Here is a 115,343-nt window from a genome sequence, read left to right on the forward strand (position 1 = left end):
CCGTAGCGATCACATGATCGTCATTTAAAAAATCATCTGACGAGGGCTCTCCCTGCAAGCCCCGGATCATTCGTCCGGCGTACTGACCTACCAGCTCAGGATCTTCTGACCAAGCCTCATAAGTACGGCCCCAACGCTCATCGCGTGCTACCGCGACTGTGGGCGAAAAATTCCAATCAATACCGGTGATTTTTAACTCGCGTCCGGTAACCCAACCAATTTGCTCTAGCAAGTCTGGATTGTGGGTAGCGCCTAACGCGATATTGTGGGGGAACAAAGTGGCCCCAATCACGTTGCCAACACCGTGAACGGCATCGGTACCCCAAATAATAGGCACACCGGTGCGACCGCCAGTTTTATCAATCGAGGCGTAATAATAGCTATCGGCCAGATCAACCCAGTCTTGGACACTGGCGTATTTGTTGTTATCAGGCGTTGTACCGCCACCATTGAGTACCGAGCCCAAGTGGTACTGGCGAACATCATCTGGGGTAACCTGTTTAATTTCAGGCTGGATCATCTGTCCCACTTTCTCTTCGAGCGTCATCTGGGACAACAGCTCATCAATCCGAGACTCAAGTGCAGGATCTTGTTTGACTTCGCTTTGCAGCGCAGGCCAGGCCACCGGCTGGGCTTGAGATGAAGCTGAGTTATTGTGTGTTTCGCAGCCAACTACAGCCGCCATTACAGCAACTGCCACAGTTAAGCGTTGAACAGAATGAATAGCCATACAGGCTCCTTATAGTTTATCAGTATAATTTTTGTTTTAAGCTGGGGGGTTATTTTCTGCAACCAACCCCAATGTGCCGTAAGGGTACTGCATTGTACCTAAGATAATCGCCCCACATCGCAGCTTGGTGCAAAGTGGCAAAGGCCGACAACAGGAAAGCCTATAAATGGATGTTTGACTTTACGTTTAAACGTTTACTCAGACGACTTTTTAATTATTATTTATAGTAGCGCTTGCGAGCCGGTCAAACAATGGCGAGCGTAAAGCTTGGCATTATAACCACAAATCCGGCTCAAGACGGCCAAATTAACGACACTTTACACCGCACTTCAGCAATCAAAACATGCAAGCTATTTGGCCACGACATCCAAAAATGAATTAATCGATAACCGCCCCGTAAGTGGATTGGAATCAGGAACAAAATGAGAATCGATACAACCCGAGTGTAAAGAGCTACGCCGGTACACCAGCATTCGATTAAACACAGCATCTTGTTTAGCAATCTGCTCAAACAACGGCGTATCACCGTTAATATAACCAGCTTGCGGCAAGTTAGGGCCATCATTTTCCGCCTCAAGAGAGCGAAAGTACTCCAGTTTACGTGCCTCGTTAATAACTTCAAAGCCGGTTTTACGGTGACGGTAAAAAGCCGTTCCCCCTAGCGGCTTACGAAACAAATAATGAACCGTAGCTAATCCATAGGCATCGAAAGAGTCTACGTGCGGAATCCGCTGGATCAGCGCCAATTTTTCGGGAGGCGTAGTCACGAGTGAATAATGGCACATAGAAAATCGCAGCTTATCGCCCACTAAATCAAAGTATTGCCGCAACAGTGGCAAGAGCGTTACCGCTAAATAATACTGGTACGCTGGTGGCGCTACAGCTCGTAAACCAGGAAACACCACCTTAGGCTGTACAAACTCACTAGCGGCTGCCCACTTAAGCAGCAATTCCGGCTGATCAATACAATGGTCAATCACCAGCAACGGTGCTCCCTCTTGACCAAGAGAGAAGGATTGTACAGATAAGTTAGGAGGAAGTTGAAAATTCATAAGGTAAACTCAGCCAACGAGGGCATAGATGGTCTTGCCGACTGACAATAATTGGCAATAAAGTCGTGATGCAAAGGCAGCCCTTGCACCGTTTTTTGTAACGATTCGCGTCCATGTAGTCGTGCCCAAGTTCAAAACGTTTACTCTTACTCCGAAAGACTTCTCTACACTTCGGGGTTCAGTCTAGCCATCGGCTTTAGTACTTTTTACCACTAATGATCATAGTCTTTAGTAGCATGAGCAAACCTTCCGCGTCCTGTTCGCGAACTTTATCTAGATGCTGATCATCTACTAAGTGCGACATTTTTATTAAAAAGAAGATGAACTGTAAAATTCCTGTTTTTCTCTCCCGTCAAGAAGTGAAAAGTCATGACATATAAACGGCTCACCTATGAAGAAAGGATAATACTTATCACCCTTAAACAGCAAGGCTTATTCTATTAGGGCTATTACTGGCAGGCTAGGAAGACACTTATCAACACTATATCGAGAGCTAAACGTAACCGCCAGATGGCATTGATAGTGCCTATCGAGCATTCAGGCTAATCGTCGAGCCCTAGCAAGAAGACGACTCCCTAGACGAAATAGGCACTACTCGAACAGTGACCTTTATAACTATTCGAAAACTCTTAACGAAAAAGTGGGCGCCGGAGCAGGTGGTCGAGCAAATACGTCGTCAAAAGCTGATGCCGCGATTAAGGAGCCATAAAACTATTCATCAACACATATGGCAAGACAAGGCTGAGAGCGGCTCTCTTGAGAAATATTTAAGGCAACCTCCAAGCAACGCAGAAAACGCTACAAAATCAATGAATGCATTCAGATAATTATTGCGTGAATAATGTTTTTATATACCCCACTGAAAATCACACTCTATTGCAATACCTTTTAATAAAATCCTCATGCATCGACATCATCGCGATATTGTCATCAACCTCTGCCGCAATGCTGCCTAAAAAGTTTTGCAGTCCCGATTCTGGCATCAGTGCCACCATGGGATGATATGACGAAGGGACAACTCCCTGCCCTAGCATAACCTGAGTCCATGAGTCCAACCGAAATAATTCACCTTCGACTTGATTTGATCTGCCAAAATCTTTAAAAAGGTCCATACGATGTTTCAGACCATATGGAATTTCCATATCCTTGCAATAACGCCAAAATGGGCTATCGTCACGCTCAGTCGCCTTATAATGTAAAATGATAAAGTCTCTAATTCTTTCGTATTCACTTTCAGCTTGATTGTTATACTCATCGACGATTGACTGCTTAATCCCGCCATGTGGAAACAATTGCAGCAAGCGAGTTACAGCAGTCATTATCATATGAATACTGGTAGACTCCAGCGGTTCCAAAAAGCCAGAAGCCAACCCCATCGCAATACAATTTTTATTCCAGGATTTTTTTCGCCTACCCGTTTTAAACTTAATAACTCTAGGTTCGGTAAGAGTTTTCCCCTCAACACTTGAAAGCAACATATCTTTCGCTTCATCATTAGACATATGACGACCAGAGAAAACCATGCCGTTTCCGACTCGACTCTGCAAAGGTATTTTCCAGCGCCAACCTGCATGGTGAGCAATCGATTTTGTATAAGGCGTAGGCGGCTCAGTAGGCTCAGTTTGAATTGCAATAGCCGTATCGCAAGGCAACCAATGCCCCCACTCCTCGAATCCGGTTTGCAAAGTCTGCTCAATCAACAAGCCTTTCATACCGGTACAATCAATAAATAAATCTCCGACCAACTCTTGCCCTGACTCCAGCTGTAATGAGGTGATACAACCAGAATCAGGGTTTTGATTTATCTGGGCTATTTTCCCTTCAACCCTTTTAACACCACAAGCTTCAGCACGCTCCCTAAGAAAACTGGCGTAGCGTCCAGCATCAAGATGAAATGCATAATTTATTTTGGACTGACTATTTAAAGAGAAGCGCCCTTGTAAGGCTGCTTTATATTCGAGACAATAATCACCAAATTCACCTGCAACCCCTAACTCTCGACCTCGAAGCCAAAAATGGATAAAGTCGGTAATTATAGTTTGCTTACCCGTAACACCAAAAGAATGAAAATATTTTTCGCCGATTTGTTTCCAGTTTTCGAATTGAATACCAAGCTTAAAAGTAGCATTTGTTGCTCTCACAAACTCTTGCTCATTAATACCCAACAATCGATGAAATGTTCTCATAGGTGGAATAGTAGCTTCGCCGACACCAACTGTCCCTATCTCCTGAGACTCCACTAATATTATATCGAGCAACTCTCCCATTTGATGAGACATCGCCGCGGCCGCAATCCAGCCCGCCGTGCCACCTCCTGCAATCACCACTTTAGTCTTGCCACCTGACATTTTTCGACTTCCCATATCTATTGATATCAACGATTTAATTTATTGATAAGCAAAGCCCTTAATTTTCTGGCTCCCAGCCTATCCAAAGTATTTAAAAAACCTCTCGACTTTAACGGAAGGTGTGTGTGGGATTTTTCAGGACCATTAAAAATATAATACTCGAAAATGTGTCTCCAAGCCTCTCGCTCATGGACAGATTTATCTCTAATTCCGAGCATCGCAAAATGGAGAGCATTCATACCGGAGGTCAAGAACGCTGGCGCATCCTCCCACCAGTAATTCACTAAAATATTGTAGGGCGCCAACCCCTCTACATGGTGCCACCACATGGCCGGCACAAATAAGGCATCGCCAGGCTCTAGGTCAACGACTTGGGCAACCAAAAGTGCCTCTTTAAATCGAGGAAACTTTTCAAAGTCGGGATTCTTAAAATCCACCAAACTAATGACCTGCCCACCAGGTGTTGGATCAAACGGGCCAGGGTAAAGGTTATCTATCTGATCGGGGGGGAAAAGCGTAAATCTACGCTTACCTGCAATACAGCATGCAATATTATCTAATGCGTCAAAATGACATGTGGCAGTAGTTTTACCACCGATCCAAATACTAACTCGTTCATTCAAAGCTTCAGGATGTTTATTCCGCGGGATCACCAGATCATTCGCATCGCAAAACCCAGGAAAATGCGTACTGATTATATTGGACGCAATGTAATACGCAGGAGCATCTAATTTATCCGCCCCCTCCAAAATAGCATCTAGAGTTTCATCAATATACCCTTTAAAGCTCTCATAATTGAGTTCAGTACAATCTTCGTTGTAAAACATTCTTCCTTTGTTTTGGGGAGGAATTTTACATACAACAGTTGGAGTGTCGTTGTAAAATTTTTTTAAATAATCAACAGACGCCCTATCGGAAATTTTCCCTGCATTGACTGCGGGCCAATCACTAACCATTTGCTTAAAAAGGACCGGCTCCGCAGAATTAATTACATTACGCGGAATGTTCTTCGAATTAATTCCATTCAGTACTTTTATTTTCTTCAAAGTCAATTAGCGTCTCCGCCCGCCACAAGCTTACGATTCTTCCAATCAATTAGCTTTCCAACATTGGACATAGATGTAAGAATAAAATAGGCTGCCTGAAGAAAACCTAATTTATTAAGCTCCGCTAATGCTTCTGCACTGAGCCGAGATAATTTTTCAGCATTAATTGTTTCAAACCGACTGATCTTTAACTTGCTTCGATCTAAAAACTCTATATCCAGCGTGACTGGCTCGAGCAAATCATACTTATTAAACGCCTCAAACATTAATTTCGTCAGGTGCACACCGTCATTAATAGTGTTCAAAGCGCTTGTAATATAATCAAGATACGGGCTCTGCCCACCATTTTGCAAAAACAACTCTTGGCCGTTATCACAGTTTACCTTGGGGTGCTCCATATCGATGTGCACGACAGGGTTCTGCTTCTCTACGCCTGCATCACGCTGAGCTCCAATTGAAAAAGGTCCTCTAGCCATAGCCGCCGGAACATATTCAGCGCGCCACCCCAGATGCTTTTGGCTTGTCGAATCGTGCCCTATCAAAAACAAATTTTCATCTTTTTGCAGCCCAAAAAACACAACTGCCTGATACTCACCAGTTTCTGAGTCTTTACGGCACAGTATTGGATATTCTTTTTGAACCTCGGATAATTCAGTCATAAATGTCACTGTGTTGCTCACATTATCACCGAGCTCGGCTGAAAATTTTGCATCCACCTTCAAACATTCATGAGTAATGTTATTTAATAATTCGATTTTTTGCATTTAAACCTACCGGCTTACGTGAACGACAAAAGGTATCATATAAATTGAGCTAAAAAAAGAGTCGCCTAGGCGACTCTTTTTCCATCAAACAGCCTTTAAGTAAAAACTTAGAAACTGTAACGAGCGCCTAATTGATAGCGAGCCCCCAAATCATCATAGCCCCACATCATGTTTTCATTGCGAGCATGTTCACGACGATCTTCTCCGGTCAAGTTTATACCTTCAAAAGATACAGCCAAATTGTCCGTGACGTTATAAGTAACATTCAAGTCCAATTGTGAATAAGCTTCAATGTATCCAGGGTTATTAGAGCCTGCACCAGTTCTGTTCAAGAACTTATCGCGCCAGTTGTATGCCAGACGAGATTCAAAACCAAAGTTTTCATACATCAACACCAAGTTTGCAGTATCACTAAGACCTAACAATGCAAACTGATCCGAAGTAATGTCCAAATTGTCGAATTTCACGTCACCTCTTACGATGGTGTAGTTAGCTTGAACGCCAAAGCCGGTCTCACCAAAGAAGTGTTGCACGGCAAACTCGGCACCGTAAAGTTTCGCCTCACGGTTGTTAACGGTAGTGCTAAACTCATATTCCAACAATGGATCGTCGGCATTCGGAGTAATGAACTCATACCCAGCCTGATCATTGTAATCAGATACCAATGCAGCACTAAAATCAGAAGGGTCTTGATTTGGATTAGCCAATATCTGCATCATTGTATAAAGATTAGCGTTATCAAGAGGCACCCCGATATCTTCTAGCGCGGCTTTCGCTGCCAACGCCCTCGGGCCAGAAGTTTGGTCTCGAGCATCAAACGTTTGCGTTGTGATCTCTGTTCCCGTGAAATTAATAACACGTTTTTCAAATAAACCGACTGACGCATAGCTTGCACCATCAAAATACCACTCGATAGACACATCATAATTGCTTGACTCAAGCGGCTTCAACTGTGGGTTTTGTCCTGTTGCTTGAACAGTAGTACCAGCATTCAGGGTTGAACCATTGGGCTGACCAAACGAAACCACCGACCCCAAACTCCCTAAACCAGGACGTGCAATGGTTTTGCTGTAAGACATTCTACCTATCAGGTCATCCGAAAAGTTAACGGAAAAGTCCAAGCTTGGTAACAGCACGTCATAACTTTGTCCGTCAACAGTTGGGGTGTCCGGAGACGCACTAACAGCAGTGAAGTCGTTATCCGACGACCATATATAGTAAGCCAACGGAGGGGTTTCTGAAGATGAGACTTGGTCAGTTTCTTCATAACGCAAACCTGCGAGCATGTTAACTTCAAAATCAGCTAACTGACCAACAGTGCCAAACTGGAAATAGACAGCATCCGTATCTTCTTGGATATTGTTATTACTCTTACTGTTTCGAACGCCACTTGGGTCTTCTGCATTCTCCACGCCAACATAAGCGTTTTGACCGCTGTACTCCCCTACGAGAAAATCAGCTAATACGCGTGCGTCGGCTCGAAAGCCGATATGCGGTGAATTGCCAGTGCTCGGATCATCAAACTCGCCGGCCACATCGAAAGGCTCAAAGGAGCCATCGGGGAACTCGCCAGGCGCTGAAGCACCCCAGCCACCCAACACCTGATTGTTATTACCATTATAGCTAATGGTGTTTGAGTTCATTTCACGACGCTCAAGACCAAAATCAAAACGGCTGCCATTATCGAATTCCCAATTGGCATCCAGCTTAATTTGATCTACTTCAGACAATTGCTCAACAGAGAACACACGCAATACCGAAGAACTGAGGTTTTCTTCCAAATCGGCGCCGAGAGTGTGGGTCCAGTTGGGGATATCGGCACCACTGAATTGCCAGCTAGCCCCAGTTTTGACGGTAGAGCCAATACCTACATCCAGCTCACCTGAGTGACCTGGGCCGGTGGGCAGACTCTCCATGGTGGAGCTGTGAGCATCAAGGCTTACGGTCAGTTGATCGTTGACTGCCCACTCTACGTTCAGGCCGGTTGACTCCAGAGTATCTTCCTGTGAACGATATTGTTGAGAGAAACCCACATCTCTCGTAGAAGGGCTATAGCTCTCGGTGATAAAAATTGGCGTCTTAATAGTTGAATCATCAAATTCAACACTCTCAATAAATCCACCATTTTGAACCCAAGTGGTTACTTCGCCGCGGTGCTCAGTCTGATTAGTTTGCGCGAAGGTGTAGTCCAAACTGGCAGTCAAACTATCAATAGGTCTGAACTGGAATGTAAGTTGTGCATTGGTACGATCGCGTTGACGGTCGGAGAATGTGTAACGAACATCGTTAGGGCGAGAGTAAAGCTCACCAACCTCTGGCGCATTCACGAATACGTCACTGCTTGCTGGGTTATCATAAATGGTTTGCGTATCACCCGCCCCCCATTCTGCAACTGACCAATCGTTAACGGTAGCGCCCGTGAAGCCTGAGTCACGTTCTGAATAGCTTGCACTCAAAGACACACCAAACATACCATCGTCATCAGACCAGCTGAATATACCAGAAACTTCAGGAGTCACATCATCGCCGGTGCGATTAGTGGTATCCATTATCGCTTTACCACCGACACTTACTTTAAGACCTGGATTATCTAACGGCTTGGAAGTTTTAACGTTTACTGTTGCACCAATACCACCCGTCGCGATATTAGCTTTGCTGGTTTTGTATACCTCTACACCAGAAACTGCATCTGCAGACAAGTTAGCGAAATCAAATGCACGGGAGTTACCCCCACGTGTCGAGGCATCGGCACCTGAGCTACCACCGTAGGCACTACCCGTTGGAAGGGTTCTTCCGTTCAGGGTAACCATGTTTAAGTCAGGGCCAAAACCACGGACGGTTATTTGTGAGCCTTCACCGTTATTACGATTGATTGAAACACCTGTAATACGCTGCAGAGACTCCGCAAGGTTGGTATCGGGGAATTTACCGATGTCTTCGGCAGAAATAGCATCCACAACACCCGAGGAATCACGCTTAATATCCATCGAGCGCTCAAGCGAGGCACGGATACCCGTAACAACGACCTCCTCCAGCGTTCCTTCTTGATCTTGGGCTTGGGCAAGCTGCCCCATACTAACCATTGCAGCCGAAGCGACCGCTGAAGCTATCAATTTCTTTTTAAAGTTAGATGTTTTATACATGAAGCTCTCCTTTTATTATTAATTCGGTACAGCACATACCCTTTCAAGCCAAAATAAACGTTGTGCAGGATGAGTTAACAGGCTTATGACTTCGCTTCGAGTCTAGGGCAATACCTCTTGCAAGCTTCATAAGTCCAATTTACAACTCAACCTATTAGTCAAATTGACACTAAGGGCATGTAAACTTACGTTATTAACGTCAAGGATTCAACTGTTTTTTACCTTAATAGGTAAAAGTTCCTTAGCTTTTAAAAAAAGAGTGTAACTGGCGACAAAACAAGCTTTTGGAGGCCATTAAAGGCTAGATAAACTGAATAAAAAAGCGATCCTATAGAACTGAACAGAGCTAAGATTTACCGCAGAAAGAGAGGTAACACAAGATTAAAGACACAATGAAGTCTGACTGAGGGGACACAAAAGTACATTTAGCATCACTGCGGCGTTATCGCAGCAAAATGATAATAAAGAAGTGGTATTAATAGGTATTTGAAAAGACTAGCAAGGCGAAACTAACCACCATAACCATGCAGTGCGTATCAGCATAGACGCGGATAATTTTCGCCTTCGCGGTATAGACAAATACGATATACTGCGAAGGCGTAATCAAACAAACCTTTTAACCTACATACAAGCTAAAAGGTTCTATAACTTACTGCTCAGATTGCGCTTGCTTCATGGCAATAAGCTTCTGTAAATTGCCAGTAGAGCCCATCACCCAATAAGCTCCCTGCAAAAAACCAGATGCGTGCAGCTGCTCTAACGCCTCACCACGCAAAGCCGCCAATCGTTCATGACTAATCGTATAAAAGTCTGTCAAACTAAATGACTCATCGGCAGAAACTTCGACATTGATGGTTACCTGTTCGATAAGCTCCAACTCTTCAAACTTCTGAAACATAGCCTGACTTACACTGATGCCATCGTGAATTGCATTTAAAATTTTAGCCATATGATCTAGGTAAGGCGTATTAGAACCCTGCGGTAAGAAAACCGGCCGCCCCTCTTGCTCGTTAACACGCGCATCATCTAGATCGACATGAACCATGGGCTCTTTGACAAGTTCACCATCTTTTTCACTTTCATGAAACCCAATTAAAAAAGGACCACGAGCAGCAATAGCTGGAATATAATCCGCCCGCCAGCCACCATCTTTTAAGAACAAGTTTTCTCCTTTAGCAAGCCCGAGTAAAGCATAAGATTGATACTCTCCCGTCTCGGGATTTTTACTAAATAGAATCGGATATTCTCGTTGAATATCGGCAAACTCGGTGGGAAAAGTCATCACACAATTCACATTGTTACCAAACTCTTCCCCATAGCCTTCACGCACTTTTAAGTTGGCATGTTGAACATTATTAAGCAGTACATGTTTCGTCATAGTAAAATCACTGTATTTAATTATTAGTAAAATATTCTAAGTGTTTATAAGCATTAAGACCAAAAGCAGAAATCAACCTGCATTAATCGCGAATAAAACTCTCAAGAAACTCATTATGGGTTGGCATCTTCTCTACAAAGCCAGCGATCGAGGCCCGATAATTATCCATATACGCAGTAAAATCAGCGCTACTCATATTGTCTGCAGCCGGATGGTAATGACGTGGCATGACCCCCTGCCCTAACAATACTTGATTCCAAGAGTTCGGGGTAAAAAGTTCATCAGAAGACCAGTGAATTCGACCCGACTCCTGATAAATCTCCATCCGTGTTTTTAAAGATTCTGGAACCTCCATATCCCGACAGTAGCGCCAAAAATCACTGTCATCACGCTGGGTTGCCTTATAGTGCAGCAAGATGAAATCCCTAAGATCCAGCAGCTCATTACGCGCTTGACGGTTATATTCATCGACATCGACCTGCTGGACACCATCGACCGGGATCATCCGCATTAAGCGCACCACAGCAGAGGATATCAAGTGAATACTGGTTGACTCCAGCGGCTCAATAAAACCACTAGATAAACCAATGGCAACACAGTTTTTATGCCACGATTTTTTCCGTTTGCCCGGTTTAAAACCTATCACTCGAGGCTCAGTAATCAAATCACCAGAAACATTTTGCAACAGAAAATCAGTCGCCGCCTGATCGCTCAAGTACTTGCTTGAATACACCAAGCCATTACCCACACGGTTCTGCAGAGGGATACGCCACTGCCAACCATTGGCGTGCGCTCTAGAGCGCGTGTAAGGGGTTAATATTTCATCTGCCTGCGTTTGTACGGCTACGGCTCTATCGCAAATAAAATAGTTCGACCAGTCCTCATAACCAACGTGCAACGCCTGTTCAATAAGTAGCCCTCTAAAGCCCGTGCAGTCAACAAATAAATCGCCGGTTATGGCCTCTCCCGAGGCTAAGTGTAACGCGTGAATACTGCCATCGTCAGAGTCAAGCTCAACACGCTTAATAGTTCCCTCAATACGATTAACACCACGCGCCTCACTGACTTTACGCAAATATTTTGCGTACAAACCAGCGTCTAGATGGTAAGCAAAGCCCATTCGGGGATTTTTAGTAATAGCAAATTTACCCGCTTTAGATGCTTGCGCTTCTACCGAGTAATCCCAATACTTATGAGCATCTCCTTCGCGCTTGGATCGCAACCAATAATGTTGAAACTGTCCTGCCCAAAACTCACGTCCGGTATCGCCAAACGAATGGAAGTAACTATCACCAATAGCCCCCCAGTTTTCAAACTGGATGCCTAACTTAAAAGTAGCATTGGTCTCTCGGACAAACTCCTGCTCTTGTAATTGCAAAAGTAAATGGAAGGTCTGCAGCGTTGGAATAGTCGCCTCGCCCACGCCAACGGTTGGGATGTCGTCAGATTCAATTAAAGTCACTGTAGCGCAATGGCCTAATTGAGACACCAAGGCGCAGGCAACCATCCATCCAGCGGTTCCGCCCCCTGCCACCACTATATTTTGCTTCGCGTTATTCTCCACAGAACCTCCGTTAGATTATCTTTTTAATCTGCCCAGCAACCATGCTCGTAATTTTCTTGCCTCTATCTCGTCCAAAGCATTAAGAAAGCCACGAGCAGCCTCGGGGATATGATCGTATTTATTATCTTGCTCACTAAAGATGTAGTGGTTAAATATTTCCTGCCAAGCCGATTTTTCTTTTTTAGGCAAATCACGTATGGCTAATATGGCATGGCACAGAGCATCCATCGGCGAGTCCATAAAGGGCTTGTCATCTCGCCACCAATAATTCACCAAACCATTAACCGGAGCTAACGATTCCACATGATGCCACCACATAGCGGGAATAAACAATGCATCGCCTGGGTTTAAATCAATCACATAAGAGGCGTCTTGTGCCGCCTTAAAATTGGGGAATATTTCAAAATCTGGCCGCTTAAAATCAACCATACTAACCACCTGCCCCGACGGAGTTGGCTGCAAAGGACCTAAATATAGATTTTTAAGCTGCTCGGGCGGGAATAATGTAAATCGCCGTTGACCGGCAATACAACAGGCTAAATTATCTGGGGAATCAAAGTGAGCGGCTATCCGGCTACGATTACCTAACCAAATACTCGCCAAGGGATTAACGTTAGACAGTGGCAGATCGTTATCAGCGCTAAACCCGGGCAGGCAGCGCTCGACTGTCGTGGAGCCAACATAATAAGTATCAGGCTGATCCGACTCTTTACTCGTTAATACACACTCAAGGATCGTCAGCAGTGATTCTCGCGCCGATGAGAAATTCATCGCTTGGGCGTCATCGGTATAAAAAAAACGCCCCTCTTGCTCGTACCCAGTTTTATAGTAGGTAACTGGCGAACCTTTATAAAAACTTGCTAAATACTCGCAAAAACTGTCATCAGACTGTTTAGCTCGCTGCACCACAGGCCAGTGCGCCACCAGCCCTTTAAATAGAATGGGAGCATTCCCCTCACCAATGCGTGACAAAACGTCATTAGGTGCCACTTGCGATTGTTGCTTAATGCAGCGCTCAGAGATGCTCATCCGATCTATTACACCTTTTTTAAACCGTGTTTTTTAATACTGTTTAACAGAGCACGGTTAGTATTCATACTGCGCACATATTTCTCATACAACTTTTGCGCTTGCATCACAGCCTCGCGCCCGCCCTCTAAATTAAACGAGCTACGGCCCAGATCTGGGTAGCGCGTCTCAAAACCTAAACCATACAGTACATACTGGTAACTTGCAGCGGGAAATATTTCTTCAGCGTGTAAAAAGTCCCGCTCATAGGGTGGCCGACTACGCCACAACTCAAGCTTTTCTTGCAGCTCTTTAGACGCACTTTTAATATCTGTCGCCGCGCGCCAATAAGCACTATCGCGTCGCTCTGACAACAAATAATGCAATTTTAAAAATTCAATAATCCGCTGCCAACGATAGCTAAATATCTCATTAAAGCGTCGTGCGACTATATCCATTTCGGCTCGAGTATTGGGCAGCTCATCGCGAATCATAGTAACCGACAGTTCAACTAGGGCCAATGCAGAGGCTTCCAGAGGCTCGATAAAACCTGCGGACATCCCCACAGCTACACAGTTTTTATGCCAAAACTTTTCACGATGCCCGGGCTCAAAAGTCAACGAACGAAACGTTAAATCCGATATTACTTCGGGCTTAACTGACTGCGAAAGGTACGTTTCTAACTCTGGTCGGATACTGGCCTCATCGGCGTGATCGCTCGAATACACATAGCCGACGCCACGACGATTAGACAAACCTATATCCCACGTCCAGCCCGACTTTTGCGCTGTCGCAATGGTAGTACTAGCGATCTCAGCATCGTCACTAGCATAAGGAACCTGAACAGCCAAAGCTCGATCATTAATAGAATCTTGACGACAACTTTTAAAAGCGACGCCATAATGGTTACCGAGCAACAAGCTATGGGTGCCGGAACAATCTACAAATAACTCACCCTCGATAGCGCCATGAGTTCGCGTAACAAGAGCGCTTATATCGCCGTTGTCTGCCGCTTTCACTTGCTCGACATGATCAACGATGTGTTTGACACCTAGCTTGTTGACGCAGTGCTCTTTTAGCAACTGAGTAAATTTACCCGCATCAAGGTGATAACCATAATTAAGTGCACCGGCGAATTCCGGCATCGTGATTTGCTTAGGGGCCAAATGCAAGTCGCAAATACGGCCTTGTATTCCCGCAACCCAATCGTACGATTGAGAAGGGTAAGATGCCTGCCAGAGGGCATGAGCATTATGCAAGCCAAACCCAGCAGGTAAAGTAAATGGGTGAGAGTAATAGTCATCAGGCGCCCCCGTTTTCCAACCAACAAACGTGGACCCTTGTTTAAAAGAAGCGTTACAGCACAACAAAAAATCCGTCTCTGACAGACCGATCTTTTTAAGAGTGGCACGCATAGTCGGCCAAGTCCCTTCACCGACGCCGATAGTGCTTACGTCAGGGGATTCAACCACAGAGACCCTAATAGCGGGGCTTGAATCTAATCGGCGAAACTCAGCAGCTAAAATTCCAGCACAAAGCCAACCCGCGCTTCCACCACCGACAATAACAATATCATTAATCATTATTTTTACTTCTAGCTAATTAACAAATGCTGCGACGAAAGAAGCCGCTGTTTCCAGCGGCTTCTCGCGGTCAACTCTAAAACTATTAAGCTTTAGAAGGTATAACGAGCACCTACTGAGTAACGAGCACCCAGATCTTCTAAACTAAACATCTGGCTTTCTGAACGACCGTACAAGCGTGAATCTTCGCCTGTAATGTTTAAGCCTTCAGCAGACAGAGTCAGGTTGTCGGTTAACTCATAGCTAATAGAGAGATCGATTTGCGAGTAATCAGCTACATAACCTGGAGCATTACTACCACCTTGAGCTAAGCTGCTCAAGTATGCTTCACGCCAGTTATAAGTTACACGCGCCTGCCAGCGATCTTTATCGTAGATAGCCGCGATGTTGGCAGTATCACTTACGCCCAACATAGCAAACTGCTCTAGAGTGCCGGTGTTATCAACATCTAAATCAGACTCAACCATGGTGTAGTTAGCTTGCACACCAAACCCAGACTCACCAAAGAAGTGCTGTGCAGACAGCTCAACACCGGTAATTGTGTCGTCTTGGAAGTTGCTAGGCATAGTCACATCCCACTGCTGAATCGGATCTGCAGAGGTCGCTAGTACAGAAGTAGACTCATCAGCTGGATCCAAACCTTCGTTCATCAACATCATGTCATGCTGGTGAGCTTCACTGTTTGGGTTCCAAAGGCTACCGTCACGGTTCAATGTACCTTCATCGCGTAAAGCGTTGATATCAGCCAAGGCTTGATCAAAGCGAGCGCCTGAACGTGGATCACGTAAACCGTAAACTTCGCCTTGAGCAACAGTTGTTCCAATAAAGTCAGATACTTCTTTTTGGAACAACGCTATAGACATATAGCTGCCTTCGTCGTAGTACCACTCAGCCGACAAATCTAAGTTTTGCGACTCAAGAGGCGTCAACAAAGGGTTACCGCCTGAAGCTTGACGCAAGTACTGATTACTCACGCTATTTGCGGCCGCTAGGTCGCCATAAGCTGGACGAGCAATCGTCACGCTGTAAGAAGCACGTACTTTAATGTCGTCAGACAAGCTGATGTCAAAATCAACATTTGGCAAGAAGTTGTCATAGCTATTAGTTACACTCACCACACCTGGTAAGCCTGCACCGAAGACCAAAGACAGATCGTTATCACCATCCCAGCTTTGATTCTGAGGCACGTTAACACCAGCCATCGAAGTCACATCAGTTTCTTCTTGACGCAAACCAATTACGATATTTGAAGCCATGCCACCAATATCGAAAGCACCGTGGAACTGTACGTAATAGGCGGTTACTTCTTCAATAATAGTACGATCCAAAGACAGAACATTATTGGCCTGAACCTTCCCGTTCGGGAAGTCTTTAAAGTTCTCGCCAATAGCTTCATCAGTTAAGCCGCGAGCATACATCCACTCAAGAGTCTCAGCGACTCTATCGAAGTCAGCCTCAACACCAAAGTCAAGGAAATTAGCATCACCTGTGGTGCTGTCAAAGCTTGGGAAACCCTCACCAAAATCACGTGGCGAGAAGTATGAAGGCCAGTCGTTACCAAACAGGTCGGGATCTACACCACCCCAGTTACCCATGGTAATACGTGGGCTTTCACCGTTATTCATCAAAGTACTGTTGGTATCTTTACGATCTTCAACACCAAAGCTCAGGTCAGTCGCCTCAAAGAAAGCAAATCCACCAAGATCCAAAGTACCATCAATACGTACTTGCTTAATGTTGGTTTCGGTGTTGTCCCAACGCGAAGAACCCATGGCAGAGCTAATATCGCCGCCATCTAAAATGCCGTTATTGTTGCCTTTGTCAGCGCGAGAATCGTCAAAGCTAATTCCCATCAACGGCAGATCACCACTCCAATCTGAGTATTCAGCAGTAGTGATGTTGGCGTTTAGGCCTAACTCGGTTTGGGCAGTTTTGTTCTTAGCAGTTGAGTCGTGGTAATCAAGAGCCAAGTCAAAATTGTCTGTTACGTTCCACTCAAGATTAAGACCGATCGACTCCATGTTGCTGTCGCCGGTGTACTGCTGGCTAGCAAATGAGGTGTCTTTACCGGCATCTACCGAGTAGGTTTCAGAGTAAATAATAGGTGTATTTACTTCTTGTCCGCCATCAAAGGTCAACGCAGTAATAGCGCTCTCGTTATACCAGGTCGATTGCTGTGAGCGCTGAGCCTCTAAGCTATAATCGGTATAGGTATAATCTACAGTCGCAGTTAAAGAATCTACTGGACGGAATTGTAAAGTTAACTGACCGTTAATGCGCTCACGATGGTTATCTTCTAGGGCGTAACGCAGATCAGTAGGGATCGCGTAAAGCGAGCCAGCAGGCAGTGGGTTAGTGATTGTTGCACCTTCTGGAGTGCTACCGTGAGTGCCATCAGCGGCCACTTCACGCAACTGCCAGTTGTTTACAAAAGCGTTTGAACGAACGTTATCACGCTCTTGGTAAGCACCGGTGACGGCAACACCAAAAGTGCCTTCGTCGTTTGCCCAGCTGAATATGCCTGACATTTCTGGAGTTACTTCACGGCCATCGCCACCACGAGACATGGTTGTGTCGTGTACCGCTTTAACGCCAACAGAAGCGCGCGTTTCACCAACATCCAATGGACGTACAGTTTTTAAGTTAAGAGTAGCACCCAAACCACCGCCAGCAATATCAGCTCGGCCGGTTTTGAACACTTCTACACCGCTTACGCTTTCTGAGGCGAGCGAAGCAAAATCAAAGGCACGGCTCGCGCGATCGCCAGCACCGCCATCATTGGTAACCGCTGGCATATTACGGCCATTCAAGGTCACCATGTTCATGCCTGGATCAATACCACGAACAGTTACTTTAGCGCCTTCACCGTTAGTACGGGTAATAGACACACCAGCAATGCGCTGCATAGATTCGGCTAAGTTGGCATCCGGCATTTTACCGATATCTTCAGCCGAGATCGCATCAACTACACCAGTTGCATCTCGTTTTACGTCCATTGCGCGGTCAAGAGATGCGCGAATACCCGTAACAACTACTTCTTCTACCATCTCGCCATCTTGGGCGTAGGCAAACTGGCCCATACTGGCCAGTGCAGCCGAGGCAACAGCCGAGGCAATTAGCTTCTTCTTAAAATTAGATTTTTTATACATGAGGCTCTCCTTTGTTTTTATCATCAGGACTAACAGTACCGCCCCCCTCAAACCTGCACTGCATGATCTAAGGGGTTATTCGTTCTCTTGTGATTAAACGAATTTTGTTATCACTCTCTTAGAGGTGATCTTATTTGGCGCGGTCATTTACGTGCCGCATTTGTAGCGCCACGCCAAATTGGTTGATGGAAATCTACGACAACGGACATAAGGATTCAATCGCTTTTTTTACCCACACAAAATGTAACCGATTACTATTTGAATGTTAACATTAACGGGATAGTGCGACAGGCCTTCGATGGCCGTTAAATCACCCTTTATTGACCGTCGCAGTAGAATATAAATGAAAGTGCACATAGCACGACAATTGGACATTTTAGATAAGAATTATAGACTTTCAGGGACATCTATTACCTTTAGCCGTAATTTCGGCTTCAAAACAAAATGATCGCGCTACCATTTAGCTCAAAGATTATTTATCGACTGATCTAAATAATAAAAAAAATGAACTTTTTTTTAAAAATAGAGAACAAGAACCTACACTGCCCCTCAAACGGCGCAAAAATCAATCTAGCTCGGCTCCAGCCCAACAGGGACAAGGGCTGGCGGCACTCCTTAACGACAGCGCTGTCAAGACAAAAACATGTAACCGATTACATATGAACTATTTAAACTCTAAACAATATTACTCAGATCACTTAACTGTTTTTTAGTGACACCAAACAACTCAATCGACACTTTTAACAGTGTTTTATCGCCCCGAAACTTACAGCTTATAGTCAATTTGCACACTGTTGCCTTACGCCACACACCTACCCACCAACACCTACCACACAATGGCATCCAGCAAATCGCCTTAAGCCTTGTGACCTAGATAATTTTTAGCGGCATTTAACACTCAAATAAACTCGATCTGTAAGTTCTGGCTGACCCACACCGCCCAGGTTACTTAAAACATAAAGGCAAGGATTTAATAATCGCGAGGGGCATTTTCATCGCATTTTTTACAGCCTAAATAATGTCCTAGCATCGCCGCGCGCCCCATCTCAGTGGTTACCCAGTTGCGTACCACCCAAGGCGGGTTATGGCGCACATGCTGGCAGTGGCCACACTCAAGTTCGGCCACCCAATGTTGCTCACTGTCGAGGTGGTAACCCACTATAGGTTGCTGCATAAAATCTCGTATCTGTAGTGTTGTTTCACGATAAAGTACTCGAAAGCCCATCAGCCGTTGTTGCGGCAGTTAACCCGCCATGATGTGCCCACATAGGACGCCCACAACAAAAGGCCGAGTTATAGTGAGATGACTCACAAGCATAAAGAGCCGATCAAAAAGTCACTACCGCGCCCAGCTCACACTAACAGATCAAAAACACCCCAAGCAGGCTTTAAATCACGCTAGTAGTTGACTTTAAAGGCCGTTAAGGTAATCTCGGAGGTGTCGTCACAGAGCTAAACTCTGTCGCTAATTACAGTTAATCGCCATGTTAAAGCTACGGTTATGTACACAATTCTGCAATTTCTAATGTGGAGGCTTACACCTCTCTTCCCCCTATAAGGGTGCTTTTTAGCACTCCGATCTCTATCGTCTTAAAAACACCCAGTAAAGCCTAAAGCATTATTTTTTAACAAGCTGATACTTAAGCTTAGGCTCAACTGCAACACTATTATTCGATTTTAACTCACAACAAGCACTGCTTAGCGGCGGAGCTCGTTAGTTGTCATTTATTTTTTATCAACATTTTGCCATTTATATTAGGAGGCACCACGATGGGCGCTAAACCCAAGATTACACTCACCCGTGATATCTATAACACGTTATCGGCGTTAATCGATTCATTGCCAGAAGATACAATCACCGAGCAACTGCTCGACGAGCTTGAGCGCGCCAAGATTGTATCGCCACAAAAACTTCCCGCTAACGTGGTCACCATGAATTCGACGGTTACTTTTACCGTGCAGTCCACGCAAAAAACCTTCACCTATCAATTGGTGTATCCGTCTGAGCTTGATAACACCAAAGATAAATTATCCATTTTAAGTCCCGTAGGTAGCGCTTTGATAGGGCTCCAAGAAGGTACTGAAATTGTATGGCCAATATCCACCAGCCATGAAACCACTGTACACGTCGACCAGGTAATACCGCCGGCGCAAGCCTAACGGCAGTAAATATGTGCTACATTCCATGTTGATTAAATTCGCTAGGAGACAAATATGAAACTAGAATCACTGGCACTGCATTGCGGGTATGAGTCAGAACCTACCACCAAAGCGGCCACCACGCCTATTTATCAAACAACATCTTATACCTTTGACGACACCCAACACGGTGCCGACTTGTTTGACCTAAAAGTGGCGGGCAATATTTACACTAGAATCATGAACCCCACCAACGCCGTACTAGAGGCTCGCGTGGCAGCCATGGAAGGCGGGATCGGCGGTCTCGCGGTGGCATCCGGCATGTCAGCCATTACTTACGCGATCCAATGCATCGCGGCCGCTGGCGATAATATCGTTAGCACCAGCCAGCTGTACGGCGGTACTTATAATCTGTTTGCTCACAGCTTTCCGCGTCAAGGTATCGAGGTGCGCATGGCCTCGGCTGACGATTATGACAAACTCGAAAGCTTAATCGACGACAATACAAAAGCGCTGTTTTGCGAGTCTATCGGCAACCCTGCAGGCAATATTGTCGACCTAGAAAAGCTCGCCGCTATTGCCCATAAACACGGCGTAGTGCTTATCGTTGATAACACCGTAGCCACCCCATTTTTATGCAAACCGTTTGAGCTAGGTGCCGATATTGTCGTCCACTCACTGACCAAATACATTGGCGGCCACGGCACCACAGTAGGAGGCATGATTGTCGATTCGGGTAAATTTGACTGGGTGGCCAATAAAGCTCGCTACCCGATGCTGAATGAGCCCGACCCGTCGTATCACAACGTGGTTTACACCGAAGCGCTGGGTGCGGCTGCTTACATCGGCCGCTGTCGCGTGGTGCCACTGCGCAACACCGGCTCGGCCCTTGCACCACACAGCTCTTTTTTAATTATGCAGGGACTCGAAACCTTAGGTATACGCATGGAGCGTCACTGCGAAAACGCTTTGGCGGTAGCCAAGCATTTGCAGCAACACCCTAAAGTTACTTGGGTAAATTACGGCGCGCTAGAAAACAGCCCCTACTACGCCCTAAGCAAGAAAATTACCAGCGGCCATGCCTCAGGGATTTTAAGTTTTGGTATCCAAGGCGGTAAAGAAGCTGGCGCTCAATTTATTGATGCGCTGCAAATGATCTTACGCTTAGTCAATATCGGTGATGCTAAATCTTTGGCTTGCCACCCGGCTACCACCACCCACCGTCAGCTTAATGCAGACGAGCTGAAATCAGCAGGTGTATCGGAAGATTTGGTGCGGATATCAGTAGGTATCGAACATATTGAAGATATTTTAGCCGACATTAACCAGGCGTTAGATAAGGTTAAATAAACCCGTAAGTAAGCCGGCCCTGTTAGGGTCGGCTTAACCCAACCTCGTAAAACCCAAACAGCAGCCCCGCAATCTAAACGCTCCGTTTTATTGGTAGTTATGTTCGCTTCTGATCAGCTTATTATTTATCAAAAAAGGCTTTGACGCTCTCGGATTCCCACATAGTGTCTTGGTAGCCCAACTCCATTAATTGGCCGATAAACGGGTTAGAAAACAGCAAGTAACTTGCCGCCGTAGCACCACCACTTTTGGTGGTAGCACCTATTGCGCGTAAAAAGAACCTAACACTACGAGGTAAATAGCGCACATTGCGTCCGGCAATCGCATCTACGCCTTTACTGGGCGATATAATCATATTGCGTACTGGCTTAAGCTCTAAATCATGCGCGGCACGCACTTCAGGAGGGATCATCTCCAATAAAGAATTAAGCCGCTCCATATGCTCTATATCGTTTTCTAATGCATCCACAAACGCGCTATTAAGCAAGTGGCCTACTATTTGCGCCATTGATGGCGAGTGACGCACCGGTTTTGACCCGTTACCGGCCCCGCGATTGGGATGGCGGTTACCACTGACACCAATAACAAACAACGATTCGGCCCCCAAGTGCAACGCCGGGCTAATGGGCGCCAACTGCCGCAACGCACCATCACCGTAGTACTCCTGAGCAATTCTAACAGTAGGGAAGATGGTCGGGATCGCCGAAGACGCTAACAAGTGCTCCAGGCGAATATCTGTCGGGACACCGGCGCGTCGAAACCGCTTCCAACCTTCTAATTCATCGTGCCCCTGAAAAAAGCTCACAGAGCGACCCGAACTGTAGCCCATCGCAGTAATGGATATCGCGTGTAATTTTTTTGCTTCTATATTGCGGGCAATATTAGAAAGGTCGATTTTGTTTGCCAACAAGTCCCACAAAGGCGTGTTATCCAAAAGGCTTAAGGGCCGTTGACGCCCCACCCCTTCGTTGAACAACGATAAAAATATCTGCCCAAAACCTTTAGCGAAATCAGACCAACCATGACGATACACTTGGCCAATCGACAAGCTTTGCCATATCTGGGCAAGCTCGGTTACCGATTCACGAAAGTTACCCGGATGGGCCGCCAAAGCAATGGCATTGATTGCGCCGGCCGACGTGCCGCAAATAACCGGAAAAGGATTAACCGTATCGGCAGGTAGTATCTCGGCGAGTGCTTGTAGTACACCCACCTGATACGCTGCACGGGCCCCACCACCAGACAAGATAAGTGCTTTGCGGCTCATACTGCACTCACCCGTTTTAAAGAAACATTAAAACCACAAAAAATACTAATAGCTACCGCAAAAAAAATACAATCTACTCTCATGTTATTACGTCAAGGCCCGTATTAGTATTAATTAATCTAGCGGTTAAAAGCTTTTTATTTAAGCTCGCGGCGCAGTACTTTACCTACATTAGTTTTGGGCAGCTCATCGCGGAACTCAACCGAACTTGGAACTTTGTAGCCAGTTAACGACTTACGCGCAAAATCACGCACGTCCTGCTCGGTTAAAGCCGAATTCATACTAACCACAAAGGCTTTTACCAACTCGCCGCTTTCTTCGTCTGGCATACCAACCACAGCAGCCTCGACAATATCGGGGTGCTCTGTTAGCGCATCTTCAACTTCATTAGGGAATACTTTAAAACCCGAAACATTAATCATGTCCTTTTTACGATCGACAATTTTAATATATCCATCATTATCAACCATGGCTATATCACCGGTTTTTAGCCAGCCTTGATCGTCAATCGTTTTAGCGGTCGCCTCTGGGCGCTGCCAATAACCTTTCATCACTTGCGGGCCGCGCACACACAGCTCGCCCGTTTCCCCCAAGGGTAAATCGGCGCCATCTTCAGCAATCACCTTAACCTCGGTTTGCGGCACAGGCAGCCCCACCGTACCCAACCTAATACCATAGCGTGGGTTAATGCTTACTACCGGTGACGTTTCGGTTAAACCATAACCTTCACATACCGGGGTGCCGGTGACTCTCTCCCACTCTTTAGCTGCACGCTGAGTTAGCGCCATTCCGCCTGACGATGACAAGCGCATATGACTAAAATCCAACGCTCTAAAATTCTCATCACGGCACAGGGCATTAAACAATGTGTTAAGGCCAACAAAACAGGTAAATGGCACGCCTTTTAGCGCCTTAGCAAAGCCGGGAATATCACGAGGATTGGGAATTAAGATGTTTTCGTTACCCAGCGAAAATGCACACATACAATGAATCGTATAAGCGTAAATATGGTACAGCGGTAAAGGCGCAATAAAGATATCTTGATTGGTGCGAAACACGTCGCCCATCTGCTGATTCACTTGCAGCATATTAGCCACTAAATTGCGGTGGCTAAGCATCGCACCCTTGGCTACACCGGTAGTACCTCCTGTGTATTGTAAAACCGCCACATCTTCTGGGGTCGCGTGATGCGGCTGAAAATCGGCGCTCGCGGTTTTCATCACCGATTTAAATGAGCGGCTCGATGAAAAGCTAAACGGCGGCACCATTTTTTTAATGTACTTAACCACCGAGTTAATCAGCAGTGACTTTAACGGTGGATGCAAATCGGCAAGTTCGGTAACAATCACCTCTTCGACATCAGTCTCGGCAACCACTTCGGCCGCAGCACCGGCAACGTTAGCCAACACCACCAACGCTCGGGCACCGGAGTCTGTCAGCTGATGTTTTAGCTCTGTCGAGGTATACAAGGGATTTGTGTTAACCACGATCATACCAGCGCGCAAAGCACCAAACACAACCACCGGATACTGCAACACATTAGGCAACTGTACAGCGATACGATCGCCAGGCTTTAAATTAGTTTGCTGCTGCAAAAATGCCGCAAAACGACCGGACAGCTGCTCGACTTCACGAAAGGTCAAGGTATGACCTAGGCAGGTAAACGCCGGGCTATCGGCAAACTTACGACAAGTCTCGGTGAAAACCTCAACCACTGTGCGATTATAATCTAAAGTCATACCGCCTAACTCCCATTTTTTGTTATCGGGTCTAAAGCATTCCTCTTACGATCATACCTGATGGCTTCGCCTGATTATAGGACAACTTTAGTAATATCGAGCTAAGTCGTATTGACCAAAAAATAGCCAGCCACTTGGGTCGCCAGCACCGCCGTTAAACCCCAAATATTATAACCAGCACAACAATAAGCGGGGGTTTGATACTGCACCCCAGCCCGTTCGATGTGATCAAAATAATCGGCGCGCGCCGCTTGAAACAATGCCAAAGGAGCGTAAAAAATTGCATTTAACTCGGACCGGTCAGCTGTCAGTGCAACACCAGGAGCAATTTGCGCCACCACCGCGGTCACCTTAACTCCGGCGCGAGTATGTATGGCCGGCAACGCACCCAGCAAAGCCACGCGGTCGGGACTTAAAGCGGTCTCTTCGTGAGCCTCGCGCAAGGCTGTGGCTATAAGATCACGATCACCCGGTTCGAACTTACCACCCGGAAATGCCACCTCAGAGGGGTGATTGAGTAAATGCGCCGCGCGCTCGGTAAGAAGGACCTCTACCTTGTCGCCCCGCTCGATTAGACCAACAAGTACGGCCGCCTCGCCTACGGTAGGACAGTACTGCCGCAAAGTTTCTAAAGGCTGTAGTTGCCGCACTAACGCGCGCCAGCGGGCATCAGACATCGGCAAGCTGCCAGATATCGTAGGCGGGTTCTTCAAAGGGGTGGGCTGAAATTAGCGCGTGTTTAACAGCGCGGATATGTTCTGCATCGCAAACCAGCTCGACTCGCCACTCGGGCTCGCGGGTAAGCTGTTGGGCCGTACCGGTAAAAGGCTGGCTGCCGGCAAGGGGCCGAAACTGTCCCTCTCCCAGCGTTTGCCAGCAACATTGATCATAATGACCAATTTTGCCGGCACCGGCGGAAAACACCGCCAATTTAACGACCTCTAGGTGCGAGTCTGGCACAAAAAACACCAACTTATACACGTCAAGGCCTCTGAGTTAAACGATAGCGCGTACTCGTACAACGTGTTCAACCTGCTCAATAGCACGCAACACATCGGCACTTGGCGCCACCTCAACATCAACAATATTGTAAGCAATATCGCCACGACTTTTGTTTACCATATCCACCACGTTAACGCTGTTATCGGCCAGTACCGACAACACCTGCCCCAATACCCCCGAGACATTATCGTTGCAGAAGGTAATGCGCGCACCCTGACCCGAGCGATCCAACTGTACCGTCGGAAAGTTTACCGAGTTTTTAATGTTGCCATTTTCAAGGTAATCCATCAGTTGATCCGCGCCCATAATCGCGCAGTTTTCTTCGGCCTCGGCAGTGCTAGCACCAATATGCGGCATGGCATAAACATCTTCACGCTGCAATAAAACAGGCTCTGGGAAGTCGCAAATGTACATGCGCAGCTTTTTAGCATCCAAGCTTTGCACTACAGCCTCGGCATCGACGATAGCATCACGAGCAAAGTTAAGCAGCACGGCACCCTCTTTCACCGACTTTAACGACTCTTCGTTAATCAAATGATGGGTCGCCTCGATGGCGGGCACATGCAAAGTAATGTAATCACAGCGCGCCAATAGCGACTGTAAATTCTCGGCGCGAGCCACTCGGCTCGGTAAACGCCACGCAGCCTCGACCGACAACGCAGGATCGTAACCCACTACGTTCATACCCAATGCTAGTGCAATATCAGCGATCAAAGAGCCAATCGCCCCTAAACCAACAATCCCCAACGTCTTGCCGGTTAATTCGCTACCGGCAAAGTTGGATTTTTGTTTTTCCATCAGTGCGCTCATCTCGGCCGCATCGGTCATCTCGGTTAGCGATTGCGCCCAGTTCATGCCTGGGATAATGCCCCGCGAGCCCAGCAACATGCCAGCAACTACCAGCTCTTTTACCGCGTTAGCGTTAGCACCGGGAGCGTTAAATACCACGACACCTTTTTTGGTGTAATCGGCAACCGGTACGTTGTTGGTACCGGCACCGGCGCGAGCTACGGCTTTCACCGACTCGGGCAGCACCTCTGTGTGCAATTTATGACTGCGTAAAATATAGCCGTCGGGCATGTCGATATCGCTGGCGACCTGATATTTACTCGGGTCAAAACGATTCAAGCCTTTCTCTGATATTTTGTTGTAGGTCTTAATTTTGTACATGATGCTTCCCAAATCTGTGCGTTTAAAAAGGTTCCGAGTGTTTACCGGTGCACACTAAAAGTAGTTACGCCGTGACTTCTTTGTAGCCCCACTCTAACCAAGGTAGCAGCGCTTCTAAATCGGCCGCCTCCACTGTCGCGCCACACCAAATCCGCAGCCCTGGAGGCGCATCACGGTAAGCTCCAATATCGTAAGCAACACCTTCGCTATCGAGTAACTTAACCAAAGCTTTAACCTGTGCTTCGCTGGCATCAAGAGTAAAACACACACTGGTGTTTGAGCGAACCGACTTATCGGTGGCCAAGAAATCGATCCAATCATTGGCGGCAACAAATTTTTCCAACACGGCTAAATTCGCTTCACTGCGAGCAATTGAGGCCTTAACACCACCAATTGACTCAACCCAATCCAACGCATCTAAATAGTCTGCGACACACAACATAGAAGGCGTATTAATCGTTGCCCCTTCAAAAATACCATCGATCAACTTGCCACCTTTGGTCATGCGGAACAGTTTAGGCATTGGCCAAGGTGGGGTGTAATTTTCTAACCGTTCAACTGCACGCGGCCCTAAAATCAGCACTCCATGAGCACCCTCACCGCCCAATACTTTTTGCCAGCTAAAGGTAATAACGTCGAGTTTCTCCCACGGCATATCCATGGCAAATACGGCCGAGGTAGCATCACAAATGGTCAACCCTTGGCGGTCGTCTGCAATCCAATCACCGTTGGGTACTTTCACGCCCGAGGTGGTGCCATTCCAAGTAAAAATAACATCGTGGTCAAAATTAGGTTTGCTCAAATCTGGCAGCTGGCCGTAATCGGCCTCGAGTGCGGTTACGTTATCTAGCTTAAGCTGCTTGGTGACATCAGTCAGCCAGCCTTTACCAAACGACTCCCACTGCATAACATCTACTGGGCGCTGTCCGAGCAATGACCACATCGCCATTTCGACTGCGCCGGTATCAGAGCCGGCAACAATACCCACCCGATACCCTTCAGGCAGGCCCAGCATTTTAGCGGTTTGCTCACAGGCACGTCCCAACGCCGCTTTACCTAAGCTTGAGCGATGCGAGCGGCCTAAAGTGGCAAGGTCCAACTGGGTTACGTCATAGCCTGGGCGCTTGCTGCAAGGGCCGGATGAGAAATTAGGGTTTTGCGGTTTCACCGATGGTTGCATAACAGTCCTCTGGGTCATTCGGGATGATAGGCGCACGCTTATATAGGCGGGAGTTTCCGTAGCAGGAAGGTAACCCAAGCATGTGTAAGAAATTTGGGCGCTGATTATGCCAGTTAGTGGGCAGCCGGTCTACGGTTTGTCGTAATCTACACGTATAGAGTCAATGCGCTAAGCTGGTGCTCGCTGTCGTCACACCAGCCAAACACTGGCTGCATTCACACGGCGGTAGCGCTATAGTAACGCCATGCACCCAAGACCCGTTTCAACCGCACTTTTGATACTCGTAAGCAGTTTACTATTGCTGACGCTCGCCGTCATACATACAAGCATCAATCCCATATTACAATACCAGCGTTCCGCCATAGAACACTGGCACTTATGGCGCTTGTTTAGCGCCCATGCCGTACACCTTAATGTGGTTCACGCACTGCTTAACATAACCGCGCTTTGGTTGATTATTTTTTGGTTGGGAGCCGAGCGTAGTCGGCTCGCCTGGCTGTCAGCCGGCGCGCTTATCGGCCTCGGTATTTCTTTGGCACTCTACCTTTGGCAGCCCAACATTAGTTACTACGTGGGCTTGTCGGGCGTTTTACATGGGCTACTGGTGTTTGGCTTGGTGCCACTTTGCTGGAAAAACCAACCCGCCGCGTGGGTGGGGTTTATCGCCGTTATTATTAAATTGTGTTACGAACAAATCATTCCCACTGGCAATAACGCGACAGAGGCGTTAATTGCTGGGCCGGTAGTGTCTATCGCACACATTTACGGCGCTTGCAGTGGCCTGCTACTGGCACTTATCGGGCAGCTAAAGGAAAAAATACAATGTCGTTTTGCTCGACATTAATGCTCGGTATGACTTACCACATCAAGTCGTTGATGTGCGCTATAGAAAAACCCCGATACTGTAAAAAACGCATCCGTTTGGCTTTTTCTTTGTAATCTACCGCCGGACGCGGAAACTTACGTTTAAGTACATCCTCGGCTAGGCTCAGCCAATCGGCTTCGCTCGCGGCCAAGGCATCGGCAATTAAGGTGCTCGCTACGCCTTTTTGTTGCAGCTCTCGGTCTATGCGCTCGGGCCCTCGACCTTTGGCAATAGCGCTGCGCACAAACATACCCGCGTAACGTTCATCGTTTACATAACCCAACTCGCAAACCCACGCTAGGGTTTCATCGACTCGTTGCGGGTCGGCAAATTTTTGCATAAGCTTTTGCCGTAACTCGTATGCCGAGTGCTCACGTCGGGTAAGCGAGCCCAAAGCGCTATTGCGAATCTTGGCCGTTAATTGCTCTGGAGTGATGTCGGTATCCACGTTATTGTCCTAGCGCTTTTGCAGTCTTGTTAGCGTTAATGTTTTAGCTTTTAGCTTTTAGCTTTTAGCTTTTAGCTTTTAAGCGTATTAATGCTCTCGGCAGAAAACTCAAGATACAAAAAAGCCGCAAATCTGCGGCTTTTTTGACAATTTGCAACGACGGTTAAGCTTCTTGCTCCTGCTCCACTTCGGCTTCAAGCGGTTTTTTCGCTGTTCCTAGCAACTCGGCCCGTACTCGGGCTTCAAGTTCTTTGGCTATCTCGGGATTTTCTTGTAAAAACTTAACCACATTGTTTTTACCTTGACCTATTTTATCGCCGTTATAGCTATACCAAGCGCCTGCTTTATCAACCATTTCTAGCTTGACGCCAAAATCTAACACCTCGCCTAAACGGTTAATCCCCTCACCGTATAAAATCTGAAACTCGGCCTGCCTAAAGGGCGGCGCCACTTTGTTTTTCACCACTTTAACTCGGGTCTCAGAGCCGGTAACTTCATCGCCATCTTTAACCGAACCAATACGACGAATATCCAAACGTACCGACGAGTAAAACTTAAGTGCGTTACCACCGGTGGTGGTTTCGGGGCTACCAAACATCACACCGATTTTCATACGAATTTGGTTAATAAAAATCACCAAACAGTTAGCGTTTTTAATATTGCCGGTAATTTTACGCAGTGCCTGTGACATCAAACGCGCCTGCAAACCTACGTGATGATCACCCATCTCACCTTCAATTTCGGCCTTAGGTGTTAGCGCCGCCACCGAATCGACAACCAAGACATCTACTGCACCAGAGCGCACCAGCATGTCCGACACCTCCAGTGCTTGTTCACCGGTATCGGGCTGCGAGATAATCAGCTCATCAACTTTTACGCCTAATTTTTCAGCGTAAATAGGGTCAAGAGCGTGCTCGGCATCAATAAAGGCGCAGTTGCCACCAGCGCGTTGCGCCTCGGCGATTACTTGCAACGTTAAGGTGGTTTTACCGGATGATTCAGGCCCGTAAATTTCGACAATTCGGCCCTTGGGTAGGCCGCCAATGCCCAGCGCGACATCCAACCCAAGCGAGCCGGTAGAAATAGCCGGAATCGCCACATGCTCACGGTCACCCATGCGCATTACAGTACCTTTACCAAACTGGCGTTCGATCTGGCTCAAAGCCGCTTGTAGCGCTTTTTCTTTATTCGCATCCATTTGACACACCTCAACGTTAAATTCAAAAATTTGCTTGTTGCCTGTTATCGTTATGCCCAATTTTAGTACGCAGTTTTAATGCGCGGGGCTTATTATCCAACCATGACTGCCAGGCTATGTTGACGAGCATACAGCAAAATACTGTACAAGAAAACAGTACTATTGATTTATACAGTAGTTTTTACACTTTCGCCAATCTAACCAGCTCTCGCAGCGCTGTCACGCAGGCCTGATGCCGCACTTGCTCCCTATCTCCTTGGTAAACATAGCACTCAGAGCTAACGTTACCCGCGGCATCGGCCCACCCAAACCACACAGTACCCACCGGCTTATCTCGTGTACCGCCACTGGGACCAGCAATACCGCTAACGGCTACCGCTAAATCAGCCCCACTGGCCGCTTTAGCGCCAAGCGCCATTTGCTCTACCACCGCACGACTTACTGCTCCTTCATCTGCCAAAGTGGTTTCACTAACGCCCAGCAAACGCACCTTGGCACTATTGGCATAGGTCACAAACCCCATTTCAAACCACTGTGAGCACCCCGGAGTTGCCGTTATCGCGCTGGCAACACCACCGCCTGTACACGACTCAGCCGCCGTCACCTGCCAGCCTCGCGCACTTAAATAAGCGCCTAACTCGGCCGCCAAATGCGGTAGTGTCAAACTGGCTGTCAACTCAGGCATTTTTGTCTCTCTTATTACTGCAGGTTAAGCACGCTTAACGCGTAAGAATAGGCATAAGGTATTCTCCGTACTCGCGCAGTGCAAGTCCATAGTGATTGCCGTAAAATGCCCAGCTGTTCTCCCGCTAACCCGCACACAAGTATTGGAAATTATGTCTTCAAATACGACCGCCAAGCCAGACGCCACCGCCCATACCCCCATGATGACGCAGTATTTACGCATCAAAGCAGAGCACCCCAACGAGTTGGTGTTTTACCGCATGGGGGATTTTTACGAGCTATTTTTTGACGATGCAAAGAAAGCCTCGGAACTGCTGGATGTAACTTTAACCGCACGCGGGAAATCTGGCGGCGAACCTATCCCCATGGCCGGAGTGCCGTATCACGCAGCCGAAGGTTATTTAGCGCGCTTGGTGCGAGCCGGTGTGTCGGTGGCAATTTGTGAGCAAATTGGCGACCCAGCCACCAGTAAAGGACCGGTTGAGCGCAAGGTAATGCGGGTAATAACCCCAGGCACCGTCAGCGACGAAGCTTTAATGGACGAGCGTCGCGATACTTTATTAGTTGCGCTCCATCGCCATGAAAACACTTACGGTATCGCCTCGCTGGATATGGCCAGCGGCCGCTTTTTAGTGCTCCAAGTAGATGGGCTCGATGCCGCAACGGGCGAGTTACAGCGCTTAAACCCCGCCGAGCTGTTGGTCAGCGACGATTTAATGCTGCCCGAGCTGACCGAGAATCGTAAAGGCGTGCGCCGCCGCGGGCCGTGGGAGTTTGAGCTAGAATCCGCCCAGCGCTTATTAGCGCGCCAGTTTGGCACACAAGATTTATCTGGTTTTGGTTGCGACCATTTAGACAGTGCGATTGCCGCCGCCGGTTGCCTATTAGGTTACGCGCGCGAAACTCAGCGCACCGATCTACCCCACGTGCGTGGCTTGGCGTTTGAAAACCGCGACGAAGCAGTCGCGCTAGACGCGGCAACCCGTCGTAACCTAGAGATTGATATCAACCTCACCGGCGGCGATGAGAACACATTATTTGCGGTACTTAACCGCACAGCCACCGCGATGGGTGCACGCTTATTGCGCCGCTGGTTAAACCGACCACTGCGCGATATGAATATATTAGTGCAACGCCAAGATGCGTTAAGCGTACTCACCGACAACTATAAGTTTGAGCCGGTGCGCGAGCTGTTAAAACGTATTGGCGACATGGAACGCATTTTGGGTCGGCTGGCACTGCGCTCATCGCGCCCCCGCGATTTATCCCGTTTAGGTGCATCGCTCGCCTGCTACCCAGAGCTACAAGCGTCACTTAAAGCCTGTCAGTCATCCCGACTCATTGAGCTGGCGCAACTGATTAACACCTTTCCGACACTGGTCGATTTGCTCGAGCGCGCCGTGGTCGAAAACCCACCGGTAGTGATCCGCGAAGGCGGTGTGATTGCTGAAGGTTACGACAGTGAACTGGACGAGCTGCGTAATATCAGCAACAACGCCGGCCAGTACTTGGTAGATTTAGAAACTCGCGAGCGTGAACGCACCGGCATTAACACCCTTAAAGTGGGCTATAACCGAGTGCACGGTTATTTTATAGAGCTAAGCCGCGCACAGGCACAAACCACCGAACTGCCCGTCGATTACCAGCGCCGACAAACCCTAAAAAACGCCGAGCGCTTTATTACCCCAGAGCTAAAAGAGTTTGAAGACAAAGCGCTATCGGCCAAAAGCCGAGCTTTAAGCCGTGAAAAAGCTTTATATGAAGCCTTAATAGAAGAACTTAACGCACACTTAATTCCGCTGCAAGACTCGGCCGCCGCCGTAGCCGAACTGGATGTGCTGACTAACTTTGCCGAGCGCACCATCAATCTAGAGCTGTGCCGTCCCGAGCTGGTTCATACTCCAGGGCTATCAATTAACGCCGGCCGACATTTAGTCGTCGAGCAGGTCTTGGACGGGCCGTTTGTCCCCAACGATTTAGAGTTTAACGATCAGCGCCGAATGCTGATTGTTACCGGCCCCAACATGGGGGGTAAATCAACCTATATGCGCCAAGCTGCATTAATTACCCTGCTGGCACATGTGGGCTGTTTTGTACCCGCCAGCAGCGCAAAAATTGGCTTAGTCGACCGCATCTTTACTCGTATTGGCTCGTCCGATGATTTGGCCGGTGGCCGCTCAACCTTTATGGTAGAGATGACCGAAACCGCCAATATTTTGCACAACGCCACCGACCGCAGCCTAGTACTGATGGATGAGATTGGCCGTGGCACCAGCACCTTTGATGGCCTGGCACTCGCATGGGCTTGCGCTCGCCACCTAGCCGAAAACGTGCGCGCCTTTACGTTGTTTGCCACCCACTACTTTGAGTTAACCGAGCTACCGACCAGCCTGCCAGATATCGCCAATGTCCACCTCAATGCCACCGAGCACAAAGACAACATTGTGTTTTTACATAAAGTACAAGAAGGGCCAGCCAGTAAAAGCTACGGGATCCAAGTGGCCAAACTGGCGGGAATCCCAACCATCGTACTGCAACGCGCGGCCGAACAACTGAGCTTGCTCGAAAACAACCAGCGACCAGCACCCACTGCAAGTAGCGCCCTTCAAGCATCACCTTTGCAGCCGAGTTTATTTGACGCGCCCAACAACCCTGCAATCGAGGCGTTAACAGAGATTGACCCCGACGAATTAACCCCAAGGCAGGCATTAGAGGCTCTATACCGCCTAAAACAGCTTAATTCATGACAATATGATCTACCAAAAACTGAGAATGCTGGTAAAATGCCCCCCTTTCGCACAAGCACCTGTAATCGTGGAGTCGCACAATGACATTCGTAGTTGGGGATAACTGCATTAAATGTAAGCACACAGACTGTGTCGAGGTTTGCCCAGTTGACTGTTTTTACGAGGGGCCCAACTTTCTGGTCATTCACCCAGATGAATGTATTGATTGCGCCCTGTGTGAGCCAGAGTGTCCGGTAGATGCTATCTTCTCGGAAGATGAACTACCCGAAGAGCAAGCGGTGTACCTAGAACTTAACGCCGAGCTGTCCGAGGTATGGCCCAATATTACCGAGAAAAAAGACGCCCCTGAAGATGCCGAAGAATGGGATGGCGTGGAAGATAAGCTGCAATACTTAGAGCGCTAAGCGCTCCTAGCAGCCATAAAAAACCGCGCTTAATGCGCGGTTTTTTTATGGCTCGGATTGAGAGTATTAACCTTTAAACTCCAAATAAACTCTCACTACTAAGACCTTGCTTTTCCATAATGTCACGCAGTCTATGCAATCCCTCAACTTGTATTTGCCGCACTCGCTCGCGAGTTAAGCCAATGGCTCGGCCAACCTGCTCTAACGTGCCCACCTCATGACCACGCAAGCCAAACCGGCGCGCCAGCACCTCGCGTTGTTTTTCGCTAAGGTCGTCAAGCCATAAATCTAAGCTGTCTTTAATATCGTCATTTTGCGTTAAAACGGCAGGATTGGATTCTTTTTGATCAGTAATAGTATCGACAACCGTCCGATCCGATGAGTTGCCAATAGGAGTATCAACCGAAGTCACTCGTTCGTTTAAACCTAACATTCGCTCCACATCACTGACCGGTTTTTCCAACATTTGGGCGATCTCGTCGGCTGACGGCTCGTGATCAAGTTTTTGCGTTAACTGGCGCGCGGCGCGCAAGTAAACGTTAAGCTCTTTAACAACATGGATCGGCAGGCGGATAGTGCGAGTTTGATTCATGATCGCTCGCTCAATAGTCTGGCGGATCCACCACGTGGCGTAGGTGGAAAAACGAAACCCGCGCTCTGGGTCAAACTTTTCTACCGCGCGAATTAAACCGAGATTGCCCTCTTCTATTAAGTCGAGTAGTGCCATGCCACGATTAACGTAACGGCGCGATATTTTTACCACCAAACGTAAATTGCTTTCGATCATTCGTTTGCGTGAGGCTTCGCAACCGTTTAATGACTTACGCGAAAAGTACACCTCTTCCTCTGCAGTTAGCAGCGGTGAAAAGCCTATTTCATTTAAGTAAATCTGAGTCGCATCAAGCGATGAGGTATCGCTGGGGTATCGATCGGGTGTGGGTTTTCGTTTTTTTGCGGTGCTGGGTTGAGGTTGGTCATCAAGTACGATGGCGGCAATATCCGTGTGTGCAAAGACTTGCTCGTCGCGCTTAGTTTTTATTATTTCCCTATTTTGTACTGGCATGCTACGCCCCCTTCAGGATCCATACCGGAGTTTGTCGCCTCTCTTAGACGACAATATATCCAGCGGTACCATAGCCACGGGCTGTGGCTCACGTTCAACTTAACTTACATTTAATTTAAGTAACTGATCACCCAACCTAAGCAGCTGATCCGTTAACTGTAAGCGACGATGAATAGTGTTGGTTAACTCGTAAACTCTTTAACGTTTCGGTAAATACGTTAACGGATTTATAGGCTTTCCATCGCGCCGTATTTCAAAATGTAATTTATGTTTATCCGTACCGCTAGAACCTAATTTAGCAATTTGCTGACCGGCTTTTACGCTATCCCCTTCGCTGACTAATAGTGCCTGGTTATGTGCGTAGGCACTGAGGAAGGTCTCGTTATGTTTGACGATCACCAACTTACCATACCCGCGCAATCCGGTGCCTGCGTATACAACGCGCCCAGCACCGGCTGCCATTACAGAGTCACCTACTTTACCGCCAATATCAATACCTTTATTTAACCCACTGGAACTACTAAAACTGCCAATTACCGGACCATCAGCCGGCCAGCGCCATTGCACTGCGCCGGTTAATAATGGCGGCGGATTAGTCGCAGCAGGGGCAGGTGTTTTATTTTCAGAACGTGGTGGCGGGCTTGCTTTAGGTGTAGCGCTAACGCTAGGCGTCGAATTGACGCTCACACGCGGCCTTTGAGCCACCGCCGTTGTATTGCTGCTAGTGCTTGCGGGACGCTGAGTATTGGCTACAGGGCGTCGAGTATTGGCGGCAATTGATGGTGGCGGCTGCCGTTTAGAAGCGTCATCTATATCCAGCCGCAGCTGCTGAGACTTATAGATGGTATAAGGTGGGCCCACACCGTTATGGCGCGCCAACAAGCGAAAGTCTAAGCCATAGCGCCAAGCAATCGAATAGAGGGTTTCGCCTGACGAAACGGTGTGCAGCAAAATTTTTCGGGTGGGAGGTTGTTGCCGATCGGCGACCGAGGCTGGCGGCGCAGAGCTACAAGCGCACAACCACACAGTGATCAATATAACGAACGGGCGACTTATGCGCCAATCGCATAGTGTGATCTGCGCCCATGTTTTCGCCTGTTTCATCAACCTACTACCCCTGCCGGCTTATTTACTTTAGCGATTAGTAATAACCCGTTATGTAAAATTCATCTTATATAGCGGGTGTCGACATTCAGTTTAAACGCTACCGTTATTGGCGCTAGTGGCATTTTTTGATTGTAATTGCCGGGCACCATATTCCAGCGCAAAAACCATAACAACCGCGGCAGTAAACAGCGCCAAAACACTGGGCCACGCGCTGCTAGCGGCAGTTGCTGTTTCGTAGTCCCACGGCATTAGATTGCGCTGCACCAGCGGCACTAACTCACCATGGCGGTCCAGCATAGTACTAACGGTTTGCTTCCAGGGCCAAACAATCGTTAAAGAGCCTGCCAACACACCACATAAAAACGCCAGTGTGGGCTGCCGGTAGCGCTGTAACAACCAATACAATAAATGCGAGAACAACAACAACCCGACAATACAACCGGCCATAAAGGTGAGTAAAAGTTTAAGGTTAAATTCCGTTACCGCCGCAATAACCACTGGGTACACTCCCATAATGAGCAGTAAAAAACTGCCCGAGATACCCGGCAAAATCATGGCACAAATAGCAATGGCGCCGGCGGCAAAAATGGTAAAGGTATTAATAGGCATATTAACGGGCTTAACCGAGCCGAGCCATATAGCCGCCAGTGCACCTATAATCAGCGCCACAAGTACCAGCGCATTGCGCCACGCTAAACCGCGCCCAATATAAATCGTTGATGCCAAAATTAAACCACTAAAAAAACCCCACACTTGCAGCGGATAACTCGTTAAGGCAAACGCGATACCGTGCGCCAGGGTGGCGATGCTGATTAAAACTCCAGCAAACAATACACACAAAAAAGTGCCGTCTACGTGCTGCCAAAAGGCTCGCCAGCCATCGCGCTTAAGTATTAGCAACGCCGCTGGGGTAAACGATTTAAGTGCGCCCAAGAGGCGCTCATAAATGCCGGTAATAAACGCAATAGTGCCACCGGACACCCCAGGCACGACATCGGCAGCGCCCATGGCCATGCCTTTAAGCAACGTGGCGATAATCGGAGTGGATGACATTAACGTGTGGTTCCCGACAACAGCGGTACAAACCGCACAGGCTCTAAGATTTTGGTGACAAACTCATCGGTGTCGCCCACCCGTAAAATAAGATGTAGGCTTTGTTCACGATCCCCCACCGGAATCACCAAAACACCGTTGGGTGCTAATTGCTGTTTAAGGTCTTCGGGCACAAAACGCGGCGCAGCGGTACTTAAAATACCATCAAACGGGCCTTTATCTGGCCAGCCAAAGCCACCGTCGGCGTGGCTTAGCATCACGTTATGTAAGCCCAGCTGACGCAATCGCTGGCGGGCTTTATCTTGTAACGGTTTAATACGCTCAACACTGTAGACTTGCTCGACCAGCTGCGCCAATACCGTCGTTTGATACCCAGAGCCTGTGCCAACCTCTAACACACGCTTAAGCGAGCCGGCGGCACCCAACAACACTTCGGTCATACGAGCCACAATATAAGGTTGCGACAGTGTTTGGCCAAAGCCAATGGGCAGCGCGGAATCTTCGTAAGCGCGGTGCGATAACGCCTCATCTAAAAACAAATGCCGCGGGGTGTTACGAATCACGTCGAGCACTTTTAAGTCACTAACGCCCTGTTCCATAAGCCGCTGCACCAGCCGCTCGCGGGTGCGTAGCGAGGTCATGCCCACACCTTCTAGTATCAGATTGCTCACGGTTCACCCCTGTTAAACCGGCCTAAGCTGGTGCTTAGTGCCTTTTTTTAATGACGCCACTATAGCATAAAAGCCGTTTTAATCTGGCGCTGACTGTCGCTCTGGGAGCTTGGTCGCCAGCAGCTCGGCGAGCACCGAGGTCGCGTAACAACCCACTCCCAATGCAAAATCTAAACGTAAATCGCGGCCGTCCCACAACCAGGTTAAATCTTGCACCCGAGACACCAGCGCGCGACGATCTTGATTAAGGCCGGTAAACTCTAACGGTTCGCACCAATGCTGCCAATCGGCCAACACTTGTGTCTCTAATTCCAGCGCAGCACCGCTCACTAGCGGCCGGCCACGGCCCCACAAAGGCCCACTAGGCAGCGGTTGTCCGGCCACCTGTATCGGGGTTTCATCGGCCAGCAACAGCTGCCAACAATTTTGCCGTACTCGCTCGGCCAAAACACTGTTAAACAAATAAGAGCGCGCCGCCGATATCGCCATCGAGCGCTTCGGACGATTTTTGATCTTAATCTGATCGACCAGCAACCGCTGAGCCAAGGCTAAATTACCGTTATCTATCCCAAACCGCTGCGGGCCAAAATAATTCGGCACGCCGTGCTCGGCAATCAGCTGTAAACGTTTATCCAACTCAGCCGGCGTTGCGGTTACACCACGCAACCAAATGCTAAATCGATTGCACAAATGCTGACCACGACGCAGCTTTTGTTTGTGGCGTGTACAATTTAATACTCGCAAAGTATCGGTCTGTAGCGTTTGCCAATCGGGCTCTACACTTTTGGGCAGGTACACACTAAACCATTGGCGCGTTACCCCGTGGCGATCTTTAAGGCCACAGTAGCCTATATCGCGGGTCTCAACCCCAGCCAGTGCGGCGATCTGACGCGCGATCCAAGCGGTGTTGTCGCCGTCTTTTTCAATTTCTAAAAAAACGTGTTCACCCTCGCCCGAGGGCGTAAAACCTAACTCTTCAAACACTAAAAAGTCGGCATTGATTGTACGAAAACCCGCCTCGCCCAACAAACCGCCATAGGCGAGCGGAAAATTCACATCAAATAATTCAGGCACACGGTGCTCCGACTAAAGGTTTCATTAAGACACACGCCTCGGCAGCAATGCCCTCTTCTCGACCGGTAAAACCAAGCTTCTCGGTGGTGGTCGCTTTAACATTTACCTGTGCCAGCGAGCAGTCTAAATCGACGGCAATCGCCTCGCGCATTGCCGTAATATGCTGCGCCATGCGCGGGGCTTGAGCAATAATCGTCATATCAGCATTGCCCAACTGCCATCCAGTGGCGCGCACCTTAAGGTTAACTAAGCGCAATAAATCGCGGCTGTTGGCACCTTTATATTGCGGATCGGTATCGGGGAAATGTTGCCCAATATCACCCAGCGCGCAGGCCCCCAGCAACGCATCACATAGGGCGTGGAGTAAAACATCGCCATCGGAGTGCGCCATTAACCCTTGAGTATGTGGTATCACCACACCACCGATCACGATTTTGTCGCCCGGCCCAAATTTGTGCACATCGTAGCCTTGCCCAATTCTCATAATGCCTCCTCGGCCTGATGGCGCAATATCGCCTGCGCCAACCATAAATCTTCGGGTCGGGTAATTTTTAAATTGTCAGCGCGCCCCTCCACCACCACGGCACTTGCGCCGGTGTACTCCATTGCACTGGTTTCATCGGTTACCGCTAAACCTTGACGCGCAGCGCTGCTCAGTGCGGCTTCTAGCGCTTGGCGCCGGTAGCACTGCGGGGTTTGTGCCGCCCACAACTGACGGCGGTCAACCGTAGCCATCACTCGACCAGCCGTTACCTGCTTGATCGTATCGTTAACGGGGGTGGCCAATAAGCCTCCATCGGAGCCTTGCACTTTGTCTAGCAACCGCTCTATGTCGGCCACCTGTACGCAGGGGCGCGCGGCATCGTGCACCAACACCCAATCATCAGGGCCGGCAAACAACTGCAGTGCCTGTAGCGCTTGCAGCACCGAATCGGCCCGCTCGGCGCCACCGATAACTGTTTGCACTTTGGCGTGATGGGCTAATTCCAGCTCGCGCCAATACGTATCCTCACGACCAATAGCAACCACGATACCTTTAATAGCGGGGACAGCTAACAGCCGCTCTAGGGTATAGACCAGTACGGGTTTACCATCTATAGGCAGGTATTGCTTGGGAGTCTGGCTAGCCATGCGTGAGCCACTGCCAGCGGCGGGTACTATTGCCCAGCAGGCGCTGGAGGCGTCGTAATGCATAGGTGTCTAATCGTCGGGGGTGTGAGTCATAAAAAAGGTTTCGCCATTTTTGATCATGCCGATATCGCTACGGGCGCGGGCCTCGATCATCTCATCGCCATTTTTTAGATCTGCCACCTCAACCGCCAACACTCGGTTACGCTCGGTCATACGCAAATTTTCGGCGCTTTGCTGGCTTATCTCGCGCTCTAGCCGCGCACGATCTGCAAAGCTGCCATCACCGACCCAAAGCCGGTACTGCAACCCCACAAATATCACTATTAGTATTGTTAGCAAACATTTCATAGCGCGCAGTTTATCGCAGCTTGCGAGCAACGGCTATCTCGACTTGAACTGTTGGTGCCAAGCGGCAACCGGTGTATATTGGCGGCCGCTGTTTTAGCCACCATCCAATACAAGTGTTTTTTAAATTTAACCACCATGGCCAACAAGAAATTTGCAGTAAAGTTAAAAAGCTGGGGCATTTATACCCCCTGGGACAGTGACACCAAAGCGCTGCCCAAGCTGCTTAAAGTCACCCGCGAGATCCCCTGCGAGCTAGACATCGAGTTTGGCTATATTGCCAACATTAAAAAAGCAAAAAACAAAAAGCTGCACTACTGTATTTACCACCCAGATATCCCCGATGCAGACGGCACGCCGCTACCGCCCTTTAGTGGTGAGGAGTTTATTCGGCAAAATGACTGGAACTTTTTTATTGGCGATACCGTGTGGGCGCCTATCGAGAACAAACAGGGCCCGTGGCGCATCACTTTAAGCATCGAGGGCGAGCTGGTGGCTGATGAAACATTTAAGTTAGTCATACCCAACTAATACGGCCACAGTGCATTCGGCCATTATAGAGCAATTTACAGCTAGGCACTTAGCTGCTCCCCCATAACAAAAAGCCCGCACAATTTGCACGGGCTTTTATAACAACAACGCAACTACCAGTCACGGCTACTCTGCTTTAAACAACTCTTTAACTTTATCCAGCTTCTCTTTATCTGAGTCAGACAAGTTTTCATCTAACGCCTTACTCGCCGCTTCAACCGCACGATGCTTTAATTCACCCTCCACACGATCTTGCGCTTCATCTATAAGCGGTTGGACAATCGCTTGCGCCAGCTCTTGAGCGGTTAACCCCTGTTTGCGGCTGCCCAGATTAGTGCGCTTTATATCGTTCAGTTTTACCGTACGATCTTCAAGCTGAGGCGATATCACCCGCATAGAAATATTGCTAAACGATAACTTCTCGACCATAAAGCGCACTTCAGCCTCAGCCCCTGCCTCATCTGCCGTAGTTTGGTTATCGGCCGGCAAGTATGACTGCACATTTTTCAGCACCTGCTGAATATTAGTGTCTGCGCCGCCATTGTGTTCGGCGGTTAGCACAGCTCCGTCAATCAGCACCTCATTAAGTACGATAACCGGCTCGGCAATACTCGTGGGCTCTATCTGCAGCGCCACCTCATCAAATTTAAATACGCTATCAGAGGTATAACCTTCTGGGTTGGCGATGCTTAAACCATAAATTTCGCCGCGACCTTTAGTCAACTCAAAATTCACTCGATCAACTCTCACCTCGGTTTGGGTCACCTCCGAGCCAACTTTTTCGATAGCCGATACCACCATTGAGTCCAACTGGCTAAATAAGTAATAAAGCCCGCCACCCACTAATGCCACTAACAACAGCAAAATAACCAAGATTATTTTTAACGCTTTCATGATCCACCCTTAATTAAAATTTTGTTGTGCCCCATGAGCACCGGTACGCTTATATTTGCAGCGCGCACTTTAGCACAAACTCTGCAAAACCAAAGCGCCGAGCCGGCTTAACCCATGACCACCTGAGTAGCCGGTTATTCAGTCGGCTGCATTGGTTGATCATCCACTGGGACTGCCTCTGCATCCAGCTCTGTTAAGGCAGCTCGAGCGCGCCCCATCTCCGACTCAACCGAATCTATAATCGCATCCCAGCCCTGCACAATCACCTTGTTGGCCTTAGCCACCATGGCACTAACAGACTGCTGCTCCATTGCCGCCACTTTATTGCGCAACTCAGCAACATTGTTATTTAACGTCGCAAGCTCATCGTGCAGTGCCGCCACCTCGGCACTTAACGCTTGTTCGCGCTCATAGCCTAAATACAACACCGCACTTTGCACTACCACCACCAGCCATAGTAATAACAGTAAAAACCCACGCATCACTTTACCTCACCCTACTAACCCGTAAAAATACCAATTCGCCCCAGCCAAGCATGCAGCGGCGCATAAAAAAGCCTATCATAGCGCGACCTAAAACCGGTTAACATTAAGCGCGCCTAACAGCGGCTATTTAACCCACTGATATTATCAACCAAAGTGCCTTTTAATGAAAAACGACGATTTTGCCTTAACTCTACTGAGTGCATTCGAGCTGCTCTTCGCTGGGCTGTTATTGGCGCTGGTCATAACCGTGATCGTGCTTTACATCATAGACGTAAATCAAAGCAGCCACACGATACGCCGCAACTACCCCGTAATAGGTCGATTTCGCTACTTATTTGAGCACCTAGGCGAATTTTTTCGGCAATACTTTTTTGCTATGGACCGCGAAGAAATGCCCTTTAACCGCGCCGAGCGCTCGTGGGCTTATCGTGCGGCCAAAAATGTCGATGCCAATATCGCCTTTGGCTCAACTCGCGATCTATCACCCACCGGTAGCGTGATGTTTTTAAATTCGGCATTTCCCACACTAGAACAAGATGCTGCGCTCCCCTCCGAGGTCACAATCGGGCCATTTTGTCGTCAGCCCTACAGCACCAGCTCGATTTTTAATATCTCGGGCATGAGCTTTGGCGCCTTATCGCGCCCCGCCGTACGAGCGTTATCCGCCGGTGCCGCCAAAGCCGGCTGCTGGATCAATACCGGCGAAGGCGGCCTGTCGCCTTACCACCTAGAAGGCGGCGGCGATGTAGTGTTTCAGATAGGTACCGCCAAATACGGTGTCCGAGACGCCGAAGGCCACCTGAGCGACGAGCGCTTAAAAGCCATCGCCGCACACGATAACGTGCGCATGATCGAACTCAAACTGAGCCAAGGCGCCAAGCCCGGCAAAGGCGGCATTTTACCTGGCGAAAAAGTCAACGCCGAGATTGCCGAAATCCGCGGCATTACGGTCGGGCACCCCTCCATCAGCCCCAATGGCCACCCCGATGTCCGCTCGGTAGACGAGTTACTGGATATGCTCGAGCACATCCGCGAAGTCACCGGTAAACCGGTGGGCTTTAAAGCCGTGATCGGTGATAAAGACTGGCTGCGCGAGCTGGTGCACAATATCAAAGAGCGCGGCATTGATCGCGCACCAGATTTTATTACCATAGACAGCTGCGACGGCGGCACCGGCGCGGCGCCGCAACCTCTGATGGACTCTGTCGGTCTTCCGCTCAAAGAAAGTCTGCCTTGGGTGTCCGACCTACTGACTCAGGCCGGTCTCAAAAGCCGTATTAAAATTATCGCCTCGGGTAAATTAATTACCCCCTCTAAGGTTGCTTGGGCGCTGGCATGCGGTGCCGATTTTACCGTAAGCGCGCGCGGCTTTATGTTTGCGCTGGGCTGCATTCAAGCCATGCAGTGCCACAAAAACACCTGCCCAACCGGCATTACCACCCACAACCCCAAGCTGCAAAAAGGCCTCGACCCCACCAACAAAGCCACCCGTGTCGCGCATTATCAACGCAACATGACTAACGGCGTGGGGCTTATTGCCCATGCTTGTGGTGTTACCGAACCGCGCCAACTGCGCCGCAGCCACGTACACGTAGTCGCCGCCTCCGGGTTATCAGTGCCTTTAAGTGAACTTCACCCCGAGCCTATCACTCTGATAGATGATCAAGCCCGGCCCGAAGAGCCAGAGCGACAAATCAACAGCACGCAAGAGGAGCTTATTAATGAATAAACTAAGTCTCAGTATGGTACTAGTACTGGCCTGTCTAAGCCCTTGGGCGACAGCACAAATAGAATCCAAAGCCCCCAGCATAAGTGAACTAAGCGGGACCGATGGCAGCTTTTTACAGCAACAACGTGAACGTGTAGACCGCCTAACCCGCGAGCAATTAGGCACTCCAATTCGCGGCAACAAAACAGATCTAAACGCTCTGCAACGCATTATCGACCGCGACCTAGTAGCACAAGACGATAAACTTATGCAGCAAGCACTGGGGGTAATACTGGCCGACGTAATGCTTACCGACGAGCCGGCATTGGCCTGGAAAATTTACGAAGATCGCCGTGGTCGCTCACGAGCGCTGTGCGTCACCGGCATCCAAGAGTGTCTGTTTCCGGTCACCATGTTATCGCGGCGCATGGCGGTGGGTTTAAAACCCGATGTTAAGAAAATCTACGTCGAAGCCATGACTCTAATGGGTGAGCAGCTACCCGAGCTGCCCTATGGCGCAAAGCGGGAGTACACACCGTATTAACACCCGGTATTTATTTACGACAAAAATTTAAAAATATGGAAGCATTAGTAGGCTCGACCCTCGCGGTCGCTATTGCCGAGATGGGCGACAAAACCCAACTGCTGGCACTGCTGTTGGTGGGCCGCTATGGCCGCCCGGTACTGATTTGCCTAGGCATTTTAGTCGCCACTTTAATCAACCACGGTCTCTCCGCTTGGCTCGGCGACTGGTTGGGCGGTTTGATTCCCGCCGCTTGGCTGCCGTGGATGATTGGCACCAGCTTTTTAGCTGTTGCCCTGTGGATGCTCATCCCCGACAAAGCCGACGATGGCGACAGCCGCTTTGCCGCACTCGGCCCGTTTGGTGCCACGTGCATTCTGTTTTTTCTCGCCGAAATTGGCGATAAAACCCAAATTGCCACGGTAGTACTTGCGGCTAAATACAGTGCCACATGGCTGGTAATCGTAGGTACAACACTTGGTATGTTATTGGCCAACGTGCCGGTAGTTATATGCGGCCGCTGGATATTGCAGCGCATTAATTTAAAGTGGGTGCATATCGGGGCGTTTGTGTTGTTTTTGGGGTTTGCGTTGGCGAGTTTTTGGCAGGGGTTTTAGTTTTTTCGAGATGAGCATAGAGCATCGCTAACGCGGACTTTTAATATGCCCGTGGGCCGAGCGTGGCGAGTTAGCTTTCTTTGTTTGGGAAAATCAAAGTAACGAAAAAGCAGCTTCTGCGCATCCCTGCCCTGATGAGACTTGCGTAAAAATCCTGTTTGCTTATCCCCTAAAATAGGCCTCCGCTCGGCTGGCTACTGGGAGGCGGTCGAGCCAAAAAGAGGCTTGAGCGGACCAATCACAGATGGATATAAATTATTTTTTTATATTTTCTCTGCCAATTTAAGAATTCTGTCGGGATTGTAACCTTTGACAACCTCACCATTAATAAGCAGAACAGGAATACCCCTCCCACCAAGACTATCGTACTGCTCTCGGCCTTTTTGAGATTTTTCAATATCATACTCAACGTACTGAATGTTATTTTCAATCATCAACTTTCTGGCCTTGGCACAATAGCCACACCAATCAGTTGCGTAGAGGATCACCTGTCCACCGTGCTCTAAAGCATAATCAGGCGGCGGATTTAACGCAGCGTTAATCACATCCCACTTATGGAACACAAAAAACACAAAGACGACTAATACAATTTTTTTCAATGTTTACACTCTTAATTATGATATCGAAAACAACACTCAGACAAACATGTGATCTACAATCGACAGCCGAATAAAGCAAGTGGATTTAATTCTCCAGCAGCCAGCCGAGCGTATGCCTATTTTAGTGGGTAAGTACGCATAAACCCGTACGCCAGCTTTGCCACGTCCGGCCACACTGGCATATCAAAAACCCGCCGAAAGCGGCAATCTAACTACAAAAACTCACGGATTTTCTCTGCTTGCGCCGCAAGCTCAACATGATCGCCCTGCCCCACTCGGGCAAAATCCAGCTCTTCCATTTTATCCATTGGCACCAAATGCAAATGGGTGTGGGGTACTTCTAAACCGGCGATAATCATCGCTACTCGCTCGGCCGGAAACGCTTGCTGCAACGCCCGGGCGATTTTTTGGCTGACCACAGTTAGGTGTGCCATAGTCTCGGCATCAAGGTCGTACCAGTGATCCACCTCGGCACGGGGAATGACTAAAACATGGCCAGGTTTTAACGGGCCGATGGTCATAATGGCAACGGCAATATCATCTTGCCAAACAAAGTGACCGGGAATTTCTCCGGCAATAATTTTAGTAAATATGCTGGCCATAACGCCTCCTGATTTAATAAACAGCAATACTGTGTTGCATTAATGCACGCGCCAATACTTCATCGAGATTTTCCAATTGATCGTATTCGATTTCAATAATGGCAAAATGCGCGGTTTTTAATTTTTCGCGAGCATCTAAATGCTCGGCCAGTGCGCCGGGCCCTGTGGGTTTACCCCAATAGACAATCGCTAATTGCTGTTGCGGCAAATAAAAATCAACTGTTAACCGCTCTGCCTGTCCGGCGCCACTCGGCAATACTAAGGTGTAATCTACCGCGTGAGTCAGGCCCGCCACATACAGCCAGTTATCAATTAAGGCACGGCCAGCATCACCGGGTTCATGCCCATCAGTACAAGTGGTGGCCGAGGGGGCTAATTGTTGCGCCGCCAACTTAAGCTGTGGGTTTTCTAGCAGACTTTCGGGCCAAGTCACAAACGGAATCGCGGTAGTATCGCTGATGTGCTGTTGCCCTCCCAAGGCGACGCCGCGCTCGGTCAAGTGCCAACCATGCACGTGGCGTTTTATCCAGCCGCGCTCGGCCAATAACAAATTAATTAAACGCGCCGGCAAGTTAAGTTTTTGCGCCAAGCTCCGCGCACTTAAGGGAGCGTCTGGCAACAAACGCAAGACGCTGTGTTGGCGCAACGATTCGGGCCAAACAATATACTCACCATACTTGGGGTGATTGGCGTAAGTCCCACCTTCAAAGCGGCCCTTTTCGGTCAAGTGCCAATGGCCATCCACCTTAACGATCCAACCGCTATTAGCCAGCAAGATAAACAGCTCTTTACTGTCTTTACCAATCGTCCGCGCCAATGCCGTAGTGGATAAATGCTTATGTACTTGCTTATCTTGCATAACCTTCCGTATCCAACAGCCTGCTTACCACATTAATACTCAAGCGTAACATGATATTACAGAACGTCTATAGAGTCGTGAATGTATCCCGCAGCCGGCGACGAAGCGCCAAATTTAATCCTCTGCGCCAGTCAAGTGCAGACCTATTAGAAGGCTGCATCGTTACCAAGATGCAGCACAGTAAAGCAACACAAAAGCAGTATTGGTTAATTTTCTGGCCAAACAGAAAAGTAACTCGCCAGCGATTGATGACACCCAAGCCGAAGGTGATGACACAGCAAATCGTATGACACCATTACTCATAAGTAACCACAATTAGGTTGAAAGCTCTGCGCCCAAGCTACCCTCTTAAAAATACTACTGGTCAAACCCTAGCCAATCGCCTATACTGCGCGCCTCAGTAAAGCCCACCTACTAAAGAGCCGCTATTTGTAAGGCTCGTCTGCGTGCACAGAACACTGCAGGGTAATGCTGATTGGCTCTAGACTTTGGCCGCTCGATCTTATCGAACGCCAGAAAATCGGAGCCCGGGAGGAAGCTAGAACATGGCTTCCCGGCAGTGTGTATACCATGCATGTGTCTCGCCTGTGCTTATTTTGGCGCCTAGCGCCCCTAGTTTTCTTCGCAGCTGTATTTTTAGCAAACTGTGTTGTTAACACCAAGCCGAACGGCGAATACCCGAGTTTAAGCAGTAGCTTTGCTACCGTTCTCGGCAGTTGTTTGTGTTGCACTTTATCGTAAGCGTCGCCTTTAGGTGTGCGCCATCGCGATCATTCCGGGTCAAAAACTCCGCCTCACGGCGCGCTTTGTCGCGTCAACGTAAAAGAATGTTGCGCTATTTGCGCACCGGGATAAATTAATGACCACAGAAACTCTTACATTTTCCGATCTGGCCTTGTCTGCGCCAGTATTAAAAGCCGTAACCAAAGTTGGCTACGAAGTACCTTCACCGATTCAAGCCGCTGCTATTCCTGCGCTGCTAGCCGGTAAAGATATCGTTGGTTTGGCGCAAACAGGTACCGGTAAAACCGCCGCCTTTGCCCTGCCTATGTTGTCACAAGTTGATGTGACTAAATCGCACACTCAAATTCTAGTATTGGCCCCGACCCGCGAACTTGCTATTCAGGTGGCCGAAGCGTTTCAACGCTACGCCAGCGAAATGTCTGGCTTTCATGTCCTGCCAATTTACGGCGGCCAAGACATGCGCGGCCAATTGCGTCAGTTAAAGCGCGGCGCACAAGTCGTTGTCGGCACCCCAGGACGTGTAATGGATCACTTACGTCGCAACAGCCTCGACCTGTCTAAGTTAACCAACTTAGTGCTGGACGAAGCTGATGAAATGCTGCGTATGGGCTTTATCGACGACGTATCGTGGATTTTAGAACACACCCCAGCGACCCGCCAAACGGCGTTGTTCTCGGCCACTATGCCAAAAGAGATTCGTCGCGTCGCCACTACTTACTTGCGCGAACCAGAAGAAATTCGGATTGCTAACGAAAGTAAAACTGGCGCCAATATCGAACAAGTTTACTGGATGGTCAGCGGCACCAACAAACTAGACGCCCTAACCCGCATCCTAGAAGTCGAGCCGTTTGATGCCATTATTATGTTTGTACGCACCAAAACGGCCACGGTAGAGCTGGCCGAAAAGTTAGAAGCGCGCGGTTACTCGGCCGCTGCAATTAACGGTGATATGAACCAGCAATTGCGCGAGCGCACCATCGAGCGTTTAAAGAACAAGAAACTGGATATCTTGGTTGCCACCGACGTTGCCGCACGCGGTATTGACGTAGAGCGTGTAAGCCACGTTATTAACTATGATATTCCTTACGATAGCGAAGCTTACGTTCACCGTATTGGCCGTACCGGCCGTGCTGGTCGTTCGGGCAAGGCGATTTTGTTTGTCGCCCCGCGCGAAAAACGCCTGCTGTTTGCCATCGAGAAAGCCACCTCACAGCGCATTGAAGCGATGAAACTGCCAAGCGGCGACACCATCACTGCGGCGCGTGTTGATCAGTTTTTCCAAGGCATTAACGAGGTGTTAGAGTCGGATCAAGACTTAAGCTTCTTTGATGACCTGCTAGGAAACTACTGCCGTGAAAAAGAAATTGAGCCTGAAAAACTAGCCATGGTTATGGCTTACTTGTTGCAAAAAGATCGTCCGCTACAAGTTAAACTGGCCGATATTAAACCCGACCCTGTACGCGAAAAACGCGAGCGCAGTGATCGTGGTGAACGCAGTGATCGTGGCGAGCGTCGTTCACGCGGTCCAGAAGAAGGCATGAAGCGCTTCCGTATCGAAGTTGGCCGCAACCACAATGCGCGTCCAGGCGACATTGTTGGCGCTATTGCAAACGAAGCAGGCTTACAGAGCCGTCAAATCGGACAAATCAAATTGTTTGATACTTTCTCGACTCTGGATCTACCAAACGACATGGATGCAGCAATGGCACAAAAAATTGCCAGCATTCATGTACGTGGGCAAGTGCTATCGTTAAGCGAAGATCGCGGCCCCGCCCGTAAAGGTGCAGGTGCTCCCGGCGGCAGCTTTAAGCCAAGAAACAAAAAGAAGAAGTTTGCCAACACTAAGTAATAAGTAGCCGTAAACGTAAAAAAGGGGTGACTTTTTAGTTACCCCTTTTTTATGATTTTTTATCATCTCGGTTAGTTTTATAACACAGCTTTATGACGTAGCAAGATCGCAAGAAGTTGGCCTAAGCTGAGGCGATCAAAGTGTAGCTGTACAATCTACCGGCAACTAAGCCGAAATAAACATCAACCACACTATCGCAGCTGCCGCCCCTATCAACACGCCCCACAACACCCGTGCCGATTTAACCGAGCTTGCCGCAGAACTTTCATCCGCAGCAGAAGCTGGGGTAGCATCCCACTGCTCAGTCACCTCTCGAGCGCGGCTATAATCTTGCGTATCAACCATTACCCGCACCACCCCCAACGCTTGTAGCTCGCCTATCCCACCCTGTAAATAAGCGCCTTGAACATGAGCCGTAATACCGGTTTGACTCAGCACATCAACAATCATTTGTGCCTCTAGTGTGTTAGCGGCTTGATAGAGCAATACGTCACTCATAGGTAACTCCTATACAAATAAAAGCACGCTACAACCAAGCGCGACGATAATTGACCACATCGGTGAGCAATGAATCGCGCATCTGATTGGCCAGCGCAATAGGTAAACAGGGAATCGTCATCACCCCATCGGCGCTCCATACTTGCAGGTGAACCAAGCCAAAACAACGTGATATTGGCGTGGCAACCACTCGAATTTTTTGCAATTTACCCGTAGGTAACCAACGTTCGGTAAAACCGATAAAGCCGGTGCGCAGTGCCAGCCAATCACTATCACGGTAATACCCAAGACAGTACCAGCGGCGCTTAAAATAAAGATAAATCAGAGGCAGTAACAACAAACCCCACACAGCCGCTGTACCAAGTAAAAAACAGCCAAACAAAACACTAAGGCCGAGCAAGAACGCCATAAACATGACCGGAAACAACCAATAGGATCGACTCACCCACTGCCAACTGGCCGACGGCAATGACAGCTCGCCACGCAGCAGTAATAGATTAATAATATCCAGCACAGGTACTTCAAAACGTTGATTGTTTTGTGCCTGCATCGCGCCAAAGCTGCCCGCCTTACTAATAACCATACTGTGGCGGCGCAGTAACCTAGCAATTAAACCTTGAGTAATAGTGACCTTTTGCAGCTTATAGTGTTTAAAGCCACGGGTGCGAATGGTGGTTAAGCCGGCTCGGTACTGAAAGCTGTCGCCAACTCGGGTTAGCTGATAATCCCAATAGCGCACCAGCGCCAATACCACCGACAAACCAAACAACAGTGTAGTACCGGCCAGCACCGCCAACAGTCCCAGCACCAAAGTCGCCGAAATGGCTAAATTCTCGCTCACCCAGCTAATCAGTGCGTAGGCTTGGGAGTGCTCAATAGAGGCTACCGATGACTCCAACAGCGGCCCGATATATTGCCCGAGCGGAGCCGCCAATGGTGCCAAGTACAGCAAGGTGTTGTGCATTAAACCGTAACGGAGAATCTCGGCGGGCCCTAAACGCAGTGAAAAATCTGCCTCGGTTGTCGCGGAGGCATCATCGGCTGGTAGCTCTGCCGTTGCCGCCTGCTCTAGCACCAAGCGGCGTAAGCTTTCGGCCGCAGCAACGCTAAGCCCAGGCACATCGACCTCTTGCTGGGCAGAGCCTGCGCTTTCAAAGCCTAGCGTGGCTAAACCAAAAGGCCGAAAATAAAACGGATGGACAATATCGGCTTGCTGCACACGCTCAAAGTCCAGCGTTAAGCGTTTACGATTAAGCACACCCGAGCGCAGCGTCAGGCGCTTTTCTTCTACCTTAAAACTAAAAAACCAATACTGTAAAAAAACGCCCACAACCAATAACAACAACGCCGCCGGTATACCATAGGTAAACGCCATGCGGCGCACTTGCTCGCCGCCGGCAAGCAACGGCACCAGTGCCGGCCAAAAATTCATTAGGTGCGGTAAAGATTTAACAAAGAAATAGACCGTAGCAATAGGCGACACCCGTTGCCATTGGTTATTCGGCTGCATCGAGCAGCTCCTCGGCCACAACTTGCTCTGTCAGATAATTTTTTAAACGGTGCGCCGTTGCAGTAGGCAAACCCGGTATTTTCACATCCGATTGATTACCCCCTGCGGTATAAATGACCAATTTACTTAAGCCGTATAAACGCTCCAGCGGCCCCTGAGTTACCTCGGTGTGTTGCACGCGGTTATTAGCCGCCGAGGTGGTTGCGTGCCACCAAAAACCAACCCGTACATGGACATCTTGTTCACGCAATAAATACTGGGTGTGTTTTACACGGCGCGGCGCCCACAACAACAATAAAAACAGCCCCAACAGCAGTACACCGCCCAAAACCGTTGTAACAACTGGCAATATCACAGGGTCGGCAAACCACATAACGACCAGTGCAACACTAGTGATGATGGTTAAATAGATAAGCACAACAATACGTAACACCGAGCAGTAGGCGCGTTCGATGGGCTGCCAAGGCTCGGCTAATAACGGTGGGAGAGTATCATCGGTAACAACGGTATCGGCCTGTGGCATAGCAGTCCTTGTTTTTATTGTTTAAAGGAATGCTGATTGTCGCCTTAAAGTACAGCCACAGGCAAGCGAGTTTAGTGCAGTTTAAAAATCGTCGTACATTTGAATATGATAGCCGTCCTTTAGCGCTTCGCTTAAGGCCTTATCGGCAGCGACAACACGTTTATCCGCGAGCAGCGAGGCCGGTACACCTTTGCGCTTGCTGATGCTAATCTCGGTAAAACCCGCGCGCATTAAATAAATCTTACACAACTGTTCGGCGCCAAACAGGTCGGTAAAATTAATATAAACAATAAATGGCACTTGTTGGCCGGTTTTAACGTCTTCATCTATGTCTTTGCGTGCTGTTGCATCGGCAGAAAATATGTACATAAAAGTACCTTGTATTTTTTAAGCAAAGCGGCGCCAGTAATAAGCTTAGCTGGCGCCGCTACTTTTGGTTAAACCGCCACAATTACTCGCACCGCATCCAGCTTTAAACTGGCTTGCTCTAGGTGCTGTACGGTAGCGTTAAGCTGTTGTTGCAGCTGGTCTATTTCGGTTTGGCGTACATTGGGGTTAACCTTGGCCAGCTCTTGCAGTCGGCTAATTTCGGCGCCTAGCAACTGCTGGGCACTGGCCAGTGCCGCATTGACTTGGGTGTCGCGCTCGGGGGCTATCATTTCTTCTGCGCGGTCGAGTAAGCCGGCAATCTGTGCACGCGAGTGCCGCACGAGCTCTTGTGATGTTACGCGCGGTACTTTTTTGACTACTTTGGCGAGCTTGTCGGGACTTAACACGGCGGCAAAGTTTTTGCCGTTTACATCAAGCAGTACCCGCATAACAGCATCTTGTAAGTAGCGTGTTAATTGCAGTTGTTGCGGCGCGGGGCAATGCAAACAAAACACCGCCTCGACCATTAAAGTGCCGGGTTTTAACGGTGGCAGCTTTAACGTCGCAACCGCTGTGTTGCCAAACTCGGTATCCAAAATCAGCTCTAGCGCACCGCGTACTAGCGGATGCTCCCATGTGGCAAAGCTAATATCATCGCGCTCCAGCGCCTGCTGGCGATCAAACGTAATGGTCAAACCCGATTCGGGCAAGCCAGGAAACGGGTCGACCTTCATGTGCTCGCCGGGGTGCAGCACCCAACTGTTCTCACTGTGGCGCTCGTAATCGACGTTAAAGCTATCGAGCACACGCATTAAAAAGTCGGGCAATACTACGCCCTCGTCTTGTTGCTGTAGTTGCTCGACCAATTGCGCCGCCACCTGCGGGCGACAAGAGTTTAGCTCTAACAAGCGATCGCGCCCGGCTTGCAGCTCAGCGTTTAGAGCCTGCGAGAAAGCGGCTGTCTCGTCTACCAGTGCATTAAGTCCATCGCCGCCACTGCTGCTACTGAGAGCCTGTGTTAGTTCATCGCCAAAACGCGCAAAAGCGGCATGGCCAATAGCGCAGGTATGGGTAAAAGCATTAATACCTTCGTGATACCAACGGGCCAGTTTCTCTTGCGCGGTTAAACCCTCGGGGGCGGTGTACAAAGGAACATGCAGATGAATCTCACCGGCTTGACCAATACGATCGAGCCGACCGATGCGCTGTTCTAAAAGATCGGGGTTAAGCGGTAAATCAAACAACACTAGATCTTGCGCAAATTGAAAGTTGCGACCTTCGCTGCCAATTTCTGAGGCGATCAACACCTGCGCACCGTCTTCCATATCGGCAAAATAAGCGGCGGCGCGGTCGCGCGCAATTAGGTTCATGTTCTCGTGGAATACCGCCGAGGCAACGCCTTGGCGCAAACGCAAATACAGCTCTAGCTCTTGCGCAGTATCGCTATCGGCGCAAATCACTAAGATTTTTTGCCCACGACGCGCTTTAATAAACGCTTTTAACCATGCAACGCGCGGGTCGCTAAGCCACCAATCACCCTGCGCTGCCCAGTAGTATTCGGGGTGCAGCTGGCTGGCAAGTTCACGGCCGGCCAACGCCTCGGCATCGGCCGAATCCAGCGCAATCGGGTGCTCGTGTAAATGTCGTGTCGGAAACCCTTTTACCGCATGACGTGTGTTGCGCAACAAAACCCGGCCAGTGCCGTGACGATCCAGCAACACGGTTACCAGCTCGTCAATGGCGGCGGCCAGTGATTGTTGTTCGGCTTGCTGTTGCGCGGCGGCAATCGCATCGGCGTCTAAATATTCGGCCAGCGCGCTCCAGTGCTCGGCCGGCAAACTGCCAATCTGCTCTGGAGTGTCGGGGCGCTGCGCCAGAATTTGCTCGACTAAATCACTTAAAGGTTTATAGCTTTGTTGCTCGGCGATAAACGTTGCAAAATCGTAGTAGCGGTCGGGGTCTAGCAAACGCAAGCGGGCAAAGTGACTCTCAAGCCCTAGTTGCTCGGGGGTGGCGGTTAGCAGCAGTAAACCGCGGGCACGGCTGGCCAATTGCTCGATAGCGATATACTCATCGCTGACGTGGCTGGGGCTCCAACTCAAGTGATGCGCCTCATCGACCAGCAGCATATCCCACTCGGCGGCTAACGCTTGCTGTAAACGCTGCGGGTTGGCAGTTAAAAAGTCCAGTGAGCACAATACTAATTGCGCCGACTCAAACGGGTTAATCTCGTCCGCCTCAAGACTATCAAGCAACTGCTCGTCGTCCATATCAAAATCGAGCATATCGTCTTCGGTGCCGTCCAGCGCTTGGCAGCGCTCTTCATCAAGCAGCGTAAACGACAAGTTAAAACGCCGTAGCATCTCTACCAGCCACTGATGCAACAGTGCCGGCGGCACTACTACCAAGGCGCGCTGGGTGCGGCCGGTAAGTAGCTGACGGTGTAAGATTAATCCCGCCTCGATGGTTTTACCCAGACCGACTTCATCGGCCAGTAACACTCGCGGCGCAAACCGGCTGGCAACTTGCTCGGCAATATACAATTGGTGGGGCAACAGCGACACTTTAGGCCCTGCCAACCCAAATACCCGAGTACTCTCGATTTGGTGGCGCAGGTTTTGGCTGCGGTAACGCAAAGCAAAATGATTGCTGCGATCAATTTGGCCCGAGAATAAACGCTCGCGTGGCTTGCTAAACTGCACAAAGCTATCAAGCTCAAATTCGGGGATCGCGCGTATCTCGCCGTCGTCATTTAAGGCTTGATACAACAAACAACCACCCTGCTCGATCACTTGCTGCACCACCAACCACTGCCCGGCCTGATGCTTTACGCGTTCGCCTTCGGCGTAGCGTACCCGGCTAAGGGGAGCCTCTTTGAGCGAATAAGTCCGACGTTGTTCGGCGGCGGGAAAGCCGATATCCACCGTACTACCCTCGACTTGCAGTACCACACCTAAACCCAGCTCGGGTTCAGTATCACTTACGTAACGTTGACCGACAGTAACTACTGTTTGCGACACACTAACCTCAATATTGTTAAGCGGGCGCGCATAATACTGCGCCTAGCTCTATAACGAAACCTTAAACCTCTTACTCATACTGTGCGCTACGACAACAAATTTGTTAAAATTTGTCACACTTAGTGAGTTGCCCCACAAACACGCCGCTTTTATCGGCCTTTAAATACCACCAGCAACCGCAGCTTAACGACCAACCAAACCACAACGAGCCCACATGATTGCCACCTCTTTAGATGAAATTGTCGCCCGTTGCGACTTTCTTGAGCTAACCGATAGCGCCACTCTCTACCCCAACCACTCTGGTAGCGGCCTTGCTTTGCTACGAGTTAACACACCTAAGTGTCGCGCCACCTTAGCGCTTAACGGTGCGCAGCTGATGAGCTTTACACCTAATGACGGCGCCGAGCTGTTGTGGGTAAGCCCGCAGTGTAATTTTAGCCCAAACGCTAGCTTACGCGGCGGTATTCCTTTGTGTTTGCCTTGGTTTGGCCCACACCCAAGCGACCATAGCCGCCCCAAGCACGGTATTGCCCGTACCCAAACGTGGGAGCTAAGTACCGCATACCTAGACGAGCAAGGCAGTGCCGTTTTACAGCTGTGCTTAAACCATACAGCCGATGCTTTGTTTGAGTACGATTTTAGCGCCCAGCTCAGCTTAACCTTAGGCGACACTCTGGCGCTTGAGTTGGCCTTAACCAATCAAAGCTCGCGTGCATTTAATGCCAGCTGGGTTATGCACACCTATTTTGCCGTCAGTGACATTACTCAGGTGCGCATTGAGGGCTTAGATGGCTGCGAGTACAGCGATAAAGTTAAAGCTGGTGAGCGCTTTATACAGTCTGGTCCGATCCGTTTTACCGGCGAATTAGACCGCGTGTACGAGAACATCCAGCAACCTGTCACACTTAATGATGCCAGCCGCCGGTTACAGGTGACTGGCGACAAAAGCCCCAGCGTAGTGGTGTGGAATACCGGCCCCGAGCTGGCCGCCAATATTGGCGATATTGGCGCGGGGAATCATGTCGGCTACGTTTGCGTCGAACGCGGCGCCTGCCTAAACGACAGCTGGACAATGGCACCAGGTGAAACTCGGCTCGGACAAATGAGCATCGATTTCGATTAACTGGCTACAATTCTAATGTCCGCGTGCCCTATTGCCCACCAATAGCTGGTAAAATGCGCGGTTGATACCCGCCCACCCGATACACACGTTAATACTGTCTTTTAAAATACGTTAAAACATAGGTTTTTTGCATGAGTGTTACAGATCGCGACCAACGCATTGCCCAGCTCAAACAAGCCTTAACCGAGCGCATTATTGTACTCGATGGCGGCATGGGCACCCAGATTCAGAGCTACAAGCTCTCTGAGGCGGATTATCGCGGCGAGCGCTTTGCCGATTACCCCAGCGATGTAAAAGGCAACAACGATCTACTCAACCTAACCCAGCCCGCTTTAATGCGAGAGATCCATCAAAGCTACCTTGAGGCGGGAGCCGATATTCTAGAGACCAACACATTTAACTCGACCCAAGTGTCTATGGCCGACTACGGCATGGAGTCGCTCGCGTACGAGCTTAACCTGCAAGGCGCCAAGCTTGCTCGTGAAGTAGCCGATGAGATCACCGCACAAAACCCAGATAAGCCGCGCTATGTTGCCGGGGTACTAGGGCCCACCTCGCGCACCTGCTCTATATCGCCCGATGTTAACGATCCAGGCGCACGCAACATAACCTTTGATCAGCTGGTCGAGAACTACGTCGAGGCCACCAAAGCGTTGGCCGAGGGCGGCGCCGATTTAATCTTGATCGAAACCATTTTTGATACGCTGAATGCCAAAGCCGCCATTTTTGCGGTAAAAACCGCCTTTGACGAACTGGGTTTTGAGCTGCCCATTATGATCTCGGGCACCATTACCGATGCCTCTGGGCGTACACTATCGGGCCAAACCACCGAGGCGTTTTACAACTCGCTGGCGCACGCAAAACCGCTCTCGATTGGCCTTAACTGTGCTCTTGGCGCGGCCGAGCTGCGCCAATACGTGCAAGAGCTGTCGCGCGTTGCTAACTGCTATGTGTCGGCCCACCCCAACGCTGGACTGCCCAACGAGTTTGGCGAGTACGACCAAGAGCCAGAAGAAATGGCCGAGATTGTCGAAGAATTTGCCAGCGCCGGCTTTGTGAACATTATTGGCGGCTGTTGCGGCACTCGCCCCGAGCATATTCAAGATATCGCCCAAGCGGTCGCCAAACACGCACCGCGTATTATCCCCACCATCGAGCCCGCCTGTCGTTTATCGGGGTTAGAGCCTTTTAACATTACCCGCGATTCGCTGTTTGTAAACGTTGGTGAGCGCTGCAACATTACCGGCTCGGCACGCTTTAAACGCTTAATTGTCGAGGAAGATTACGACACTGCACTAGAGGTGGCGCTACAACAGGTAGAAAACGGCGCACAGGTTATCGACATCAATATGGACGAGGGCATGCTCGACTCCAAAGCCGCCATGGTGCGATTTTTAAACCTCATTGCCGGCGAGCCCGATATTTCTCGCGTGCCGATTATGGTGGACTCGTCTAAGTGGGATGTCATAGAAGCCGGTTTAAAATGTATTCAAGGCAAAAGCATTGTTAACTCCATTAGCCTAAAAGAAGGCAAAGAGGAGTTTGTTAAACACGCCCGCCTATGTATGCGTTACGGTGCCGCGGTCGTCGTTATGGCGTTTGACTCAGACGGTCAGGCCGACACGGTCGATCGCAAAAAAGAAATATGCGAGCGCTCTTACCGCATCTTGGTAGACGAGGTGGGCTTTGCGCCCGAAGATATTATCTTTGACCCCAATATTTTTGCCATTGCCACCGGTATCGAAGAGCACAACAACTACGCGGTAGATTTTATTCAAGCGACCCAATGGATTCGTGAAAACTTACCGCACGCGGGCGTTTCTGGCGGCGTATCCAATGTGTCCTTCTCGTTTCGTGGTAACGATCCGGTGCGCGAGGCGATTCACTCAGTGTTTTTGTACTACGCCATTAAAGCCGGCATGAACATGGGCATTGTTAATGCCAGCCAACTGGCGGTGTACGATGACCTACCGGCCGAACTTAAAGATATCGTCGAAGATGTTATTTTAAACAAAAGCCCAGAGGGCACCGAAGCACTGCTAGACATTGCCGAGAAATACCGCGCAGGCGGTAGCGACACTGCCAAAAAAGAAGACTTAGAGTGGCGCAGCTGGGATGTTGCCAAACGCATGGAGCACGCCCTAGTAAAAGGCATTAATGCCTTTATTATCGAAGACACCGAAGAGGCCCGACTGCAAGTAGCACGACCACTAGACGTTATTGAAGGCCCGTTGATGGACGGCATGAACGTGGTGGGCGATTTATTTGGCTCGGGTAAAATGTTTTTACCCCAAGTGGTAAAATCCGCGCGGGTTATGAAGCAATCGGTAGCACACTTACAGCCGTTTATTGAGGCCGAAAAAACCGAGGCCACCAAACCCAACGGCAAAATTTTAATGGCCACCGTAAAAGGCGATGTCCACGACATTGGTAAAAACATTGTCGGGGTGGTGTTGCAGTGCAACAATTTTGAAGTGGTCGACTTAGGCGTTATGGTGCCGGCCGATAAAATTATTAAAGTCGCTATCGAGCAAAACTGCGACATTATCGGGCTGTCTGGCTTAATCACCCCATCACTCGATGAGATGGTGTCAGTAGCCCGCGAGATGCAACGTTTAGGCGTCAATAAACCACTGTTAATCGGTGGCGCGACTACCTCTAAAGCGCACACGGCCGTTAAAGTAGACCCCGCGTTTAATATCAACCAGGTGGTTTACGTGACCGATGCCTCACGTGCCGTGGGCGTGTGTAGCACGCTGTTGGCCGATGAAGATCGCCGCGCCCCCTTTATTAACAAACTGCAAGAAGAGTACGAGGCGGTAAGAGTGCGCAACGCTAACCGCAAACCACGCGGCACTTTGCGTAACTATAGCAATGCTATCGAACACGGTTTTAAAGAAGATTGGAGCAGTTACACCCCACCCGTTCCCAGCTTTACCGGGATAAGAACGTTTGACGATTACTCACTCGAAGATCTGCTAGACACTGTCGACTGGACACCGTTTTTTATCAGCTGGGATTTAGCGGGCAAGTACCCCAAAATTCTCGATGATGAAGTAGTCGGGGAAGCTGCGCGCAGTTTATTTGCCGACGCCCAGGCCATGCTGAAAGACTTGATCGCCAACAAAAAAGTGAAAGCCCGTGCCGTTATCGGTTTTTGGCCCGCCAACACTGTTAACCACGATGATATTATTGTGCGCGATGAGCAAGGCGAGCCACTGGCCAAGCTGCACCACTTGCGCCAGCAACAACAAAAAGCCGGCAACAAAAAGCCTAACTTTTCACTGGCCGACTTTGTTGCTCCTGCCGACTCGGGCAAACAAGATTATATTGGCGGCTTTGCGGTCACCACCGGCATTGGTGCCGAAGAGTTATCGCAGCAATACAAAGATGCCGGCGACGATTACAACGCGATCATGGTAAAAGCCCTAACCGACCGCTTGGCTGAAGCCTTTGCCGAGCATATGCACCGCCGCGTACGTACCGAGTTTTGGGGGTTTGAGCCAGATGAAAACCTCAGTAACGAAGATTTAATTCGCGAGCGCTACCGCGGCATTCGTCCCGCGCCCGGTTACCCAGCCTGCCCCGACCACACCGAGAAAGGCACGCTGTTTAAGCTATTAAACGCCGAGTTAAACGCCGGCATGGAGCTTACCGAAAACTATGCCATGCTGCCCACCGCCGCAGTGGCTGGCTGGTACTTCTCGCACCCGCAATCCGAGTACTTTGCTATTGGTAAAATCGACAAAGATCAGGTTGAATCGCTTGCCGAGCGCAAAGGTATGGAGCTGACCGAACTAGAAAGATGGTTAAGTCCAGTGTTGGGGTATGAGCCGGGGCAGTAGGAGCTCCACGCTTAGCGCGGGGCTTTGTTACCTCCGAAGTGCTTTGGGTGCTAAGCGATTACATCGGTTGGTTACTACCTTGTGTGCCCTCAATCGCCGGGCGGGCGAGTCACTTTTCTGTTTGGCCAGAAAAGTAACCAAAAGAGGCCACCCCGGCATCTCAGCCCTAACGGGTTCCCTCGCTCCGGCCGATTTTAGCGGGCCGCATCGACACGCCGTCCATGGCGTGACGATACTTGCGCAGATGTCCTATCTGCTTACCCCCTAAAATAGGCCTACGCTCGGCTGGCTGCAGGGGGGGATTAAAACGGTGCTTCGTAGTTAGCTATAAATAAAGTTCACAATTTAAGGCCGGACTCCGATATTTTCAAAAATCAACGACGCTGCTCCTATTGATTAAATTCAAACTTATCAACCAATTTTTCAATTTCTACAGGGTTAGTTGTAGAGGCTCTATACTCAACATCTTCTAGATAAGATTTATTTAAACATTCACTAATGTAACTAGAGAATTTAGCTAAAGCGTCCTCATTTTCCAGAAGCTCAAAATCAAAATCACTGCTTTTCAACTTCCTAAATATGGCTGCTAGTATCATCGAAATTGAAACTTGGAACTTATTCCCTCTTTGCGATATTCCATAAATCTCTCTAGAAAATGGATAATCAGTAATTTTGGTCAACTTTTCAATAAAACTATTAAATTCTGAAAAACTTTTACTTGACGCTGCATAAGCTTCATCCTCTTCATCTTCTGACTTAGATTTCATATAAGTTTCAGCAAACTGTGGAGACTTAACTACCTTTTGAGTTTTACCTTGATCATTTTTAAAATCTTGGTTTATACCATTTTCAACAATACTCAATATTACAAAAATATTTTCTTGAATGGTTTTTTTCTGAAATCGATCTTTAGAAACGGCGTAAGCTTTCGCTAATTTCGACTTCGGCTCCTTAATAAGATCAGAGCAAAATACATTTACCAAGTCATTGGTTTTAGAATCATAAACCGCATGCCTAATTTCTTGAGGGGTTAATGGCTTTGTTCCCTTGTTATACCTACTGAAGATTTCCAGCTCAAACTCCTTCCCTGGGAAATCACGAAATGTGATGCAAGTTATCCCTTTGCTCATAAGCGACGTTTGATCACTTATATCTAAGTCACTAAATGACTTATCAATAAAATCAGGTAATAACTTCAACCCCTTAAGTGAGTAATGGTTATTTATATATCTATAAAAGGCCCTCAACCTGTGCTGACCATCAACAACATTTAAAACCTGAACACCTCGATATTTTTGAGTTGCTAAGAATATTGGAGGAATAGGGATTTCCAAGAGAGCAGATTCAATCAAAGAACTTTCATCAGAAATTGATGACCTGTATTCTCGCTGATAGTCTGGATCAATAACTATAGCGTCATTAAATTTAAGAATATCCTTAGGCGTTAATTCGCCATAAAACTCTTGTAGTTCGAATCCCAATTCAATTCTTTGAGTTACAGTTTGCCAGGTTAAGGTTTCATCTTTTCTGTTTATATTAAAGACCCCAGTCATCACTCTTCCTCCCTAAGAAAATCATCAATATCTTGCTGCAATAAAATATCCTTTGAAACTGAGGATAGCTCAGGGTATATGTGAGAAAAACTAATCCCCATGGAGAATAGCGAGGAAAGAATTTCTTTCGTCGCATCACCGGGAATTACCACTTTTTTTAATATGCCCTCATCGACTGTATTCTCTAACGGTTCATCATCATCCTGAAAAAGAACGAAAAGACCCTTTTGGGCATTTATTCTGGAATTTATTTTCCGGCCTTGTACAGCTATAGGGCCATCATAACCTTCGGCACTGACACCATCTGAGCCTGATACATTAACGATCGCAGATTGCTCCATATTTTTTTGGTTTAATTCCATTGGATTCAAAAAATAAACCACTGCATCTTTATCTGTGCCCGCTTGAAATGACTTTTCCACAGCAAACAAAAGAGATGTGATATGTGAAATCGTAAAATCCATTAGCTTTGTCGGAAGTCCATAGTGTTGGGCGTACAACATCCATTCCACATCATTTTTGATATCCCAAGGTGCATCCATATACTGGTAAGAATTTATCTTGAACTGTGCAAGAAAATTTCGAATTGCTCTTTTTGGAAACTTTCGGTTTCCTGACGCACTGTCCTTTCTGAGAGCGCTAGGTAGTAGAGGGTAGTCTCCAGATTGACCTCTTGACAGGCTGAACTCCTTAGGTAAATCCTCTACAAAAGAAGCGTAATCGCTCAACTTACTAATTTCATTCATTTTTATCCCTACAATTCTATATTTCTTAGAGAAGCACAAGGGTCAGGCCTGACCACAACAGCCTCACAAAATCTGAAAGCAAGTCGGCTCGCATTAGAAGACTCGCGGTTATGCGTGTTTGTCGTAAAGGAGCTAAGAGAAAGGGGTAAATGGGGCTTGAAAGAGAACATCCATTTAATCACTACTCTCCGTCTTCATCCGCGCTGATTTTATGTTGGCGCCTGTTATTTATCGATACTACTCGATAATGTTTTTTATGCCAAGCATGGCAAGCTATATCCGCATAATACATTCGAAGTTCAGCTACGAAGTACCGCTTTTGGGCCCCCTGCAGCCAGCCGAGCGGAGGCCTATTTTAGTGGGTAAGCACGCATGGAGGCGTGCGCAAGCATCGCCTCGCCAGGGACAAGGTGAATTGCGCAGCAAGAGAGGGTGCCCTGGGGTAAGGTGTGTCGATGCGGCCCGCTAAAATCGGCCGGAGCGAGGGAACCCGTTAGGGCTAAGATGCCGGGGTGGCCTCTTTTGGTTACTTTTCTGGCCAAACAGAAAAGTGACTCGCCCGCCCGGCGAGTGAGGGCACACAAGGCTGTAATATCAACCAATGTAATCGTTTAGCACCTACAGCACTCAACAACCAACAAAACCACTCGCCTCGGGCGATACAACCAGATAACTAACCTGCCGCCATCAATGACTCTGCAATCACTTCAGGGTGCTTAAACGCAATTTTAATTAGCGCTTGAGCAGCGCCCGAGGGTTTGCGACGGCCTTGCTCCCACTCTTGAAGAGTGCGAGGCGATATGTGCAAAGCTTGCGCGAACTGTGATTGTGAAAGCCCGGTTTTAATACGAGCCGCCGCCACTTCGTTGGGTGAAACCTCCGTGGTACGTGCCACCTTGCCCGCCTTCATTTCATTAACAGACTGCAGAAGTTTGTTGCCTAGCTCCTCGCCGGACATTGTATTTTGCTTAGCCATGCTCAATTACCTCTCGGATGGATTTCAGCAAATGAGCCGGGATATTGCCGCGAACACTCTTTGCGTAAATCACCAACAACCACAACTCACCATTTTTAAGGCGAGTGAAGTAAATAACCCGTACACCGCCACTTTTACCTTTGCCTTGCCTACGCCAGCGAACCTTTCGGCAACCACCGCTGCCAGGAATAACATCCCCTACTTCAGGGTTTGCGGCCAACCAAGCGCAAAATGCACCTCGGTCTTGTTCAGACCACAGCTCTTTAGCATCTTCCGTAAAGGTGGGAGTTTCTATAACGGTGTACATTATTCAAATATACGTCAATGACGTATATACATCAAGGCAGGCGCGAAAGCTAGTTCAACAACTAGTTAATGCTGTCGTATAGCACCCAAAACACTCCGTAGCTAAAAAGCCATGGATACCGGCCAAGGCCGGCATGACGATGTAGAGCAACAAATCTGGCATGGCATCAGCTCAGCCAGCTACGAAGCGCCGCTTTTAGGGCCCCCTACAGCCAGCCGAGCGGAAGCCTATTTTAGTGGGTAAGCACGCATGGACAAGGTGAATTGCAAAGCAAGAGATGGCAGCCTGGGCTGTGCGCAGGAGCTGCCTTTTGGTTACTTTTCTGGCCAAACAGAAAAGTGACTCGCGCGCCCGGCGACTGAGGGCACACAAGGCAGCAACCTATCGTTGTAATCGTATAGCACCCAAGGCACTCCGTAGCTAAAAAGCCACTGGATACCGGCTCAAGGCCGGCATAACGAGTAGAGTAAAATCACTCGTCCCGCTCGGCGATACAGGTATATAAAAAGCTACCGCCGCCAAAGGCGAGCAACCAACCAATTACGGCTCCACCGTCACAATCACCCGCTCATAGCGCGTCAATGGTGGCAGACCGCGATCGGTAACTTTAACAATAAAGTGTAACTGCTCGGGTTGTTCTACCTCGGGGGCGCGCACGTGCACTCGTACCATGTTCTCGGCGCTGTTAATCGCCACCGCGTCTTTCATACTGCCGGCTTCTGGATAGTTAAACCACCAGTATTGTAAGCTGTCGCCATCTGGGTCGTAGCTGCCACGAGCATCCAAATGAAAATAACTGCCAGAGGTAACCGACACTTGCCGGGGGTGCTTAAGTACCACCACTGGCGGGTGATTAGCTTCGGCATAAGACTTAGTGCCCCAGTCCATGCGCGCGGCAAAGTCATTTTGAAATTCATCTCGCCAGCGCCATAAAGTGGTGCGGAAATCACTAAAGGCTATACTACCCTGACCGGTTGCTCGGCCAAAAGGCCGCGCTATTGGCGGCGTATAGTTATCGACCGCGTTGGTCCAAATAGGGCGTGTTTCGGCCGCTACTGGTACTCCGCCGGTAAAACCTTTGGGGTCTAAATCTTCCAACTTGGGCGTATATAACTCATAGCGACCGCCCCAACCACCCCAGCTTGGCTGCTCCGGCACGCTTAAGCCTGTGGGTATTAAATTGAGCCACGCTGGAGTATCACCCTCTACCCCATAGGCAACATCTGGGTAGAGCATGCCCAACGGCCCGTGGGACTGCTGAATATTATCCGCCAACCATTGATTGCTAATAGTCGTACTATCAATGCCATCCACCACACTGCTAATACCGGTCCATGTAGCCGCACCATAACCGCCGGGGCTGACAACATAAAACAGCTCGGGAAAGTTCTGCCGCATCCAAGGGCCAGAGTCATCTTGATCTGAGATTGTGTAAACGCGCAACTTGGCGATCAATCGCTGTAGCTCGTCTGTGCTTTTGGTTTCGCGCAGGCGATACAGCGCTTGTGCCAAGGTATTGGGGCCGCCCCATACCGAGATCCACAAAGGCCGCTCATCGTCGCGCTCTAGCGCCTTAATAATCCAATCAGAACCCTCGGAGTCTTGCTTGGGGCCAACCCCTTGCATGCCATAAACGGGGAGCCCTTGTTTCACTAACGCACGCAATGTTTTGGCTTTGGGGTAGCCTTTCTCATGCTTTATGAGGTTATCGCGCACCTCGGCGTAACCATCAATAATTTTATGGATAGTCTCTGGCGCAACCATGGCCTGCTGATGAATCGAGGTGGTGGCTACCAACCCTTCTAAATCGATCACGTTGACGTAGTGCAACAGTCGTACAAGTGTTTGCGCATCGTCAGGATCAGCCTCAATATCCGTTAACACCAACAACCGCTGGCGCAACTCGGGCTGCGCCGCCGCTACATTTGGTTTACTTAACACATCAGCCGACAGCAGGGCCAATAACGCAAAACACCAAGTGGCAGCGCAAGTCCGCAAGAAACGGGGTAAAGTCATCATAATTAAGCTCTCAATATTGATTATTATTGGCCAATAACACTTCGAACGTCTCTGATCATACCTTATGGTCAGCAAGACCTAAAGACAGCACAATGCAACTTTACCCTCGAATGGCCCAACCAGATAGCTAGCTGCAGTGAGTTTTTAACATTGATGTATCACCCCAGTTCTGGGACAATCGCGCGCTTCTTGCTAATGCTCGGATTTAATACAATTTCTGAGCGGGCAAACACCACCACTCACCACAGGATCTCGCGTGCTCACTACCGCTAATATCACCATGCAGTTCGGCGCCAAGCCGTTATTTGAAGACGTTTCCGTAAAATTTGGCAACGGCAATCGCTACGGCTTAATTGGCGCTAATGGTTGCGGCAAGTCGACCTTTATGAAGATCCTCGGGGGCGATTTAACCCCTAGCGCAGGCAATGTATCGCTCGACCCTGGTGAGCGCATTGGTAAGCTGCGCCAAGATCAGTTCGCCTTTGAACAGTACTCTGTAGTCGATACCGTTATTATGGGTCACGCCGAGCTGTGGAAGGTGAAAGAAGAGCGTGACCGCATTTACAGTTTGCCCGAGATGAGCGAGGCAGACGGTATTCAAGTGGCTCATCTTGAAACTGAATTTGCCGAGATGGATGGCTACACCGCCGAGTCTCGTGCCGGCGAACTGCTGTTAGGCTTAGGCATTGGAGTCGATCAACACTTTTCGCCAATGAGCGAGATATCCCCCGGCTGGAAATTGCGGGTATTGCTGGCCCAAGCGTTGTTCTCTGATCCCGACGTACTACTGCTGGATGAGCCAACCAATAACTTGGACATTCACACTATTCACTGGCTGAGCGAAATGCTCAACCAGCGCAGTAGCACCATGGTTATCATCTCGCACGATCGGCACTTTTTAAACAGTGTCTGTACCCATATGGCCGATGTCGACTACGGTGAGATTCGTCTCTACCCCGGCACTTATGATGATTATATGACCGCCGCCACGGCTGTGCGTGAGCGCCAATACGCCGACAACGCCAAAAAGAAAACCCAAATTGCCGAACTGCAATCGTTTGTGAGTCGGTTTTCGGCCAACGCCTCTAAGGCCAAGCAAGCCACCTCGCGCGCCAAAAAAATCGACAAAATTCAGTTAGAGGACATTAAGCCCTCTAGCCGAGTTAACCCGTACATTCGCTTTGAGCAAGACAAAAAGCTGCACCGTTTAGCACTAGAAGTACACAACCTGAGCAAAGGTTTTGATGAAGGTCCATTGTTTAAGCCATTCGATTTAATGGTAGAAGTGGGCGAGCGTATTGCTGTTATTGGTGAAAACGGCGCGGGTAAAACGACTTTACTAAAAATATTAAAAGGTGAACTCACCCCTGACGCAGGCACTGTTAAATGGTCCGAGAATGTTCAAATCGGTTACTACGCACAAGACCACAGCAGTGATTTTACTAACAACGAGACCCTGTTTGATTGGATGAGCCAGTTCAAACCAGTAAATGGCGATGAACAACTGATTCGCGGCACTCTGGGGCGACTGCTGTTTTCTAACGATGATATTAACAAGCGCGTTAAAGTGATCTCTGGTGGTGAGCAAGGCCGCATGATTTTTGGCCGCCTGACACTGCAAAAACCTAACGTTATGCTACTGGATGAGCCCACCAACCACTTGGATATGGAGTCAATCGAGTCGCTTAACTTAGCGTTAGAGAACTACCCCGGCACGCTAATTTTTGTCAGTCACGACCGCGAGTTTGTATCATCGCTTGCCACCCGCATTTTAGAAATTACCGATAATAAAATTATCGACTTTTCGGGCACCTATGATGAATACTTGGCGAGCAAAGGCATACAGGGATAACCTAACCCGCGCTCAGACTGGCTATTTGTGGATGTATCACAACCAACATTAAAGAGTTACCACGTTAGAGGCAGCGCATGCAGTCTCTAACGTGTCTCTTAAACACTTTGTTAGTGTGCCGCGTTAAGCGGTGCAAACCAAACACGCAGTTGCCGCATTGCACAGCCCAAAATCAACCTTGCCGTATACTGTTCAGCCAACAAAGCTAATCATTTTCCTCATCAACGCTACTGCTGATCTCGGGGCGCAAACAAAGCCACACCAGCACGGTACACATCGTCAGCAATAACCCACATTTAAACCATACCTGCATTGCCGACAACACAATCAGCACACCACTCATACTCATAGTAATGGCCGCCAAATATTTGGCTCGCCGAGGCACCGCACCGTGGCGCTGCCAGCGAAGTATGGGCGGGCCAAAACGCGGGTGACGCAACAACCACTGATTAAACGCGGGCCAACCGTGGTTTGAGGCCCAAGCACCTAAGATTAAAAATACTGTGGTCGGCAACCCAGGCACTACTACTCCAAGCAACCCTACGCCAACAAACATTAAGGCGAGAGCACGCCAAATAAAAAGCATTAGCACCGAGTAACCTGAGGGCAAGCAGTCCACGTGGCGAATAAATACACAAAAGCAGCCGCTAATGGTTTTTGCAAAACGAGGGTTATAGCGTGCAAAAGAGAGTCACCTGCATTTTTATTACGTGTTGCGATAATTATACCTAAATGCCGAGCCCAATCACTCATCACCACACTTGCTCTCTCACTTTAATCCCACTAAGAAATACAACTGATGGCGATACATGGAAAGCCGACGAATCATTTAGCTCCGAGTGACACATGATGCAATATTGAGGATAATATCAATATTAACTAGTAATAAAGTAATAAAGTAATAATAGAACAATAAAAACATAATATATGTGCCGAGAGAAAAGAGTTACAAGAGTAAGCTCTTACAGGATCACCCAAAAAGGAGATAAAAATGATAAAACAAGGTATTACCGCACTATTGGCTATTGCTACCTTCAGCCTTGCGATGACCGTATCGGCAGGTGAGGTTGATGTTAAAAAATTGAGCAAAACAAAATGGCTTAAGCTTGAGACAGCTAATTTTAGTGTTATTACTGACGCCAACGAAAAAAAAGCCCGCCAAATGGTGGACGAACTGGAGCGGTTTCGTCATTTTATGGCATTACTGCTTGGCTATACTCAAAAAGACTCCAGCATCAAAACACCGGTGATTCTGGCTAAGAAAAAAAGTACCCTGCGCGCGATGGGCATACCAAGGGACTATGCTGGGGTCTTTATTAAGCGTAGCGACGAAGAGTATGCCATTTTTGCCAACGCCCGACGTTTTAGCAGCGCCAGTAGCGGCAAAAGCAATTGGGGACGATTAGTTGTACTGCATGAACTAGTACATTTACTAATTAACAACTCTTCCTTAAACCTTGCCAGTCCGCCTTGGTACAACGAAGGGATTGCCGAGTATTTTGGTACCTACATGGAAAAACGCGGCAACATTGTGCTCGGAGACGTGTCGCTATTGAAAAATCGTTTTCGCTCCATGATAGACAATATGGGCCGTGCCGAGAGTGTCGATACCGAAGCACTGTTTAAAACCAAACAAGAAGCCCTAGGTATTACAGACGAGAGATCTCGCGATCAACATGAATTCAGCGCAAAATTCTATGCCCGATCCTTTGCCGTTGTACACTACCTAAATTCTGATACCAAGCTTAACGATAAGTTATTTCGTTATTTACATTTAATTAACAAAGGATACTCAGTGGATGAGACGTTTAAGCATGTGTTTGAAATGGAGTTTTCTGAAATGGACAAGCTCGTCGATGATTACATTAACAGCCGATATGTAATGGGCCGAGTATTTCCGATGGATGTAGAAGGTGGAATAAAATTCCCAGAGTTTCACCATACAATAGTATCCATCGACCAACGTGAAGCTACAGAGTTTCTAGTATCCAAAATTGCTATGTTTTCGGAATCTTTTCTCGGTGAGGGCAACCGTGAGAAAATGCTTACCGATATTAAAACTATATACCCAGATGTGAATCAGCAATAACTCTTAGAAAAAACCGAGGGCATAAGGCATGCCCTCGTATAGCCTATTATTCTCAAGCAACATTAAGCGGGCTCGACCACTAAACACCCGTCATCGGTTTCGGCCACCACTACAATAGCATCGCCGTGGTGCAATGGTTGATTGGTCTTCGCCGGCCAGCGCTTATCATTCACCAAAACATAACCATCTTGAGTGAAGTTCACCATAGCCTCGCCCTGCTTGCCTACCAGCGACTTCCTTCTGATTGGCTTGCCCGACAAGCCCCGACCAATCAGGTAAGTTGCCAGTAAAATAGCGGCACTAACGCCCACACCAACCGCTAACACGGTATTGCGGTACTCTGCCGTTAAAGGCAAATCAAACAAGTTTAACCCTCCCAGTACAAAGGCAATCGCCCCGCCTATGCCCAGCACGCCCAAGCCGGCCACAAACAACTCAGAGAACATCAGCGCTAGCCCTAAAAACAGCAAGCATAAAAAACCCATATTAACAGGCAAAGCTTGAGTACCGACTAACCCCAAAATGACCGAGATAGAACCCAGAACCCCAGGAAAAGTTAAACCGGGGCTGAGAATTTCAATAAAAATAGCGAGCATCCCCAAAGAGATCAACATATGCGCGATCTGTGGGTGGGCAATCAATGCTAATAAGCGGTCGATCATCCGCGGAGTAACCTCCACCACCGCACGACCGGCAAGCTTTAGCGTGTGCGGCTCACCGTGAAACTGAATCTCACTACCATCAAGGCTCGACAACAGTAGGGATGGCTCGGCCACCACGCGATCAATAACCTGCGCCTGTAACGCCTCAGTGGCCGTTACGCTCTGGGCCTCAGAGACAAAACGTTCTGCCAGCTCGACGTTGCGACCTCGGCTTTGTGCAATAGTACGCATCAGGGCGCGGGAATCGTTCATGACCTTTTTGGCCATAGTGCCTTTTATGTCATTGCCATCGCCAGCCACCGGCGAGGAGGCCCCTACGGTGGTGCCGTTATTCATCACAGCCACATGGGTGGACAATAAAATAAACGCACCCGCCGAAGTAGCACCCGCCCCCGAAGGCCCGACATAACCGATCACCGGTACCTGCGATTCGCCAATAACACGAACCATATCCCGCGTGCTGCTTAGCAACCCACCAGGGGTATCGATACGCACCACCAACGCGGCGGCGCTGTTAAGCTCTGCCATGTTAATGGCGTGCTGTAACACCCCAAAAGTGCCGGGGCCGATAACGCCCTGGATACTGACTTGGTAAACGGGTGCTTGGCGAGTAGCACCCTGCCCTAAAACCCAACCAGTAACGCCCATCAACACCAACAGCAAAAATACCGCTAGACGGAACGGACGCAAACACCTGCGGTTATTGCTCTGGCGTAACAACATTTGCAGAACTTCCGGTATCAATATGTAAATCCAACGCTTGCAACAGCTGGCTCATATTGGTTAGGTCGGCCGGTAAGATCACCGACGTATGGGCATCGGCTAGGTGGCCGATATTGTCGATAAACTTCTCCGACATATTGAGCTTAATAGCCTCTTCACCGCCCGGTTGGACAATTGCGTGACCAATTTTTTCCAGTGAGCTGGCCGTGGCCATAGCAAGCGATAATATTTCTGATGCACGCCCTTCTGCTTCGTTAACCAGTCGTTGACGCTCACCTTCAGAGAGGTTAATCAGCTCGCGCATAGTACCTTCAGAGGTATTGATGCGGCTCTGCTTGTCACCTTCGGCACGCGCTAAAATAGCTCGGCGTTCACGCTCTGCAGTTACCTGTTTTTCCATGGCATTTTGCACACTGTGCGGCGGTTTAATGTTCTTAATCTCATAGCGGTGCACATGTACGCCCCAAGCTTCACCCGCTTTATTTAGAGTGTCCACCACCGCTTGGCTGATCATGTCCCGCTCTTCAAAGGTTTTGTCCAACTCTAGCGTACCAATTACCGAACGAGTCGTCGTCATCGCCAATTGCATTGCCGCAAAGCGATAGCTAGTTACGCCATAAGTCGCTTTAACTGGGTCTGACACCGACATATAAATAACACCATCTACTTGCACTTGCACCTCATCGCGTGAGAAACACTCCTGCGGTGGTACATCAATGGTTTCTTCTCGTAAGTCTTGCAGCGCAATGACTTTATCGATAAACGGCGTTAAAACATGAAAGCCAGGCCCAAGGGTTGCTTTGTACTTACCCAAACGCTCAACAATCAATGTGGTACGAGTCGATACAATACGTATAGAGCGAAACAGCTGCACTATAATGGTAAAAAAGATAATGCCCCATACGGCAAAATTAAACATATCTATGGGATTCATTTGACCAGTGTTCATTGAAACTCTCCTTTTAGTGCTGCGGTGCTTCCTGCAGAAACAGCGGCGCCGGTCCCAAGGTTTTTACCTAAGGCGGTTAGTATGCCTTTGATATGGGCCAAGTCGGCGGGCAGCACAGAGATATCCGCGCCTTGCATTACCTCACCCGTGCGCCCAATAAAATCTTCAACTAAACGCATTTTTACCGCGTAATCGCCACCGGGTTGTTTAATTGCCCGAGCCACACTTTGTAAACCTTCGGCCGAGGCTACCGCCAGAATTTCAATTTCGCTGGCGCGCCCTTTTGCTTCATTAATACGCTTTTGTTTCTCGCCCTCAGAAATATTGATCGCCTCTTGACGATAGCCTTCAGAAACCAGAATCTTAGATTCTTTGCCAGCCGTAGCTAAAGTAATATCGGCCCGTTTTTCACGCTCGGCTTCCATTTGTTTTTCTAAGGTATGAACGACCTGAGCCGACGGCTCGATATTTTTAATTTCATAGCGCATGACTTTAATGCCCCAAGGATCCGACGCTTTGTCGATTTCCCGCACGATGGATTCATTCAACTTATCGCGTTCATAAAAGGTATCCCCCAAGGTGAGCTTGCCAATCTCCGAGCGCATGGTGGTTTGCGCCAAATTAACACTGGCCATTTGATAATCGCCAATTCCGTAGCTGGCTCTTTTGGCATCCATCACCTTTAAATACACCAAGCCATCTACCGCGACTTGGATATTATCTCGGGTAATACAACTTTGGGCCGGAATATCAAACACTTGCTCACGAATCTCATGGCGATAGGCGACTTTATCTAAAAAAGGCACCACCACATGAAAGCCCGGCTCTAGTACTCGCCGGAAGTTACCAAAGCGCTCCAGCACACAGGACTGACGCATGGGGACAATAATCATCAGGTTCCAGACAAAAATGCCGGCCACAATGACAAAAATGGTTAAGGCGGTAAACATGAGTTGCTCCTTGATTAAAAGTACCGGCGAAGGTTTCAACGCCGGCGATGATTATGGGTATTACTCCATTGGTTTTTCGTTTTGGTTTTCGGGCGAATCGAGAGCCTCGACAGTCCACCGTAAATTATCACGAAACACTACACGTACACGGGTTCCCGCCTCTAGCGCTTGATTTTGGTCTTGGTGATAATTCTTAGCGTTCCAAGTACTGCCACGGAACATAATGCGCCCCTCGCCACCGGGGGGAATGGTCTCGGCAACCTCTACAATCTGGTCGTAGGCGTCTAAATCCTCATCTGTTCCACCGCGCTCTACTTGGGCCGGAATAAGCTTTTGTACCACACCGCGCAAGCCGAACAGCAAAAGTAGCGATCCGACAAACCAAGCGGTAAACGCCTGTATCCAGCCGTCAATAAAGCCGGTAAAAAGCAACAGCGCAACCAGCGAAGCACCAAGGCCAAGAAAAAACACGATGCCACCAGGCAACAGAATTTCTAACACCATCAGTACAATACCGGCGATAAACCACAGGGTGGAGAGTTCGTATTCCTGCATGCAAAAGCCCAAAGATCCATTGGTTATAGTTTATGTCACAAGTTAACCTGATTGAGCCGCCAAATTCCAGCAGAAACTCTCATAACGCGGTAACTACTCTGACGACAAAGAATCTGCACCAGATATACGGCAACAAAAGACCAAAAGACACGTTACTTGCCGAAAGATCGATTTAGGTTGAAAATCACTCAGGTTCAAACGGCTAGATGCCCACCAGATCAAACCTAAGCGACCATTGTTAACCCCCTAAATGGCTATGGCTTCACTACAGGCTATCGTGGTCGGCCAATCTCTCTCATTATGTCTCGCCAAGACAAGATGCCGATAGGCCTTTGAGCTTCATTAACAATTGGAATACACGATATTTTGTGTGAATTGAAGATATCCACCGCCTCTCTTACCGTAGAATCTGCCGTTAACGATATAGGCTTGCGTGTCATTATTTGATGTGCTCGTTTGTTCAAAGAGGCTAAATCTTTAGTAGTAGCGGCTATAGTGTCTATATTTGGGCTAATCGATTTGAGCAGATCTCGATCAGAAATAACACCAAACAAACGCTCATCCTCGACCACCAGCAGGTGATGAAAACCCGTCTGATCAAACAGCTCTTTAAGCCGACTAAGTCGATCGTCCATTTTTACAACAACTACGTTTTTGCTCATTATTTTACTAATTTTCATTAACTGCCCCTTACAAATTCAGCATTAACGTCGGGTAATATGCATCGCCATAAAAACTCTTAATCTAGTCATACGTGAGCCTGACACCAATGATTTAGGTTTCTTCCGTTTCACTGTATCTGAAAATCATACCCTTGATGCCTTCGCTGCGACTCAGAGATTCGTGCCCCTCCTTCGCTAATTGCGGTTACATAATAGGTATAAAAATACCCCGATGTTAAGTTTTCCGTAAAATCCTGTAAGACTAGACTAGCATCAGTAACCTCAGGCATATCGGCCCAAGCAAAAAGCGTGTCATTCCCTAAATAGTCATTAAGATTAGCTTTTTGCTGAACCTGAACTCGATAATATGAGGCTTCGGGATAAGGCTCCCAAGCGAGTACTATGGGCTCATCAAGCGTAACAAGTTTTGTTTTTACGCGTTTCACCACCGGCTTTACAAACTGTAAATCAAGCCCTTCGCCCGGCTCACCCTCCGCCACAAGAAAACGATCAGACCTGTGCTGATTCATCGGGCTAATAATCAAGCCAGGCAAAGCACCATCTGTCGTATCACTATCCAATTGAAACCCATTCACTTGGTACTCGCCAAAGGGGACCGCAATACGGTACTCACCGGCAGCGTCAGTCGTTGCCCACTGGCTATATACCGCACTATTTAAACCAAGGCGTAACCTCAACCCCTCTACCCGCTTACCATCACCGACCACAACACCGCGGATCTCCCCAGCCCCGGCAGCAAGCACATTATTATCGATATCGGAGATATTACCCGAAGAAACACCGGTAGAGCCAAGGTAGCCCTCAACAATAGGCGGCGGCGTATTAATTTCATCACTGGCAAAGTCAGTTGAGGTAAAAGAACGACCAACGGCTTCATCAAAAAAGTAGGACACAGCTAACATTTGCACAAAAACAAATGCAATACCAAAACCTAAGCCAAACATTAAACCTTGCAAGATTTTTTTGAAAAGTCCCTTCATATTTTTACATACTCCATTTATTGTTAACTGCAATAATTAACCGTATTTATAGATAATTTTTATTGGTCTATTAATTTAGGCCGTATACCTGAATGTGTGTATTGCTTAACCGAGAGTCACAATTCGCTTATAAATTTATAGCTAGAAACTTAAGTCCGCAATTTTTATACTAAGCAGGAAAAATCACCGCGTTACTCCCCTCTTGCCACGGCTGGAACTTGGTCATACTTTGTACAAACAATGATTGCTGCAACCAATACTGCAGCCACTGCTGCAGGTTTGGGTAAGGTAGACGGTAAAATACCTCGCGATCCACATGGGCAAATTGACGAACAAACGGCATAATGCCGATATCGGCAATACTCGCATTAGCCCCTAACAAAAAGCGGTTGCTAGCCAACAAGCCTTCCAACACCTGTAAAAAGCCTTCGCCTTTTAAGCGATAATCAGCCTGGGGCATCTCGGGGTGACGATCGGCGTATTTGTAGCGATCCAGCCAGTACTTAAAATCGTTATCGTTTTGTTCGATCAAGGCGTTGGCCTGCGGCAAAATTTTTTCATCCAACAACTTTTGCGGATCTTGCTGCTCTAGCGCCCATACCATTATGTCGCGGCTCTGCTCTATTACCCTGCCACCCAGCATCTGCAACACGGGCACCGTGCCTTTCGGGCTAATGGCCAGCATCTGCGGTGGTTTGTTTTTTAATACAACCTCTCGCAGTTCTACTTGTAAGCCGGCAAATAACAAGCCGAGACGAGCGCGCATAGCATAAGGGCAGCGACGAAAAGAGTACAAACAATGGTATTTTGCAGTCATGGGGTTTGGTAATGGGCTGATAATAGTTTATGGCGGTAAGAGTAGAGTCGCTGATGCCAAGCTCTGGGTCAAGTCATCCAAGTAAAAGACAAACAAAGAGATGAACGGAACAAAACCATCCGCACCCGATCAGAGCAAGCAACCCAAACCACGTGTTAAAGTGGCAACAAGTAAAACCTTTTTAGCAACTGACAGGATTCCCTATGCACAAGATTCAGATCGATATCGTCTCTGACATCGCCTGCCCTTGGTGCGCGATCGGCTATGCGCGGTTAGAGCAAGCGATGCACAAGCTAGCACCTGGGTACGAGTTTAACGTGCAGTGGCACGCGTTTGAGCTAGACCCGGACCACAGCGGCGCGGGCGAGCCTATCCTGCCTGCCTTAGTGCGTAAATACGGCAGCACCGAGGCCGACATGCGCGCCAATCAAGATCAGATGATGCAAATCGCCACTGACCTCGGCATCAACTTTGAAAAGCTGCAAGAGCGCTTTACCTGCAATACTTTTGATGGTCACCGGCTGGTTAAATGGGCCGGCGAGCAAGGCCTACAAACACAAATGAAACAAGCGTTGTTTGATGCTTACTTTGGCAAAGCCGAAGACGTTTCCAAGCACGACGTTCTGTTGCATTGCGTTGCAAACCTTGGCCTTGATACCACGCAAGCGCGCGCAATCTTAGACTCCGACAAATACGCCACTGCCGTACGGGATGACGAAACCACCTACCAGCAGGCCGGTGTTAGCGCCGTGCCGGCGTTTATCATCAACAATAAGTACCTGATTTCTGGTGCTCAAGAAGTCGATACATTGGTGCAAGCGTTTCAAGATATTAGTGCCGAGACCGAATGAGCGAGCGAGGATGCGCAATGCCAAAAACTTCTAAAGCCGAGCAGCAAGCCATTTTGGCACGGCTGGATAAGTTCAGCCGGCTAACCGACAGCAGCATTGCGATTCCGTTTACCAACTTTCGGATTGGTGCCGAGGCCATTATAGGCTTGATACCCGTGGTGGGTGATTTAACCGGTCTGCTGCTATCGGGTTACGTCTTACTCGAGGCGCACCGCGCTGGCGCAAGCCGGTCAATAAAGCTGCGCATAATAGCTAACATGGGTATTGATTTTCTCGGCGGTTTGGTGCCTGTGGTAGGTGATGTGTTTGATGCACTTTTTAAAGCCAACACGCGCAACACACGTTTGTTAAGAAATTATTTAGAAAAACAACAGTAGCAATCGTGCAGTGATAGATGTTCGGCGGAGCAAAGACACACTTTGGATAACCCATTAAGCGATCAAATACTGACTTAAATCCAAGTATCGATTTAAACCAAAGGCACAAACAAAGTACCTTTGGTTTAACGGCGTTGATTTAACAGCGTCGGCTTAAGACAGGATTAATCGATTCAGAAGGGCTTTTGAATACCAAACTCAAAGCCGGCACTTTCATAATCATCGGCACCAAAGCATCCTGATCGTCATCCAAACGCGCCGCTGGGAGTTAACACTGTGTTGTCATAATTAATTTGTCCTGCCACTTTAACCGCCGCAAGCAAGCGCTGTGTATCAAACGCTTCACGCGAAGCGCCTCGGAGACACCCGCAGCCCTGCAAATAGCATTAATGGTAGGGACGGTATCGACAACAAAACAAATTTCAATAAACTCGCTCGCCCTGCGAAAGGTGTGGTACGCACTCCCATTGCGCCGGAACTAACACCCGCGCCTCTTGTAAAATTAAAGGTCACATAAGACGTCTGAGCGCCTGCAGGAACGTATAGATCATACTCGGTGCGCTCGGGTATAAAAAACATAGCGGCACCGTCATCACCGTCTAAATCAGAAAAACGTAAGCCTTGCTCGGGAGTGCTATAAGACAGGGCACAAAACCCCGGCGGAGTAATGCCCAACTTATGCACAGAGGCCAACTGTGTCTCTTGTACCCCTCGCTCGCAACCTACAGCCGCCGTTTCCATCTGAGCCAATTGCTTGCCAGCGCCCAAGGCGGCACTCCATCGTAACCCAAGGCTGCAGCGCGGCCTGCGTAGCGGCATCCTCGATACATGTTGAGCGGTAGTTGCTTCTATTTTGGGCGGGTAAACGTTCAGCCGTTATTAGGCACCATAATTTTAACTGCCGCTATCATACACTCAGCTTATCTTAAAGCGCTAATGTAAAATGAACGATACTGGGCTATCGCCAAGTCCTACACGTCGGTACCCGCTGACTTATAAAGCGGCTACTAATATAGAACCTAGCCTTACCCCTTCACGCCCGATAAAACCGATTCGAAATCCAAGCCTAACATGCAGTGCAGCCAGAACTTAGGACACACATAGGCATGCTTATGCAGAACAACAAACTGAAGCTAAAAAGTATTCACTAAATATAAGATTAATAAAGGCAGGCTCTTAAAGATAAAGCTCGATAGCCTTTAGCTACCTCTGTTGCTCGGTTGACTGAAGGCGCATCCAGTTGCATATTTTAAAAATACGAACCCTCATTCCGTGCATATCTAGTGTCACTACGGTGAAGCACTGCCTCACATCACAATTTATTCTTGACAGGAATCATAGCTTTACTACACTCAAAGAAAATAAAACGGATATAACGGACATGGATAAGGTGAAAAAAATGAAATATTTTAATCGTCGTATTTTTATTAACGTTATCATTAAGGCCTCTGTTCTTTGTTTTACCCCGTTAGTATTTGCCTCCTCCGAGACTGGCAACTTTGACGTTACCCTTACAATCACATCATCCTGCAGCATTAACACCGCCACCGACGGCAATGTAGCTTTTGGTAATCAAGCATCCTCGGCAACCAATATCCAAGTCAGCACGGCCTCTATAGAGGTTAGTTGCACACAAGGTACACCCTACACCCTAGCATTAAATAACGGAGCCAATGCAGATGCGACTTCGCGGCGCATGATAGGCCAAACAGTCGCTACTGATTTTGTCCCTTACGAACTCTACTTAGATACTTACACAACATTGTGGGGGGATGGCGTTACTTTTGGTGCGGTTAAAAGTGGCTTGACGGGGAATGGTACAACACAGAGCCACGCTATATATGCTCAAGTCCCTAGTGCCAACGCTTCCGCACAAGATTACAAGGACACTGTGACTGCTACAATAACGTGGTGAGCTATAATTTCACGACAATAAAGTTTCTTTTTGAAACTGCAGTGAGGCACTTGCTACAGAGGGTAACAATACTATCCCTTATGCTGACCGGTTCTATCTGCGAAGCTAATATGCAAGTATCTCCTACCCAAGTATTTGTTGTTGCAGAGCACAGCGCCTCAGGCATAACACTGCTTAACACCGGGGGAGAAGATTTATATGCACAAGTTCGTGTCTTTGAATGGCAGCAACAAAACGGCGAAGAGAAACTACTGCCCACTCGTGCAATCGTGGCGAGCCCTCCGATGCTGCAACTCGCCCCTGGCGTTAACCAACTTGTACGAATCGTACGAAATGGGGCGCCTCCCACGGATATCGAAAGCAGTTTTCGAATCATTATCGATGAGCTACCAGTAAATCTCGAGAGAGCCAAGCAAGCCACTAATAATACCCTCAGCACCCCAACCAATGGCTTACAATTTCGGTTACGTTATTCTATTCCAGTCTTTTTAGAACCGCCTAAACAAATTGCCATGCAGCCGATACTGAGCACTCAATTAATAAAAGAAAAGGACGGATATTTTTTACGCATCAGTAATGGTGGTAATAGTCATGCTCATATTACTGATCTTACCTGGAAGCAAGACCAACAGCGAATCAGTATAGCCTCGGGGCTTGCAGGTTATGTCTTGCCGGGGCAGCAACGACAATGGCGACTAGATGATAATCTAAGTTTGATTGGTGGTGGTGAATTTACAGCAAGGATAAACGGTGAGCTGCTCGATCGCACTCTTATCTCTATCACCGAGACAAATTAGTCTAACTGGAGGGATTTTTCTGGCATTGCTCACAGCTGATGTATTCGGCGAACAATATTTAACCGACCTTGAAACTCACCATTTCTCTCACGATGTTTCAGACTATTCTTCTCAAGCCGATATTACCCTGTACCTTGAGGTGATCCTCAATCAAACACGCTACCCTAGGCTGCTACCTATCATCCAACGAAACCACGAATTATTTGCCAAAGTCGGCGACCTACAACAATTAGGGTTTATCGTTAACGATGCTGTAGGCACTGACAACATCGCATTAAGCTCACTAGCCGGGCTTAAAGTAAATTATTTAGTTAGCACACAACAACTAAAGCTCACCGCCCCACTATCGTTATTATCGCTACCCGTCACCACACTCTGGGCAGACTCATCGCAGAACGCCCCTAAAGCAACAGCATCACCCGGCGTTTTATTTAATTATGATCTTTACTTCAATCAAGATAATAAACATCGTTTAGCCTCTGCCGCCACTGAGTTTCGTATCTTTGGCTTTGGCAACGGCGTCTTTAGCCATACATCAACCACTCACGCCGAGCAAGCCGAAGACAGCTCTTGGGAAAGTAAAACAGTCGCTCTTGATACTTTTGGCGAATGGTCGTTCCCTGAAAATGCAACACGCTTAGTTATCGGCGATTCTATCAGTGGCGGACTTAACTGGTCCCGCTCGCTTCGGTTTGGTGGTATTCAGTTTAGTCGCAGCTTTAAATTACAGCCTTATCGCACCACCTCACCACTGGCATCTTTTATCGGCAAGGCAACCTTACCCTCATCGGTCGAACTTTACATTGACGGCATCCGTCGATATCAATCTAATGTACCTACCGGACCATTTGAATTAAATTCCGCGCCCAAAATTACCGGCACAGGTCAAGCGCAAGTCGTAACCACCGACATTCTCGGACGCTCTACCACAATCGATATCCCTTTTTACAGTACGCAACAATTACTGGCTAAAGGTTTATCAGACTGGACGGTTAATGTTGGCGTTGCACATAAAGATTACGGTGTTCGCTCTTTCTCGTATGGTGATGAGCCGAGCGCCACAGGTAGCATTCGTTACGGATTGAACAACCAATTGACAATGGAAGGTCATGCTGAAACCGGAGGCCGCCTCATCAATGGTGGTATTGGCGCTGTTTGGCAGCCTGGCTTGGCGGGGGTTATCAGCCTTGCTCACACACATAGTGACGAGAACGGGAAGACTGGGCACCAAACAGCATGGCGTTATAGCTGGAATAACTCACGCTTTAACTTCTCTGCAGCTAGCCAGCGCACTTTTGGCAATTATCGTGATTTGGCCACCCACTATGGTCCTTTACCCTCCCGGCTTAGCGAGCAGGTCTTAGCCAGTCTATATACACCTCACTTAGGTAATATTGGTATCAGCGCAACGCGCTTTGACTATAGCGATAGCAATGAGCCGCTATCACGCTATGCTGGGGTGTACTGGAGTCATAACATCGGCGGCAGGGTTTCTCTCAACTTATCCTATAATCAAAACCTCAATGACAGTAAAGACTGTAACCTGCAATTCGGTATTAATGTCAGTTTTAACCGTGATTACCAACTCAGCACTACGGCACAGCGCCACGCTCAAAAAAATAATTATCAAGCCAGTCTACAGCGAACTTTACCCAGCGATGGCGGCTCTGGCTGGCGCCTGCAAACCGGTAAAAATAAAAACGCGACCAACGCCTCAGCCCAAGGTAACTGGCTGGGAAATTATGGCCGCATTGATGCCGGTATAGCGCATACTGAGAAACACAATACTGGATATGCCCAAGCGAGCGGCAGTCTTGTATTGATGAACAATCAAGGTTTTGCGTCACGCCGCATCAATGATGGCTTTGCAGTGGTCTCTACAGATGGCATATCAAACATGCCGGTCAAACTAGAAAATCGTCTAATAGGTTACACAAACGATAGCGGTAATCTATTAGTGTCACGGCTTAATACTTGGCAGCGTAACAGGCTGTCAGTTGATCCGATGGATTTACCTGCGGACAATACAATTACTATCATTGATAAAATCGTAACACCAAGTGATCGTGCCGGGACATTAGTGCAATTTTCGATAGAAAAAGTTCGAGCCGCCACTGTAATTTTAACCGACATTAACGGTCAGCCACTGCCCATTGCTAGCCAAGTTCAACAAACCGACGGCTCCGACAAGCTCATATTTGTTGGTTTTGATGGCCAAGCCTATATTCAAAAACTACAAGATCATAATCAACTGCGTGTGATCACGCCTAACGGCATCTGTCACGTCGAGTTTGATATTCCCAAAAACGAAAAACCAAGCAGTTACATCATTGGCCCTTTCAAATGCTTAGAGGCTGCACAATGAAGCCATCAAAAAGCATCCTCTTAGGTCTAATTTTTAGCGGGTTATTGAGTTTAGCAAACAGCACATTAGCTACGACTAATTGTAACGCCAGTGCCAGTGATCTGGTTTTTGGCAACATCAGTATGGGCGCGACACAAAATAATACAGCAACGGTCAACATCGAGTGCAATACCTTTGGCCTGTCTTTACTGGCGACCGCTCGAGTACGGATGTGCCTAAATATTGATGCCGGTGTAGCCACTAACAGCACCGTAAACGCACGAACAATGAGCACCGCATCATTAGAGCAAGTACAGTTTCAAATTTATCGCGATGCAGGACGCTATCAAACTTGGAGCAATACTGTAGCAAGCGATGTCGATATTGACCTACAGTATTCCGTTCCTGTGCTAGGTGGTTCAGGTACAACTTCCGCCATCTTATATGGGCAAATACCTGCACAACTTGCCTTGGCAACAGGTAATCATCAGAACTCTTTCGTTGGTGCACATACTCGCCTAGATTACCGTTATGCAGAACGCTTATTAGGCACACCCAGCTGGCCCACCAGCTGTACCTCTGGCGGAAATGGAGGTGGCAGCATTACCTTTCCCTTTAACGCTAATGCTACTGTTCCTGCTAGCTGTGTAATCGATGTTGTGAATAATCTTAATTTTGGCTCGACACCAGGATTAATCAGCAGCAACCAAGATCAAACCACCAATTTCAGCTTTACTTGTACGAAAACGACACCGTGGAAAGTATCGCTTGATGACGGCCTGCATGCTGTGGGCGCAACACGCCACATGCGCCTTGGAACAACAGAAAACTATGTCGAATACGAACTCTACCGTGACAGCGGCCGGACATTACGCTGGGGCAACACACCGGATGTCGACACGGTTAACAATGCCGGCACCGGAAGCAGCCAAAACCTGACCATTTATGGCCGCGTTCCCGCCCCGCAATCGCTCCCTAGTGGTAGCTATAGTGATACCGTGACCGTCACCATCACCTATTGATCATCAAAACTTATGAGTGTAGATACCCTTAAGACAAGTGACCTCTCAGCCACATTAAACAGCTTCCATATTTTAAATTACTGGGACGGGCGACTAAAATTAGCTAAACGTATTTCCACACCAAACTCCCGCTAACAAATAGACTATATGTAAGTATTCATTCTCCTGTTATATGTCACTTTTTTTGAGGGGCGCATAATAAAATTATTATAAGAGGTTCATTTGGCCCTGTAATCCCTCCAATAATCCCCCCATTACTAGCGGCCATATAGACGACGGAAAAGTAGCGCATTACCAAGTGACTATGAAAATAGGCTTTCGAATTGAGAACAGCTAAGGATCTTTAGCGCCTGCTGGGCTGGGCCGGCGGCCAGTCTTGCATGTTATCGTCGATGAAAAACTCATAGGAACGCTATGATTATGGGAGACTAAGCTAAGCCATATATTAAAGATTTTATTCTGTCGCAGATTCAACACCTTCACGCCCAAGAATGCTTAATGCGCCATAAGTTTGATCTGACCCCATTTATTGCCATTTATTGGTAGCGGCCCATATACCGCCAGCCGAAACAGCACCATTAACCCAGGGCAATCGGTAAGCTTTGGCTTTCAGGGCTCAGGCAGCGCCGAGACCGTTAACGTAACAGGGGACATTTGTCAGTAATGGCTCAATCGTTATAAAAAACCTCGCCGGTCTTCTGACCGGCGAGGTTTGGTTTTCTTTTTCCGTTCAGGCTAATTACATAAGTGGAGCCATATATTAATCTGGCCCACTTCTTTCGAGTTTTATTTAATTCTCGAGCACTTCTTGCCAGCTACGACCGGCGTCTGGCGAAACAAAATCTGAACCCTGACGACAATTGAGCTTGATTACGTCTTGCTCAACGGCGATATCGCAATGCCTGTTAGGCAACTTAACCTCATCCCAATCATTATCTTTGCCGTTATAGCGAAACAGAAACGTCTGCTTTTTATTCAGGTTGACGGGGTCAAATACGTAGTCACCACCAACATTATAAAAGCGTGTTTTTTCAGTTACGTATTCTGACCAGCCAATCGTGTCAAACTCAGCCGTATTGACGTCAAAAACCACACCCTTAGGGTTTGCGTCGGCCGCTCGATAATCGCGCGTCAGCGGCCCGACAAACAATTGATCTTGGTAAAAGGAAAAATGCGGAATCATATAAACTTCACTGAGCAAAACGGGCACTGCAGACCAGCTCTCACCCCGATCTTTTGATGTTTTTAAACCACCAACCCCGTCTGCCGCAAGCATCATATTGCGCGACACAGCCAATGCCGACACGTATTGGCCTTCAGCATGACCGACAGGAACAACCTCCTCATCACAATAGCAAAACAGCTGCCCAAAGTTATCCAAGAAATAGTGCTCATCAACAGAGGAGTGCTGCTCGGCGGGCAATAACGTTGCCAAGGTTTCGGTGTCAACAAAGTGCCGCGTAGAACCTTCTTTTTTGGCAATGATACCCAACTCACCAAACTCAAGATCCCCTTGTCTCTTAAGCTTTATACTGTGGGCTCGGGCAAACGCTTGACGAAGCCCTGTTAAACTCTCAGCGGGGGAAAATTTTATATCAGCGAAGCCGAAATCTTGCTCGGCCAAACTGCCATACAATTTAGGGTAGTATTGCTCTAAGTACCATTGGCCGGTTTTTTTATCCTCCAGCGCGACGATGGCCTGCTTGCCCCCTTGACGGAAAATTGCCAGTTTTCCTAGTGAAGTTACTTGGCCCGCCTTAATTGTGAAGGGGATGTGCATAGAAAGCGTAGACACATATTTCCCTTGATACCCTGAATGACGCTCGAACATAGTGAGCGCATACTGTCCAGGCGCCAAGCGAATAGCCGCTTGAGACTGCCTTAACCACCCTCTATGCTCGCCGCTAATGTATACACCTCCATAATCCCATTCACCCGCAGTGGAAAAAAACAATATACCGTCATCTCCCACCGGCTTATCTTCTAGTGAGGGGACGGATGAACACCCAACGACCAACAATGCACACAAACAAAACAGATATTTCCACATAATACTACTAGCTCCCAATGTAATTATTTTTTTCCTGCGAACACTTTCGGCAATAGCACACATTCTGTCAAGCCCAAAAAATTCATAGTACTTTGGGCTCAAGTATTGCTCTTCCCACGCAACAACCGAGCTACATACCAGCCGCTTATTGGCTATGCTAATGGTAAGGGCCTGGCTCGAATAGCGCTTCGAACGAATCAGCTACACTAGATGGTCAGCTATTCCAAATATCTACCCCATAAACGGCTACCAAACACGTCCAGCGCCAATATTGTTTATACGACCTACGCCGAACTTTATAAGTATGGCAGAGGTTACCAGCATAGATGGGGCCATGAAAAACCTGCTTAACCATCTGTCAAAGCAGGATGTAACCGGCAATTATATAGACACAACATGGATGATTTACGCGATGCAATGAAGCCTATTAAAGCCAAAATAATGCTTTTGAGCAGCGCCCAACGCTTCACCTACACCAGAGAAGCATGCCCTGCCCCACTGATGTGCTCCGCTCACCACCTAGGGTACTTGAGCCCAAGCAGCCCATACATCATCTGGAGCGCTGCTCTCACCGCGATACTGGCAGCACCGAAAAAAGGCAGACGGTGCCAAGCAGCCCCAAACACCGTGGTGCAAAGTGATTTGATGATCTATGCTTGAAATTCGATTGAAGTTAACTTATATATTAACTATAGTGTAGGCACCGTGACTGACGACGATATCCCAAACGATAGCTACTCTGGCAGCAAATACAGCGGCTGGCCGATGGGCACCGGATGTCAAAAGAGAGCTTCCCGCCAGAGGGTGATTTACCTAAATCTGTGGGAGGGCAAAGCGCGGGAAAGTTTAACGCTCTAAAGCGAATACCTTTACGGGGTTATTGCTGGCGGTCGAACACCCAAGCAAACACATATTTTATCAGCCACTACGTTTATAAAGACTACCAAAAACTCAAAAAGAAAGACTCGGACATAGTGGCCCACAACTGGAAAAGAATAGAGGAAAATGGCGATGAGCGCTAAAGAGCTGTTTTATCCACCAAACAAACAATTCTCAAAAGCAGAAGACAAAGCCTACGCACGAGAAGAGCTGATTTATAACGTCACAGAAGACCTATTAGTGATATTGGAAGACCACGCCATTAGCAAAGCCGAACTGGCAAAAAAACTGGGTAAGTCCAAGTCGTTTGTAACGCAGCTACTCAGCGGCTCACGCAATATGACGCTTGGCACCCTGTCTGATATTTGCTTTGCACTGGGCTTTGCGCCCAAAGTATTGCTGCCGATCGCAGAGGCCCCTTTGGCAGAAGCACGCAATTTTGAGTGGAAAGCCGTGACACCAAAGGCCAAAGCCACAGCCCCTTCTCGGACAAAGCTTACCGAGAGAAAAATTATCGGCTGTAGTCATCTACCTCAATGGCACGCGGCATGAACGACCTATTAATATCAGCACAAGATGCTTTAAAGATTCAGTCAATCGACTTGCGTGGAACGCAAGTCTCGTTGCGAGAGGACTTTGAGCCGGCGACTTTGGGTGCTCATGATTACGTCACCCAAGAGTTTCATGGCGTGTCACAAGTCAAAGAAGCCGTTTTTACGAATGACAACAGCGACACGGTGCATGAGTATCGCTTTAACCATACCAGTGGTATTCGCGCCATTGCGCAAGGCGACCAAGAAGCCGCTATGGACGACGACTATCAACCTTTTGTGGTTATTGTCGTCACCTTTGAAGCCAAATATATCGCCACCCAAGAACTAAGCGAAGACGAAGTGGCGGCTTTTTCAGAGAATAACGTGAGTTTTCATGTGCGCCCCTATTGGCGCGAGTACGTGCAATCTACTTGCGCCAGAATCGGCTTAAATCCCCTGTTAGAAATTCCGATACATCGTAGTGATCAACGTGGGGGTTAATGCGCTGTGAGTTTTACCTGACTCCACTTATCGCATTGTATTTTTTTCCGCGCCGCCTCATATACCATACTCGAATCACACATTTTTCTAACGGAGTATTTTATGTCCAATCACCACACCCACAAAAAGATTGAAATGTTCTGATCCTCGACCAAAAGTATTGAAGATGCTATTAATAATGCCATTGTCGAGTGCCATAAAGCCATCAAAAATCTAAAGTGATTCTGTAATCCCCCCATTACTAGCGGCCATATAAACGACGGAAAAGTAGCGCATTACCAAGTGACTATGAAAATAGGCTTTCGAATTGAGAACAGCTAAGGATCTTTAGCGCCTACTGGGCTGGGCCGGCGGCCAGTCTTGCATGTTATCGTCGATGAAAAAACTCATAAGAGCGCTATGATTATGGGAGACTAAGCCATAAATTAAAGATTTTATTCTGTCGCAGATTCAACACCTCCACACCCAAGAATGCTTAATGCGCCATAAGTTTGATCTGACCCCATTTATTCAGTACGGTTTAATACACTGACAGAATCTGAGAAATTGTCATATTAGATCATGGAGGTCACATCAATTAAGATTTAAGGTCTAGCTTTATTATACGTGTAAAATATCAGAGCGCTTATACAAAAAAGGGCTCGCTGCTCTCGTATTAAAGAAGCAAATCAAGCCCTATTCAAAGGTCAGCAATCAAGCATGCATTGCCTTTAATATTTTCCTAAGCGCGTAAACGAGAAGAATACCGACGAGCGACAAGCCCCATCAGTGCCACTAGTAAAACCAACCCCGGTATATTAAAAATAGGTAAAGGCGCCGGTGGCCGTGGAACCATCATCAAGGGAGAGACAACGTACAAACCTAAACTTGCCCCGGCGCATCCATTCCCACCAGTTAAAACACTAGCGGCCCATCTATTATCAGTCTCAGCGGCATTGCCAGCCAAGCAGCCATCACTAAGTGCATCATTCCCCCCTAGAGAGTCATCACCAATACCCGTGCTTCCACCCGTAAAGTTAAAGCCAGTCCAAATATTATTGGCATTTGGATTGCCTTGCTCATCAAAACCGATAGCTACATCTTGACTGTTGCTAAATAATTCAGCACGGTTATCGGCTACTTTATCACCGTTTCGATTATAAATTGGGGCGTTCGTGTCACTAAAAGCAGAGGTGGTTACCAATGACGAATCATCATGACCATACAGCGTTGTCCAGCCGGCAATTAGGTCAGTAGCAGGATCATTTGCTTTTACCGTTGCAGCATAATTAACATAGGCCGCTGCTGTTTGTGCGCCGTTAATGGTATCACTACCGGCGAATATGATGTAGAAGGTATCACCCGGCCCTAAACCAGGAGGCGTTAATATGCTCGGTGCCGTCACTTGACCTTGCGCACTCACTCCCACACCACACAATGCCAATATTACAGCTAATGAAACCCAAAACCGCTTACTCATGAGATACCCCTTATTATCAATGAACACTACCTGCTCCAAAATACCGCACATATTAAAATATTCGTGAGCAATAATAGCGCCAAATGTTGCCCCTCGCTAGTTTCTATATCTACCTGACTCTAGGACAACCAGAAATTTGACAATAACCGCCCACGCAACCAACTCTAGACATTCACTTAGCGCCTAGACTGTTGGCTGCATTCGCCGTATAAATTCATTCCTCGCAAATTTGTGGGCGCTTCTGCGAATCCATGCGCCCGCGGCAAAACTGGCCCCGCAACCAAATGAAGTGTAATGGGGCTTAGTGAATCCATTCACGTCAACCGGTGCTAAACCTGACTCTCGCTGAACTTTCAGCGAAACAAACAAAAACCTGCTTATCCAAGAAATAGGACTTCGTGTTCAGCCATCGGCCTAGCAGGATGCATGGGGCACGTCCTTGTGCCCCACCCTGCGGGCAGCATCCGCTGTGCAAAATGGCTGTCCTGCCATTTTTAGGTCGCTCCTGCGCTCCATGCGCCCGCGACATTCGTGCATCCATGCACATCAACCGGAGCTAAGCCTCGCTCTCGCTGAGCTTTCAGCGAGAGCGAGACAAACAAAAAACCCCCGTACTCTCGCGAGTACGGGGGTTTTTTGTTTGTTTGGTGGAGCCTAGCGGGATCGAACCGCTGACCTCAACACTGCCAGTGTTGCGCTCTCCCAGCTGAGCTAAGGCCCCGAAAGAGGTGCGCATAATAGGCGTGAGACGAAAAACTGTCAAGGCCTCAACCCAATAAATTTATGGGTTTTTGCGCCTATGGCTATCACTCAATCAATCTGTTTGATTTTCCAGCGCCTGACATACGCACTGTCTATGCTCTGTGGCTAATTTAAAGCACTAGCTCGGACTTCGATAAAAGTTAGGCACTGATAGAACCGTCGCCTAGCGGGATGCACTCGGGCCATCCATGGCCCTACGGGCGGCATTCGCCGTGCAAAATGGCTATCCTGCCATTTTTAGGTCGCTCCTGCGCTCCATGCGCCCGCGACATTCGTGCATCCATGCACATCAACCGCTGATATCAACTCTGCCAGAGTTGCGTTCTCCCAGCTGAGCTAAGGCCCCGAAAGAGGTGCGTTTTAATAGGCGTGAGAGGAAAAACTGTCAAGGCCTTCGATCAAGAAATTCACCCCTTTTTGCCCCGACGATTACCTCTTACTCAATCTGTTTAATTTTCCCACACCTAAAGCTGCTCTGAGCGTAATCATGGACAGGAAAGACCCAACAACCGGAATCTGGCACCCCACGGGGCCCCTGCGACTGAGCCGAGCGGAGGCCTATTTTTGTGGGTAAGCACGCATGGACGCGTGCGCAAGTATCGTCGCGCCAGGGAGGGCGCGTCGATACGGCCTACAAAAATCGGCCGGAGCGAGGGAACCCGAATCGCTACATGGATGTAGCTGAATAGAGCAACACAGGAGCAGTTGCCGAGGGCCAGACGCCGGGGTGGGCTTTCTTTTCGTTAGTTTTCTTTGCCCAAACAAAGAAAAGTGACTCGCCCGCCCGGCGACAAAGGGCGAGAATTATAAAAAATCTAATTAAGAACAAAATGAGACAATTGGGAGCCAACCAGAACGCAGCCCCCAAAGAAGGATGCTCAGGCACATCCCTGTGCCCACAAAAAACATTAATCCGCAGGATTACTTCCCAAAGCCGTATAGGCTTTCTCCAACTTTTTAAGCTGCTTCTTGCCCACTTCTCCCCAGATGTTAATCGCCTGGCGCAGTCTGGCGCGGCTCATATCTGGGCCTAATAGGGTCATAGAGTCCATAACCGAGAAGGACGCGGTGGTACCGGCGATAGCGATAAAGATAGGGGCCAAAAAGTCTTTAAGCTTGATGTCCATCTGCCCGGCCAAGGTTTTAAGGGCGTTGAAGATTTCATCGCGCTCCCATACTCGCAACGCCTCTAACCGCCATAGGGCGAATTGCAGCAGTTGTTTTTGCTCGTCCATGGTCAGGCGGTTTTCGGCAAAATGGGCTTCGCTAAGCGGCAGCTGGCCCGAGGCTAAAAAGGCCACTAGGGGCATAAAGTCGCCTAGGGTTTCCATGCGCGACTGGGCGTGGGGCAATACTTTTAACAGGTTGTCGCGGTTAAGCGCCCACTCACTTAGGCGGTCGGCCAGTTGCTCGGTGGTTAGGTCTTCGCGAATCCATAAACCGTTGAGCCAGCTGAGTTTTTCTACATCAAAGATGGGGCCACCAAGGCTCACGCGGCTGATATCGAAGTGCGCTTGCATGTCGGCAAGGGTGAATTTCTCACGCTCGTCGGGCATAGACCAGCCCATACGGCCTAGGTAGTTAAGCACCGCCTCGGGTAAAAAGCCGGCGCGTTGGTAGTACAGAATACTGGTGGGGTTTTTGCGTTTGCTGAGTTTGGATTTGTCGGTGTTGCGCAGCAGAGGCAAATGGCATAGCACGGGCGCTTGCCAGCCAAAATATTCGTACAGCTTTAAATGCTTAGGGGCCGAGTTGATCCACTCTTCGCCGCGAATCACATGGGTGATTCCCATCAGGTGGTCGTCCACCACGTTGGCCAAGTGATAGGTGGGCATACCGTCGGCTTTGAGCAGCACCTGCATATCCACTTGCGACCATTCGATGTCGATGTTGCCACGCAACATATCGTCAATAACACAAACACCCTGTTCCGGGATTTTCATGCGCACCACGTAGGGCTCACCGGCGGCGAGTTTGGCCTGCACTTCTGCGTCGCTAAGCTTTAAACCGCGACCATCGTATTTAGGCGTCTCGCCGCGGGCTTGTTGTTCGCGGCGCATTTCGTCTAGCTCTTCAGAGCTGGCAAAGCAGTAAAAAGCGTGACCTTTTTCAATCAGCTCGTCGGCGTACTGTTTGTAAATACCCATGCGCTCGCTCTGACGGTAAGGGCCGTGCTCGCCACCGACGTCCGGGCCTTCGTCCCACTCGATTCCCAACCAACGCAGACTGTCTAAAATCGCTTGCTCGGACTCTGGCGTGCTGCGGGTTTGATCGGTGTCTTCAATGCGCAGAATAAATTGGCCGCCGTGCTGGCGAGCAAAACATTGGTTAAACAACGCAATATAGGCGGTGCCGACGTGGGGGTCACCGGTGGGTGACGGCGCGATACGGGTGCGAACAGTCATAACAGTCTCTCGATTGAGTCAATTCAAAATCATTTAATGGGGCGCTGGGCAATAAGCAATTGCCACAAAGCATCGGCACTCATGGCCTGTAAACACTGCGCTTGCGGGCCGCGATACTCGCGGTAGTGACACTCGCGTTTATAACATGGGGCGCAAGTAAAATCAGGCGTACCTTGTGCGGCTAGATGCACCGAACGCGGCCCGGTAGCGGCAATTAAATTTGGATCGGTGGGGCCGTAAGCGGTAACGCAGGGGCGACCTAAAGCGGCGGCGATATGCGCCAGGCCTGTGTCGTTGCACAAAGCGCCTTCGGCGCGGTTTAACAAACCGGCTAATTCGGTTAAAGCTAAGCGCGGTAAAACGATGGCGTTATCTAGCCCTGCGGCAATTTGTTCGGCGCGTTCGCGCTCGGCCGGTGCGCCCCAAGGCAACAGTACATCTAAGCCCTGCCCGGCGGCTTTAACAATCAGCTCGCGCCATACGTTATCGGGCAAGCATTTGGTTTGCCAGCTGGCGTTGGTCACGGCTATTAAATAAGGCCGCGCAGTGACCGTTAGTGCTGGCCAAACAGCCTGTGTTAAACCAAAGTCGGGCGGCGTATTGGGCAGCTCATAGCCAAGACCACGCGCAAACAGTAAACGCCAGCGATCAATCGCGTGAATGTCTTGGCTCACGGGTACTTGCCGACCATAAGCCCAGTGGGCGCCGTACTCGCGTACCGAGTGTTTATCGGGGCCCACTTTAGGGCCGCGTGCCATACGCGTTACCACGGCACTTTTAATACTGGTTTGGGCATCTAACACTAAGTCGTAAGGTTCGGCGCGCAGCTCGCGCCAAAAGGCTTTTAGCTCACCGGCGCGCCAGCTTTGCCGCAGGTTGCGCTTCCAGCGCCGGTGGGCCGAACGAATCACCCGCTTGACCGCTGGGTGCCAGCTAGGCACATCGGCAAAGGCCTCATCGACTACCCAGTCAAACTCAATACCGGGAATAGCGCGCACTGCATCGCTAATAGCGGGCAGTGTTTGCACCAAATCGCCCATAGAACTGAGTTTTACCAAAAGTACGCGCATGACAACCTGTCGTTTAAAGCTGTTACTAAATTTAAGTCTGGCACCCATACACCAGCGAATAAAGGCGGCATTGTACCGCAACTGCCGGCTGCTGGCGCGCCATAAGCGAGCGCTTTAACCCTAGCCTTTTAGTTATTCGCGATTGCCATTAAACAATATTTATATATTAGGCTTTACTAATTTAGAAAACTCTAATATAGTAATCTCAAATAGGAGCAAATACATGCAACAACAAATGTCACCAGAGCAACTCCAAGCCAACGCCGCTCAGGCCGCTGCGATGCTAAAAATGCTAAGTAATGAAAAACGCTTAATGATTTTATGCGCACTGCAAGCACAAGAGTTAAGTGTAAGCGAGCTGAACGCTCAGGTGCCTTTAAGTCAGTCGGCTCTTTCGCAACATTTAGCCGCACTGCGCGAGGCGGCTTTAGTAGATACCCGCAAAGACGGACAAAAAGTGTATTACCGCTTAAAAGGTAATGCCGCAAGCAAGATTATTGATGTACTGCAAACAATTTACTGCCCTTAATAGCAACGCAAATTTTGGAGATACGCCATGAACACAGACAACAACTCAAGCAACACCACCCAGCGTCATTCGGCACAGCAAGTAGCCGAGCAACACAACAACTGCTGCGTTATTGATGTGCGCAGTGGCGCCGAAGTGAACGAGTTGCATCTGCCCGGTAGTATTCATATTCCGGTCAACGAGATCCCCCCCGAGCGGGTTCGCCTTGCCCTGCATGAGGCTGGTAAAGCTGGCCAACCGGTTTACTTACTGTGCCAAAGTGGCAAACGCGCCGATATAGCCGCGAACACTCTGGCGGGTAAAATCGATGAGACGCTGATTATCGCCGAAGGGGGTGTAAACGCACTAAAAGACACTAACGCCCCGCTCGTAAGTGGCAACACAAACGTTATCTCGCTAGAGCGCCAAGTGCGTATTGGCGCCGGTGCACTGGTGTTTGTGGGGGTATTGGCCGGTTATTTTATTAACCCTGTATTTTTTGCTTTATCGGGCTTTGTTGGCGCCGGCTTAATGTTTGCCGGTATTAGCGGCACCTGCGCCATGGGTCTGCTAATCGCCAAAATGCCGTGGAATAAATAAGCTGATGTTAAGTCTAATCATCGGCCTAACGATTGGCTTAGTGCTGGGCTTAACCGGCGCTGGCGGCTCAGTTTTTGCGGTGCCATTGCTGTTGTTATTTGCTGGGCTGCCGATGGGCGACGCCAGTGGTATAGCCTTAGGGGCGGTAGCGGCCAGTGCTTTTTACGGCAGTATTAACAATATACGAGGCAAGCAAGTGCTGTGGTTGCCGGCGTTATTACTGGGTGCGGGCGGTGTACTAAGCGCCCCGTTGGGCCAATATTTAACTACTGTAATACCCGAGCTATGGTTATTAGTGGGCTTTAACTTACTGGCACTAACCATTGCCTTGCGAATGTACCTGCAAGCACAGCGCAGCCCACAACAAGCGGCGATTGTTAGGGCCAACCCACAACCCGATGCAGAAACCAGCCAAGCTTTGTGCCGACTAAGCCCCAGCGGCCGCCTACAGTTGCGCCTACCTTGCATTATTAGCCTTGGGGTTAGCGGCCTTGCGGTAGGCGTACTGTCGGGCTTATTTGGGGTAGGTGGTGGCTTTTTAATTGTGCCGTTATTGCTGGGTTTAAGTCAGTTAAAAATGGGCCAAGCGGTGGCGACCTCACTGGTTATTATCGCTGCTATTAGCTCGGCGGGGTTTGTCGGTTATTGGCACCGCAGCGTCACGCTCGACTGGGCATTGCTTGGGCTAATTGCCGCCGGCGGCATACTGGGAATGATTTTAGGCCAATACATTAGCCGCAAAATTGATAACGCCTTAGCGCAAAAGATTTTTGCCGTAGCGTTAATCGGCGTTTCATTGGCGAGCTTGTTGTAGCTTTATTAACTCCGAACGTTTAGCGAGGTACACACAATGATTTTTAGACAGTTGTTTGACAAAGAATCAAGCACTTATACTTACTTAATCGCCGATAAAAACACCCGCGAGGCGATGCTTATCGACCCAGTTATTGAACAACTTGATGGTTATTTAAGATTGCTTAACGAGCTTGAGTTACAACTAATATTAGCGGTTGATACCCACACCCATGCCGACCACATTACCGCTTTAGGTAAATTGCGTGACGCTACCGGTTGCGCTGCTTATGTGGGTGCACAATCGCAGGCGAGCTGTGCCAGCGGGACTTTTTCTGACGGTCAAATTTTAAGTGTTGGCGCACTGCGCATCACCGCACTTTATACCCCAGGGCACACCGATGATTCGTACAGCTTTTTATTGCAGCACAACAATCAGCAATACGTGTTTACCGGCGACACGCTACTGATACGTGGCTCGGGCCGTACAGACTTTCAAAACGGTAGTGCCCGCGATCAATACCACAGCTTGTTTAACAAACTGTTAACGCTTGACGACAATACTTGGGTGTACCCAGGGCACGATTATAAAGGCTGGATGAAAAGTACTATCAGCGAGGAACGTGACAACAACCCACGCTTGCAAGTGCGCGATATAAACGAGTACAGCGAGCTGATGGGGTCACTCAACTTACCTAACCCCAAAATGATGGACGTTGCTGTGCCGGCAAACAAAGCCTGCGGCAATCATTAAAACGGCCTTAACTTACTAAGCGCACCGTCATGCAGCAACTAATGGGGCAACTGTAGTACTAAAACTAAAAGACTCGAGCCCAGTCAAAGTGAGTGGCTCGAGCCTTTGAAATTAGCGCAGCTTACTGCAATAAGCCTTTTATCATATTGTTGAGCATTTGCTTTTGTGCCTCGACTGCGTTTTTACACTCATCGGTATCAACGCCTTTGCCTTGAACCATTTTTGTACTGCACTCTTGCAACACTTCAGCAAGCAGCTCGGGATCGTCGATAAGATCTTCCACCGATGGAGTACCGCAAGCGGTTAGCAACCCCGACAGCAATACCAGCATTACTATTTTTTTCATTTTAATCTCCCTGCCCTAAAAATTTAGGCTGTTACGGTTGGGCAAAACTATAAACAGCTTAATTGTATCAACGGCCCGCCTCTCCGGTAGACTCTCGCTCCAATATCCGACAGCTCATAATCGCCGCCGGTATTTGCACCGACTTACCTTTCAGTTGTTTTAACAACAGATCTACCGCCTTTGCCGCCATCTCGGCAATGGGCTGGCGTACCGTGGTAAGTGATGGGTAAATTTGATGGGCAACCGGTGTATCGTCAAATCCAGCAACCGATAATTCGGCGGGCATTGTGATACTGCGATGGTGCGCCTCGATAATAACACCGGCGGCCATATCGTCATTACTGGCAAAAATAGCACTGGGCGGGGTAGCGCTAGAGAGCAGCTCGCGGGCACATTCGCGGCCAGAATCGAAAGAGTTATAGCCTTGCACGACCAAACTTTTATCCAGCACTAGATCGTTTTCTTTAAGCGCTGCCACATAACCTGTGTAGCGCTGAGTAACCGCACGGTGATCTGGGTGGCCAACAATAAAACCAATGCGCCGATGACCCAACTCAATCAACCGGCAAGTCATATCGTAAGCGGCTTCTTGATCGTTAGTTTGCACGTAGGGGCAAGCGTCTTTGTACTCGGTGGGAGACAGCCGAACAAAAGGTATACCCGCGCTTACCAGTGTCTGCACCAGCTCGGTCATATCCGATAGTGGCGGCGTGAGTATTAAGCCATCGACCCGCCCTTGGCGCACCAACGCTAACACCTCCGTTAACAATTCGACAGTATCGCGCTTACAAGGGTGGATAAGTAGATCGTAGCCCGCGCGGCGGCAACTGGCCAAAGCGCCATCTTGAACATCAATGACATAGCTGGCACTGGGGTTGTCGTACAGCAGACCTAAAACGTAAGAGCGATTGGCCGCCAGCGAGCGGGCCGACTGGCTTGGGCGGTAAGCCAACTCATCGATAGCGGCTTGGACCTTATCGCGGGTACTGGCCCGCACATTGGGCTCTTTATTCACCACCCGCGAGACGGTTTTCATAGAGACTCCAGCAAGCGCCGCGACGTCATCAATAGTTGCTTTAACCAAGAACTAGCCTCCCGATAAAAACTGCATTCTACCCCATTGCCGATATTCTGCCCTATAAGACGTATTTTGCGCTATTAGTGATGCTTGGCAATGAAACGGGCTGACAGCGCTGTCACTTTGTTTTATAGTGATCGCGCCTGATAACGGTAACGGCTCGCTTATGGCGTACCTCCGCTGCCAAAAAGATAAACACAATAAAGGCACACCTGACGCAAATAACTAGGGCCTGCCCTCCCTATACAACAGTAACTGCGTCCCTAAACTTAATAACAACGACTTCCTTCGAGGTGTATTTATGGCAAGTGCCCCACAGAGTGTCGGTGCCCAAACGGCCACCCACGATACCAATAAAAATTATACCGGTCCGCTGGTTATCATCACTATCTTGTTCTTTATGTGGGGTTTGCTCACGGCAATGAACGATGTGCTGATCCCACATTTAAAGAATGTTTATACCCTAACTTACACCCAAGCGATGATGGTGCAGTTTTGCTTCTTTTTTGCTTATGCGGTGGTTTCTTTACCCGCGGGCGCACTCATTCGTAAAATTGGCTATCAAAACGGTGCAGTTACTGGCCTTGTGATTGCAGGCTTTGGTTGTTTTTTGTTTTACCCCGCCTCTACCAGCACTTACACGGTATTTTTGATCGCATTTTTTATTCTGGCCGCAGGTATTACCGTACTACAAGTAGCCGCCAACCCTTACGTAACCGTACTTGGGCCAGCGCGTACGGCCTCTAGCCGTCTTAACTTAACCCAAGCGTTTAACTCTTTGGGCACCACTATTGCCCCCGCTCTGGGTGGCCTGTTGATTTTAGCCGCCGCCGGTGAAGTGCTAGATCCATCTAGCTTGTCGGAGATGGAATCGGCCGCAATGAAAGCAAAAGAAGCCGCTGCGGTACAGATGCCTTACTTGGTATTGGCCGGCTCGCTGATTGCTTTGGCGATTTTCTTTAAACTAGCTAAGCTGCCAAAAATCTCTCATGACGATGAGCCAGCCAATATAGCCGATGCCGCAGAAGCGCTAAAACACCCCACCACTAAAGACTCTATTTTTAGCAAAACCCACTTAATGCTGGGTGCTCTTGGTCTGTTTATGTACGTCGGTGGTGAAGTTGCTATTGGTAGCTTTTTGGTCAACTTTTTAGGCGAGGGCAATATTGCCGGTCTAAAAGAGCATGAAGCCGCAAAATACGTGAGCTTTTATTGGGGCGGTGCGATGATCGGCCGGTTTATCGGCTTTGTGGTTATGCGCCACGTACAGCCCGGTAAAGTGTTGGCCTTTAACTGTATTGCCGCGATCAGCTTGGTGTTGGTTGCCGTGTTCTTTGATGGCAAGATCGCCATGTGGTCGATCTTAGCTGTAGGTCTGTGTAACTCAATTATGTTCCCCACCATCTTCAGTATGGCGTTGTACCGTTTAGGCAAGTTCACCAGTCAAGGCTCTGGCCTGTTGTGTGTGGCCATTGTCGGCGGTGCGTTTATACCTTTACTACAAGGTGTACTGGCCGATAACATTGGCATCCAGATGTCGTTCTTACTACCAGCGTTATGCTACGTGTATATTCTGTTTTTTGGCTTTAAGTACGCCAACCTGTACAACGACAAATAAGCACAAAAAGCGGGGCGACTCGCGCATAAAAAAGCCCGGTATATTTACCGGGCTTTTTTATGCCTATATGGTGTAGCGCCTAAGTAAAGTGGCCGCCTTAACCGGCAGCAATAGCCCCTTGCGACATAGCTACCAATTTATTTGAATCGGCGTGCCGACTTTCACCAAACTCATAAATTCGTCCATTTCTTTATTTTTTAAAGCAATACAACCGTTCGTCCAATTAAACTGCTGAGTGATCGGGGCGAGCCAGCCTAATCCGTTACGTTGCCCATGCACCATAATAAACCCGCCGGGCGAAACCCCTACTTTCTTTGCGTTCTCTCGATCTTGTTTATTTGGATATGAGATATGCATAGCACGATAGAAAGCAGAATCTTCTTTTTTGTAATCGAGGCTGTAAATACCCTCTGGAGTCTTTTCATCTCCCTCTTGCTGTTTGTGACCTTTAGGGTTTGCACCAAATGCAACATGATATTCTTGCACAAGCCGCTCCCCATCCAGCAAGCGCATTTTGCCAATAGATTTCTCTACCGTCACCAAATCAACTTCAGCAAAACTAACATGTGCCAAAACGACCATAAGCAATGCACTGTATCTCACGGCGTATCCCTGCGCTTATAAAGTACGGGCACGACCGGCCAAAGTGCGAGCACGCTTAATAAGCGCCTCGCGCGTTGCGTTGGGGGCTGCGCGATCACACAGCCAAATCACTTGCCACTGTAACGTTTGGCCCGGCATTAAGGTGGTTAAAAAACCCTGCTGCTCAAGCTCGATATAAGTGTTTTCACCATTGGCATACACCTCTATCTCACCTTCACCCGGCGCCATTAATTGCGCGGGCACGTTACTAAACGCCTTAACCAACAGCCAATCATTATTGTGATACGCCAGCCAACCCTCTTCACCATCGGTCATCAACTTATGATTGTCAGGGCCAATGCCAGCAACGGGATAATCAAACCAACTGACATTATCAATGGCAGTTAATGGTAAGGGCGCAAACTGCCCTTTGATGGGTGGCGTTTCGCCGGTAGGGAAAAACACAGAACCCGCGGCTGGCAAGCGGGTAATCTCCCACGGTGCCAAGGTAATAGGCTGATCGGCATGGCTAGTAATACGGTAGTTAACAACAAGGGTGTTGCTAATATCACCCAAGCGATAATGCTTAGAAAATGACACTTGTAAGTCAGGGTCTACTGCACTGGTTAAGCGCACCCCAGCATCGGTCACGCTCAGCTGATACGGATCAGAATCCAGTGTTGCCGGCGGTGGCCAACCCCAATTTTTCTGCGGGCTAGGCCACAGTACACTGCCCCAGTTATTACCCTCGGTATCGCGCTCGGTGATTAAACGCTCTTTGCCGGCAAAACGCAGCGAGCTAATACGCCCGCCTTTACTGGGAACAATATTAAGCGCTAAATCACCGCGGCGAAATTTAATATTATCGGGACTTAAGGTGATGTAATCAGGCAGAGTTACGGCGCTTTCTGTAACGCGCTCGGTGGCCGAAGAGGACGGTGCCGGGCCACAACCAGCGGCGAACAAAATGGCAGCAAGCAGTGAACACAAACGCATAGTCACACCCTTAATACAATAAGGTAAATAATTTACGCTGGTACTCAACAGCTAACGGGTCGCCTTTGCCCAACGTGGCAAGAATATCGGTCAATGCTTTACGTGCAGCACCGTCATTAAAAGTGCGATCGCGCTTAAAAATATCAAGCAATAATTCCAGCGCTTGGCGATGTTGTGCCTCGGCATTGAGCTGTAGCGCCAAAGCGTAAGCGATTGTTAAATCATCGGGGTTTTGCTCGTAATCGGCGGCGAGCTTTTCCAGCTCGGGGGAGCCTGCCGATTGTTTTTTAAGCTCTACCAAGGCAACCGCCTGCTCATAGATACCGTCTTGCTCGGCCAGCTTAATATTAACCAATAAAGCTTCAGCTTCTTCTAGGCGGTTTAATTCGGCGTAACACAGAGCCGTTAGCGCGGCGATGTGAGGCAACTGATTAGATTCCTCTAGCGCTTGGCGCAGTAGTGGTAGCGCATCGGCATAACTTGCTTCATCTAAGTACGCGCGCGCTTGGCCCAGCGTTGCCTCCCAAGCTTTAGGCAAATACTTATCTAGCATCTCGCGTATTTGCGGCTCGGGTTGGGCGCCAGCAAAGCCATCTACCGGTTGCCCATCTTTAATAAGCATTACCGTAGGCACACTGCGCACACCAAATTGCGAGGCGAGCATTTGTTGCTCATCGGCGTTAATTTTAGCCAGCACTAAATCACTTGGATACTCACTGGCAATTTTTTCCAGTAACGGTACCAGTGTTTTACAGGGCTCACTCCAATCGGCCCAAAAATCGACCATAACCAATGTGTTAAATGATGCATCGATAATATGTTGCTGAGCGTTTTCTGCGGTAACGTTGACGATATTCATAGCCGTGTTCTTTGGTTGCGTTGAGGTTTTAGGGCAGCTCGCTAAGTGGTGCGATATTAACCGACTGCGTGGCACTGCTAAAAAAGGCGCTGCCCTCAGAAATACACACCGACAATGTCATATTTTTTTCTGCAAGCCTTGCAAGCTCTGCTACTTCTGTCTCTTTTAAATGGCGCACGGTTAAGTTTTGAAACTTAGCAAACTCACTCGCATTGGCCTGCCACCAATGATCGCGACCGCGACCACTGGTGTAGATTTTTTGCGCACCCGAGCGCGAGCGACCTTTTTTAACCCGATCGATACTCGGTTGGCCAACCTCGATCCACTGATGAATCACACCAGCTGGGTCAACTTCCCACAAGTCGGGTTCGTCGTCGGTCGATAGACCTTTACCAAAAATTAAATCGTCCGAGGCATCAAAGCAATACGCCAGTAGGCGAATCATCATGCGCTCTTCGGTCTCGGACGGATGGCGCGCCAGAGTCAATTTAGTGTCGCTATAAACATGCCGATCAGTATCCGACAAGTTTAAATTCACTTTATACACACTGGCGCCTAGAGCCATACGTTACTCCGGACGCATGTGCGGAAACAACAACACGTCGCGAATGGTAGAGGCGTTTGCAAACAGCATAACCAAACGGTCGATACCAATGCCCTGCCCTGCGGTTGGCGGCAAGCCGTACTCTAGCGCCCGAACGTAATCGGCATCGTAGTGCATCGCCTCAATATCGCCGGCGTCCTTCTCGGCCACTTGCGCTTTAAAACGCTCGGCTTGATCTTCGGCATCGTTCAGCTCGCTAAAGCCGTTAGCGAGTTCACGTCCGCCGATAAAAAACTCAAACCGTTCGGTAACAAAATCATCATCGTCTGAGCGACGCGCCAATGGCGATACTTCGGTAGGGTACTGGGTAATAAAGGTTGGCTGATCCAGCAGATGCTCGACGGTCGCCTCAAAGATTTCGATTTGTACTTTACCCAAGCCGTAACCGTCTTTTAGCGGGATGTTAAGCTTTTTAGCCACGCCGCGGGCAGAATCTAAATCGCTGATATCAGCAGCGGTTAAATCTGGGTTGTACTTTAAGATCGAATCAAACACGCTTAAGCGTGCAAACGGCTTGGCAAAATCGTATTCGCTGTCTTGATACACTACGGTAGTGGTGCCCATAAGCGACTCACACAGTTTGCGCAGCATGTCTTCCGTTAAATCCATCAGGTCGTTGTAATCAGCGTAGGCCTGATAAAACTCCAACATGGTGAACTCGGGGTTATGCCGAGTTGATACACCTTCGTTACGGAAGTTACGGTTAATTTCATACACGCGCTCAAAGCCACCTACCACTAATCGCTTAAGGTACAGCTCGGGTGCAATTCGCAGATACATGTCGATATCCAGCGCATTGTGATGGGTCACAAACGGCCGCGCGGTAGCACCACCGGGAATCACTTGCAGCATAGGGGTTTCGACTTCCATAAAGTCTTTACCGTCTAGGTAGCTGCGAATAAAGCTTACGCACTTAGAGCGCAGACGAAAAGTATCGCGCACTTCGGGGTTCATTATTAAATCTACGTAGCGCTGACGATACCGTGTTTCTTGATCAGCCAAGCCGTGGTATTTTTCGGGCAGTGGGCGCAACGATTTAGTCAGCAGCGTCCACTCGGTTAAGTTAACGTATAGGTCACCTTTACCCGATTTATGAATCGGGCCGGTGCCGCCAACAATATCGCCCACATCCCATTGGCCATCGCTTTCTTTAATGTCTTTTTGCACGCTTTTATGGGCGTAAAACTGAATCGAGCCCACGGCGTCTTGTATCAGCATAAACGGCCCGCGCTTGGCCATAATACGGCCGGCTACGGTGACGTGATGATCCAGCTCTTCTAGCTCTTCTTTGCCTTTTTCACCAAACTCGGCCTGAAGTTCGGCGCTGGTATTAGTGCGTCGAAATTTATTAGGGAACGGGTTGCCACGCTCACGAATGGCGGCCAGCTTAGCGCGGCGCTCGGTGATTAATTTGTTTTCATCTGGAACATTGCTTGGGGTGTTATCGTTGCTCATAAAAGTCACTTAATGGTGTGAGTTCGATTAAAGTCCAGCCTTCAGGCTCGCTTCAATAAATTGATCCAGCGAGCCATCTAATACATTTTGGCAATTGCTGGTTTGCACGCCGGTGCGCAAGTCTTTAATGCGTTGATCATCTAACACATAGGAGCGAATTTGACTGCCCCAGCCGATATCCGACTTAGTGTCTTCCAGCGCTTGTTTATCGGCGTTGCGTTTCTGGATTTCTAGTTCGTACAATTTTGCACGCAGCATCTTCCAAGCTTTATCGCGGTTAGCGTGCTGCGAGCGCTCGCTTTGGCACTGCACGACAACATTTGTTGGCTCGTGAGTTAAACGCACCGCCGAATCGGTTTTGTTAATGTGCTGACCACCCGCACCCGAAGCGCGGTAGGTATCGGTGCGAACATCAGAGGGGTTGATATCGATTTCGATATCGTCATCGATCTCGGGGGAGACAAACACCGAGCAAAACGAGGTATGGCGACGGTTGCCTGAGTCGAACGGCGATTTACGCACTAAGCGGTGTACACCGGTTTCGGTGCGCAACCAACCAAAAGCGTATTCACCCTCAAAGCGGACAGTCGCACTTTTAATACCTGCTACATCGCCGGCCGATGCTTCTTCTAGCGAGACTTTAAAGCCTTTCGCCTCGCCCCAACGCAGGTACATGCGCAGCACGATTTCGGCCCAGTCTTGGGCCTCGGTGCCACCAGAGCCTGACTGAATGTCCAAATAGGCGCTATTGGCGTCCATCTCGCCCGAGAACATACGCCGAAACTCTAGCTTTTGCAGCTGCTGATCGAGCGCTTCAATCTCGTCGATGACCTCGCTCAGGCTGTCCTCATCGCCCTCTTCTTTGGCCATTTCCAACAGTTCTGTACCGTCGGCAACACCTGCGTCTAAATCGTCGATAGTTTTTACGACATCTTCAAGTGAAGATCGCTCTTTACCCAACGTTTGGGCCCGCTCGGGGTCGTTCCAAACGTCGGGTTCACCAAGCTCTAGCTCAACTTCAGTTAAGCGCTCTTTTTTGGTGTCGTAGTCAAAGATACCCCCTAAGCACGTTGGTGCGCGCTTTAAGGTCTTTTAATGCGGTGAGGTGCGGATTAATTTCCATGGTTACCACTGTTTAATATTGCCGTCTAAAAGGCGCGCATTCTACCCTAAAAACGGCGCGCACACTATCATCTACGCCCCGCCCCAGACGTTCATAATCACCGCCACCAACAACACTTGCGGCAACACTACTAAGGGCAAAAACAGTGCTGTTTTCCATGACTTCATAGTGTCTTTGATCACCATAATCTCGGTGTAATCCGTAGCCACACCGGCCATTAAAAACATAAAGCTATTGCCCGGTGCGCGAGCGCGGTTCATAAGATCGGCGGCGATTGGGGTTGAGCCTTCTGAACACACCTCGATAATAGTTGCCGCCACCATAGTAAACAGCAACCCTATAACCGATGGGCCAAACCACTGCTGAAACACCTCTACCGAGACAAATGCCCGAATTGCTGCGGCCAACAACACGCCAAATAACAACCAGCGCAGCACCATACGCGAGCCTTTCAAACCCTCACTTACAACCCCACCCCAAGCACTAGGGCGCCAACTAATATTGCCCCACAACGTACGCAATTGTGGCTTTAATGGAGCAACCGGGTGATCGGCCTCAAGTGTGGCGGGGTTATCTTCTAAGCGGCGACGTTTGACCAAATTGTCAAAAATCAAACCCGCGGCAATACCAATCACCATTGAGACGACAATAAACAATAATGTCCAACCCACACCTATTAACGCAAACATAATGATTGTCAGCGATAGCGAGTTCCATGGGCTGGCGATCAAAAAGGCCATAACTTGACCTAGGCTCGCACCTTTTTGATAGAGCTTCATGCCCACCATCAAGATGCCGTGACTGCATAAATCGAGCAGCACACCAGCGGCAGTAGCGCGCACGATACCGCTAAATGTGCCGCCGCGCCCGAGCAACGACACCACTAGCTGCTGCGGCACAAAGTGCAGCAGGCCGACAAATACAATGCCCACCAGCACCCCCCACCACATGGTATTTAACAACTCAAAGACACCGTGGCTAAAGTGCTTAAACCACTCGGGGCCGCCAAAGCCCAAGGCGTAGGCACCATAAAACAATACGCACAAGGTGAGCGAACCCCACAGTAAATAATCTACCTTGCGCTTTGCCGAGCTGGCGCAGTGGTTGCTGGTATTGTTATCGTCTTTTGTCGGTTGTGGTTCGCAACAACTACTCATTAGGCTGCTCCAACTGGTTGTGGGAATCATCTAGCAAGGTGAAAGTCATGGGACGTTCGCCTTCGGTTAGGTCATTCAAAATTGCACACTGTGATTGTTCATCGCCATTACAACGCTCGGCCAGCTCTATTAAGGTATTGCGCATACGGGTCAGATTCTCAAGCTGAGTGTCCAGCTGAGCAATTTTATCGTGCACCGTGCGCTTTACATTTTTACTTTGCCGCTGACCGTCATTTAACAATGCCAATAGCTCAGCGCATTCATCCAACGAAAAACCCACACGACGAGCTCGAGCCAGTAGCGTCAAACGCTTAATACTGGCCGGATCATAATGGCGATAACCGTTATCTTGGCGCTGCGCTTGCAGCAATCCTTGTGACTCGTAATAACGAATGGATTTGGCCGATAAACCAGTCGTTTTTGCCGCTTGCCCTATGTTCATCTGCACCTCCCATAGCGGGGTTAAGTGATTCAAACATGATAAACCTTACCCCAAGGTTAAGGTCAACTGGGGTATCTTACCGGTTTTGCGGGTGACTCGTCAGAATTGCCGCTTAAATGGGTATAGACTGCCCAACCTAAGTGCTAGACAAGAGTATATTAGGCCCTCAAAGAGAAACAAATATTATTTAATTTCAAGGACTTAAGAGACACTCTTGACAACAAACCTAAAATATTGACAATGAAACCTGTAATAATGACAAAAAACTGGGAAGAATCGATGGAATACTTGGACGTCTCCCACCCAGAATGGGGGAGAATGTGGGACGAACTGGCATACTACCCCATGAATGACGGCGATCATCTGTGCATTAATGGCAGCGATTGCTGGGAATATATGGGCTCTAGTGCCGATCACCATCATCTGCGCCACGCCAACCACCCGGCGACTAACAGTGCCGAGTACTTCTACATCGAGCGCGCACGGGCCGCCGTCGGCTGGGCTTAGTACAAAACTACCTGCGGCTTAACCTAAACGCCGCAGTATCGATATTTACACACCCATATTTTTTAATGCATTAACAATTTGGCTTAATACCGCAGACACTTGCGGGTGCTCTTCTTCGTATTCTCCCAACATCGCCTCTAATGTTTCAATCGGACGTGGGTCTGCCACATCATCGCTATCACTTGCGTGCATGTGACGATCTAACTCGCTCATTAGACGTTTTTGCGCATCACTTTCACGCTCATCGGCAAATAACTCATGTAATCGGCCAATAAGCTGGTCGAGCTGTTGGTCTGATTGTGCTTGCGCCATACATCACCTCTTGTTAAAAATTAAACACCACAGTTACATTTAGCTGCAAAGTATGGTGTAAACTGCCTGCCTAATATAACTGCCACCGATGCAATGCGTCCAGAGTGCCTTGCAAGAATCAGCAACAAGCAGAAGAAATCGCTGTAAAGTCACCGAAAGCCGCACTTTTAATATCGCTTCGCCGGCATATTTTAGGAGAGTTAGGTGGAAACACCTGAAAGTTCAGCAACAACACTTGCCAGCCTGGGTCAATTGCGCCAGCTGTTAAAATCGCAATTTGGCCGCTTTGCCTTGGTGGGCGCTACCGCCACTGGTTTTCAGTATCTACTGCTAATTTGTCTCGCCGAGCTGACGCCACTTAATACCGTCGCTTGCTCGGCACTGGCGTTTGGCATTTCGGCACTGTTTAATTATCTGGCCAACTATTACATAACGTTTAAATCTGACAAGCGTCACGCCGAAACATTAAGCCGATTTACAGTGGTCGCAGCAATCGGCTTGGCAATTAATACCTTAGTATTTTATGTGGCAGAATTCGCTCTACCACACTATTTGTTGTCGCAAGGTGTAGCGACAATTATCACGTTAATAAGCAATTTTTTGCTGCACAAATATTGGATCTATAAGTAACCTTATGTCTGACAAAACGCTTGCCATAGTCGCGCCTTGTTATAACGAGCAAGAAATGCTGCCCACCTGCATTCCTGCGTTACTGCACACACTAGATAACCTTATTGCCGCCGAAAAAATCAACCCCGCCTCGCGCTTGTACTTTGTTGATGACGGCAGCCGCGACAACACTTGGCAACAATTAGCTGAAGCAAGTAAAACTTACCCTGGGCGCATTGTCGCGATTCGTTTGTCACGCAACAAAGGCCACCAAAATGCACTACTGGCGGGCCTTGAGGGCACATCGGAGGATATGGTCGTCAGTATCGATGCCGACTTACAAGACGACCCAGCCAACATAGAAAGAATGGTCGACGCGTACCATGGCGGTAGCGAGGTGGTTTATGGTGTACGCGCCGCACGTGATACCGATACCAAATTTAAACGTATAACGGCCGAAGGCTACTACCATGTTATGCGCAAACTCGGAGTCGACTTAGTGTTCAACCACGCCGACTTCCGCCTAATGAGCCGCCGCGCTTTAAACGCGTTGCTAGAGTACCCCGAGAGTCAACTTTTTTTACGAGGTATGGTTCGCGAAGTTGGCTTTGCATCTTCTATTGTCGAATCCGACCGCCAAAGCCGCGCCGCTGGCGAAAGCAAGTATCCCTTACGCAAAATGTTGTCTCTCGCCTGGCACGGTATTTCTAGTTTTTCAACCGCACCTTTACGGGCCATTACTTTGCTCGGCATTACCGCCAGCGCCCTATCGTTGTTAACATTATTGTGGGTGCTTGCCACTCGCTTATTAACCGATAACGCTGTTCCCGGCTGGACCTCTATTCTTTTACCATTACTGTTTATTGGCAGTGTACAGTTACTCAGCCTTGGCGTCATCGGTGAATATTTAGCCAAACTTTATACCGAGATAAAAAAACGGCCGCGCTACCATATTAGTGAGCGCTTAGCAGAAAAAGCAACCAGCCCAAAAGACGGACAATAGCGCACTTACGCTTACAAGAGTTTATTGGTGTGAACAAAAAGGCTCGTGCGCGGGCCGGCCCAACCAACATGGAGTAATTATATTATGGCAAAATTGGAATGTCAGTTTTTTCCCGGTTCTCCCGCCCTATGGACCTGCCCCGAATGTGACACGCTATACGGTGAGCGCTGTATTCCCGCCGGTCACAGCCAGCACTGGGGGCGCAACGATCCCGCCTGCATTCGCTGTACCAAACAACTTAGCTACTTAGGCAACGCCACCGATGCCAAACCTTTTTGGCAACAGTTACATCATTTTTTTGCTTATCCGCTGCAAAATCAGCCGCTGATCGTCGCTGGACTTTTAACCCTCATTAACCTCTTTATTGACGGCAGTCTTATAAGCTTAGCTCTGTATTGGTTTAGCATGGCGGTATTAATTAAATACGGTTTTGCCATTATTACCGAACGCGGCCAAGGTAATCGCATCGCCCACACACTAAGCCAAGTATTGAGTAACGATCCCGATCATTTATTTTTGCGTCAAACAGTGATGATGATAGCCATGGGGGCTGTCGTGTATTTTGCCAGCGATGTCAATCAAACCCTTGGTTTATTAGTGATGGGTTTTATCACTTTAGCGTTGCCCGCCAGCATTATGGTGTTGGCGGTCGAGAAATCGGTACGTTGTGCGCTCAACCCAATGGCACTTATATCGTTTATGATGATTATTGGCTGGCCTTATTTACTGCTTTGGTTTTGCTCACAAGCCATCACCGTCGGCCCCTACATTTTATCCGATTTTTTTATTGGTAGCGGTAAAGATCAAGCGCCACCAGGGATATTTACATTAATCGCGCTCAACTTTCTTATGTTCTATTTTAGTATCGTGCTCTACACCATGCTCGGGTACGTTTTATTTGAATATCAACACGAGCTAGGTTACAACACAGTAATAGACGATGATAACGACCTAAATGAAAAAGATTTTATTAAAGCCCGTGCACTGGGTGAAGTTGCGGTGTTTATCAGTGATCAAAAATACCCTGAGGCGCGCCAATGCTTGCGTCAAGCACTCGATGCGGTACATAACGACATAGAACTGCACAGCCGTTACCACAAGCTGCTAATGCTGCTTGACGATACTGAGGCACTGGCCAATCATGCCGAATATTTAGTGAGTGTATTAATGGCAGAACAACAAGTGGCACGAGCGGTAGGTGTGGTGTTGGATGCTCAGAGCCGGCTTGCGACATTTAAAATTAGCAAAACCGACACAGCCGTAGCCATTGCGCAATTAATGGTAGAGCAAGGACATTATCGCAACGTAGTTCGATTGTTCCACAATTTTCATAAACACCAGCCAAACGACCCACTGTTACCGGCTGCTTACTTGTTGGTCGCAAAAACCTTAATAGAGCATTTAGGCGACGACAAAACCGGTAACGCAATTGCCCGCTACACCTTAACTAAGAACCCCAATTATAAAGAACGTGCAGAGCTAGAAAAACTGATTGCTTTTAGCGTCAAAACCAAGACATAACCTATCAACACACTAAGTATTGAGGGCAGCCAAAGCCGTGGTTGGCGCCACGCCCTTTTGTTGCGCCCAAGCGCTATAGCTGGCGGCCTGGCGTTTTTTATTAAGCTGTAAAAAACGCTGCGCTAACGCCAGTGCAAGCTTACCGGTCAGTGCCGGCGCTTTGGGTGCTAAGCTGCGGTACTCCTGCACGATTTCTTCAATGCTATCGGCCCAAACCGTGTTGGGCCTAGGCAACTGCACAAATTGCTTAAGTACAGTAAATGTCACCTCATGAAAAGCTCGCTCAGAAGGTTGATTTTTATAAAGATTAAACTGTAATCGCCACGGACGTGGATCATCGCCATACTGCTCGCACAACACCCGAATCCGTGAGCGTGCACGATTGAAATCTAAGTTGGCGGCCAACGCTTGTACCTGTAAAAGCTGCTCATCCAAACGCGTAATTTGTTCGCTCTGCTGCTCTGTTTTGGCAAATTCACGCCGACTAACCGGCAGCGCCAGCATAATGGCACAGCCCGCCAGCAGCCCACCAATATGCGCCCAATACGCGGTGTTAGAATCGACAAAAAAATGGCCGTATAACTCTTTCGCGATCCACACCGGAAACACCCACAAGGCCGGTGCGACAAACTCACCAAAGTAAAATAGCACACTGTAAAAGAAGCGAATTTTACGCAATCGATATAAGGCTAAGTACATTCCCATTAAACCCGATATCGCACCCGAGGCACCCACCAACGGCACTAAAGAGTCAGGGGTAATCACAATAAACAGTGCGCCGGCCGCAATACCGCTAAGCAGGTAGCCGACAAGGAATCGCCCAGCCCCTAGAGCGCGCTCTAGAGTGAAACCAAATAGAAACAAAAACACCATATTGCCCAGCAAGTGGCCCCAACCGCCATGCAAAAACATACTGGTCATAAAAGTAAAGGGGCGCGACTCGGCGGGAATCAAACCTGCCTGAAAACTACTGATGGAATTACGTTGTTGCTCAAAGGCACGGCGGCTATCACGCCATTCGCTAAGGTTTTTAATTTTTAGACTTTGATCAACCCAAACCTCGCGCAAGTGCTGCTCAAACTCAAAGTCAAACATAGCGTGTATTAAAGGCGAGCCGTTACTATGCTGTGCATCCCAGTGGGAAACATCATCAGGATAATATTCTTGTAGGTAATCGCGGTAGTAGGGGCGCTCAATATCATCAAGCTGGTGATTGTGGTAAATATCCGCCGCCAACTCTAACTTAACGTCGTCATTACTTTGGTAAAACAAAAAAACTAAAATATTTAATACTATCAGGGCCAAAGTGATCAGCGGCGGACGCGACCAATCGGGCTTATCCTGTATCGGAATAATTAACATACAACATCCCTGTTAACTTGCCGGCTTATTAGGGCCGGCAAGTGTAAGGTAAACATTAAAGGTCTGCTCGGTTAAACGGTGCGGCGCAGCCGACAACGTGTGGTCAGTGCGATCAGCAACATCAACAGCAAAGCCCAAGGGCCGCTGGCACCGCCGCCGCCATGGTCGCCGCCATTATTGATAGGCGGAGTCGGGGGAGTCGGCTCGCCGCCGTCACCAGTATCAACCACTGGCGTAGTAACACCACCGGGGTCAGCAACCGAGCCATTGATCACACCGTCATCATCGTTAGGACCACCATCTTCAAGGGTAAGTTGAACACACCAATGGCCTTCGATCAATCCGCTTTGCCATTCAACACTGCCTGGAGGTGGGCAATAACCTTCTGCACCGGCGCTGGAGTAAATCGCGTTGTTGGCATCCTCAGTGAAACTCATCCACTGCCCCTGCTGAAACTTGCGGTACACGGCATCTGAGGGGATAGCCTGCACCTGCGGAATAACTACTTGAAATAATCCACCCGACGTCGGCAAGCCTGCAATTTCAAAGTCGAAGATACCACCTATGTTCTCAAATAGACTATCAGCAGGGAGTCTGTCTTCTTCTAACCAGACACCCCCATTACCTGCTTGAGCAGCTTCGCCGCCCAACAAGAGACGCGTCCCAGGCTCAGTTTCCATCAGGAAACTAATAGCGTTATCAACCGTGCTGGTCATCACATTACTCACCGAGTGCGCATCTAAATAATCCGGTAGACCATCAAGATCGGTGTCGGTGTAACCTTCATCAAGATCGTTAATGCCATCGTCATCTTGATCGCTGTCGGCGGTTAATACCGGCAGTGAATCGACCACTAAAAATAGCTTGTTGGCCTGAGTGATACTACCAGCACTATCTTCGACACTGAGCATCACTCGATAAAGCCCTGCGGATAACAAATTGGCATTAAAGCTCAGCGCTTCAGTGCCCGTTGCAAAAACGTCTTCAAGCTCGGCAATACCCGACCAGCTAAGCTGGTAGGACTGACCTTCGGGGTCACTAACTCCAGCACTCAGCAACACTTCACCGCCATCGCGTGCCAGTACAGAGCGCGTTTCATCGTCTTGACTTAGTAATACGCTTGCCACAGCGGGCACATTGCTCTCGGTAATGGTAAGACGATGTTCGGCTTTAGTGCCCACATTAAAGCTATACAAGCTATCGGCCTCTTCGCCCGCACGATAATCAAGCCGAATGATCAGAGTCTCATCTGGCTCAGCCTCGTTGTCTTGGACTGTAACGATTGTAATGACCGCATCGGTCGCGCCTTCATCAAAACTCACCACACCATCTGGCTCGGTGTAATCCGCGGTGGTTGCAGTACTGGCGTTGTCGATCACGTAGGGCACGCTAAACGGATATACCGGAGCATTACCGTTTAAAAGCACTCGTACACTGGCGGCACTGCCTTCGGCAACGGTTTGGTCGCGGCCAACAGACACCAGTGGAGCAATATCGATTTGCTGCGACTCGCGCACTGTGTTGCCTTTGCGGTCTTCGGCCCACCACTCCAGCATATGACGACCGGGCGCTAGATAGAGCTCGCCATTTTCCATGCCTTTGACTGACACCGCGCAACACTCAGCATCAATCCGATCGCTGGCCAATACTTGCAGCGCATTAGCGAGCTGGGCGGCATCAGCCTCGACATCTAACCCCAACAACTGACGCAAACTAATCCGGGTGTACAAACCCATGGCGTTAAAAGCGCCCGCCTCTGGTGGCGTTAAGATCGGCGGCATTAGATCAAGATAATCGTTCGGGTCGTTGGCGTCGGTACCATCAAGCCCTTCTTGATAATCACTTACACCATCACCATCAGTGTCTTGAGCGGCCACAACAGTAATCGTAAAGGGCGCAAGTGATACGCTTTGCGCGCCGTCGCTCACACTCACCACAATATTGCTGTAACTGCCTTCGTCAGCATCACCAGGTATACCGCTCAGTACGCCAGTGGCACTGTCGAGCAATAACCAACTGGGAGCACCACTGATACTAAATGTTAAGGTGTCGCCGTCGGCATCTGTGGCGCTAACGACAAAGCGATACAGCTCGCCCACCATCACTTGAGTCGGTGCCGTGCCACTAATCACCGGCGCTTTATTCCCAGCACTCACCACAAGGTTAAACGGTGTTAACGCGGCACCGGCCAAACCATCGCTCACGCTAATACCAATATTGGTATAGCTGCCAGTATCACCATTGTTGGGGGTACCGCTAAGTTGACCGGTACTGGTGTTAAAGCTGGCCCAAGTAGGCTTGTTGCTAATGCTATAGCTGAGGGTATCGCCGTCTGGGTCTATCGTGCTGGGGGTAAAACTAAAGCTGTTGCCCGCTTGCACATTTGTTGTGGGGCTACCGCTGAGAGCCGGGGGAGTATTGACTCGCACCGTAAAGCTGGCGCTGCCGGTATTTCCCGCCAGATCATCGCTGTCGAGCGTAATGGTACTCGCGCCCATAGCGGCACCCGTGACCGTAATAGTGCGACTGCCAGCGGTATCTACCAACACAACATTCGCGCTGGGAACAACCGTTAAATTAGAGCTGGTGGCGGTAAAGCTCAGATCGGCGGCCACAGTGACACTGTCCGCTAATGTAACGGCCAATGGCCCGGCAGTGGCCCCATTAACGATACGCTGATTGGTTATCGCCGTTAATGTTGGCGCTTCGGTATCAATCACAACCGATAACACCGCCGATGCGATACTAGGGTTGCCCGCCGCATCAGTTGCTTTAGCAGTTAACGAATGGCTGCCATCCGATAATGTATCGGTAACCAGGCTCCAATCACCACTAGCATCAGTAGTGACCGTACCTACTTCGCCGTCTAGATCGCTGGTAAGGGTAACGGTCGAACCTGCCTCGGCCGTACCATTAATGGTGGGTGTGGCTATATTGGTGGTATTGTCAGTATCGCTGTTACCGGTATCACTGGCAGTGGCCAAATCGAGTGCTAATGGGGCGTCGGGAGCGGTAGAGTCCTGAGTAATCGTAGGCACATCAATCACGCCCGAAACATTCCCTGCCGCATCTTCTGCCGCAACGACATAATTGTTGTCGGCATTTGTACTAAGCAGCTGGGAAATCGACCAACTACCACCGGCAACCGCACTACTCGCCAACTCGGTAGCGCTATCGGCCACGCCATCGTTATCAACATCTGCGTAAAGTTTGATGAGAACAGCGTTTTCGGTATGACTACCGCTAATGTCATAGCTGGCAGCATTACTGGCCAACGTCACAGTGGGGTTGGTGACAACTGGAGCGACTGGGGCAGTAGTATCCACCCGAGCGTTAGCATTGCTTACGCTATTAAACGTTAAGTCAGCGTTGTTGTTGCCCGCATCGCGGATGGTATCGCCATTTAGGATTATGCTGCTGGCCAACACAATCACACCATTAGCATCCGTGTTTTCAGCCGCTGGCACAGTATAACCGTAACTTAAAATACCGTTGTTTTCGCTGCTGAAAGTCGCTTGACGAATAACGCTATTAATCTCAATGTCCACGGTACTGTTAGTACCGCTAACAGTGACGTCATCGTTTAAC

General features: G+C 48.7%; 102 protein-coding genes, 1 tRNA gene and 1 pseudogene (2 of these 104 running past the window's edge). 33 read left to right on the forward strand and 71 right to left on the reverse strand.

Annotated elements, in window-relative coordinates; all coding sequences use genetic code 11:
• The 12 genes from GILYN3_RS06825 to GILYN3_RS06885 all read right to left on the reverse strand — a co-directional run.
• On the reverse strand, positions 1-730 hold the 5' end (the start) of the coding sequence (locus tag GILYN3_RS06825; RefSeq protein ID WP_084005161.1) for a glycoside hydrolase family 3 protein. The gene continues 1,838 nt to the left of window position 1, outside the view; 730 of the gene's 2,568 nt are visible here — the first part of the coding sequence; it begins with the start codon at positions 728-730; its stop codon lies beyond the left edge, outside the window.
• A gap of 350 nt (positions 731-1,080) precedes the next feature.
• Positions 1,081-1,782, reverse strand: coding sequence for a DUF6445 family protein (locus tag GILYN3_RS06830; RefSeq protein ID WP_049722142.1), 702 nt, complete (start codon positions 1,780-1,782; stop codon positions 1,081-1,083).
• Between the two features lie 866 nt (positions 1,783-2,648).
• On the reverse strand, positions 2,649-4,130 hold the full coding sequence (locus tag GILYN3_RS06840) for a tryptophan halogenase family protein (RefSeq protein WP_049722144.1): 1,482 nt from the start codon (positions 4,128-4,130) through the stop codon (positions 2,649-2,651).
• 26 nt (positions 4,131-4,156) lie between these two features.
• Positions 4,157-5,182 (reverse strand): cupin-like domain-containing protein, encoded by a 1,026-nt coding sequence (locus tag GILYN3_RS06845; protein ID WP_049722145.1) that lies wholly within the window; start codon positions 5,180-5,182, stop codon positions 4,157-4,159.
• Positions 5,179-5,940, reverse strand: a complete 762-nt coding sequence (locus tag GILYN3_RS06850) for a SapC family protein (RefSeq protein ID WP_049722146.1) — start codon at positions 5,938-5,940, stop codon at positions 5,179-5,181. Before GILYN3_RS06850 ends, GILYN3_RS06845 begins: the two co-directional genes overlap by 4 nt.
• A 107-nt stretch (positions 5,941-6,047) precedes the next feature.
• Positions 6,048-9,083: a TonB-dependent receptor gene (locus GILYN3_RS06855; RefSeq protein WP_049722147.1), complete on the reverse strand. Its 3,036-nt coding sequence runs from the start codon at positions 9,081-9,083 to the stop codon at positions 6,048-6,050.
• 649 nt (positions 9,084-9,732) lie between these two features.
• Entirely contained in the window at positions 9,733-10,461 is a 729-nt protein-coding gene (locus tag GILYN3_RS06860; protein ID WP_049722148.1) for a SapC family protein, read from the reverse strand.
• 82 nt (positions 10,462-10,543) lie between these two features.
• Entirely contained in the window at positions 10,544-12,025 is a 1,482-nt protein-coding gene (locus tag GILYN3_RS06865; RefSeq protein ID WP_084005163.1) for a tryptophan halogenase family protein, read from the reverse strand.
• A 15-nt stretch (positions 12,026-12,040) separates the two neighbouring features.
• Complete coding sequence (locus GILYN3_RS06870) at positions 12,041-13,054, reverse strand: cupin-like domain-containing protein (RefSeq protein WP_049722149.1); 1,014 nt, start codon at positions 13,052-13,054, stop codon at positions 12,041-12,043.
• Positions 13,055-13,062: 8 nt separating this feature from the next.
• Positions 13,063-14,616: a tryptophan halogenase family protein gene (locus tag GILYN3_RS06875; protein WP_049722150.1), complete on the reverse strand. Its 1,554-nt coding sequence runs from the start codon at positions 14,614-14,616 to the stop codon at positions 13,063-13,065.
• Between the two features lie 92 nt (positions 14,617-14,708).
• Positions 14,709-17,765, reverse strand: a complete 3,057-nt coding sequence (locus GILYN3_RS06880; protein ID WP_049722151.1) for a TonB-dependent receptor — start codon at positions 17,763-17,765, stop codon at positions 14,709-14,711.
• 970 nt (positions 17,766-18,735) lie between these two features.
• The gene (locus GILYN3_RS06885; protein ID WP_049722597.1) at positions 18,736-18,939 is read right to left on the reverse strand and encodes a DUF3565 domain-containing protein; all 204 of its coding nucleotides are present in this window, start codon (positions 18,937-18,939) and stop codon (positions 18,736-18,738) included.
• A 596-nt stretch (positions 18,940-19,535) separates the two neighbouring features.
• Between GILYN3_RS06885 and rnk the strand changes: the two genes are divergently transcribed.
• Complete coding sequence (gene rnk, locus GILYN3_RS06890; RefSeq protein ID WP_049722152.1) at positions 19,536-19,925, forward strand: nucleoside diphosphate kinase regulator; 390 nt, start codon at positions 19,536-19,538, stop codon at positions 19,923-19,925.
• Between the two features lie 54 nt (positions 19,926-19,979).
• Positions 19,980-21,254, forward strand: coding sequence for an O-acetylhomoserine aminocarboxypropyltransferase/cysteine synthase family protein (locus GILYN3_RS06895; RefSeq protein WP_049722153.1), 1,275 nt, complete (start codon positions 19,980-19,982; stop codon positions 21,252-21,254).
• 121 nt (positions 21,255-21,375) lie between these two features.
• Here GILYN3_RS06895 and GILYN3_RS06900 read toward each other — a convergent pair whose 3' ends face one another.
• From GILYN3_RS06900 to GILYN3_RS06925, 6 genes are all read right to left on the reverse strand, one after another.
• Entirely contained in the window at positions 21,376-22,521 is a 1,146-nt protein-coding gene (locus tag GILYN3_RS06900; RefSeq protein ID WP_049722154.1) for a patatin-like phospholipase family protein, read from the reverse strand.
• A gap of 137 nt (positions 22,522-22,658) precedes the next feature.
• Complete coding sequence (locus GILYN3_RS06905) at positions 22,659-24,260, reverse strand: AMP-binding protein (RefSeq protein WP_049722155.1); 1,602 nt, start codon at positions 24,258-24,260, stop codon at positions 22,659-22,661.
• 101 nt (positions 24,261-24,361) lie between these two features.
• Positions 24,362-24,937, reverse strand: a complete 576-nt coding sequence (locus GILYN3_RS06910) for an NUDIX hydrolase (protein ID WP_049722156.1) — start codon at positions 24,935-24,937, stop codon at positions 24,362-24,364.
• Entirely contained in the window at positions 24,930-25,241 is a 312-nt protein-coding gene (locus tag GILYN3_RS06915; protein WP_049722157.1) for a Nif3-like dinuclear metal center hexameric protein, read from the reverse strand. The genes GILYN3_RS06910 and GILYN3_RS06915 overlap by 8 nt, the downstream gene beginning before the upstream one ends.
• A gap of 15 nt (positions 25,242-25,256) precedes the next feature.
• Positions 25,257-26,432: a phosphoglycerate dehydrogenase gene (locus GILYN3_RS06920; RefSeq protein ID WP_049722158.1), complete on the reverse strand. Its 1,176-nt coding sequence runs from the start codon at positions 26,430-26,432 to the stop codon at positions 25,257-25,259.
• 64 nt (positions 26,433-26,496) lie between these two features.
• The gene (locus tag GILYN3_RS06925) at positions 26,497-27,612 is read right to left on the reverse strand and encodes a phosphoserine transaminase (RefSeq protein ID WP_049722159.1); all 1,116 of its coding nucleotides are present in this window, start codon (positions 27,610-27,612) and stop codon (positions 26,497-26,499) included.
• A 298-nt stretch (positions 27,613-27,910) separates the two neighbouring features.
• On the opposite strand from GILYN3_RS06925, the gene rrtA reads away from it, so the two are divergent.
• A complete protein-coding gene (gene rrtA, locus GILYN3_RS06930) occupies positions 27,911-28,456 on the forward strand; it encodes a rhombosortase (protein WP_049722160.1) in 546 nt (181 codons plus the stop codon).
• Between the two features lie 13 nt (positions 28,457-28,469).
• Here rrtA and GILYN3_RS06935 read toward each other — a convergent pair whose 3' ends face one another.
• From GILYN3_RS06935 to GILYN3_RS06945, 3 genes are all read right to left on the reverse strand, one after another.
• A complete protein-coding gene (locus GILYN3_RS06935; protein WP_198147295.1) occupies positions 28,470-28,925 on the reverse strand; it encodes a regulatory protein RecX in 456 nt (151 codons plus the stop codon).
• A gap of 163 nt (positions 28,926-29,088) precedes the next feature.
• Positions 29,089-30,123: a recombinase RecA gene (gene recA / locus GILYN3_RS06940; protein WP_049722161.1), complete on the reverse strand. Its 1,035-nt coding sequence runs from the start codon at positions 30,121-30,123 to the stop codon at positions 29,089-29,091.
• 181 nt (positions 30,124-30,304) lie between these two features.
• Positions 30,305-30,808: a CinA family protein gene (locus GILYN3_RS06945; RefSeq protein WP_049722162.1), complete on the reverse strand. Its 504-nt coding sequence runs from the start codon at positions 30,806-30,808 to the stop codon at positions 30,305-30,307.
• Positions 30,809-30,959: 151 nt separating this feature from the next.
• On the opposite strand from GILYN3_RS06945, the gene mutS reads away from it, so the two are divergent.
• Positions 30,960-33,554, forward strand: coding sequence for a DNA mismatch repair protein MutS (gene mutS, locus GILYN3_RS06950; RefSeq protein WP_049722163.1), 2,595 nt, complete (start codon positions 30,960-30,962; stop codon positions 33,552-33,554).
• A gap of 80 nt (positions 33,555-33,634) precedes the next feature.
• On the forward strand, positions 33,635-33,958 hold the full coding sequence (gene fdxA / locus GILYN3_RS06955; protein ID WP_049722164.1) for a ferredoxin FdxA: 324 nt from the start codon (positions 33,635-33,637) through the stop codon (positions 33,956-33,958).
• Between the two features lie 73 nt (positions 33,959-34,031).
• Here fdxA and rpoS read toward each other — a convergent pair whose 3' ends face one another.
• The 8 genes from rpoS to GILYN3_RS06995 all read right to left on the reverse strand — a co-directional run bounded on the left by rpoS (position 34,032) and on the right by GILYN3_RS06995 (position 40,405).
• On the reverse strand, positions 34,032-35,021 hold the full coding sequence (gene rpoS, locus GILYN3_RS06960; protein ID WP_049722165.1) for an RNA polymerase sigma factor RpoS: 990 nt from the start codon (positions 35,019-35,021) through the stop codon (positions 34,032-34,034).
• Positions 35,022-35,219: 198 nt separating this feature from the next.
• Positions 35,220-35,972, reverse strand: a complete 753-nt coding sequence (locus tag GILYN3_RS06965) for a peptidoglycan DD-metalloendopeptidase family protein (protein ID WP_232305521.1) — start codon at positions 35,970-35,972, stop codon at positions 35,220-35,222.
• 246 nt (positions 35,973-36,218) lie between these two features.
• Complete coding sequence (locus tag GILYN3_RS06970) at positions 36,219-37,181, reverse strand: DUF368 domain-containing protein (RefSeq protein ID WP_049722167.1); 963 nt, start codon at positions 37,179-37,181, stop codon at positions 36,219-36,221.
• Positions 37,181-37,822, reverse strand: a complete 642-nt coding sequence (locus tag GILYN3_RS06975; RefSeq protein ID WP_049722168.1) for a protein-L-isoaspartate(D-aspartate) O-methyltransferase — start codon at positions 37,820-37,822, stop codon at positions 37,181-37,183. The genes GILYN3_RS06970 and GILYN3_RS06975 overlap by 1 nt, the downstream gene beginning before the upstream one ends.
• Before the next feature lie 108 nt (positions 37,823-37,930).
• On the reverse strand, positions 37,931-38,926 hold the full coding sequence (truD, locus tag GILYN3_RS06980) for a tRNA pseudouridine(13) synthase TruD (RefSeq protein WP_049722169.1): 996 nt from the start codon (positions 38,924-38,926) through the stop codon (positions 37,931-37,933).
• Positions 38,919-39,410, reverse strand: a complete 492-nt coding sequence (gene ispF / locus GILYN3_RS06985) for a 2-C-methyl-D-erythritol 2,4-cyclodiphosphate synthase (protein WP_049722170.1) — start codon at positions 39,408-39,410, stop codon at positions 38,919-38,921. The genes truD and ispF overlap by 8 nt, the downstream gene beginning before the upstream one ends.
• Positions 39,407-40,120, reverse strand: a complete 714-nt coding sequence (gene ispD, locus GILYN3_RS06990) for a 2-C-methyl-D-erythritol 4-phosphate cytidylyltransferase (RefSeq protein WP_049722171.1) — start codon at positions 40,118-40,120, stop codon at positions 39,407-39,409. The genes ispF and ispD overlap by 4 nt, the downstream gene beginning before the upstream one ends.
• A 6-nt stretch (positions 40,121-40,126) precedes the next feature.
• Positions 40,127-40,405 (reverse strand): FtsB family cell division protein, encoded by a 279-nt coding sequence (locus GILYN3_RS06995; protein ID WP_049722172.1) that lies wholly within the window; start codon positions 40,403-40,405, stop codon positions 40,127-40,129.
• Positions 40,406-40,540: 135 nt separating this feature from the next.
• Here GILYN3_RS06995 and GILYN3_RS07000 point away from each other — a divergent pair, with 135 nt between their 5' ends.
• On the forward strand, positions 40,541-40,933 hold the full coding sequence (locus GILYN3_RS07000; RefSeq protein ID WP_049722599.1) for a DUF3859 domain-containing protein: 393 nt from the start codon (positions 40,541-40,543) through the stop codon (positions 40,931-40,933).
• A 126-nt stretch (positions 40,934-41,059) separates the two neighbouring features.
• On the opposite strand, the gene GILYN3_RS07005 is transcribed toward GILYN3_RS07000, so the two are convergent.
• Entirely contained in the window at positions 41,060-41,827 is a 768-nt protein-coding gene (locus GILYN3_RS07005; RefSeq protein WP_049722173.1) for a hypothetical protein, read from the reverse strand.
• A gap of 134 nt (positions 41,828-41,961) precedes the next feature.
• Positions 41,962-42,312, reverse strand: a complete 351-nt coding sequence (locus GILYN3_RS07010) for a hypothetical protein (protein ID WP_157484864.1) — start codon at positions 42,310-42,312, stop codon at positions 41,962-41,964.
• Positions 42,313-42,475: 163 nt separating this feature from the next.
• On the opposite strand from GILYN3_RS07010, the gene GILYN3_RS07015 reads away from it, so the two are divergent.
• From GILYN3_RS07015 to GILYN3_RS07025, 3 genes are read left to right on the forward strand one after another with little or no spacing between them, the layout of a single operon-like run.
• A complete protein-coding gene (locus tag GILYN3_RS07015; protein ID WP_049722175.1) occupies positions 42,476-44,041 on the forward strand; it encodes an FMN-binding glutamate synthase family protein in 1,566 nt (521 codons plus the stop codon).
• Positions 44,034-44,564: a DUF3806 domain-containing protein gene (locus GILYN3_RS07020; protein WP_049722176.1), complete on the forward strand. Its 531-nt coding sequence runs from the start codon at positions 44,034-44,036 to the stop codon at positions 44,562-44,564. Before GILYN3_RS07015 ends, GILYN3_RS07020 begins: the two co-directional genes overlap by 8 nt.
• Positions 44,565-44,599: 35 nt before the next feature.
• The gene (locus GILYN3_RS07025) at positions 44,600-45,160 is read left to right on the forward strand and encodes a TMEM165/GDT1 family protein (RefSeq protein WP_049722177.1); all 561 of its coding nucleotides are present in this window, start codon (positions 44,600-44,602) and stop codon (positions 45,158-45,160) included.
• Between the two features lie 263 nt (positions 45,161-45,423).
• Here the strand turns inward: GILYN3_RS07025 and GILYN3_RS07030 are convergent, their stop codons facing one another.
• From GILYN3_RS07030 to GILYN3_RS07040, 3 genes are all read right to left on the reverse strand, one after another.
• Positions 45,424-45,759: a glutaredoxin family protein gene (locus tag GILYN3_RS07030; protein ID WP_049722178.1), complete on the reverse strand. Its 336-nt coding sequence runs from the start codon at positions 45,757-45,759 to the stop codon at positions 45,424-45,426.
• A 212-nt stretch (positions 45,760-45,971) separates the two neighbouring features.
• Entirely contained in the window at positions 45,972-46,361 is a 390-nt protein-coding gene (locus GILYN3_RS07035; protein WP_049722179.1) for an HIT family protein, read from the reverse strand.
• 13 nt (positions 46,362-46,374) lie between these two features.
• Positions 46,375-47,220, reverse strand: a complete 846-nt coding sequence (locus GILYN3_RS07040; protein WP_049722180.1) for a hypothetical protein — start codon at positions 47,218-47,220, stop codon at positions 46,375-46,377.
• An 859-nt stretch (positions 47,221-48,079) separates the two neighbouring features.
• On the opposite strand from GILYN3_RS07040, the gene GILYN3_RS07045 reads away from it, so the two are divergent.
• Positions 48,080-49,813 carry a DEAD/DEAH box helicase gene (locus GILYN3_RS07045; protein WP_049722181.1) on the forward strand — a complete coding sequence of 578 codons (1,734 nt, stop codon included), beginning with the start codon at positions 48,080-48,082 and terminating at the stop codon, positions 49,811-49,813.
• Between the two features lie 165 nt (positions 49,814-49,978).
• Here the strand turns inward: GILYN3_RS07045 and GILYN3_RS07050 are convergent, their stop codons facing one another.
• The 5 genes from GILYN3_RS07050 to rapA all read right to left on the reverse strand — a co-directional run bounded on the left by GILYN3_RS07050 (position 49,979) and on the right by rapA (position 55,733).
• On the reverse strand, positions 49,979-50,311 hold the full coding sequence (locus GILYN3_RS07050) for a putative signal transducing protein (protein WP_049722182.1): 333 nt from the start codon (positions 50,309-50,311) through the stop codon (positions 49,979-49,981).
• Positions 50,312-50,339: 28 nt separating this feature from the next.
• Positions 50,340-51,821: a PH domain-containing protein gene (locus tag GILYN3_RS07055; protein ID WP_049722183.1), complete on the reverse strand. Its 1,482-nt coding sequence runs from the start codon at positions 51,819-51,821 to the stop codon at positions 50,340-50,342.
• Positions 51,808-52,344 (reverse strand): PH domain-containing protein, encoded by a 537-nt coding sequence (locus tag GILYN3_RS07060; RefSeq protein ID WP_049722184.1) that lies wholly within the window; start codon positions 52,342-52,344, stop codon positions 51,808-51,810. Before GILYN3_RS07060 ends, GILYN3_RS07055 begins: the two co-directional genes overlap by 14 nt.
• Positions 52,345-52,425: 81 nt before the next feature.
• On the reverse strand, positions 52,426-52,713 hold the full coding sequence (locus GILYN3_RS07065; RefSeq protein WP_049722185.1) for a hypothetical protein: 288 nt from the start codon (positions 52,711-52,713) through the stop codon (positions 52,426-52,428).
• A 68-nt stretch (positions 52,714-52,781) separates the two neighbouring features.
• Entirely contained in the window at positions 52,782-55,733 is a 2,952-nt protein-coding gene (gene rapA, locus GILYN3_RS07070; protein WP_049722186.1) for an RNA polymerase-associated protein RapA, read from the reverse strand.
• A gap of 214 nt (positions 55,734-55,947) precedes the next feature.
• Between rapA and GILYN3_RS07075 the strand changes: the two genes are divergently transcribed.
• Together GILYN3_RS07075 and metH are read left to right on the forward strand one after the other, a co-directional pair.
• A complete protein-coding gene (locus tag GILYN3_RS07075; protein WP_049722187.1) occupies positions 55,948-56,856 on the forward strand; it encodes a D-hexose-6-phosphate mutarotase in 909 nt (302 codons plus the stop codon).
• Positions 56,857-56,987: 131 nt separating this feature from the next.
• Entirely contained in the window at positions 56,988-60,701 is a 3,714-nt protein-coding gene (gene metH, locus GILYN3_RS07080) for a methionine synthase (protein ID WP_049722188.1), read from the forward strand.
• A 389-nt stretch (positions 60,702-61,090) separates the two neighbouring features.
• On the opposite strand, the gene GILYN3_RS07085 is transcribed toward metH, so the two are convergent.
• The 5 genes from GILYN3_RS07085 to GILYN3_RS07105 all read right to left on the reverse strand — a co-directional run bounded on the left by GILYN3_RS07085 (position 61,091) and on the right by GILYN3_RS07105 (position 66,302).
• Positions 61,091-62,254, reverse strand: coding sequence for a DUF262 domain-containing protein (locus GILYN3_RS07085; RefSeq protein ID WP_049722189.1), 1,164 nt, complete (start codon positions 62,252-62,254; stop codon positions 61,091-61,093).
• On the reverse strand, positions 62,254-63,000 hold the full coding sequence (locus GILYN3_RS07090) for an FRG domain-containing protein (RefSeq protein WP_049722190.1): 747 nt from the start codon (positions 62,998-63,000) through the stop codon (positions 62,254-62,256). Before GILYN3_RS07090 ends, GILYN3_RS07085 begins: the two co-directional genes overlap by 1 nt.
• A gap of 673 nt (positions 63,001-63,673) precedes the next feature.
• The gene (locus tag GILYN3_RS07095) at positions 63,674-63,976 is read right to left on the reverse strand and encodes a helix-turn-helix domain-containing protein (RefSeq protein ID WP_049722191.1); all 303 of its coding nucleotides are present in this window, start codon (positions 63,974-63,976) and stop codon (positions 63,674-63,676) included.
• Positions 63,969-64,283 (reverse strand): type II toxin-antitoxin system RelE/ParE family toxin, encoded by a 315-nt coding sequence (locus GILYN3_RS07100; RefSeq protein WP_049722192.1) that lies wholly within the window; start codon positions 64,281-64,283, stop codon positions 63,969-63,971. The genes GILYN3_RS07095 and GILYN3_RS07100 overlap by 8 nt, the downstream gene beginning before the upstream one ends.
• 540 nt (positions 64,284-64,823) lie before the next feature.
• On the reverse strand, positions 64,824-66,302 hold the full coding sequence (locus tag GILYN3_RS07105) for a DUF1593 domain-containing protein (protein ID WP_232305522.1): 1,479 nt from the start codon (positions 66,300-66,302) through the stop codon (positions 64,824-64,826).
• 256 nt (positions 66,303-66,558) lie between these two features.
• Between GILYN3_RS07105 and GILYN3_RS07110 the strand changes: the two genes are divergently transcribed.
• Entirely contained in the window at positions 66,559-68,154 is a 1,596-nt protein-coding gene (locus GILYN3_RS07110) for an ABC-F family ATPase (protein ID WP_049722193.1), read from the forward strand.
• Positions 68,155-68,359: 205 nt separating this feature from the next.
• On the opposite strand, the gene GILYN3_RS07115 is transcribed toward GILYN3_RS07110, so the two are convergent.
• Positions 68,360-68,740, reverse strand: a complete 381-nt coding sequence (locus GILYN3_RS07115; RefSeq protein ID WP_049722194.1) for a YbaN family protein — start codon at positions 68,738-68,740, stop codon at positions 68,360-68,362.
• A gap of 405 nt (positions 68,741-69,145) precedes the next feature.
• On the opposite strand from GILYN3_RS07115, the gene GILYN3_RS07120 reads away from it, so the two are divergent.
• Positions 69,146-70,243: a DUF1570 domain-containing protein gene (locus tag GILYN3_RS07120; protein WP_049722195.1), complete on the forward strand. Its 1,098-nt coding sequence runs from the start codon at positions 69,146-69,148 to the stop codon at positions 70,241-70,243.
• A 62-nt stretch (positions 70,244-70,305) separates the two neighbouring features.
• On the opposite strand, the gene GILYN3_RS07125 is transcribed toward GILYN3_RS07120, so the two are convergent.
• The 7 genes from GILYN3_RS07125 to GILYN3_RS07155 form a co-directional block, all read right to left on the reverse strand.
• The gene (locus GILYN3_RS07125) at positions 70,306-71,649 is read right to left on the reverse strand and encodes an NfeD family protein (protein WP_157484865.1); all 1,344 of its coding nucleotides are present in this window, start codon (positions 71,647-71,649) and stop codon (positions 70,306-70,308) included.
• Positions 71,606-72,577, reverse strand: coding sequence for a slipin family protein (locus GILYN3_RS07130; RefSeq protein ID WP_157484866.1), 972 nt, complete (start codon positions 72,575-72,577; stop codon positions 71,606-71,608). Before GILYN3_RS07130 ends, GILYN3_RS07125 begins: the two co-directional genes overlap by 44 nt.
• Positions 72,574-73,527 (reverse strand): SPFH domain-containing protein, encoded by a 954-nt coding sequence (locus GILYN3_RS07135; protein WP_049722197.1) that lies wholly within the window; start codon positions 73,525-73,527, stop codon positions 72,574-72,576. Before GILYN3_RS07135 ends, GILYN3_RS07130 begins: the two co-directional genes overlap by 4 nt.
• A gap of 60 nt (positions 73,528-73,587) precedes the next feature.
• On the reverse strand, positions 73,588-74,082 hold the full coding sequence (locus GILYN3_RS07140) for an NfeD family protein (protein WP_049722198.1): 495 nt from the start codon (positions 74,080-74,082) through the stop codon (positions 73,588-73,590).
• Between the two features lie 272 nt (positions 74,083-74,354).
• On the reverse strand, positions 74,355-74,762 hold the full coding sequence (locus GILYN3_RS07145) for a CBS domain-containing protein (RefSeq protein ID WP_049722199.1): 408 nt from the start codon (positions 74,760-74,762) through the stop codon (positions 74,355-74,357).
• 110 nt (positions 74,763-74,872) lie between these two features.
• Positions 74,873-75,745: a hypothetical protein gene (locus tag GILYN3_RS07150; protein WP_049722200.1), complete on the reverse strand. Its 873-nt coding sequence runs from the start codon at positions 75,743-75,745 to the stop codon at positions 74,873-74,875.
• A 169-nt stretch (positions 75,746-75,914) separates the two neighbouring features.
• Entirely contained in the window at positions 75,915-76,562 is a 648-nt protein-coding gene (locus tag GILYN3_RS07155; RefSeq protein WP_084005172.1) for a glutathione S-transferase, read from the reverse strand.
• Between the two features lie 203 nt (positions 76,563-76,765).
• Here GILYN3_RS07155 and GILYN3_RS07160 point away from each other — a divergent pair, with 203 nt between their 5' ends.
• Together GILYN3_RS07160 and GILYN3_RS07165 are read left to right on the forward strand one after the other, a co-directional pair.
• Complete coding sequence (locus GILYN3_RS07160; RefSeq protein ID WP_049722202.1) at positions 76,766-77,413, forward strand: DsbA family oxidoreductase; 648 nt, start codon at positions 76,766-76,768, stop codon at positions 77,411-77,413.
• Positions 77,414-77,430: 17 nt separating this feature from the next.
• Entirely contained in the window at positions 77,431-77,790 is a 360-nt protein-coding gene (locus tag GILYN3_RS07165) for a DUF4112 domain-containing protein (RefSeq protein ID WP_049722203.1), read from the forward strand.
• 342 nt (positions 77,791-78,132) lie between these two features.
• Here GILYN3_RS07165 and GILYN3_RS07170 read toward each other — a convergent pair whose 3' ends face one another.
• Positions 78,133-78,558: a hypothetical protein gene (locus tag GILYN3_RS07170; RefSeq protein WP_049722204.1), complete on the reverse strand. Its 426-nt coding sequence runs from the start codon at positions 78,556-78,558 to the stop codon at positions 78,133-78,135.
• Positions 78,559-79,189: 631 nt separating this feature from the next.
• On the opposite strand from GILYN3_RS07170, the gene GILYN3_RS07175 reads away from it, so the two are divergent.
• The 5 genes from GILYN3_RS07175 to GILYN3_RS17055 all read left to right on the forward strand — a co-directional run bounded on the left by GILYN3_RS07175 (position 79,190) and on the right by GILYN3_RS17055 (position 84,205).
• A complete protein-coding gene (locus GILYN3_RS07175; protein ID WP_049722205.1) occupies positions 79,190-79,705 on the forward strand; it encodes a Csu type fimbrial protein in 516 nt (171 codons plus the stop codon).
• 110 nt (positions 79,706-79,815) lie between these two features.
• Positions 79,816-80,502 carry a fimbrial biogenesis chaperone gene (locus tag GILYN3_RS07180; protein ID WP_198147297.1) on the forward strand — a complete coding sequence of 229 codons (687 nt, stop codon included), beginning with the start codon at positions 79,816-79,818 and terminating at the stop codon, positions 80,500-80,502.
• Between the two features lie 25 nt (positions 80,503-80,527).
• On the forward strand, positions 80,528-82,867 hold the full coding sequence (locus GILYN3_RS07185) for a fimbria/pilus outer membrane usher protein (protein ID WP_049722207.1): 2,340 nt from the start codon (positions 80,528-80,530) through the stop codon (positions 82,865-82,867).
• Positions 82,864-83,868 (forward strand): Csu type fimbrial protein, encoded by a 1,005-nt coding sequence (locus GILYN3_RS07190; protein ID WP_049722208.1) that lies wholly within the window; start codon positions 82,864-82,866, stop codon positions 83,866-83,868. The genes GILYN3_RS07185 and GILYN3_RS07190 overlap by 4 nt, the downstream gene beginning before the upstream one ends.
• A gap of 253 nt (positions 83,869-84,121) precedes the next feature.
• Positions 84,122-84,205: a dodecin domain-containing protein gene (locus GILYN3_RS17055; protein WP_408606308.1), complete on the forward strand. Its 84-nt coding sequence runs from the start codon at positions 84,122-84,124 to the stop codon at positions 84,203-84,205.
• Positions 84,206-84,658: 453 nt separating this feature from the next.
• On the opposite strand, the gene GILYN3_RS07195 is transcribed toward GILYN3_RS17055, so the two are convergent.
• On the reverse strand, positions 84,659-85,918 hold the full coding sequence (locus GILYN3_RS07195; RefSeq protein ID WP_157484868.1) for a hypothetical protein: 1,260 nt from the start codon (positions 85,916-85,918) through the stop codon (positions 84,659-84,661).
• A 1,011-nt stretch (positions 85,919-86,929) separates the two neighbouring features.
• Between GILYN3_RS07195 and GILYN3_RS07210 the strand changes: the two genes are divergently transcribed.
• From GILYN3_RS07210 to GILYN3_RS16840, 3 genes and pseudogenes are all read left to right on the forward strand, one after another.
• Entirely contained in the window at positions 86,930-87,349 is a 420-nt protein-coding gene (locus tag GILYN3_RS07210; protein ID WP_049722212.1) for a helix-turn-helix domain-containing protein, read from the forward strand.
• Positions 87,346-87,831 carry a hypothetical protein gene (locus GILYN3_RS07215; protein WP_049722213.1) on the forward strand — a complete coding sequence of 162 codons (486 nt, stop codon included), beginning with the start codon at positions 87,346-87,348 and terminating at the stop codon, positions 87,829-87,831. Before GILYN3_RS07210 ends, GILYN3_RS07215 begins: the two co-directional genes overlap by 4 nt.
• A gap of 156 nt (positions 87,832-87,987) precedes the next feature.
• A pseudogene (locus GILYN3_RS16840) lies at positions 87,988-88,152 on the forward strand (dodecin family protein); the annotation flags it as partial.
• Positions 88,153-88,552: 400 nt separating this feature from the next.
• Here the strand turns inward: GILYN3_RS16840 and GILYN3_RS07220 are convergent.
• From GILYN3_RS07220 to waaC, 4 genes are all read right to left on the reverse strand, one after another.
• Complete coding sequence (locus tag GILYN3_RS07220; protein WP_049722214.1) at positions 88,553-89,290, reverse strand: hypothetical protein; 738 nt, start codon at positions 89,288-89,290, stop codon at positions 88,553-88,555.
• A 645-nt stretch (positions 89,291-89,935) separates the two neighbouring features.
• Positions 89,936-90,011 (reverse strand) — tRNA-Ala (locus GILYN3_RS07225).
• Positions 90,012-90,960: 949 nt separating this feature from the next.
• Complete coding sequence (gltX, locus tag GILYN3_RS07230; protein WP_049722215.1) at positions 90,961-92,457, reverse strand: glutamate--tRNA ligase; 1,497 nt, start codon at positions 92,455-92,457, stop codon at positions 90,961-90,963.
• A 29-nt stretch (positions 92,458-92,486) separates the two neighbouring features.
• On the reverse strand, positions 92,487-93,527 hold the full coding sequence (waaC, locus tag GILYN3_RS07235) for a lipopolysaccharide heptosyltransferase I (RefSeq protein WP_198147298.1): 1,041 nt from the start codon (positions 93,525-93,527) through the stop codon (positions 92,487-92,489).
• A 223-nt stretch (positions 93,528-93,750) separates the two neighbouring features.
• Between waaC and GILYN3_RS07240 the strand changes: the two genes are divergently transcribed.
• Genes GILYN3_RS07240 through GILYN3_RS07255 form a run of 4 tightly spaced genes read left to right on the forward strand, consistent with a single transcriptional unit; the run spans position 93,751 to position 96,181 of the window.
• Complete coding sequence (locus GILYN3_RS07240; protein ID WP_049722217.1) at positions 93,751-94,056, forward strand: ArsR/SmtB family transcription factor; 306 nt, start codon at positions 93,751-93,753, stop codon at positions 94,054-94,056.
• 27 nt (positions 94,057-94,083) lie between these two features.
• A complete protein-coding gene (locus tag GILYN3_RS16995; RefSeq protein ID WP_049722218.1) occupies positions 94,084-94,635 on the forward strand; it encodes a rhodanese-like domain-containing protein in 552 nt (183 codons plus the stop codon).
• A 4-nt stretch (positions 94,636-94,639) separates the two neighbouring features.
• The gene (locus tag GILYN3_RS07250; RefSeq protein WP_049722219.1) at positions 94,640-95,449 is read left to right on the forward strand and encodes a sulfite exporter TauE/SafE family protein; all 810 of its coding nucleotides are present in this window, start codon (positions 94,640-94,642) and stop codon (positions 95,447-95,449) included.
• A gap of 36 nt (positions 95,450-95,485) precedes the next feature.
• Positions 95,486-96,181 carry an MBL fold metallo-hydrolase gene (locus tag GILYN3_RS07255; protein ID WP_049722220.1) on the forward strand — a complete coding sequence of 232 codons (696 nt, stop codon included), beginning with the start codon at positions 95,486-95,488 and terminating at the stop codon, positions 96,179-96,181.
• A 121-nt stretch (positions 96,182-96,302) separates the two neighbouring features.
• On the opposite strand, the gene GILYN3_RS07260 is transcribed toward GILYN3_RS07255, so the two are convergent.
• On the reverse strand, positions 96,303-96,527 hold the full coding sequence (locus tag GILYN3_RS07260; protein WP_049722221.1) for an EexN family lipoprotein: 225 nt from the start codon (positions 96,525-96,527) through the stop codon (positions 96,303-96,305).
• A 67-nt stretch (positions 96,528-96,594) separates the two neighbouring features.
• On the reverse strand, positions 96,595-97,611 hold the full coding sequence (locus tag GILYN3_RS07265; protein WP_049722222.1) for a LacI family DNA-binding transcriptional regulator: 1,017 nt from the start codon (positions 97,609-97,611) through the stop codon (positions 96,595-96,597).
• A gap of 295 nt (positions 97,612-97,906) precedes the next feature.
• On the opposite strand from GILYN3_RS07265, the gene fucP reads away from it, so the two are divergent.
• Positions 97,907-99,223, forward strand: a complete 1,317-nt coding sequence (fucP, locus tag GILYN3_RS07270) for an L-fucose:H+ symporter permease (RefSeq protein ID WP_049722223.1) — start codon at positions 97,907-97,909, stop codon at positions 99,221-99,223.
• Between the two features lie 129 nt (positions 99,224-99,352).
• Here the strand turns inward: fucP and GILYN3_RS07275 are convergent, their stop codons facing one another.
• From GILYN3_RS07275 to cueR, 8 genes are all read right to left on the reverse strand, one after another.
• Complete coding sequence (locus GILYN3_RS07275; RefSeq protein ID WP_049722224.1) at positions 99,353-99,826, reverse strand: L,D-transpeptidase family protein; 474 nt, start codon at positions 99,824-99,826, stop codon at positions 99,353-99,355.
• A gap of 15 nt (positions 99,827-99,841) precedes the next feature.
• Positions 99,842-100,801, reverse strand: coding sequence for a DUF4380 domain-containing protein (locus GILYN3_RS07280; RefSeq protein WP_049722225.1), 960 nt, complete (start codon positions 100,799-100,801; stop codon positions 99,842-99,844).
• Between the two features lie 10 nt (positions 100,802-100,811).
• Complete coding sequence (gene trxA, locus GILYN3_RS07285) at positions 100,812-101,660, reverse strand: thioredoxin (protein ID WP_049722226.1); 849 nt, start codon at positions 101,658-101,660, stop codon at positions 100,812-100,814.
• A gap of 28 nt (positions 101,661-101,688) precedes the next feature.
• Positions 101,689-102,225 carry a YaeQ family protein gene (locus GILYN3_RS07290; RefSeq protein ID WP_049722227.1) on the reverse strand — a complete coding sequence of 179 codons (537 nt, stop codon included), beginning with the start codon at positions 102,223-102,225 and terminating at the stop codon, positions 101,689-101,691.
• 3 nt (positions 102,226-102,228) lie between these two features.
• Positions 102,229-103,719, reverse strand: a complete 1,491-nt coding sequence (lysS, locus tag GILYN3_RS07295; protein ID WP_049722228.1) for a lysine--tRNA ligase — start codon at positions 103,717-103,719, stop codon at positions 102,229-102,231.
• Between the two features lie 27 nt (positions 103,720-103,746).
• Positions 103,747-104,842, reverse strand: a protein-coding gene (gene prfB, locus GILYN3_RS07300) for a peptide chain release factor 2 (RefSeq protein WP_157484870.1) whose coding sequence is annotated in 2 segments (ribosomal slippage) — positions 103,747-104,769 and positions 104,771-104,842 — 1,095 coding nt in all. Because the reading frame shifts where the segments join, the coding sequence is not laid out codon by codon here.
• A gap of 71 nt (positions 104,843-104,913) precedes the next feature.
• A complete protein-coding gene (locus tag GILYN3_RS07305) occupies positions 104,914-105,999 on the reverse strand; it encodes a permease (protein WP_049722229.1) in 1,086 nt (361 codons plus the stop codon).
• A complete protein-coding gene (gene cueR / locus GILYN3_RS07310; protein ID WP_232305524.1) occupies positions 105,992-106,474 on the reverse strand; it encodes a Cu(I)-responsive transcriptional regulator in 483 nt (160 codons plus the stop codon). Before cueR ends, GILYN3_RS07305 begins: the two co-directional genes overlap by 8 nt.
• Before the next feature lie 207 nt (positions 106,475-106,681).
• Between cueR and GILYN3_RS07315 the strand changes: the two genes are divergently transcribed.
• Positions 106,682-106,948, forward strand: a complete 267-nt coding sequence (locus GILYN3_RS07315; protein ID WP_232305525.1) for a 4-diphosphocytidyl-2C-methyl-D-erythritol kinase — start codon at positions 106,682-106,684, stop codon at positions 106,946-106,948.
• A gap of 45 nt (positions 106,949-106,993) precedes the next feature.
• On the opposite strand, the gene GILYN3_RS07320 is transcribed toward GILYN3_RS07315, so the two are convergent.
• Positions 106,994-107,260: a DUF4404 family protein gene (locus GILYN3_RS07320; protein WP_049722231.1), complete on the reverse strand. Its 267-nt coding sequence runs from the start codon at positions 107,258-107,260 to the stop codon at positions 106,994-106,996.
• A gap of 204 nt (positions 107,261-107,464) precedes the next feature.
• Here GILYN3_RS07320 and GILYN3_RS07325 point away from each other — a divergent pair, with 204 nt between their 5' ends.
• The 3 genes from GILYN3_RS07325 to GILYN3_RS07335 all read left to right on the forward strand — a co-directional run bounded on the left by GILYN3_RS07325 (position 107,465) and on the right by GILYN3_RS07335 (position 110,393).
• Entirely contained in the window at positions 107,465-107,890 is a 426-nt protein-coding gene (locus tag GILYN3_RS07325; protein WP_049722232.1) for a GtrA family protein, read from the forward strand.
• Positions 107,891-107,894: 4 nt separating this feature from the next.
• The gene (locus GILYN3_RS07330) at positions 107,895-108,872 is read left to right on the forward strand and encodes a glycosyltransferase family 2 protein (protein ID WP_084005184.1); all 978 of its coding nucleotides are present in this window, start codon (positions 107,895-107,897) and stop codon (positions 108,870-108,872) included.
• Positions 108,873-108,956: 84 nt separating this feature from the next.
• A complete protein-coding gene (locus tag GILYN3_RS07335) occupies positions 108,957-110,393 on the forward strand; it encodes a tetratricopeptide repeat protein (RefSeq protein WP_049722234.1) in 1,437 nt (478 codons plus the stop codon).
• Between the two features lie 12 nt (positions 110,394-110,405).
• Here the strand turns inward: GILYN3_RS07335 and GILYN3_RS07340 are convergent, their stop codons facing one another.
• A complete protein-coding gene (locus tag GILYN3_RS07340; protein WP_049722235.1) occupies positions 110,406-111,755 on the reverse strand; it encodes a rhomboid family intramembrane serine protease in 1,350 nt (449 codons plus the stop codon).
• A 71-nt stretch (positions 111,756-111,826) separates the two neighbouring features.
• Positions 111,827-115,343: the 3' portion of an Ig-like domain-containing protein gene (locus tag GILYN3_RS07345; RefSeq protein ID WP_049722236.1), read on the reverse strand. It continues 3,119 nt past the right edge of the window; only the last 3,517 of its 6,636 coding nucleotides appear in the window; the start codon falls outside the window, past its right edge; it ends in the stop codon at positions 111,827-111,829.

The organism is Gilvimarinus polysaccharolyticus (assembly GCF_001187555.1).
Lineage (GTDB): Bacteria > Pseudomonadota > Gammaproteobacteria > Pseudomonadales > Cellvibrionaceae > Gilvimarinus > Gilvimarinus polysaccharolyticus.

Excerpts from the sequence above, each read along its gene's own strand:
- GILYN3_RS07095 (WP_049722191.1), bottom strand. The coding sequence starts at position 63,976 with ATGGCTAAGCAAAATACAATGTCCGGCGAGGAGCTAGGCAACAAACTT.
- GILYN3_RS07105 (WP_232305522.1), bottom strand. The coding sequence starts at position 66,302 with ATGATGACTTTACCCCGTTTCTTGCGGACTTGCGCTGCCACTTGGTGT.
- GILYN3_RS07240 (WP_049722217.1), top strand. The coding sequence starts at position 93,751 with ATGCAACAACAAATGTCACCAGAGCAACTCCAAGCCAACGCCGCTCAG.
- mutS (WP_049722163.1), top strand. The coding sequence starts at position 30,960 with ATGTCTTCAAATACGACCGCCAAGCCAGACGCCACCGCCCATACCCCC.
- GILYN3_RS06840 (WP_049722144.1), bottom strand. The coding sequence starts at position 4,130 with ATGTCAGGTGGCAAGACTAAAGTGGTGATTGCAGGAGGTGGCACGGCG.
- GILYN3_RS07065 (WP_049722185.1), bottom strand. The coding sequence starts at position 52,713 with ATGTACATATTTTCTGCCGATGCAACAGCACGCAAAGACATAGATGAA.
- GILYN3_RS06945 (WP_049722162.1), bottom strand. The coding sequence starts at position 30,808 with ATGCCTGAGTTGACAGCCAGTTTGACACTACCGCATTTGGCGGCCGAG.
- GILYN3_RS07035 (WP_049722179.1), bottom strand. The coding sequence starts at position 46,361 with ATGGCCAGCATATTTACTAAAATTATTGCCGGAGAAATTCCCGGTCAC.
- GILYN3_RS06905 (WP_049722155.1), bottom strand. The coding sequence starts at position 24,260 with ATGACTTTAGATTATAATCGCACAGTGGTTGAGGTTTTCACCGAGACT.
- GILYN3_RS07120 (WP_049722195.1), top strand. The coding sequence starts at position 69,146 with ATGATAAAACAAGGTATTACCGCACTATTGGCTATTGCTACCTTCAGC.
- GILYN3_RS07150 (WP_049722200.1), bottom strand. The coding sequence starts at position 75,745 with ATGAAGGGACTTTTCAAAAAAATCTTGCAAGGTTTAATGTTTGGCTTA.
- fucP (WP_049722223.1), top strand. The coding sequence starts at position 97,907 with ATGGCAAGTGCCCCACAGAGTGTCGGTGCCCAAACGGCCACCCACGAT.
- GILYN3_RS06875 (WP_049722150.1), bottom strand. The coding sequence starts at position 14,616 with ATGATTAATGATATTGTTATTGTCGGTGGTGGAAGCGCGGGTTGGCTT.
- GILYN3_RS07340 (WP_049722235.1), bottom strand. The coding sequence starts at position 111,755 with ATGTTAATTATTCCGATACAGGATAAGCCCGATTGGTCGCGTCCGCCG.
- GILYN3_RS07085 (WP_049722189.1), bottom strand. The coding sequence starts at position 62,254 with ATGACTGGGGTCTTTAATATAAACAGAAAAGATGAAACCTTAACCTGG.
- metH (WP_049722188.1), top strand. The coding sequence starts at position 56,988 with ATGAGTGTTACAGATCGCGACCAACGCATTGCCCAGCTCAAACAAGCC.
- GILYN3_RS07255 (WP_049722220.1), top strand. The coding sequence starts at position 95,486 with ATGATTTTTAGACAGTTGTTTGACAAAGAATCAAGCACTTATACTTAC.
- GILYN3_RS06895 (WP_049722153.1), top strand. The coding sequence starts at position 19,980 with ATGAAACTAGAATCACTGGCACTGCATTGCGGGTATGAGTCAGAACCT.
- GILYN3_RS07315 (WP_232305525.1), top strand. The coding sequence starts at position 106,682 with ATGAAACCTGTAATAATGACAAAAAACTGGGAAGAATCGATGGAATAC.
- GILYN3_RS06910 (WP_049722156.1), bottom strand. The coding sequence starts at position 24,937 with ATGTCTGATGCCCGCTGGCGCGCGTTAGTGCGGCAACTACAGCCTTTA.
- GILYN3_RS07250 (WP_049722219.1), top strand. The coding sequence starts at position 94,640 with ATGTTAAGTCTAATCATCGGCCTAACGATTGGCTTAGTGCTGGGCTTA.
- GILYN3_RS07335 (WP_049722234.1), top strand. The coding sequence starts at position 108,957 with ATGGCAAAATTGGAATGTCAGTTTTTTCCCGGTTCTCCCGCCCTATGG.
- GILYN3_RS07020 (WP_049722176.1), top strand. The coding sequence starts at position 44,034 with ATGAATAAACTAAGTCTCAGTATGGTACTAGTACTGGCCTGTCTAAGC.
- recA (WP_049722161.1), bottom strand. The coding sequence starts at position 30,123 with ATGGATGCGAATAAAGAAAAAGCGCTACAAGCGGCTTTGAGCCAGATC.
- ispF (WP_049722170.1), bottom strand. The coding sequence starts at position 39,410 with ATGAGAATTGGGCAAGGCTACGATGTGCACAAATTTGGGCCGGGCGAC.
- GILYN3_RS07210 (WP_049722212.1), top strand. The coding sequence starts at position 86,930 with ATGAGCGCTAAAGAGCTGTTTTATCCACCAAACAAACAATTCTCAAAA.
- GILYN3_RS07135 (WP_049722197.1), bottom strand. The coding sequence starts at position 73,527 with ATGTTTACCGCCTTAACCATTTTTGTCATTGTGGCCGGCATTTTTGTC.
- GILYN3_RS07055 (WP_049722183.1), bottom strand. The coding sequence starts at position 51,821 with ATGCAGCCGAATAACCAATGGCAACGGGTGTCGCCTATTGCTACGGTC.
- fdxA (WP_049722164.1), top strand. The coding sequence starts at position 33,635 with ATGACATTCGTAGTTGGGGATAACTGCATTAAATGTAAGCACACAGAC.
- lysS (WP_049722228.1), bottom strand. The coding sequence starts at position 103,719 with ATGAGCAACGATAACACCCCAAGCAATGTTCCAGATGAAAACAAATTA.
- GILYN3_RS07040 (WP_049722180.1), bottom strand. The coding sequence starts at position 47,220 with ATGCAAGATAAGCAAGTACATAAGCATTTATCCACTACGGCATTGGCG.
- GILYN3_RS07280 (WP_049722225.1), bottom strand. The coding sequence starts at position 100,801 with ATGCGTTTGTGTTCACTGCTTGCTGCCATTTTGTTCGCCGCTGGTTGT.
- GILYN3_RS07015 (WP_049722175.1), top strand. The coding sequence starts at position 42,476 with ATGAAAAACGACGATTTTGCCTTAACTCTACTGAGTGCATTCGAGCTG.
- GILYN3_RS07320 (WP_049722231.1), bottom strand. The coding sequence starts at position 107,260 with ATGGCGCAAGCACAATCAGACCAACAGCTCGACCAGCTTATTGGCCGA.
- GILYN3_RS06995 (WP_049722172.1), bottom strand. The coding sequence starts at position 40,405 with ATGAAATGTTTGCTAACAATACTAATAGTGATATTTGTGGGGTTGCAG.
- GILYN3_RS07090 (WP_049722190.1), bottom strand. The coding sequence starts at position 63,000 with ATGAATGAAATTAGTAAGTTGAGCGATTACGCTTCTTTTGTAGAGGAT.
- GILYN3_RS07330 (WP_084005184.1), top strand. The coding sequence starts at position 107,895 with ATGTCTGACAAAACGCTTGCCATAGTCGCGCCTTGTTATAACGAGCAA.
- GILYN3_RS07140 (WP_049722198.1), bottom strand. The coding sequence starts at position 74,082 with ATGCAGGAATACGAACTCTCCACCCTGTGGTTTATCGCCGGTATTGTA.
- GILYN3_RS07025 (WP_049722177.1), top strand. The coding sequence starts at position 44,600 with ATGGAAGCATTAGTAGGCTCGACCCTCGCGGTCGCTATTGCCGAGATG.
- GILYN3_RS07180 (WP_198147297.1), top strand. The coding sequence starts at position 79,816 with ATGCAAGTATCTCCTACCCAAGTATTTGTTGTTGCAGAGCACAGCGCC.
- GILYN3_RS07130 (WP_157484866.1), bottom strand. The coding sequence starts at position 72,577 with ATGAACACTGGTCAAATGAATCCCATAGATATGTTTAATTTTGCCGTA.
- GILYN3_RS07155 (WP_084005172.1), bottom strand. The coding sequence starts at position 76,562 with ATGACTGCAAAATACCATTGTTTGTACTCTTTTCGTCGCTGCCCTTAT.
- GILYN3_RS06880 (WP_049722151.1), bottom strand. The coding sequence starts at position 17,765 with ATGTATAAAAAATCTAATTTTAAGAAGAAGCTAATTGCCTCGGCTGTT.
- GILYN3_RS06900 (WP_049722154.1), bottom strand. The coding sequence starts at position 22,521 with ATGAGCCGCAAAGCACTTATCTTGTCTGGTGGTGGGGCCCGTGCAGCG.
- waaC (WP_198147298.1), bottom strand. The coding sequence starts at position 93,527 with ATGCGCGTACTTTTGGTAAAACTCAGTTCTATGGGCGATTTGGTGCAA.
- GILYN3_RS06860 (WP_049722148.1), bottom strand. The coding sequence starts at position 10,461 with ATGACGAAACATGTACTGCTTAATAATGTTCAACATGCCAACTTAAAA.
- GILYN3_RS07060 (WP_049722184.1), bottom strand. The coding sequence starts at position 52,344 with ATGCCACAGGCCGATACCGTTGTTACCGATGATACTCTCCCACCGTTA.
- gltX (WP_049722215.1), bottom strand. The coding sequence starts at position 92,457 with ATGACTGTTCGCACCCGTATCGCGCCGTCACCCACCGGTGACCCCCAC.
- GILYN3_RS07050 (WP_049722182.1), bottom strand. The coding sequence starts at position 50,311 with ATGAGTGACGTATTGCTCTATCAAGCCGCTAACACACTAGAGGCACAA.
- GILYN3_RS07115 (WP_049722194.1), bottom strand. The coding sequence starts at position 68,740 with ATGCTTTTTATTTGGCGTGCTCTCGCCTTAATGTTTGTTGGCGTAGGG.
- GILYN3_RS06855 (WP_049722147.1), bottom strand. The coding sequence starts at position 9,083 with ATGTATAAAACATCTAACTTTAAAAAGAAATTGATAGCTTCAGCGGTC.
- GILYN3_RS07305 (WP_049722229.1), bottom strand. The coding sequence starts at position 105,999 with ATGAGTAGTTGTTGCGAACCACAACCGACAAAAGACGATAACAATACC.
- GILYN3_RS06975 (WP_049722168.1), bottom strand. The coding sequence starts at position 37,822 with ATGACCTCGCTACGCACCCGCGAGCGGCTGGTGCAGCGGCTTATGGAA.
- GILYN3_RS07290 (WP_049722227.1), bottom strand. The coding sequence starts at position 102,225 with ATGGCTCTAGGCGCCAGTGTGTATAAAGTGAATTTAAACTTGTCGGAT.
- GILYN3_RS07145 (WP_049722199.1), bottom strand. The coding sequence starts at position 74,762 with ATGAAAATTAGTAAAATAATGAGCAAAAACGTAGTTGTTGTAAAAATG.
- GILYN3_RS07045 (WP_049722181.1), top strand. The coding sequence starts at position 48,080 with ATGACCACAGAAACTCTTACATTTTCCGATCTGGCCTTGTCTGCGCCA.
- GILYN3_RS06850 (WP_049722146.1), bottom strand. The coding sequence starts at position 5,940 with ATGCAAAAAATCGAATTATTAAATAACATTACTCATGAATGTTTGAAG.
- GILYN3_RS06970 (WP_049722167.1), bottom strand. The coding sequence starts at position 37,181 with ATGTCATCCACTCCGATTATCGCCACGTTGCTTAAAGGCATGGCCATG.
- GILYN3_RS07160 (WP_049722202.1), top strand. The coding sequence starts at position 76,766 with ATGCACAAGATTCAGATCGATATCGTCTCTGACATCGCCTGCCCTTGG.
- GILYN3_RS07260 (WP_049722221.1), bottom strand. The coding sequence starts at position 96,527 with ATGAAAAAAATAGTAATGCTGGTATTGCTGTCGGGGTTGCTAACCGCT.
- trxA (WP_049722226.1), bottom strand. The coding sequence starts at position 101,660 with ATGAATATCGTCAACGTTACCGCAGAAAACGCTCAGCAACATATTATC.
- GILYN3_RS07100 (WP_049722192.1), bottom strand. The coding sequence starts at position 64,283 with ATGTACACCGTTATAGAAACTCCCACCTTTACGGAAGATGCTAAAGAG.
- GILYN3_RS06830 (WP_049722142.1), bottom strand. The coding sequence starts at position 1,782 with ATGAATTTTCAACTTCCTCCTAACTTATCTGTACAATCCTTCTCTCTT.
- GILYN3_RS06925 (WP_049722159.1), bottom strand. The coding sequence starts at position 27,612 with ATGCAACCATCGGTGAAACCGCAAAACCCTAATTTCTCATCCGGCCCT.
- GILYN3_RS06870 (WP_049722149.1), bottom strand. The coding sequence starts at position 13,054 with ATGAGCATCTCTGAGCGCTGCATTAAGCAACAATCGCAAGTGGCACCT.
- GILYN3_RS07195 (WP_157484868.1), bottom strand. The coding sequence starts at position 85,918 with ATGTGGAAATATCTGTTTTGTTTGTGTGCATTGTTGGTCGTTGGGTGT.
- GILYN3_RS07075 (WP_049722187.1), top strand. The coding sequence starts at position 55,948 with ATGATTGCCACCTCTTTAGATGAAATTGTCGCCCGTTGCGACTTTCTT.
- GILYN3_RS07215 (WP_049722213.1), top strand. The coding sequence starts at position 87,346 with ATGAACGACCTATTAATATCAGCACAAGATGCTTTAAAGATTCAGTCA.
- ispD (WP_049722171.1), bottom strand. The coding sequence starts at position 40,120 with ATGCATTACGACGCCTCCAGCGCCTGCTGGGCAATAGTACCCGCCGCT.
- GILYN3_RS07000 (WP_049722599.1), top strand. The coding sequence starts at position 40,541 with ATGGCCAACAAGAAATTTGCAGTAAAGTTAAAAAGCTGGGGCATTTAT.
- GILYN3_RS07005 (WP_049722173.1), bottom strand. The coding sequence starts at position 41,827 with ATGAAAGCGTTAAAAATAATCTTGGTTATTTTGCTGTTGTTAGTGGCA.
- rnk (WP_049722152.1), top strand. The coding sequence starts at position 19,536 with ATGGGCGCTAAACCCAAGATTACACTCACCCGTGATATCTATAACACG.
- rpoS (WP_049722165.1), bottom strand. The coding sequence starts at position 35,021 with ATGCCAGTACAAAATAGGGAAATAATAAAAACTAAGCGCGACGAGCAA.
- GILYN3_RS07220 (WP_049722214.1), bottom strand. The coding sequence starts at position 89,290 with ATGAGTAAGCGGTTTTGGGTTTCATTAGCTGTAATATTGGCATTGTGT.
- GILYN3_RS16995 (WP_049722218.1), top strand. The coding sequence starts at position 94,084 with ATGAACACAGACAACAACTCAAGCAACACCACCCAGCGTCATTCGGCA.
- GILYN3_RS07175 (WP_049722205.1), top strand. The coding sequence starts at position 79,190 with ATGAAATATTTTAATCGTCGTATTTTTATTAACGTTATCATTAAGGCC.
- GILYN3_RS07165 (WP_049722203.1), top strand. The coding sequence starts at position 77,431 with ATGCCAAAAACTTCTAAAGCCGAGCAGCAAGCCATTTTGGCACGGCTG.
- GILYN3_RS06885 (WP_049722597.1), bottom strand. The coding sequence starts at position 18,939 with ATGCAGCAACCTATAGTGGGTTACCACCTCGACAGTGAGCAACATTGG.
- GILYN3_RS06920 (WP_049722158.1), bottom strand. The coding sequence starts at position 26,432 with ATGTACAAAATTAAGACCTACAACAAAATATCAGAGAAAGGCTTGAAT.
- GILYN3_RS07190 (WP_049722208.1), top strand. The coding sequence starts at position 82,864 with ATGAAGCCATCAAAAAGCATCCTCTTAGGTCTAATTTTTAGCGGGTTA.